The 111,990-nt window shown below is 53.4% G+C and carries 118 protein-coding genes, 2 tRNA genes, 1 other RNA gene, 1 pseudogene and 1 other annotated feature (2 of these 123 only partly in view); of the genes and pseudogenes, 57 read left to right on the top strand and 65 right to left on the bottom strand.

Annotation, left to right across the window (positions count from 1 at the left end):
• The 3 genes from malX to add all read left to right on the top strand — a co-directional run.
• Positions 1–1,093, top strand: partial view of a maltose/glucose-specific PTS transporter subunit IIBC gene (gene malX, locus OGV83_RS06275; protein ID WP_286463285.1) — the 3' portion only. It extends 500 nt beyond the left edge of the window; only the last 1,093 of its 1,593 coding nucleotides appear in the window; the start codon falls outside the window, past its left edge; its stop codon occupies positions 1,091–1,093.
• Positions 1,094–1,103: 10 nt separating this feature from the next.
• The gene (locus OGV83_RS06270; protein ID WP_286463284.1) at positions 1,104–2,276 is read left to right on the top strand and encodes a MalY/PatB family protein; all 1,173 of its coding nucleotides are present in this window, start codon (positions 1,104–1,106) and stop codon (positions 2,274–2,276) included.
• Positions 2,277–2,376: 100 nt separating this feature from the next.
• Positions 2,377–3,378: an adenosine deaminase gene (add, locus tag OGV83_RS06265; protein ID WP_047457232.1), complete on the top strand. Its 1,002-nt coding sequence runs from the start codon at positions 2,377–2,379 to the stop codon at positions 3,376–3,378.
• 289 nt (positions 3,379–3,667) lie between these two features.
• On the opposite strand, the gene OGV83_RS06260 is transcribed toward add, so the two are convergent.
• A complete protein-coding gene (locus tag OGV83_RS06260; RefSeq protein ID WP_024130359.1) occupies positions 3,668–4,708 on the bottom strand; it encodes an oxidoreductase in 1,041 nt (346 codons plus the stop codon).
• A gap of 245 nt (positions 4,709–4,953) precedes the next feature.
• On the opposite strand from OGV83_RS06260, the gene blr reads away from it, so the two are divergent.
• From blr to gstA, 12 genes are all read left to right on the top strand, one after another.
• On the top strand, positions 4,954–5,079 hold the full coding sequence (gene blr, locus OGV83_RS06255; RefSeq protein ID WP_048902389.1) for a division septum protein Blr: 126 nt from the start codon (positions 4,954–4,956) through the stop codon (positions 5,077–5,079).
• Between the two features lie 306 nt (positions 5,080–5,385).
• Positions 5,386–5,601 (top strand): transcription modulator YdgT, encoded by a 216-nt coding sequence (gene ydgT / locus OGV83_RS06250; protein ID WP_024130361.1) that lies wholly within the window; start codon positions 5,386–5,388, stop codon positions 5,599–5,601.
• A gap of 89 nt (positions 5,602–5,690) precedes the next feature.
• A complete protein-coding gene (locus tag OGV83_RS06245) occupies positions 5,691–6,131 on the top strand; it encodes a DUF2569 domain-containing protein (protein ID WP_012132511.1) in 441 nt (146 codons plus the stop codon).
• Positions 6,132–6,207: 76 nt separating this feature from the next.
• Positions 6,208–6,789, top strand: a complete 582-nt coding sequence (gene rsxA, locus OGV83_RS06240) for an electron transport complex subunit RsxA (protein ID WP_005121199.1) — start codon at positions 6,208–6,210, stop codon at positions 6,787–6,789.
• Positions 6,789–7,367: an electron transport complex subunit RsxB gene (rsxB, locus tag OGV83_RS06235; protein ID WP_012132512.1), complete on the top strand. Its 579-nt coding sequence runs from the start codon at positions 6,789–6,791 to the stop codon at positions 7,365–7,367. Before rsxA ends, rsxB begins: the two co-directional genes overlap by 1 nt.
• Positions 7,360–9,471, top strand: a complete 2,112-nt coding sequence (rsxC, locus tag OGV83_RS06230; protein WP_286463283.1) for an electron transport complex subunit RsxC — start codon at positions 7,360–7,362, stop codon at positions 9,469–9,471. The genes rsxB and rsxC overlap by 8 nt, the downstream gene beginning before the upstream one ends.
• Positions 9,472–10,524 (top strand): electron transport complex subunit RsxD, encoded by a 1,053-nt coding sequence (gene rsxD / locus OGV83_RS06225; protein WP_012132514.1) that lies wholly within the window; start codon positions 9,472–9,474, stop codon positions 10,522–10,524.
• Between the two features lie 9 nt (positions 10,525–10,533).
• Entirely contained in the window at positions 10,534–11,154 is a 621-nt protein-coding gene (gene rsxG / locus OGV83_RS06220) for an electron transport complex subunit RsxG (RefSeq protein ID WP_047457242.1), read from the top strand.
• Between the two features lie 3 nt (positions 11,155–11,157).
• Positions 11,158–11,850 (top strand): electron transport complex subunit E, encoded by a 693-nt coding sequence (locus OGV83_RS06215; RefSeq protein ID WP_012132516.1) that lies wholly within the window; start codon positions 11,158–11,160, stop codon positions 11,848–11,850.
• Complete coding sequence (gene nth, locus OGV83_RS06210; RefSeq protein WP_049008478.1) at positions 11,850–12,485, top strand: endonuclease III; 636 nt, start codon at positions 11,850–11,852, stop codon at positions 12,483–12,485. Before OGV83_RS06215 ends, nth begins: the two co-directional genes overlap by 1 nt.
• 611 nt (positions 12,486–13,096) lie before the next feature.
• Positions 13,097–14,602, top strand: coding sequence for a dipeptide/tripeptide permease DtpA (gene dtpA / locus OGV83_RS06205; RefSeq protein ID WP_047457245.1), 1,506 nt, complete (start codon positions 13,097–13,099; stop codon positions 14,600–14,602).
• A gap of 104 nt (positions 14,603–14,706) precedes the next feature.
• Positions 14,707–15,312 carry a glutathione transferase GstA gene (gene gstA / locus OGV83_RS06200; protein WP_114848522.1) on the top strand — a complete coding sequence of 202 codons (606 nt, stop codon included), beginning with the start codon at positions 14,707–14,709 and terminating at the stop codon, positions 15,310–15,312.
• Between the two features lie 96 nt (positions 15,313–15,408).
• Here the strand turns inward: gstA and pdxY are convergent, their stop codons facing one another.
• From pdxY to anmK, 5 genes are all read right to left on the bottom strand, one after another.
• Positions 15,409–16,269: a pyridoxal kinase PdxY gene (gene pdxY / locus OGV83_RS06195; RefSeq protein ID WP_114848523.1), complete on the bottom strand. Its 861-nt coding sequence runs from the start codon at positions 16,267–16,269 to the stop codon at positions 15,409–15,411.
• Between the two features lie 61 nt (positions 16,270–16,330).
• Positions 16,331–17,605 carry a tyrosine--tRNA ligase gene (gene tyrS, locus OGV83_RS06190; RefSeq protein ID WP_114848524.1) on the bottom strand — a complete coding sequence of 425 codons (1,275 nt, stop codon included), beginning with the start codon at positions 17,603–17,605 and terminating at the stop codon, positions 16,331–16,333.
• Positions 17,606–17,731: 126 nt separating this feature from the next.
• Positions 17,732–18,388: a pyridoxamine 5'-phosphate oxidase gene (gene pdxH, locus OGV83_RS06185; protein WP_049011113.1), complete on the bottom strand. Its 657-nt coding sequence runs from the start codon at positions 18,386–18,388 to the stop codon at positions 17,732–17,734.
• Positions 18,389–18,446: 58 nt separating this feature from the next.
• Positions 18,447–18,776 carry a C-type lysozyme inhibitor gene (mliC, locus tag OGV83_RS06180; RefSeq protein WP_012132523.1) on the bottom strand — a complete coding sequence of 110 codons (330 nt, stop codon included), beginning with the start codon at positions 18,774–18,776 and terminating at the stop codon, positions 18,447–18,449.
• An 86-nt stretch (positions 18,777–18,862) separates the two neighbouring features.
• A complete protein-coding gene (gene anmK / locus OGV83_RS06175) occupies positions 18,863–19,984 on the bottom strand; it encodes an anhydro-N-acetylmuramic acid kinase (protein WP_024130367.1) in 1,122 nt (373 codons plus the stop codon).
• A gap of 283 nt (positions 19,985–20,267) precedes the next feature.
• Between anmK and slyB the strand changes: the two genes are divergently transcribed.
• On the top strand, positions 20,268–20,735 hold the full coding sequence (gene slyB, locus OGV83_RS06170) for an outer membrane lipoprotein SlyB (RefSeq protein WP_012132525.1): 468 nt from the start codon (positions 20,268–20,270) through the stop codon (positions 20,733–20,735).
• A gap of 48 nt (positions 20,736–20,783) precedes the next feature.
• Here slyB and slyA read toward each other — a convergent pair whose 3' ends face one another.
• Positions 20,784–21,224 (bottom strand): transcriptional regulator SlyA, encoded by a 441-nt coding sequence (gene slyA / locus OGV83_RS06165; protein ID WP_012132526.1) that lies wholly within the window; start codon positions 21,222–21,224, stop codon positions 20,784–20,786.
• A gap of 194 nt (positions 21,225–21,418) precedes the next feature.
• Between slyA and OGV83_RS06160 the strand changes: the two genes are divergently transcribed.
• The 3 genes and pseudogenes from OGV83_RS06160 (at position 21,419) to OGV83_RS06150 (ending at position 24,558) form a co-directional block, all read left to right on the top strand.
• A complete protein-coding gene (locus OGV83_RS06160; protein WP_012132527.1) occupies positions 21,419–21,655 on the top strand; it encodes a DUF1656 domain-containing protein in 237 nt (78 codons plus the stop codon).
• 2 nt (positions 21,656–21,657) lie between these two features.
• On the top strand, positions 21,658–22,518 hold the full coding sequence (locus OGV83_RS06155) for an efflux RND transporter periplasmic adaptor subunit (RefSeq protein ID WP_112002410.1): 861 nt from the start codon (positions 21,658–21,660) through the stop codon (positions 22,516–22,518).
• Positions 22,518–24,558: pseudogene (locus OGV83_RS06150) on the top strand (FUSC family protein). The gene OGV83_RS06155 and the pseudogene OGV83_RS06150 overlap by 1 nt, the downstream one beginning before the upstream one ends.
• On the opposite strand, the gene sodC reads toward OGV83_RS06150, so the two are convergent.
• From sodC to OGV83_RS06135, 3 genes are all read right to left on the bottom strand, one after another.
• Positions 24,534–25,055 (bottom strand): superoxide dismutase [Cu-Zn] SodC, encoded by a 522-nt coding sequence (gene sodC, locus OGV83_RS06145; RefSeq protein WP_071258163.1) that lies wholly within the window; start codon positions 25,053–25,055, stop codon positions 24,534–24,536. The pseudogene OGV83_RS06150 and the gene sodC overlap by 25 nt on opposite strands.
• A gap of 79 nt (positions 25,056–25,134) precedes the next feature.
• Complete coding sequence (locus tag OGV83_RS06140) at positions 25,135–26,031, bottom strand: aldo/keto reductase (RefSeq protein ID WP_286463282.1); 897 nt, start codon at positions 26,029–26,031, stop codon at positions 25,135–25,137.
• A 49-nt stretch (positions 26,032–26,080) separates the two neighbouring features.
• Entirely contained in the window at positions 26,081–26,320 is a 240-nt protein-coding gene (locus OGV83_RS06135) for a DUF1289 domain-containing protein (RefSeq protein ID WP_047457260.1), read from the bottom strand.
• 101 nt (positions 26,321–26,421) lie between these two features.
• On the opposite strand from OGV83_RS06135, the gene OGV83_RS06130 reads away from it, so the two are divergent.
• From OGV83_RS06130 to rnt, 4 genes are all read left to right on the top strand, one after another.
• Positions 26,422–27,021, top strand: a complete 600-nt coding sequence (locus OGV83_RS06130) for a TetR/AcrR family transcriptional regulator (protein WP_047457263.1) — start codon at positions 26,422–26,424, stop codon at positions 27,019–27,021.
• Between the two features lie 58 nt (positions 27,022–27,079).
• A complete protein-coding gene (locus tag OGV83_RS06125) occupies positions 27,080–28,177 on the top strand; it encodes an alkene reductase (RefSeq protein ID WP_049008642.1) in 1,098 nt (365 codons plus the stop codon).
• A gap of 88 nt (positions 28,178–28,265) precedes the next feature.
• Complete coding sequence (gloA, locus tag OGV83_RS06120) at positions 28,266–28,673, top strand: lactoylglutathione lyase (protein ID WP_024130371.1); 408 nt, start codon at positions 28,266–28,268, stop codon at positions 28,671–28,673.
• Between the two features lie 101 nt (positions 28,674–28,774).
• On the top strand, positions 28,775–29,422 hold the full coding sequence (gene rnt / locus OGV83_RS06115; protein ID WP_286463281.1) for a ribonuclease T: 648 nt from the start codon (positions 28,775–28,777) through the stop codon (positions 29,420–29,422).
• 109 nt (positions 29,423–29,531) lie between these two features.
• Here the strand turns inward: rnt and grxD are convergent, their stop codons facing one another.
• On the bottom strand, positions 29,532–29,879 hold the full coding sequence (gene grxD / locus OGV83_RS06110; protein WP_003832760.1) for a monothiol glutaredoxin 4: 348 nt from the start codon (positions 29,877–29,879) through the stop codon (positions 29,532–29,534).
• A gap of 337 nt (positions 29,880–30,216) precedes the next feature.
• Between grxD and OGV83_RS06105 the strand changes: the two genes are divergently transcribed.
• Both OGV83_RS06105 and sodB read left to right on the top strand, forming a co-directional pair.
• On the top strand, positions 30,217–31,029 hold the full coding sequence (locus OGV83_RS06105; protein ID WP_049008644.1) for a C40 family peptidase: 813 nt from the start codon (positions 30,217–30,219) through the stop codon (positions 31,027–31,029).
• A 125-nt stretch (positions 31,030–31,154) separates the two neighbouring features.
• Entirely contained in the window at positions 31,155–31,736 is a 582-nt protein-coding gene (sodB, locus tag OGV83_RS06100; protein WP_047457276.1) for a superoxide dismutase [Fe], read from the top strand.
• A 46-nt stretch (positions 31,737–31,782) separates the two neighbouring features.
• Here the strand turns inward: sodB and OGV83_RS06095 are convergent, their stop codons facing one another.
• Complete coding sequence (locus tag OGV83_RS06095; RefSeq protein ID WP_012132541.1) at positions 31,783–32,949, bottom strand: MFS transporter; 1,167 nt, start codon at positions 32,947–32,949, stop codon at positions 31,783–31,785.
• A 174-nt stretch (positions 32,950–33,123) separates the two neighbouring features.
• On the bottom strand, positions 33,124–33,213 hold the full coding sequence (cydH, locus tag OGV83_RS06090; protein WP_096753851.1) for a cytochrome bd-I accessory subunit CydH: 90 nt from the start codon (positions 33,211–33,213) through the stop codon (positions 33,124–33,126).
• 297 nt (positions 33,214–33,510) lie between these two features.
• Here cydH and purR point away from each other — a divergent pair, with 297 nt between their 5' ends.
• The gene (gene purR / locus OGV83_RS06085; RefSeq protein WP_012132544.1) at positions 33,511–34,536 is read left to right on the top strand and encodes an HTH-type transcriptional repressor PurR; all 1,026 of its coding nucleotides are present in this window, start codon (positions 33,511–33,513) and stop codon (positions 34,534–34,536) included.
• Here purR and punR read toward each other — a convergent pair.
• Complete coding sequence (gene punR, locus OGV83_RS06080; RefSeq protein ID WP_012132545.1) at positions 34,533–35,465, bottom strand: DNA-binding transcriptional activator PunR; 933 nt, start codon at positions 35,463–35,465, stop codon at positions 34,533–34,535. The genes purR and punR overlap by 4 nt on opposite strands.
• A gap of 112 nt (positions 35,466–35,577) precedes the next feature.
• On the opposite strand from punR, the gene punC reads away from it, so the two are divergent.
• Together punC and cfa are read left to right on the top strand one after the other, a co-directional pair.
• Complete coding sequence (gene punC / locus OGV83_RS06075) at positions 35,578–36,783, top strand: purine nucleoside transporter PunC (RefSeq protein WP_112002407.1); 1,206 nt, start codon at positions 35,578–35,580, stop codon at positions 36,781–36,783.
• 290 nt (positions 36,784–37,073) lie between these two features.
• Positions 37,074–38,222: a cyclopropane fatty acyl phospholipid synthase gene (gene cfa, locus OGV83_RS06070; RefSeq protein ID WP_112002406.1), complete on the top strand. Its 1,149-nt coding sequence runs from the start codon at positions 37,074–37,076 to the stop codon at positions 38,220–38,222.
• A 39-nt stretch (positions 38,223–38,261) separates the two neighbouring features.
• On the opposite strand, the gene OGV83_RS06065 is transcribed toward cfa, so the two are convergent.
• Positions 38,262–38,903 (bottom strand): riboflavin synthase subunit alpha, encoded by a 642-nt coding sequence (locus tag OGV83_RS06065; protein WP_275149011.1) that lies wholly within the window; start codon positions 38,901–38,903, stop codon positions 38,262–38,264.
• Between the two features lie 216 nt (positions 38,904–39,119).
• Between OGV83_RS06065 and mdtK the strand changes: the two genes are divergently transcribed.
• The 4 genes from mdtK (at position 39,120) to OGV83_RS06045 (ending at position 43,401) form a co-directional block, all read left to right on the top strand.
• Positions 39,120–40,493 (top strand): multidrug efflux MATE transporter MdtK, encoded by a 1,374-nt coding sequence (gene mdtK, locus OGV83_RS06060; protein ID WP_012132551.1) that lies wholly within the window; start codon positions 39,120–39,122, stop codon positions 40,491–40,493.
• 151 nt (positions 40,494–40,644) lie between these two features.
• A tRNA-Val gene (locus OGV83_RS06055) sits at positions 40,645–40,721 on the top strand.
• A 4-nt stretch (positions 40,722–40,725) separates the two neighbouring features.
• Positions 40,726–40,802, top strand: a tRNA-Val gene (locus OGV83_RS06050).
• Positions 40,803–41,100: 298 nt separating this feature from the next.
• Complete coding sequence (locus OGV83_RS06045; RefSeq protein WP_049010736.1) at positions 41,101–43,401, top strand: TonB-dependent siderophore receptor; 2,301 nt, start codon at positions 41,101–41,103, stop codon at positions 43,399–43,401.
• A gap of 72 nt (positions 43,402–43,473) precedes the next feature.
• On the opposite strand, the gene OGV83_RS06040 is transcribed toward OGV83_RS06045, so the two are convergent.
• The gene (locus tag OGV83_RS06040; RefSeq protein WP_286463280.1) at positions 43,474–44,412 is read right to left on the bottom strand and encodes an alpha/beta hydrolase; all 939 of its coding nucleotides are present in this window, start codon (positions 44,410–44,412) and stop codon (positions 43,474–43,476) included.
• Between the two features lie 242 nt (positions 44,413–44,654).
• On the opposite strand from OGV83_RS06040, the gene OGV83_RS06035 reads away from it, so the two are divergent.
• Both OGV83_RS06035 and OGV83_RS06030 read left to right on the top strand, forming a co-directional pair.
• On the top strand, positions 44,655–45,557 hold the full coding sequence (locus OGV83_RS06035) for an endonuclease/exonuclease/phosphatase family protein (protein ID WP_071258167.1): 903 nt from the start codon (positions 44,655–44,657) through the stop codon (positions 45,555–45,557).
• Between the two features lie 135 nt (positions 45,558–45,692).
• Positions 45,693–45,833, top strand: a complete 141-nt coding sequence (locus OGV83_RS06030) for a hypothetical protein (protein ID WP_115609345.1) — start codon at positions 45,693–45,695, stop codon at positions 45,831–45,833.
• A 97-nt stretch (positions 45,834–45,930) separates the two neighbouring features.
• Here the strand turns inward: OGV83_RS06030 and OGV83_RS06025 are convergent, their stop codons facing one another.
• Positions 45,931–46,110 (bottom strand): hypothetical protein, encoded by a 180-nt coding sequence (locus OGV83_RS06025; protein ID WP_024130375.1) that lies wholly within the window; start codon positions 46,108–46,110, stop codon positions 45,931–45,933.
• A gap of 304 nt (positions 46,111–46,414) precedes the next feature.
• On the opposite strand from OGV83_RS06025, the gene OGV83_RS06020 reads away from it, so the two are divergent.
• Genes OGV83_RS06020 through OGV83_RS06005 form a run of 4 tightly spaced genes read left to right on the top strand, consistent with a single transcriptional unit; the run spans position 46,415 to position 49,514 of the window.
• On the top strand, positions 46,415–47,248 hold the full coding sequence (locus tag OGV83_RS06020; RefSeq protein WP_047457292.1) for an ABC transporter substrate-binding protein: 834 nt from the start codon (positions 46,415–46,417) through the stop codon (positions 47,246–47,248).
• A gap of 1 nt (position 47,249) precedes the next feature.
• Positions 47,250–48,068, top strand: coding sequence for an amino acid ABC transporter ATP-binding protein (locus tag OGV83_RS06015; RefSeq protein WP_012132561.1), 819 nt, complete (start codon positions 47,250–47,252; stop codon positions 48,066–48,068).
• Complete coding sequence (locus tag OGV83_RS06010; RefSeq protein ID WP_200053618.1) at positions 48,068–48,847, top strand: amino acid ABC transporter permease; 780 nt, start codon at positions 48,068–48,070, stop codon at positions 48,845–48,847. The genes OGV83_RS06015 and OGV83_RS06010 overlap by 1 nt, the downstream gene beginning before the upstream one ends.
• A complete protein-coding gene (locus OGV83_RS06005; protein WP_012132563.1) occupies positions 48,837–49,514 on the top strand; it encodes an amino acid ABC transporter permease in 678 nt (225 codons plus the stop codon). The genes OGV83_RS06010 and OGV83_RS06005 overlap by 11 nt, the downstream gene beginning before the upstream one ends.
• Before the next feature lie 5 nt (positions 49,515–49,519).
• On the opposite strand, the gene ydhT is transcribed toward OGV83_RS06005, so the two are convergent.
• From ydhT to OGV83_RS05955, 10 genes are all read right to left on the bottom strand, one after another.
• On the bottom strand, positions 49,520–50,284 hold the full coding sequence (gene ydhT / locus OGV83_RS06000; RefSeq protein WP_502873444.1) for a protein YdhT: 765 nt from the start codon (positions 50,282–50,284) through the stop codon (positions 49,520–49,522).
• A 51-nt stretch (positions 50,285–50,335) separates the two neighbouring features.
• Positions 50,336–51,121 carry a thiosulfate reductase cytochrome B subunit gene (gene phsC / locus OGV83_RS05995; RefSeq protein WP_286463276.1) on the bottom strand — a complete coding sequence of 262 codons (786 nt, stop codon included), beginning with the start codon at positions 51,119–51,121 and terminating at the stop codon, positions 50,336–50,338.
• Positions 51,118–51,786 (bottom strand): 4Fe-4S dicluster domain-containing protein, encoded by a 669-nt coding sequence (locus tag OGV83_RS05990; RefSeq protein WP_286463275.1) that lies wholly within the window; start codon positions 51,784–51,786, stop codon positions 51,118–51,120. The genes phsC and OGV83_RS05990 overlap by 4 nt, the downstream gene beginning before the upstream one ends.
• Positions 51,787–51,849: 63 nt before the next feature.
• Entirely contained in the window at positions 51,850–52,494 is a 645-nt protein-coding gene (locus tag OGV83_RS05985; RefSeq protein WP_286463274.1) for a YdhW family putative oxidoreductase system protein, read from the bottom strand.
• A 10-nt stretch (positions 52,495–52,504) separates the two neighbouring features.
• On the bottom strand, positions 52,505–54,607 hold the full coding sequence (locus OGV83_RS05980; protein ID WP_047457312.1) for an aldehyde ferredoxin oxidoreductase: 2,103 nt from the start codon (positions 54,605–54,607) through the stop codon (positions 52,505–52,507).
• A 20-nt stretch (positions 54,608–54,627) separates the two neighbouring features.
• Complete coding sequence (locus OGV83_RS05975; protein WP_012132569.1) at positions 54,628–55,254, bottom strand: ferredoxin-like protein; 627 nt, start codon at positions 55,252–55,254, stop codon at positions 54,628–54,630.
• A 407-nt stretch (positions 55,255–55,661) separates the two neighbouring features.
• Positions 55,662–55,871 (bottom strand): fumarate hydratase FumD, encoded by a 210-nt coding sequence (fumD, locus tag OGV83_RS05970; protein ID WP_012132570.1) that lies wholly within the window; start codon positions 55,869–55,871, stop codon positions 55,662–55,664.
• A 203-nt stretch (positions 55,872–56,074) separates the two neighbouring features.
• Positions 56,075–56,887: a MetQ/NlpA family ABC transporter substrate-binding protein gene (locus tag OGV83_RS05965; RefSeq protein ID WP_012132572.1), complete on the bottom strand. Its 813-nt coding sequence runs from the start codon at positions 56,885–56,887 to the stop codon at positions 56,075–56,077.
• Positions 56,888–56,908: 21 nt separating this feature from the next.
• Complete coding sequence (locus tag OGV83_RS05960) at positions 56,909–57,577, bottom strand: methionine ABC transporter permease (RefSeq protein ID WP_012132573.1); 669 nt, start codon at positions 57,575–57,577, stop codon at positions 56,909–56,911.
• Positions 57,570–58,592 (bottom strand): methionine ABC transporter ATP-binding protein, encoded by a 1,023-nt coding sequence (locus OGV83_RS05955; RefSeq protein ID WP_047457318.1) that lies wholly within the window; start codon positions 58,590–58,592, stop codon positions 57,570–57,572. Before OGV83_RS05955 ends, OGV83_RS05960 begins: the two co-directional genes overlap by 8 nt.
• A 423-nt stretch (positions 58,593–59,015) precedes the next feature.
• Here OGV83_RS05955 and OGV83_RS05950 point away from each other — a divergent pair, with 423 nt between their 5' ends.
• The 5 genes from OGV83_RS05950 (at position 59,016) to lpp (ending at position 63,878) form a co-directional block, all read left to right on the top strand.
• On the top strand, positions 59,016–60,386 hold the full coding sequence (locus tag OGV83_RS05950) for a pyridoxal-phosphate dependent enzyme (RefSeq protein ID WP_114848535.1): 1,371 nt from the start codon (positions 59,016–59,018) through the stop codon (positions 60,384–60,386).
• A gap of 9 nt (positions 60,387–60,395) precedes the next feature.
• A complete protein-coding gene (locus OGV83_RS05945; protein WP_012132577.1) occupies positions 60,396–61,541 on the top strand; it encodes a trans-sulfuration enzyme family protein in 1,146 nt (381 codons plus the stop codon).
• Between the two features lie 174 nt (positions 61,542–61,715).
• Positions 61,716–61,910, top strand: coding sequence for a protein YnhH (gene ynhH, locus OGV83_RS05940; RefSeq protein WP_244264181.1), 195 nt, complete (start codon positions 61,716–61,718; stop codon positions 61,908–61,910).
• A gap of 7 nt (positions 61,911–61,917) precedes the next feature.
• Entirely contained in the window at positions 61,918–63,330 is a 1,413-nt protein-coding gene (gene pykF / locus OGV83_RS05935; RefSeq protein ID WP_012132579.1) for a pyruvate kinase PykF, read from the top strand.
• Positions 63,331–63,641: 311 nt separating this feature from the next.
• Entirely contained in the window at positions 63,642–63,878 is a 237-nt protein-coding gene (gene lpp, locus OGV83_RS05930; RefSeq protein ID WP_001082307.1) for a murein lipoprotein Lpp, read from the top strand.
• 68 nt (positions 63,879–63,946) lie between these two features.
• Here lpp and ldtE read toward each other — a convergent pair whose 3' ends face one another.
• The 8 genes from ldtE to OGV83_RS05890 form a co-directional block, all read right to left on the bottom strand.
• Complete coding sequence (gene ldtE, locus OGV83_RS05925) at positions 63,947–64,951, bottom strand: L,D-transpeptidase LdtE (RefSeq protein WP_200097042.1); 1,005 nt, start codon at positions 64,949–64,951, stop codon at positions 63,947–63,949.
• Positions 64,952–65,052: 101 nt separating this feature from the next.
• Complete coding sequence (gene sufE, locus OGV83_RS05920) at positions 65,053–65,469, bottom strand: cysteine desulfuration protein SufE (protein WP_200031062.1); 417 nt, start codon at positions 65,467–65,469, stop codon at positions 65,053–65,055.
• Positions 65,470–65,481: 12 nt separating this feature from the next.
• Complete coding sequence (sufS, locus tag OGV83_RS05915) at positions 65,482–66,702, bottom strand: cysteine desulfurase SufS (protein WP_286463269.1); 1,221 nt, start codon at positions 66,700–66,702, stop codon at positions 65,482–65,484.
• Positions 66,699–67,970, bottom strand: coding sequence for a Fe-S cluster assembly protein SufD (gene sufD, locus OGV83_RS05910; RefSeq protein ID WP_286463267.1), 1,272 nt, complete (start codon positions 67,968–67,970; stop codon positions 66,699–66,701). Before sufD ends, sufS begins: the two co-directional genes overlap by 4 nt.
• On the bottom strand, positions 67,945–68,691 hold the full coding sequence (sufC, locus tag OGV83_RS05905) for a Fe-S cluster assembly ATPase SufC (protein ID WP_012132584.1): 747 nt from the start codon (positions 68,689–68,691) through the stop codon (positions 67,945–67,947). The genes sufD and sufC overlap by 26 nt, the downstream gene beginning before the upstream one ends.
• Before the next feature lie 16 nt (positions 68,692–68,707).
• Positions 68,708–70,195: a Fe-S cluster assembly protein SufB gene (gene sufB / locus OGV83_RS05900; RefSeq protein WP_012132585.1), complete on the bottom strand. Its 1,488-nt coding sequence runs from the start codon at positions 70,193–70,195 to the stop codon at positions 68,708–68,710.
• An 8-nt stretch (positions 70,196–70,203) separates the two neighbouring features.
• On the bottom strand, positions 70,204–70,572 hold the full coding sequence (gene sufA / locus OGV83_RS05895) for a Fe-S cluster assembly scaffold SufA (protein ID WP_012132586.1): 369 nt from the start codon (positions 70,570–70,572) through the stop codon (positions 70,204–70,206).
• 563 nt (positions 70,573–71,135) lie between these two features.
• The gene (locus OGV83_RS05890) at positions 71,136–72,029 is read right to left on the bottom strand and encodes a LysR family transcriptional regulator (RefSeq protein WP_110494305.1); all 894 of its coding nucleotides are present in this window, start codon (positions 72,027–72,029) and stop codon (positions 71,136–71,138) included.
• Positions 72,030–72,154: 125 nt separating this feature from the next.
• Here OGV83_RS05890 and OGV83_RS05885 point away from each other — a divergent pair, with 125 nt between their 5' ends.
• The gene (locus OGV83_RS05885; RefSeq protein WP_286463265.1) at positions 72,155–73,006 is read left to right on the top strand and encodes a Vmh family MBL fold metallo-hydrolase; all 852 of its coding nucleotides are present in this window, start codon (positions 72,155–72,157) and stop codon (positions 73,004–73,006) included.
• Positions 73,007–73,097: 91 nt separating this feature from the next.
• Here the strand turns inward: OGV83_RS05885 and OGV83_RS05880 are convergent, their stop codons facing one another.
• The 3 genes from OGV83_RS05880 to ydiJ all read right to left on the bottom strand — a co-directional run bounded on the left by OGV83_RS05880 (position 73,098) and on the right by ydiJ (position 76,849).
• A complete protein-coding gene (locus OGV83_RS05880) occupies positions 73,098–73,286 on the bottom strand; it encodes a YdiH family protein (RefSeq protein WP_024130379.1) in 189 nt (62 codons plus the stop codon).
• A gap of 99 nt (positions 73,287–73,385) precedes the next feature.
• The gene (gene menI, locus OGV83_RS05875) at positions 73,386–73,796 is read right to left on the bottom strand and encodes a 1,4-dihydroxy-2-naphthoyl-CoA hydrolase (RefSeq protein WP_012132590.1); all 411 of its coding nucleotides are present in this window, start codon (positions 73,794–73,796) and stop codon (positions 73,386–73,388) included.
• Positions 73,793–76,849 (bottom strand): D-2-hydroxyglutarate dehydrogenase YdiJ, encoded by a 3,057-nt coding sequence (gene ydiJ / locus OGV83_RS05870; RefSeq protein ID WP_286463264.1) that lies wholly within the window; start codon positions 76,847–76,849, stop codon positions 73,793–73,795. The genes menI and ydiJ overlap by 4 nt, the downstream gene beginning before the upstream one ends.
• 213 nt (positions 76,850–77,062) lie before the next feature.
• Between ydiJ and ydiK the strand changes: the two genes are divergently transcribed.
• Together ydiK and rprA are read left to right on the top strand one after the other, a co-directional pair.
• Positions 77,063–78,175 (top strand): AI-2E family transporter YdiK, encoded by a 1,113-nt coding sequence (gene ydiK, locus OGV83_RS05865; RefSeq protein ID WP_112002392.1) that lies wholly within the window; start codon positions 77,063–77,065, stop codon positions 78,173–78,175.
• Positions 78,176–78,366: 191 nt separating this feature from the next.
• An RNA gene (gene rprA, locus OGV83_RS05860) (antisense sRNA RprA) lies at positions 78,367–78,474 on the top strand.
• A 140-nt stretch (positions 78,475–78,614) separates the two neighbouring features.
• Here rprA and ppsA read toward each other — a convergent pair.
• On the bottom strand, positions 78,615–80,993 hold the full coding sequence (ppsA, locus tag OGV83_RS05855; protein ID WP_012132593.1) for a phosphoenolpyruvate synthase: 2,379 nt from the start codon (positions 80,991–80,993) through the stop codon (positions 78,615–78,617).
• Between the two features lie 335 nt (positions 80,994–81,328).
• Between ppsA and ppsR the strand changes: the two genes are divergently transcribed.
• The 3 genes from ppsR (at position 81,329) to hemP (ending at position 83,719) form a co-directional block, all read left to right on the top strand.
• Positions 81,329–82,162, top strand: coding sequence for a posphoenolpyruvate synthetase regulatory kinase/phosphorylase PpsR (gene ppsR, locus OGV83_RS05850; protein ID WP_012132595.1), 834 nt, complete (start codon positions 81,329–81,331; stop codon positions 82,160–82,162).
• A 165-nt stretch (positions 82,163–82,327) separates the two neighbouring features.
• The gene (gene aroH / locus OGV83_RS05845; RefSeq protein WP_012132596.1) at positions 82,328–83,374 is read left to right on the top strand and encodes a 3-deoxy-7-phosphoheptulonate synthase AroH; all 1,047 of its coding nucleotides are present in this window, start codon (positions 82,328–82,330) and stop codon (positions 83,372–83,374) included.
• A gap of 153 nt (positions 83,375–83,527) precedes the next feature.
• On the top strand, positions 83,528–83,719 hold the full coding sequence (hemP, locus tag OGV83_RS05840; RefSeq protein ID WP_047457344.1) for a hemin uptake protein HemP: 192 nt from the start codon (positions 83,528–83,530) through the stop codon (positions 83,717–83,719).
• Positions 83,720–83,722: 3 nt separating this feature from the next.
• Here the strand turns inward: hemP and selO are convergent, their stop codons facing one another.
• From selO to thrS, 16 genes are all read right to left on the bottom strand, one after another.
• Positions 83,723–85,165 (bottom strand): protein adenylyltransferase SelO, encoded by a 1,443-nt coding sequence (selO, locus tag OGV83_RS05835; protein WP_114848540.1) that lies wholly within the window; start codon positions 85,163–85,165, stop codon positions 83,723–83,725.
• A gap of 61 nt (positions 85,166–85,226) precedes the next feature.
• Positions 85,227–85,940 (bottom strand): EAL domain-containing protein, encoded by a 714-nt coding sequence (locus OGV83_RS05830; RefSeq protein WP_012132600.1) that lies wholly within the window; start codon positions 85,938–85,940, stop codon positions 85,227–85,229.
• A complete protein-coding gene (locus tag OGV83_RS05825) occupies positions 85,937–86,107 on the bottom strand; it encodes a hypothetical protein (protein WP_153257548.1) in 171 nt (56 codons plus the stop codon). The genes OGV83_RS05830 and OGV83_RS05825 overlap by 4 nt, the downstream gene beginning before the upstream one ends.
• A gap of 172 nt (positions 86,108–86,279) precedes the next feature.
• Entirely contained in the window at positions 86,280–86,744 is a 465-nt protein-coding gene (locus OGV83_RS05820) for a C40 family peptidase (protein WP_012132602.1), read from the bottom strand.
• 78 nt (positions 86,745–86,822) lie between these two features.
• Positions 86,823–87,572: a vitamin B12 ABC transporter ATP-binding protein BtuD gene (gene btuD / locus OGV83_RS05815; protein ID WP_199971526.1), complete on the bottom strand. Its 750-nt coding sequence runs from the start codon at positions 87,570–87,572 to the stop codon at positions 86,823–86,825.
• Positions 87,572–88,123 (bottom strand): glutathione peroxidase, encoded by a 552-nt coding sequence (locus OGV83_RS05810; RefSeq protein WP_286463259.1) that lies wholly within the window; start codon positions 88,121–88,123, stop codon positions 87,572–87,574. The genes btuD and OGV83_RS05810 overlap by 1 nt, the downstream gene beginning before the upstream one ends.
• 47 nt (positions 88,124–88,170) lie before the next feature.
• Complete coding sequence (gene bla, locus OGV83_RS05805; RefSeq protein ID WP_110123529.1) at positions 88,171–89,049, bottom strand: class A beta-lactamase; 879 nt, start codon at positions 89,047–89,049, stop codon at positions 88,171–88,173.
• A gap of 29 nt (positions 89,050–89,078) precedes the next feature.
• Complete coding sequence (gene btuC / locus OGV83_RS05800) at positions 89,079–90,059, bottom strand: vitamin B12 ABC transporter permease BtuC (RefSeq protein WP_024130383.1); 981 nt, start codon at positions 90,057–90,059, stop codon at positions 89,079–89,081.
• 100 nt (positions 90,060–90,159) lie between these two features.
• Positions 90,160–90,459, bottom strand: coding sequence for an integration host factor subunit alpha (gene ihfA / locus OGV83_RS05795; RefSeq protein WP_001229266.1), 300 nt, complete (start codon positions 90,457–90,459; stop codon positions 90,160–90,162).
• 4 nt (positions 90,460–90,463) lie between these two features.
• Positions 90,464–92,851, bottom strand: a complete 2,388-nt coding sequence (gene pheT, locus OGV83_RS05790) for a phenylalanine--tRNA ligase subunit beta (RefSeq protein ID WP_286463257.1) — start codon at positions 92,849–92,851, stop codon at positions 90,464–90,466.
• A gap of 15 nt (positions 92,852–92,866) precedes the next feature.
• Positions 92,867–93,850: a phenylalanine--tRNA ligase subunit alpha gene (gene pheS, locus OGV83_RS05785; protein WP_024130384.1), complete on the bottom strand. Its 984-nt coding sequence runs from the start codon at positions 93,848–93,850 to the stop codon at positions 92,867–92,869.
• Positions 93,851–93,912: 62 nt separating this feature from the next.
• Positions 93,913–94,036: a sequence feature (Phe leader region), on the bottom strand.
• Complete coding sequence (gene pheM / locus OGV83_RS05780) at positions 93,987–94,031, bottom strand: pheST operon leader peptide PheM (RefSeq protein ID WP_001386830.1); 45 nt, start codon at positions 94,029–94,031, stop codon at positions 93,987–93,989. (Overlaps the previous feature by 45 nt.)
• 119 nt (positions 94,037–94,155) lie before the next feature.
• A complete protein-coding gene (rplT, locus tag OGV83_RS05775; protein WP_000124850.1) occupies positions 94,156–94,512 on the bottom strand; it encodes a 50S ribosomal protein L20 in 357 nt (118 codons plus the stop codon).
• A 118-nt stretch (positions 94,513–94,630) separates the two neighbouring features.
• Positions 94,631–94,828 (bottom strand): 50S ribosomal protein L35, encoded by a 198-nt coding sequence (gene rpmI, locus OGV83_RS05770; protein WP_001124225.1) that lies wholly within the window; start codon positions 94,826–94,828, stop codon positions 94,631–94,633.
• A gap of 96 nt (positions 94,829–94,924) precedes the next feature.
• A complete protein-coding gene (gene infC / locus OGV83_RS05765; RefSeq protein WP_047457361.1) occupies positions 94,925–95,467 on the bottom strand; it encodes a translation initiation factor IF-3 in 543 nt (180 codons plus the stop codon).
• Positions 95,468–95,470: 3 nt separating this feature from the next.
• Positions 95,471–97,399 carry a threonine--tRNA ligase gene (thrS, locus tag OGV83_RS05760; RefSeq protein WP_060816194.1) on the bottom strand — a complete coding sequence of 643 codons (1,929 nt, stop codon included), beginning with the start codon at positions 97,397–97,399 and terminating at the stop codon, positions 95,471–95,473.
• A 304-nt stretch (positions 97,400–97,703) separates the two neighbouring features.
• Between thrS and yniD the strand changes: the two genes are divergently transcribed.
• Positions 97,704–97,811 (top strand): small membrane protein YniD, encoded by a 108-nt coding sequence (yniD, locus tag OGV83_RS05755; RefSeq protein ID WP_096753848.1) that lies wholly within the window; start codon positions 97,704–97,706, stop codon positions 97,809–97,811.
• A 189-nt stretch (positions 97,812–98,000) separates the two neighbouring features.
• On the opposite strand, the gene OGV83_RS05750 is transcribed toward yniD, so the two are convergent.
• On the bottom strand, positions 98,001–98,759 hold the full coding sequence (locus tag OGV83_RS05750; protein ID WP_012132613.1) for a DUF481 domain-containing protein: 759 nt from the start codon (positions 98,757–98,759) through the stop codon (positions 98,001–98,003).
• A 287-nt stretch (positions 98,760–99,046) separates the two neighbouring features.
• Between OGV83_RS05750 and pfkB the strand changes: the two genes are divergently transcribed.
• The 3 genes from pfkB (at position 99,047) to OGV83_RS05735 (ending at position 101,340) form a co-directional block, all read left to right on the top strand.
• Positions 99,047–99,976 carry a 6-phosphofructokinase II gene (pfkB, locus tag OGV83_RS05745; protein ID WP_049008572.1) on the top strand — a complete coding sequence of 310 codons (930 nt, stop codon included), beginning with the start codon at positions 99,047–99,049 and terminating at the stop codon, positions 99,974–99,976.
• Between the two features lie 105 nt (positions 99,977–100,081).
• On the top strand, positions 100,082–100,369 hold the full coding sequence (locus OGV83_RS05740) for a type V toxin-antitoxin system endoribonuclease antitoxin GhoS (protein ID WP_012132615.1): 288 nt from the start codon (positions 100,082–100,084) through the stop codon (positions 100,367–100,369).
• A gap of 110 nt (positions 100,370–100,479) precedes the next feature.
• A complete protein-coding gene (locus OGV83_RS05735; RefSeq protein WP_286463255.1) occupies positions 100,480–101,340 on the top strand; it encodes a fructosamine kinase family protein in 861 nt (286 codons plus the stop codon).
• A gap of 79 nt (positions 101,341–101,419) precedes the next feature.
• Here OGV83_RS05735 and OGV83_RS05730 read toward each other — a convergent pair whose 3' ends face one another.
• Positions 101,420–101,956, bottom strand: a complete 537-nt coding sequence (locus tag OGV83_RS05730) for a YniB family protein (RefSeq protein ID WP_012132617.1) — start codon at positions 101,954–101,956, stop codon at positions 101,420–101,422.
• Positions 101,957–102,104: 148 nt separating this feature from the next.
• Here OGV83_RS05730 and hxpB point away from each other — a divergent pair, with 148 nt between their 5' ends.
• The 4 genes from hxpB (at position 102,105) to tcyP (ending at position 105,895) form a co-directional block, all read left to right on the top strand.
• Complete coding sequence (gene hxpB, locus OGV83_RS05725) at positions 102,105–102,773, top strand: hexitol phosphatase HxpB (RefSeq protein WP_012132618.1); 669 nt, start codon at positions 102,105–102,107, stop codon at positions 102,771–102,773.
• 148 nt (positions 102,774–102,921) lie between these two features.
• Positions 102,922–103,683 carry a 2-dehydro-3-deoxy-D-gluconate 5-dehydrogenase KduD gene (kduD, locus tag OGV83_RS05720; RefSeq protein ID WP_286463304.1) on the top strand — a complete coding sequence of 254 codons (762 nt, stop codon included), beginning with the start codon at positions 102,922–102,924 and terminating at the stop codon, positions 103,681–103,683.
• An 85-nt stretch (positions 103,684–103,768) separates the two neighbouring features.
• Positions 103,769–104,371 (top strand): metal-dependent hydrolase, encoded by a 603-nt coding sequence (locus OGV83_RS05715; RefSeq protein ID WP_077956894.1) that lies wholly within the window; start codon positions 103,769–103,771, stop codon positions 104,369–104,371.
• A gap of 132 nt (positions 104,372–104,503) precedes the next feature.
• Positions 104,504–105,895, top strand: a complete 1,392-nt coding sequence (tcyP, locus tag OGV83_RS05710) for a cystine/sulfocysteine:cation symporter (protein ID WP_047457375.1) — start codon at positions 104,504–104,506, stop codon at positions 105,893–105,895.
• A 49-nt stretch (positions 105,896–105,944) separates the two neighbouring features.
• On the opposite strand, the gene cedA is transcribed toward tcyP, so the two are convergent.
• From cedA to osmE, 8 genes are all read right to left on the bottom strand, one after another.
• A complete protein-coding gene (gene cedA / locus OGV83_RS05705) occupies positions 105,945–106,208 on the bottom strand; it encodes a cell division activator CedA (RefSeq protein WP_196050445.1) in 264 nt (87 codons plus the stop codon).
• A gap of 176 nt (positions 106,209–106,384) precedes the next feature.
• Positions 106,385–107,143, bottom strand: coding sequence for a chitin disaccharide deacetylase (gene chbG / locus OGV83_RS05700; protein ID WP_047457377.1), 759 nt, complete (start codon positions 107,141–107,143; stop codon positions 106,385–106,387).
• Positions 107,144–107,155: 12 nt separating this feature from the next.
• Complete coding sequence (locus OGV83_RS05695) at positions 107,156–108,511, bottom strand: 6-phospho-beta-glucosidase (protein WP_058669037.1); 1,356 nt, start codon at positions 108,509–108,511, stop codon at positions 107,156–107,158.
• A gap of 123 nt (positions 108,512–108,634) precedes the next feature.
• Positions 108,635–109,477, bottom strand: coding sequence for a transcriptional regulator ChbR (chbR, locus tag OGV83_RS05690; protein ID WP_012132626.1), 843 nt, complete (start codon positions 109,475–109,477; stop codon positions 108,635–108,637).
• 7 nt (positions 109,478–109,484) lie between these two features.
• The gene (gene chbA, locus OGV83_RS05685; RefSeq protein ID WP_012132627.1) at positions 109,485–109,835 is read right to left on the bottom strand and encodes a PTS N,N'-diacetylchitobiose transporter subunit IIA; all 351 of its coding nucleotides are present in this window, start codon (positions 109,833–109,835) and stop codon (positions 109,485–109,487) included.
• A gap of 50 nt (positions 109,836–109,885) precedes the next feature.
• Positions 109,886–111,244 (bottom strand): PTS N,N'-diacetylchitobiose transporter subunit IIC, encoded by a 1,359-nt coding sequence (chbC, locus tag OGV83_RS05680; RefSeq protein ID WP_012132628.1) that lies wholly within the window; start codon positions 111,242–111,244, stop codon positions 109,886–109,888.
• Positions 111,245–111,330: 86 nt separating this feature from the next.
• Entirely contained in the window at positions 111,331–111,651 is a 321-nt protein-coding gene (gene chbB / locus OGV83_RS05675) for a PTS N,N'-diacetylchitobiose transporter subunit IIB (RefSeq protein WP_024130389.1), read from the bottom strand.
• Between the two features lie 300 nt (positions 111,652–111,951).
• Positions 111,952–111,990 carry the final stretch of an osmotically-inducible lipoprotein OsmE gene (osmE, locus tag OGV83_RS05670; RefSeq protein WP_012132630.1) on the bottom strand. The gene runs 303 nt beyond the window's last position, so 39 of the gene's 342 nt are visible here — the last part of the coding sequence; the start codon falls outside the window, past its right edge; it ends in the stop codon at positions 111,952–111,954.

Genomic DNA, 111,990 nt, shown 5'->3' with positions numbered 1-111,990 from the left:
TATTCGTCTGCCCGATGCGCTGGCTTTCTTTGGCGGTACGCGTTTCGTGCCGATCGTCTCTTCCGTGGTGATGGGACTGGTCGGGCTGGTCATTCCGCTGGTATGGCCTGTTTTTGCAATGGGCATCAGCGGTCTGGGCCACATTATCAATAGCGCGGGTGATTTCGGTCCGATGATCTTTGGTACGGGTGAACGCCTGCTGCTGCCGTTCGGCCTGCACCACATTCTGGTCGCGTTGATTCGCTTTACCGAAGCGGGCGGTACGCAGGAAGTCTGCGGCCATAGCGTGAGCGGCGCGTTGACCATTTTCCAGGCGCAGCTGAGCTGCCCGACAACGCACGGCTTCTCTGAAAGTGCGACCCGCTTCCTGTCTCAGGGTAAAATGCCTGCCTTCCTCGGCGGCTTGCCGGGCGCCGCGTTGGCGATGTACCACTGCGCGCGTCCTGAAAATCGTCACAAAATTAAGGGGCTGCTGATTTCTGGTCTTATCGCCTGTGTCGTTGGCGGTACCACAGAGCCGCTGGAATTCCTGTTCCTGTTCGTCGCGCCTGTGCTGTATGTGATTCATGCCCTGCTGACAGGTCTGGGATTCACCATCATGGCGATCCTCGGCGTCACCATCGGCAACACCGACGGCAACATCATCGACTTTGTGGTATTCGGGATCCTGCACGGTCTGTCGACCAAGTGGTATCTGGTTCCGGTGGTCGCCGCCGTCTGGTTCGCGGTGTACTACGTCATCTTCCGTTTCGCTATTACGCGCTTTAATCTGAAAACGCCGGGCCGCGATACCGAAATCGCCAGCAATATTGAAAAAGTCATGGCGGGCACGCCAGGGAAATCAGGCTATAACGTCCCGGCGATTCTGGCCGCGCTTGGCGGCAGTGAAAATATCGTCAGCCTGGATAACTGCATTACCCGTCTGCGCCTGTCGGTGAAGGATATGTCGCTTGTGAATGTACAGGCGCTGAAGGACAATCGCGCTATCGGCGTAGTACAGCTGAATCAACATAACTTACAGGTGGTTATTGGCCCTCAGGTACAGTCCGTTAAGGATGAAATGGCGGGTCTGATGAACACGGTTGAGGCATAAGGACAACGATATGTTCGATTTTTCAAAGGTGGTGGATCGTCACGGTACGTGGTGCACGCAGTGGGATTATGTCGCCGATCGCTTTGGCGCCCCTGACCTGCTTCCGTTTACGATCTCGGATATGGATTTCGCTACCGCGCCGTGCATCCTGGAGGCCATCAACCAACGTCTGGCGCACGGCGTGCTGGGTTACAGCCGCTGGAAAAACGATGAGTTTTTAGGGGCGATCGCCCACTGGTTCGCAACCCGTCACCACACCACGGTCGACCCGCAGTCGATCGTGTACGGCCCCTCCGTGATCTACATGGTGTCGGAGCTGATCCGCCAGTGGTCATCCGTCGGTGAAGGGGTGGTGATTCACACCCCCGCTTACGATGCGTTCTATAACGCCATCGAAGGCAACCAGCGTACCGTTATGCCGGTTGCGCTACAGAAAAACGCGGACGGCTGGCACTGCGATATGGCCGCGCTGGAAGTGGTGCTCGCCCGGCCAGAGAGTAAAATTCTCCTGCTGTGCAGCCCGCAGAACCCTACCGGAAAGGTATGGACGCGCAATGAACTGGAGACGATGGCTGAGCTATGCCATCGTCACGGCGTGCGGGTCATCTCCGATGAAATCCACATGGATATGGTATGGGGCGCGCAGCCGCATATCCCCTGGAGCAATGTGGCGCGTGGTCGTTGGGCGCTGCTGACCTCCGGGTCAAAAAGCTTCAACATTCCGGCGCTGACCGGCGCCTACGGGCTCATCGGCGATGAGGAAAGCCGCAATCGTTACCTCAGCGTATTGAAGGGGCGTGACGGGCTGTCGTCACCCGCCGTTCTGGCGCTTAGCGCGCATATTGCCGCTTATCAACAGGGCGCGCCGTGGCTGGATGCCCTGCGCGAGTATCTTGCTGATAACCTGAATTATATCGCGCATGCGTTAAACACCGCGTTCCCGACGCTAAACTGGCAGGTTCCGCAATCGACCTATCTGGCCTGGATTGATCTGCGCGCGCTAAATATTGACGACCACGCCTTACAGGATGCGCTGATTCATCAGCAGAAAGTGGCCATCATGCCCGGGTATACTTATGGCGAAGAAGGTTGCGGGTTTGTTCGTCTAAATGCCGGTTGTCCACGTTCGAAACTCGAAAAAGGCGTTAACGGCCTGATCAACGCGATCCGCGCTATACGCTGACAATGATTGCGCAATAAAATTATTTATTGCGCAACATAGATTTTACGCCCGTTTTATTTTTATAATGGCGAGCACTTTTATATTAAAAAAGAGTGCGACCATGATTGATACTTCCCTTCCGTTAACTGACGTTCATCGCCACCTTGATGGCAACATTCGTGCCCAAACTATTCTTGATCTTGGCCGCCAGTTCAATTTAGCCCTTCCGGCACAAACGCTTGACGCGCTCATTCCGCATGTGCAGATCACTTCAACGGAGCCTGACCTGGTCAGTTTTCTGGCAAAGCTCGACTGGGGCGTTAAAGTTCTGGCGTCGCTGGATGCCTGTCGTCGCGTGGCCTTTGAAAATATTGAAGATGCCGCCCGCAACGGCCTGCATTATGTCGAACTGCGTTTTTCTCCGGGTTATATGGCGATGACGCACCAGTTGCCTGTGGCAGGCGTGGTCGAAGCGGTCATCGCTGGCGTACGTGAAGGGTGCCAGACTTTTGGCGTTGAAGCTCGTCTGATCGGCATCATGAGCCGTACTTTCGGCGAGGCTGCTTGTCAGCAGGAACTGGAAGCGCTGCTGGCGCACCGCGATCACATTACCGCGCTTGACTTAGCGGGCGATGAACTTGGCTTCCCGGGCAGTCTGTTCCTCTCTCACTTTAACCGCGCGCGTGATGCGGGCTGGCATATTACCGTACATGCTGGCGAAGCGGCGGGACCGGAGAGCATCTGGCAGGCCATTCGCGAACTGGGCGCCGAGCGTATCGGTCATGGCGTGAAGGCCGTGGAAGATCGCGCGCTGATGGATTTTCTGGTCGAACAGCGAATCGGTATCGAATCCTGTCTGACGTCTAATATCCAGACCAGCACCGTTGCCTCGCTGGCTGCGCATCCGCTGAAAACGTTCCTTGAGCATGGCGTGCTGGCAAGTTTGAATACGGATGATCCCGCGGTACAGGGTGTGGATATTATTCACGAATACACGGTAGCGGCGCCGGCGGCAGGATTAACCCGCGAGCAGATTCGTCAGGCGCAGATCAATGGTCTGGAAATGGCGTTTTTAAGCGAAGCGGAAAAACGCGCATTGCGTGAGAAAGTCGCAGCGGTTTAAGCACGCAACGCCTGATGGCGCTGCGCTTATCAGTCCTGTAACGACACAACCGTAGGCCGGATAAGGCGTTTACGCCGCCATCCGGCAACACGCAAGCCTGATGGCGCTGCGCTTATCAGTCCTGTAACGACACAGCCGTAGGCCGGATAAGGCGTTTACGCCGCCATCCGGCAACACCCAACGCCTGATGGCGCTGCGCCTATCAGTCCTGTAACGACACAACCGTAGGCCGGATAAGACGTTTACGCCGCCATCCGGCAACACCCGGCGCCAGAAGAGTACACCGTCATCACGCGAGGCACAGCGTAGAGCGATGCTTCGCTGATTCAATCCCCAGCTCAATCAACTCCATAATCTGGATCGCCTGGCTCGCCGGAACCGGGTTTTCACCGTTGCCATTCAGCGCGTCACGGATGCCCGCATAATAAGCCGGATAATTACCCGGCACCGTCAGCCAGGTCTCTTCCACACGGTCTTCGCCTTCCACGCGCGTCAACACGCCGTCACGCATGTCGTAACCCCAGTCTTCCTGCGGCAGTCGCTCACCGTTTTTCAGCCGCTCCTCTTGTGGATCGAGGCCATATTTCACGTAACTGCCGCGCGAGCCATGCACGATATAACGTGCTGATTCTGCCGCTGCCAGCATCGTACCGTGCAGAATCACCCGACGCTGCGGGTAGGATAATATCGCGTGGAAATAATCCGTCGACTGCGCGCCAGGACGAAGCTGCGCCAGATCCACCGTCATGCTGACCGGCAAACCGAACAGATTGATCGCCTGATCCAGCAGATGCGGCGCCAGATCGTACCAGATACCGCTGCCAGGGCCGCCCTGTTCGCGCCAACGATCGCGTACCTGCGGGCGGAAACGGTCGAAATGGGATTCAAAGTAAGCCACTTCCCCCAGAACGCCATCGGCCAGCAATCCTTTCAGCGTCAGGAAATCACTGTCCCAACGGCGGTTATGGAACACAGAAAGCACGCGCCCCAGGCTGCGCGCCAGGGCGTCGAGTTCACGGGCTTGTGACAGTGTCACGGTAAAGGGTTTATCCACAACCACATGTTTTCCCGCTTCAAGCGCGGCTTTCGCCAGCGGAAAATGGGTGTCGTTGGGCGTAGGAATGACGATAAGGTCGATATTCGGATCGTTAAAAAGATGCTTAGGCTCTGAGACAACCGCCACAGAAGGCCAGTCCGCCTTCACTTTTGTTTCATCACTACTGGAAACCGCCGCCAGTTCCAGACCCGGCGTCCCTACGATTAAGGGCGCATGGAAAGTCTTGCTGGCATAACCATAACCAATTAGCCCTACCCGGATGTTGTCACTCATGTCTTTGCCTCTCATGTCAGAACGGAGTCATTTCACACTATCCCTTAACCACTCACAATAGTTTAATAACCGCCAGGTTATAAAGGTTGTTGCTTAACTTAAGTCAAACATCAGTGACTTTGGGCTCTCCTGCGGCGAAAAAGTCGCTGAAATCGTTCCCGACACCCTTGCCGTCTTATTTATTGATGAGTAACATTTGCATCCTGTGTTTATGGATAAATCAAAGCAAAAAAATGTCGTCAGTAATGAATCGCCTTATTGAATTAACCGGTTGGATTGTTCTCGTTGTCTCAGTGATCCTCTTAGGCGTCGCCAGCCATATCGATAATTACCAGCCCCCTGAACCGACGGCCTCCGTTCAGAAAAAATAAGCGTGTTCTGGCCAGTTGCGGCATAGCCGCATATCGTCAGAAATGGTTTCGGTTTACAGCCAGAAAAATCAGGAAAAGATGAAAAGCGGCAAAAAAAGCGAAATATGCCGTCTGCTGGCCGCACGCTTATTGCCAGTTGTCATGAAGCGCGTTACCCTTCCGGCAGGTGCTCTGCTCACCTGATTCATGACACGTAAGAATACGCTTATTTACCCTTGCGCGCCGATTATTCTTTTCGGTGTCGTTTTGTTTATTTTTATATTCACTACTCCGTTGGTGTTATTTGTTTAATATGGATCGCTATTTATGACAGTTCAGGATTATTTATTAAAATTCCGCAAAATCAGTTCGCTTGAGAGCCTGGAAAAACTGTTTGATCACCTTAACTACACCCTCTCTGACGATCGGGAGATCATCAATATGTATCGCGCAGCAGATCATCGTCGCGCGGAGCTGGTCTCGGGCGGTCGTCTGTATGATGTCGGTCAGGTGCCAAAATCAGTCTGGCATTACGTACAATAAAGAAAGTAGCGATCGGCGTTAAAAGCTTTATAATACTGGCCCCAAAATGAAATAGTCTGCCTGTTCGCGCTGGCAAATCTGGAGAAGATATGACCACAACACCGGCACAACGCATCGGGGGCTGGTTGCTTGGCCCACTGGCCTGGCTGTTAGTCGCGTTGCTGAGCGCCTCGCTCGCGTTATTGCTCTATGCTACTGCGCTGGCTACGCCGCAGACATTCCATATGCTCAGTGAGCAAAGTACCGGCAACCTGTTGTTATGGGGCGTTTCGTTTATTACCGCCATCGCAATGTGGTATTACACCTTATGGTTGACCATCGCCTTCTTCAAGCGCCGCCACTGCGTGCCTAAACATTATATTATCTGGCTGCTGGTGTCCGTCTTGCTGGCAATTAAAGCCTTTGCCTTTTCGCCAGTCTCAGACGCGTTTGCGGTTCGCCAGCTGTTGTTCCCGTTACTGGCGGCCGCGCTGATCGTACCCTATTTCAAACGCTCGGCGCGCGTTAAAGCAACGTTTGTGAACCCGTAATACCCTTACAGTTAACCTGTTGTCGCCTGCTGTAGATTGACAGATAATAGGCGGCTTTTTTATTTCAGGCCGAAAAATGACTGATTACCTGCTGCTCTTTGTCGGAACTGTACTGGTCAATAACTTTGTACTGGTCAAGTTTCTGGGTCTCTGCCCGTTTATGGGGGTTTCCAAAAAGCTGGAAACCGCAATGGGTATGGGGCTCGCCACCACGTTTGTGATGACGCTGGCGTCTATCTGCGCCTGGCTGATTGACACCTGGATTTTGATTCCGCTCGATCTCATCTACCTGCGGACGCTGGCGTTTATTCTGGTCATCGCGGTGGTAGTGCAATTTACTGAGATGGTGGTGCGTAAAACCAGTCCGGCATTGTACCGCCTGCTGGGGATCTTCCTGCCGCTCATCACCACCAACTGCGCGGTGCTTGGCGTGGCGCTGTTGAACATTAACCTCGGTCATAATTTTTTGCAGTCGGCGTTGTACGGTTTCTCCGCCGCCGTCGGCTTCTCTCTGGTGATGGTGCTGTTCGCGGCGATTCGCGAGCGCCTCGCCGTGGCAGACGTCCCTGCCCCTTTTCGCGGTAACGCGATTGCGCTGATTACCGCAGGTTTAATGTCTCTGGCCTTTATGGGCTTTAGTGGTTTGGTGAAGTTGTAATGAATGCTATCTGGATTGCCGTAGTCGCCGTGAGCCTGCTGGGCCTGGCATTCGGCGCCATCCTGGGGTACGCCTCCCGCCGGTTTGCCGTGGAAGACGATCCCGTTGTCGAAAAAATCGACGAAATTTTACCGCAGAGCCAGTGTGGGCAGTGCGGCTATCCTGGCTGCCGCCCTTATGCTGAAGCCATCGGTAGTCAGGGTGAAAAAATTAACCGCTGTGCGCCGGGCGGCGAAGCGGTGATGTTGAAAATCGCAACGTTACTGAACGTCGATCCGCAACCTATCGACGGTGATGAACAAGAAGTTGCGCCAGTGCGTATGCTGGCGGTCATCGATGAAAACAATTGCATCGGCTGCACTAAATGTATTCAGGCATGCCCGGTGGATGCCATTGTGGGCGCCACGCGCGCGATGCATACGGTCATGAGCGATCTCTGCACCGGCTGTAACCTGTGCGTTGACCCGTGCCCGACGCAATGCATTGAATTACGCCCGGTAGCGGAAACACCTGACAGTTGGAAGTGGGATTTGAACACCATCCCCGTTCGTATCATTCCCGTGGAACAACATGCTTAAGTTATTCTCTGCATTCAGAAAAGATAAAATCTGGGATTTCGATGGCGGCATTCATCCGCCGGAAATGAAAACCCAGTCAAACGGTACGCCTCTGCGACAGGTTCCACTGGCGCCGCGCTTTATCATTCCTCTTAAGCAGCATATTGGCGCTGAGGGCGAGCTGTGCGTTAACGTTGGCAATCGCGTCCTGCGAGGCCAGCCGCTGACCCGTGGTCGCGGCCGCATGCTGCCCGTCCATGCGCCGACGTCCGGGAAGGTTATCGCGATTGCCCCCCACTCTACCGCGCACCCGTCGGCCCTGGCTGAGCTTAGCGTGATGATTGATGCCGATGGCGAAGATCGCTGGATCGAACGCGACGGCTGGGCGGATTATCAGCGCCGCAGCCGCGAAGAGCTAATTACCCGAATTCACCAGTTCGGCGTTGCCGGGCTCGGCGGCGCGGGGTTCCCGACCGGCGTCAAATTACAGGGCGGCGGCGATAAGATTGAAACGCTGATCATCAACGCGGCGGAGTGTGAACCCTATATCACCGCTGATGACCGCTTAATGCAGGATTGCGCCGCGCAGGTGGTGGAAGGCATCCGTATCCTTGCCCATATTCTGCAACCGCGTGAGGTCCTGATAGGTATCGAAGATAACAAGCCGCAGGCCATTTCAATGCTGCGTGCCGTTCTGGCCGATGCGCATGATATCGCGTTACGCGTTATCCCAACGAAATACCCTTCCGGCGGCGCAAAACAACTTACCCAGATCCTGACCGGGAAACAGGTTCCGCACGGTGGTCGCTCTTCTGATATCGGCGTGCTGATGCAAAACGTTGGTACGGCTTATGCCGTCAAACGCGCAGTGATTGACGGGGAACCGATCACCGAGCGCGTTGTGACCTTGACCGGAGAGTCCGTCAGCCGTCCCGGTAACGTCTGGGCCAGGCTGGGGACGCCTGTCAGCCACCTGCTTAATGATGCGGGCTTCTGTTCTTCAGCCGATCAAATGGTGATTATGGGCGGCCCGCTGATGGGCTTTACCCTGCCCTGGCTTGATGTTCCCGTCGTGAAGATCACTAACTGCCTTCTCGCGCCTTCCGCTACGGAAATGGGCGAAACGCCGGAAGAGCAAGGTTGTATCCGCTGTAGCGCCTGTGCCGATGCCTGTCCCGCCGATTTGTTGCCCCAACAGTTGTACTGGTTCAGCAAAGGCCAACAGCACGATAAAGCCACCGCGCATAACATTGCCGACTGCATTGAGTGCGGCGCTTGCGCCTGGGTATGCCCCAGCAGCATTCCGCTTGTGCAGTATTTCCGTCAGGAAAAAGCGGAGATTTACGCGATCGCGCAAGAAGAAAAACGCGCGGCTGAAGCGAAAGCGCGTTTTGAGGCCAGACAGGCGCGACTGGAGCGTGAGAAAGCCGCACGCCTTGAGCGCCATAAAAATGCGGCCGCACAACCTGCGGCAAAAGATCAGGATGCCATCGCCGCAGCGCTGGCGCGCGTAAAAGAGAAACAGGCACAGGCGACTCAGCCTGTTGTCATCAACGCGGGAGAGAAGCCGGATAACAGCGCGGTTATTGCTGCCCGTGAAGCGCGTAAAGCGCAGGCGCGCGCCAGACAGACGGAGAACGCCGCTGCGGAACCCGCCGAGCCGGTCGACCCGCGCAAAGCCGCCGTCGAAGCGGCAATTGCCCGCGCCAAAGCACGCAAGCAGGAACAGCAGGCCGCTGCGGAACCCGCCGAGCCGGTCGACCCGCGCAAAGCCGCTGTCGAAGCGGCAATCGCCCGCGCCAAAGCGCGCAAGCAGGAACAGCAGGCCGCTGCGGAACCCGCCGAGCCGGTCGACCCGCGTAAAGCTGCCGTCGAAGCGGCAATCGCCCGCGCCAAAGCGCGTAAGCAGGAACAGCAGGCCGCTGCGGAACCCGCCGAACCGGTCGACCCGCGCAAAGCCGCTGTCGAAGCAGCAATTGCCCGCGCCAAAGCGCGTAAGCAGGAACAGCAGGCCGCTGCGGAACCCGCCGAACCGGTAGATCCGCGTAAAGCCGCCGTCGCAGCGGCGATTGCCCGCGTTCAGGCAAAAAAAGCAGCACAGCAGCAGGTTGTTAACGAGGAATAAATGGTATTCAGAATCGCAAGCTCGCCTTATACCCATAACCAGCGCCAGACATCGCGTATCATGATGCTGGTGTTAATCGCCGCGCTGCCGGGGATTGCCACCCAGCTATGGTTTTTCGGTTGGGGCACATTGTTCCAGATTATACTGGCCGCAGTCAGCGCGCTGGCCGCAGAAGCCGCCGTGCTTCAACTGCGTAAACAGCCGATCGCCGCTATCTTAAAAGACAATTCAGCATTGCTGACCGGTTTACTGCTCGCTGTGAGCATACCGCCTCTCGCCCCGTGGTGGATGGTGGTATTGGGCACCGTATTTGCCGTCATTATCGCCAAGCAGCTTTACGGCGGTCTGGGGCAAAACCCATTCAACCCAGCGATGATTGGTTATGTCGTTCTGTTGATTTCATTCCCGGTACAGATGACAAGCTGGCTCCCGCCGCATGACATCGCCGCAACGGCGCCAGGCCTTCTGGATGCGTTGCAGGTCATCTTCACCGGACACACCGCCAGCGGTGGCGACATGAATACGTTACGCATGGGCATTGACGGCATCAGCCAGGCTACGCCGCTCGATACGTTCAAAACCTCGTTACATGCCGGGCACGCTGTTGAACAGATTATGCAGTACCCCATCTACAGCGGCATGCTGGCCGGTGCTGGCTGGCAGTGGGTAAACATCGCCTGGCTTATTGGCGGCGTGTGGCTGCTCTGGCAAAAAGCGATCCGCTGGCACATTCCGGTCAGCTTTTTAGTGACGCTGGCTGTCTGCTCCACTCTGGGATGGGCATTCGCCGGGGATTCACTGGCGTCTCCGCAGTTGCATCTGCTCTCTGGCGCGACAATGCTGGGCGCGTTCTTTATTCTGACCGATCCTGTCACCGCCTCGACAACCAATCGTGGTCGTCTGATTTTTGGCGCGCTGGCGGGTTTGTTAGTGTGGTTGATTCGCAGTTTCGGGGGATACCCGGACGGTGTGGCGTTCGCCGTACTGTTGGCGAATATCACGGTGCCTTTGATTGATTACTACACCCGACCTCGCGTCTACGGGCATCGCTAAGGACACCCCATGCTGAAAACGATTCGTAAACACGGTATCACGCTGGCGCTGTTTGCCGCAGGCTCGACGGGACTGACGGCGGCCATTAACCTGGTCACTAAATCGACGATTGCCGAGCAAGCGGTTCTCCAGCAAAAAGCGTTATTTGATCAGGTTCTGCCTGCCGATCGCTACAATAATACCTTGCAGGACAGCTGCTTTCTGGTGAATGCTCCGGCGCTGGGCAAAGGTGCGCACCGCATCTATATCGCCCGTCAGGACGATAAGCCCGTCGCCGCCATTCTTGAAGCCACGGCGCCGGACGGCTATTCTGGCGCCATACAGCTCCTGGTTGGCGCTGATTTCAGCGGCACGGTGCTGGGTACACGCGTGACAGAACATCATGAGACGCCTGGCCTGGGCGATAAAATTGAGCTGCGCTTATCCGACTGGATCACCCACTTCAGCGGGAAGACCATCGGCGCTGAGAACGATGCTCACTGGGCAGTGAAAAAAGACGGCGGTGATTTTGACCAGTTTACCGGCGCAACCATTACCCCCCGGGCAGTGGTCAACGCGGTGAAGCGTGCGGGCCTGTACGCGCAGACCTTACCGGCGCAACTTCCTCAACTTACCGCCTGTGGAGAATAAACCATGAGCGAAATTAAAGACGTTATCGTTCAGGGCTTGTGGAAAAACAACTCAGCGCTTGTACAGCTGCTTGGCATGTGCCCGCTACTGGCTGTGACCTCCACCGCCACGAATGCATTAGGCCTCGGCCTCGCCACCACGCTGGTGTTGACGCTGACCAACCTGACAATTTCCGCCCTGCGCCGCTGGACGCCAGCGGAAATCCGCATCCCAATCTACGTAATGATCATCGCGTCCGTGGTCAGTGCAGTACAGATGCTGATCAACGCTTATGCCTTCGGTTTGTATCAGTCGCTGGGGATCTTCATTCCGCTGATTGTGACCAACTGCATCGTTGTGGGGCGCGCAGAGGCTTTTGCCGCGAAAAAAGGCCCGGCGCTGTCCGCGCTGGACGGTTTCTCCATTGGCATGGGAGCGACCGGTGCCATGTTTGTCCTCGGCTCCATGCGTGAAATCATCGGCAATGGCACGTTGTTTGATGGCGCTGACGGTCTGCTGGGCGACTGGGCGAAAGTGCTGCGCGTGGAGATTTTTCATACCGACTCGCCTTTCCTGCTGGCGATGCTGCCGCCCGGCGCTTTTATTGGTCTGGGGCTGATGCTGGCCGTGAAGTACCTTATTGACGAGAAAATGAAAAAACGCCGCGCCGAAGCCGTTGCCGCTGAGCTTCCGTCAGGTGAAACAGGGAATGTGTAATGAACAAAACAAAACGACTGGAAATATTAACGCGCCTGCGTGACAACAATCCGCACCCCACAACGGAGTTAAATTTCACCTCGCCGTTTGAGTTACTCATCGCCGTATTGCTGTCAGCACAGGCCACGGACGTCAGCGTGAATAAAGCGACCGCAAAGCTTTATCCCGTCGCCAATACCCCGGCGGCCATGCTGGAGCTTGGCGTCGAGGGCGTAAAGTCGTATATCAAGACTATCGGCCTGTTCAACAGCAAAGCGGAGAATGTGATTAAGACCTGCCGGATGTTGCTTGAACTGCACAATGGCGAGGTTCCAGAGGATCGGGCGGCTCTGGAAGCGCTGCCCGGCGTCGGGCGTAAAACAGCCAACGTGGTGCTCAATACCGCATTTGGCTGGCCAACTATCGCCGTCGATACGCATATTTTCCGCGTCTGTAACCGGACACAGTTCGCCCCCGGTAAAAATGTCGAGCAGGTGGAAGAAAAACTGCTCAAGGTCGTTCCAGCGGAATTTAAAGTCGATTGCCACCACTGGTTAATTCTGCATGGCCGCTACACCTGCATTGCCCGTAAACCACGCTGCGGCTCCTGCATTATTGAAGATCTTTGCGAATACAAAGAGAAAGTCGATATCTGATGCGCCAGGGGCGACGCCGTACGCCCCGACGTATAACAATTTGTTATCCACTTCGGTTCACCTGTTTACCCGACTATGATACCGGCCTACTTCGCTTTCTTAATGCAATGTTCTTTTGATTTAACACTTCACCAGGTTAATCGTTTTTTTAGAAACTGAAATTTCTATCTATACGTGATCCAGATCACATTGATAACTTCGTGTAAAATTTTTTATCAAATACGGTTAAAATTACAACCAGATGACCTGATGATGCCTTTTCAATACAAAACATTACACTGGCTATTTTTAAGATAATGGCCTATATCACTACTTTAAACCTCAAATAGCAGAACATATCGCCATCATCCGCTTTTTCGCCCCTCCCTGTAGTGTAAAAAACTGCCATTTTACAAATGAAGAAATTTAACGCTACATAACATTTCTCAGTCCCGATGATTCCACCATGCAAGATATATGTAACAGAGTATTACAAACCCCTTGTATGGAAGGGAAAGATAGTGAACATTACTTGCCGTTTCCCCTCCCACTATAACAATCGGACGGATGAACTTGACTCATCACGCGCCAGAACACCCCCGTTAATATGGGATGTAAAAAAAGAGGTAAAAGTGTCTACTGCAAACAATAAACCAACTGAAAGCGTCAGTTTGAACGCTTTCAAACAACCGAAATCGTTCTATCTCATTTTCTCTATTGAGTTATGGGAGCGTTTTGGTTATTACGGCCTGCAAGGAATTATGGCCGTCTACCTGGTTAAACAACTGGGTATGTCAGAAGCGGATTCCATCACCCTTTTCTCTTCCTTTAGCGCCCTGGTGTATGGTCTGGTCGCCATTGGCGGCTGGTTAGGGGATAAAGTTCTGGGCACCAAACGCGTCATTCTGCTGGGTGCTATCGTACTGGCGATTGGTTATGGCCTGGTCGCCTGGTCCGGTCATGATGTTGCGATCGTCTATATGGGGATGGCGACCATTGCCGTAGGTAACGGTCTGTTCAAAGCGAACCCGTCTTCTCTGCTGTCGACCTGCTATGCCAAAGATGACCCGCGTCTGGACGGTGCATTCACCATGTACTACATGTCCATCAACATCGGTTCCTTCTTCTCTATGCTGGCGACGCCGTGGCTTGCCGCAAAATTCGGCTGGAGTGTGGCGTTTGCCCTGAGCTTCGTCGGTATGCTCATCACGGTGGTTAACTTCCTGTTCTGCCGCAGTTGGGTTAAAGATTACGGCTCAAAACCAGACTTCGAAGCGGTACATTTCGGTAAATTGCTGGCGACTATCGCAGGCGTTATCGTGCTGATCGCTATCGCGACCTGGCTGCTGCACAACCAGGGCATTGCACGTATGGTTCTGGGCGTGATCGCTCTGGGTATCGTGATTATCTTTGGTAAAGAAGCGTTCGCGATGCAGGGCGCGGCACGTCGTAAAATGATCGTCGCATTCATCCTGATGCTGGAAGCGATTATCTTCTTTGTGCTGTACAGCCAGATGCCGACGTCACTGAACTTCTTCGCAATCCGTAACGTTGAACACACAATCCTCGGTATCGCGGTTGAACCGGAGCAGTATCAGGCGCTGAACCCGTTCTGGATCATCATTGGCAGCCCGATTCTGGCGGCCATCTATAACAAGATGGGTGATACGCTGCCGATGCCGACCAAATTCGCTATCGGTATGGTTCTGTGCTCTGGCGCGTTCCTCGTTCTGCCGCTGGGCGCGAAATTCGCTACAGATGCAGGCATTGTGTCTGTTAACTGGCTCATCCTCAGCTACGGTCTGCAAAGTATCGGTGAACTGATGATCTCCGGCCTGGGTCTGGCAATGGTTGCCCAACTGGTTCCACAGCGTCTGATGGGCTTCATCATGGGTAGCTGGTTCCTGACTACGGCGGGCGCCAACCTGATTGGTGGCTACGTGGCTGGCATGATGGCGGTGCCGGAAAACGTTACTGACCCGCTGATGTCTCTGGAAGTCTACGGTCGCGTATTCCTGCAAATCGGTGTCGCCACTGCGGTTATCGCCGCGCTGATGCTCATCACCGCGCCGAAACTGAATCGCATGACTCAGGATGATGAAGAAAACGCGAAGGCCGCCAAAACCGCTACCGCGTAATTTTCAGGGAAACTGATATTCAGGCCGCTAACGTGCGTTAGCGGCTTTTTTTTTGCCTGATGCCGCACTACCATACGTTAAACCTCAGCAAAAAGGAGTTACCGATGAAACTGTTCTACAAACCGGGCGCCTGTTCTCTTGCTTCTCACATCACCCTGCGGGAAAGCGGTATTGACTTCACGCTGGATGGCGTTGATCTGGCGAAAAAGCGTCTGGAAAACGGCGATGATTATTTCGCGGTAAACCCAAAAGGACAGGTTCCGGCTCTGCTGCTGGACGATGGCACCTTACTGACCGAAGGCGTTGCGATTATGCAATATCTGGCAGATAGCGTGCCCGATCGTCAGCTGTTGGCACCGACAGGCACCATCTCCCGCTACAAGACGCTGGAATGGCTCAACTATATTGCCACGGAGCTGCACAAAGGTTTTACGCCACTCTTCCGCCCGGATACGCCAGAGGAATATAAACCGATTGTCCGTACGCAGCTGGAGAAAAAATTGCGCTACGTGAATGACGCGCTCCAGGAAGGCCAGTGTCTTTGCGGCCAGCGTTTCACGATCGCAGATGCCTACCTTTTTACCGTGTTGCGTTGGGCGAAAGCGGTGAAGCTGAATATGGAAGGATTAAGCCATATCGACGTTTATATGGCGCGGGTCGCTGAACGCCCCTGCGTGGCGGCGGCGCTGAAGGCGGAAGGTTTGAACTAATGGTTGTTGCGCCGGATGGCGGCTACGCCTTATCCGGCCTGTAAAACAACCCGTAGGCCCGGTAAGCGTTAGCACCACCGGGCGCTTCGGTAAAACTCACAGCTGCGTCGCGCTGAAATAGTGTTCAGGTTTAGCAATGCGATCCTGCGCGGCCACCACCTGCAACTCGTATTCCTGCATATTTTTCGTGGCGATCATAATTTCATATACTGCCGCAGTAACGTGTTCAAGCGCTTGCTGCAACGTTGCGCCCTGCAACAGTTTTACCAGCAACAAACCGCTGGTCACATCCCCGACACCCACCGGCTGACGCATCCCGAAATCAACAAGCGGACGGCTAATATGCCAGGCTTCATCCGCCGTCACCAGCAACATCTCAAAGCGGTCGGGGCTGTATCCTGCCCGGGCGAGATGTTTAACCAGCACGACTTGCGGCCCTTCAGCAATCAGCTCCCTGGCAGCCAGTACAGCTTCATTAACATTATTGACCGCATGTTCACAGAGAATTTCCAGCTCCACCAGATTGGGCGCGATAATGTCGCTGGCCGGGAGCGCATGGCGAACGTGGAACTCAGCGACGCCAGGCGCCACGATGCACCCTTTTTCAGGATGACCCATAACCGGATCGCAGAAATATTTCGCCTGTGGATTCGCCGCTTTTACTTTACGGACAATCCCCAGAATATGCTCACCCTGCTCTGCGGAACCCAGATAGCCGCTAAGAACCGCATCGCACGTCTGAAGTTTATCAATATCCGCAATACCCTGAACAATTTCAGTCAAATGTTCGGGCGGCATAACACACCCTGCCCACTTGCCATACTGCGTGTGGTTAGAAAACTGAACGGTATTCAGCGGCCAGACATTTGCGCCAAGACGGCGCATCGGAAATTCAGCAGCACTGTTGCCCGCATGGCCGAACACAACATGCGACTGGATGGCGAGGATATTCTTCATGTTTACCATAACCCTAAAATAATAAAGGGGCGTGGTTTCCCACGCCCCTGCTGACTTTTTATTATTTCCAGCAAATCAGACAGTAATTCTTTTTACCACGGCGCAACAGCGTGTAGCGCCCGAATAAAATGTCGCTGTCCTGGAAGAAATATTCCGGGTCTGACTGTTTTTCACCGTTGATGGTCACCGCATTAGAGGCGATGGTTTTACGTGCCTGACCACGAGACGGTTGCAGTTCGGAATCCACCAGCGCCTGCATCAGATCGGCGCCTTTTTCCATCTCGATCATCGGCACGCCATCCTGAGCCAGTTGTTCGAAATCGGCTTCGCTGAGATCGCTCAGATTACCGTTGAACAGGCTTTCAGTGATACGTTTCGCCGCAACCAGACCATCTTCGCCATGCACCAGGCGCGTGACCTGCTCTGCCAGCACATACTGGGCACGCGGCGCTTTACCGCTGTGCTTATCTTCTTCTTCCAGCGCATTGATCTCGGCAATGTCCATGAAGGTGAAGAATTTCAGGAAGCGGTACACGTCAGCATCTGCGGTGTTGATCCAGAACTGGTAGAACTTGTACGGACTGGTCTTTTTCGGGTCCAGCCATACCGCGCCGCCTTCGGTTTTACCAAACTTGGTGCCATCTGCTTTGGTGATCAGCGGTACGGTCAGGCCGAACACCTGGTTCTGATGCAGACGACGGGTTAGATCGATACCGGAGGTGATGTTGCCCCACTGGTCAGAGCCGCCAATTTGCAGCGTAACGCCGTGCAGTTTATTCAGGCAGGCAAAGTCATAACCCTGTAACAGGTTATAGGAGAACTCGGTAAAGGAGATGCCCTGATCGTCACGGTTCAGACGTTGCTTCACCGCTTCTTTGTTGATCATCTGATTGACGGAGAAGTGCTTGCCGATGTCGCGCAGGAAGGTCAGCACATTCATGCCGCCAAACCAGTCGTAGTTATTCGCGGCAATGGCGGAATTGTCACCACAGTCAAAATCGAGGAACGGTGCAACCTGCTTGCGGATTTTATCCACCCACTCCTGCACAGTCTCTTCGGTGTTCAGTTTACGCTCAGCGGCTTTAAAGCTCGGGTCGCCAATCAGACCGGTCGCGCCACCTACCAGCGCAACAGGCTTGTGACCTGCCTGCTGGAAGCGTTTCAGGCATAACAATGGAACAAGATGCCCCAAATGCAAGCTGTCAGCGGTAGGGTCGAAGCCGCAATAGAGCGCGATCGGGCCTTGCGCCAGTCGCTCTGCTAACGCTTCCTCGTCCGTTACCTGGGCCACCAGCCCCCGCTCTTGCAATTGTTTAATCAAGTTACTGCTTGCCATCAAAATCTCCATGTATAAAACGACTGCACCTTTGCCGGTACACGACTTTTCGCCAGACGCGAAAGGTATATAGAATAAAGCGCTGACGCACGCAGCGCTAGCGCTTAACACAACAAATTTCGGGGTTTAAGGAGCAAGCCGGTCAATTTTCCACGCGTTGTTTTCGCGCTGGTATAAAAAGCGGTCGTGTAAACGGTGTTCGCCGCCCTGCCAGAACTCCATCTGTTCAATATTGACGCGGAATCCGCCCCAGAAGCTGGGCAACGGGACTTCCCCTTGCTGGAACTTCTGCTTCAGCTCAAGAAACTTGCTTTCCAGAATGCCGCGCGCAGAGATTCGGCTGGATTGTTTAGACACCCAGGCGCCAATCTGGCTGTCGCGCGGGCGGCTGTGGAAGTATTTCACCACTTCAAGCGTGGAAAGGCGTTCCGCTTTGCCAGTCACCATCACCTGCCGCTCCAGCATATGCCACGGGAACAACAGACTGATGCGCGGATTATTTTCGAGGTGATGCGCCTTACGGCTGCCCAGGTTGGTGTAAAACACCATCCCTTTTTCATCGTAATGTTTAAGCAGCACAATGCGTTGATAAGGCTGGCCGTTTTCATCGACGGTGGCGACCACCATCGCGGTCGGGTCCGCCAGTCTGGCATCACATGCCTGACCCAGCCAGCGTTCGAAAAGGGTTAACGGTTCAGCGGGAAGATCGTGGCGACGCAGGCCGCCTCTGGTGTATTCACGGCGCAGATGCGCGATTTGCTGCAATTCGTCGTTATCAGACATGGTGTTCGCTACGGATTGTCAGTGGGTGGCGCTATTGTGCGCCGCCCAGGTGAAAATCTCAACGCTTCGGGTTTTGTAACTGGCAGTTATTCAGCACAATTCTGTCGCGTTTATAGACCGTTGCGCCATCGCCTTTTGACCAAAAGACGTAGATGCCGTCCGTGTAACGTGCTCCCGACGCAGACATGCCCTGTTTGAGGTTCAGCAGTTTATTGTCGTAAACAAAATTCACCTCTTGCCGGGTATTGTTCATTTTTACGGTAAGCGGTTTTTCATCACACTGATATTCCAGCGTGTCCGTTTGCATACGCTCAAGCAATTGGTTGTAGACGCTACAACCGCTCAGGAGCACAGGCAGACATACAATGAGCAGTTTTTTCATAGACATATCCCGAAGACTTTCCTGGTCCGAAGGGCAAATACGCCCTTCCTAACCCTTTCAGTTTAACGGCAGACAGGCCCGGAAAAATTCAGTTAACTCTGAGTTCGTGGGTTCGCCGGGAAAATGGCCCCCAGAATGCTGGATTCTGTGGCCCCCGTCACCGAAGGGAGGTTCCCCGGCAACCCGGCGAGCGTGCGCCACGCCAGCCAGGCAAACGCCAGCGCTTCCATATCATCGCCACTGATCCCGGCTTCATCCGTGCTGGTAACTTCCGTACCCGGCAGCAACCCGGCCAGACGCGCCATCAGCAAAGGGTTACGACTCCCGCCGCCGCACACCATCAGCCGCTCGCAGCCGCCGCTTAACAGAACCTGTTCAGAAATTGTCACTGCGGTCAGCTCAGCCAGCGTTGCCTGAATATCGCGGGGAGCGAGGCCAGGAAAGGCCGAAAGGTGGCGTTCTATCCAGCCATAGTTGAAATACTCACGCCCGGTGCTTTTCGGCGCGGGCGCTGAAAAATAGGGATCGCTCAACATATTTTGCAGCAGCGGAATTATCACTTTCCCTTCACTGGCCCATTGCGCGTCTTTATCATAAGGTTTACCGCACTGCCGCCAGATCCAGGCATCCATGAGCATATTGCCTGGCCCGGTATCGTACCCTCTTACCGGTTGACCCGGTATGAGCAAAGACAGGTTGGCGATACCGCCAATGTTCAGCACCATCCGACGCTCTGTCGGGTGCGCCAGCAGCGCCTGGTGGAACGCGGGAACCAGCGGCGCGCCTTGCCCGCCCAGCGCAATATCGCGACGACGAAAATCACCGACAACCGTTATCCCGGTTCGCGCGACAATTTGGTTGTTATCACCGATTTGTAAGGTATGCGGCGCAGCGCCGGTAGGTTCATGCCAGACCGTCTGACCATGACAGCCGATGGCGACAATATCCCGCGGCCGCAGTTTTTCCTGCGCCAGCAGCGCGTTCACCGCGTCGGCAAAAAGCTGCCCAAGCTGCGTATCCAACTGGCCAAACTGGGAAAGCGTGAGTTGTTGCCCCTGGCAAATATCCAGAATGGCTTGTTTAAGATGAACGGGGATGGGCCAGGTCAGGCTCGCCTGCTGTGCGACCATCGTTTCATCAATTGCCGCCAGCACAACATCGACGCCATCAAGGCTGGTTCCAGACATAACGCCGATAAAACGGCCCGATTTCATACATCTTCCTTTTAGCGTGTTAAGCATGATTTTAGCGTTACCACTCAACCACAAAGTTTCCGCTAATACCATGCTTCATTAAGCATTTTTACCCTTCGATGCAGACGCTGACACTCTGTTCTGATAAATCTCATGGATGATTCGTTTATACTTGGTTAACCCAAATCTGATTATGATTTTCACATTGTTCCAGCAGAACATGTGCCTTTACGGTCGTATATGCCATATAATTTAACCATGAGGGATGCTTTGTGGCGTTTCATGGTGAACAGGAGATTTATAGATGATTAAACGTGTGCTGATCGTTTCACTGATGGGCTTATCTTTAGCGGGTTGTGTGAATAACGATAGCCTTTCCGGTGATGTCTATACCGCGTCCGAGGCGAAACAAGTGCAGAATGTCACATACGGCACTGTCGTTAACGTTCGTCCGGTGCAAATCCAGGGCGGTGATGACTCCAACGTGATCGGCGCTATCGGTGGTGCAGTGCTCGGTGGTTTCCTCGGTAATACCATCGGTGGCGGGACGGGTCGTTCACTGGCGACGGCCGCTGGCGCAGTCGCAGGCGGCGTAGCGGGACAAGGCGTCCAGGGCGCGATGAACAAAACTCAGGGTGTGGAACTGGAAATCCGTAAGGATGACGGCAACACCATCATGGTGGTACAGAAACAGGGCGATACCCGTTTCTCCGCAGGTCAGCGTGTTGTTCTGGCCAGCAACGGCAGCCAGGTTACTGTTTCTCCGCGCTAATCCAACAGACGTGTGGTCAGCCTCTGGCCACACGCCTTTCTTCTGCTCTTAGTTCTGAGACTGCAACTCAATAATATTGTGCTCAAGTTTCGCAATCAGCTTAATTAACAGCTCAAGTTCCTGCGGCGAAATCCCTTCCAGAATCTCTCCACGCGTTTTATTGATCACGGCTTCCATCTCTGTGATGAGCGGTTCCGCCTTCTCCGTCAGCTTAATTCGCTTGGCGCGACGATCGCTGGCGCAGGTTTGTCGTGAGATAAGCCCTTTGTCTTCAAGCTGATCCAGCGTACGCACCAGAGACGGTTGTTCAATGCCAATCGCTTTGGCTAACTGTATTTGCGACTGATCTGGCGGAAGTTGGTGAATATTATGCAGCGTTACCCAGTGTGTCTGCGTCAACTCCAGAGGTTTCAGGCGATGGTCAATCAGAGCACGCCAAATGCGCACCAACCGTGCCAGATCAGAACCTAGTGGCGATTCCAATTTCATCTCCTTATAATTAGCTTGCTAAGATATTATACTGATTTTAGAATAGTGTGCAGCATTTATATGCTCAAAACAAATGTATTGCTAAATTTGCTTACAGGTAGACATTTTTTCAGACATTATGCGGAAAAGACGTGCTGTACCTCGGTTTTTACTAAACCTATAGCAACGCTGTTTAACGCAAAGGATTCTTGCTTGTGACGTTTATACCCACTGCAACAGGATTGCCCCTACAAGATCTGGTGATCGGCGCATCTGTCTATTTCCCTCCGCTTTTCAAAGCATTCGCGCTTGGATTTGTTATCTGGCTGCTGGCGCATCGCCTGCTACGCGACTGGATTTACTCGGGTGAAATCTGGCATCCCCTGCTGATGGATCTGTCGATATTTGCACTTTGCGTGTGCCTGAGCCTTATTTTGCTGATTGCGTGGTGATTATGTCGCTTAAAACAATGAAATACTTTTCAACGATTGTGGTTGCGGCCATCGCGGTTCTGGCCGGTTGGTGGCTATGGAATTACTACATGCAATCTCCGTGGACGCGCGACGGTAAAGTACGGGCGGAACAGGTGAGCATTACGCCTCAGGTCTCCGGCAGCATCACCGAACTCAATATAAAAGATAACCAGTTCGTGAATGCAGGCGATCTGCTCTTTTCTATCGATAAGACCCCTTTTCACATCGCTGAGCTTAATGCGCAGGCAGAACTGGCTAAAGCCCGCTCCGATTTAGCGAAAGCCAATAATGAAGCCAACCGTCGTCGCCATTTATCACAAAATTACATCTCTGCCGAAGATATGGACACCGCAAACCTGAACGTTAAAGCGATGCAGGCCAGCGTCGAAGCGGCGGAAGCGTCATTAAAACAGGCGCAATGGCAATTAGCCCAGACCGACGTTCGCGCGCCGGTCGCGGGCTGGGTGACAAACCTCTCAACGCGCACGGGGGATTACGCCTCCACCGGCCAACCGCTGTTTGCGCTGGTCGACAGCCACTCGTTCTACGTCATGGGATATTTCGAAGAGACGAAACTGCGCCATATTCGCGAAGGCGCTCCGGCGCAGATCACCCTCTACAGCGGCAACGTAAAGTTACAGGGTCACGTCGCCAGTATTGGCCGGGCGATTTATGATCAAAGCGTGGAGAGCGATTCCGGCCTGGTCCCTGACATTAAACCTAACGTTCCCTGGGTTCGTCTGGCGCAGCGCGTACCGGTGCGTATCGAATTTGATGCGTTACCCCATGATGTCACGCTGGTTTCGGGCACAACATGCAGCGTGGCTATCGGTCAGCGCTAATGAAGCTCCCTCACCTGACCTGGCGCGATACGCCCTGGTTCAAAGCAACCTCTGGGCAATGGCGCTATGCATTGCGCAATACCCTCGCCATGTGCCTGGCGCTGACGTTCGCCTACTACATCAACCTGGATGAGCCATACTGGGCGATGACCTCTGCCGCCGTGGTAAGTTTTCCGACGGTAGGCGGCGTGATCAGTAAAAGTCTGGGGCGTATTGCCGGGAGTTTACTTGGCGCCACCGCCGCGCTCATCATCGCAGGTCACACGCTAAACGAACCCTGGCTCTTTTTATTAAGCATGGCGGCCTGGATTGGCTTTTGCACCTGGGCCTGCGCCCATTTCACCAATAACGTCGCCTACGCCTTCCAGCTGGCGGGTTACACGGCCGCCATCATTGCCTTTCCCATGGTCAACATCATCGAGGTCACACAGTTGTGGGATATCGCCCAGGCCAGGGTCTGCGAGGTGATCGTCGGTATTCTTTGCGGCGGCATGATGATGATGATCCTGCCCAGCACCTCTGACGGCACGGCGCTGTTGACCGCGCTGAAAAATATGCACGCACGGTTGCTGGAGCACGCCAGCCTGCTCTGGCAGCCGGAAACCACCGATGCGATACGTTCTGCCCATGAAGGGGTTATCGGCCAAATTCTGACGATGAACCTGCTGCGCATTCAGGCATTCTGGAGTCACTACCGTTTTCGTCGCCAGAACGCGCTGCTTAACGCTCTGCTGCATCAGCAGCTTCGCCTGACCAGCGTCATTTCCAGCCTCCGCAGGATGTTGCTGAACTGGCCCAACCCGCCGGAGCAGACCCGCGATGTGATTGAACAACTGTTGGCCGCGCTGGCTAATCCGCGTACCGACAGTTATACCGTCGCGCGCATTATTGCCCCGCTACATCCGAAAAACCGACAGGATTACCGCCACGTCGCCTTCTGGCAGCGATTGCGCTATTTCTGCCAGCTCTACTTACACAACAGCCATCAGCTACGGTTGCTGGAAAACGGCGCCGCAGTCGATGAGATCAAAGTAACGCACAGCCCCGGTCTGGCCCGCCATACGGACAACGCCGAAGCGATATGGAGCGGATTGCGCACATTTACCACCCTCATGGTGATTGGCGCGTGGAGTATCGGTTCACAATGGGAATCCGGTTCAGGGGCATTAACGCTGGCGGCCATCAGTTGCGTGCTCTATTCCGCCGTCGCCACGCCGTTTAAATCACTCTCTTTATTGATGCGCACGCTGATTCTGCTCTCGTTATTCAGCTTCGTCGTCAAATTCGGTTTGATGGTGCAGATAACCGATCTCTGGCAGTTTTTGCTGTTTCTGTTTCCTTTGCTGGCCACGATGCAACTGCTGAAGCTGCAAATGCCGAAACTCGCCGGACTTTGGGGGCAGTTGATCGTTTTTATGGGATCGTTTATCGCCGTCACCAATCCCCCCGTGTATGACTTTGCTGATTTTCTTAATGACAATACGGCTAAAATTGCCGGGGTCGCGCTATCGTGGCTGGCGTTTGCGATCCTGCGTCCGGGTTCGGATGCCCGCAAAAGCCGTCGCCATATCCGCGCATTGCGCAGAGATTTTGTCGATCAGCTCAGTCGTCATCCATCACACAGCGAGAATGAGTTTGAATCGCTGACCTATCATCACGTCAATCAACTCAGCAATAGCCAGGATGCGCTGGCGCGACGCTGGCTGTTACGCTGGGGAGTGGTACTGCTGAATTGTTCACATGTGGTGTGGCAACTGCGTGCCTGGGAAACCCGCTCCGACCCGCTTTCGCGCGTCCGGGATATCTGTATTGCCTTGTTGCGCGACGTGATGAGTGAGCGCGGCGTACAGCAACGACCGCTGGCGGCCACGCTCCAGGAGCTACAGCGTATTTGCAACACGCTGTCGCATCATCATCAACCAGCAGCTCAGGAACTGGCGGCGCTCATCTGGCGATTACACTGCTCGCTGTCACAGCTTGAGCAAGCGCCGCCGCAGGGTTCACTGACGTCCTGACTATTTGATGACGCCGCAGGCGTAACGCTCGCCACCACCGCCAAGCGGTTTCGGCTGATCGGACATGTTATCGCCGCCGACGTGGATCATCAGCGCTTTATCTTTGATTTCATCAAGAGATTTCAGGCGCGGCGCAGTAACAGGCGTGGTGGCTATCCCGTCATTATTGACCACCAGCACGGGAAGATCGCCCATATGTCCGGCGCCTTCCGGCCCCTCGTGCTTCCCGGTATTGTGCGGGTCGAAATGCCCGCCCGCAGCCTCTGCCGCCGAGGCTTTACCCTCTTTAATCGCAGGCTGGCAACTGCCGTTAGCATGGATATGAAAACCATGTTCGCCCGGCGGCAGCGCTTTCAGATCGGGAGTAAACTCCAGCCCTTTATCCGTTTCGGCAATGGTTATGCTGCCAATCGACTGCCCGACGCCTTGCGAAGTCACCAGATTCATCGTCACTTCTTCACTGGCGGCCTGTGCACCCGCACAGGCCAGCAGGGTTAGCATTGCCAGACTCAAACGCTTCATAAGACCTCCGTCAAATGTGTTTACCCGGTTAAGTGTAAACCAGTGACACAATTTTGAACGGAAAGCCGAAAACGGAGCATTACGGCACGTCGTAACCTAACGCCGCTTTGCGGATACGGAACCATTGCTGACGCGACATCGTCAGAGACTCCGCCTCAATCGCTGCGCGTACGCGCTCAATTTTACCGGAGCCGATAATCGGCAACGGCTGAGACGGCAGGCGTAAAATCCACGCATATACCACCTGCTCAATCGTGGTCGCGTTCAGCTCTTCCGCAATCGCGGCGAGTTCGTTGCGCAGCGGCGCGAATTCATCATCATTAAACAGACGACCGCCGCCAAGACAGGACCACGCCATCGGTCGAATACGCAGTTGCTGTAGCTGATCCAGCGTGCCGTCCAGTAGCAGCGGCTGATGAACCGGTGAAATCTCAACCTGGTTCGTGGCAAGGGTAAACGGCAGACGCGATTGCAGTAGCGTAAACTGGGCCGGGGTAAAGTTAGAGACGCCAAAATGGCGCACTTTTCCGCTCTGGTGGAGATGCTGGAATGCTTCCGCGACGTCGTCCGCATCCATTAGCGGGTCGGGACGATGGATGAGCAGCAGATCAAGACGGTCGGTCGCCAGATTTTTCAGGGACTGCTCAGCGCTGGCGACAATGTGGTCGCGGTCAGTGATGTAATGGCCGAGTACATTTTCAGCCCGGGCGGTCGTGGCGATACCACACTTCGTTACGATCTGCATCAGCTCACGCAGGTGCGGCGCCAGTTTCAACGCTTCGCCAAACGCGGCCTCACATTGATAACCGCCGTAGATATCCGCATGGTCAACGGTCGTGACGCCCAGATCAAGATGCTCTTCAATAAAGCTGACCAGCTGACGCGCAGACATATTCCAGTCCATCAGACGCCAGTAACCCATCACGAAGCGCGAAAATTCCGGGCCTTGCGGGGCAATAGTGATACGCTGAACCATAACCGCTTCCTCATATATAGATGTTTAGCGAGTATACGCAATTACGGTTTCAAAAGAGTGAGGGTTGTTGAGGTTCTTCCTGCGGGTTCGGTTTGTTTGCGCGTAATTTGCGCATAAGACGCTGACGACAAAGCCGCAACACGTTCTGCTTCTCGGCGTCGCTCATTTTTTGCCAGTTGAAACGCTCATCCCGACTGCGCAGACAGCCGCGACAAAATCCGCGCTCATCCGACTGACAGATCCCCCGGCACGGGCTTGGGACGGGAAAAAACTCTAACTGCTCGGCCACACTCTCTCCTCAACGAAAGCACTTATGCTTATTGAAGACGCTAACTGGCTTTCTGGCAACCTGACTTGCATTAGACCGATTGGTCTATTACACTCTGCGGCATGAACAAACAGACTGAACATGATACCCGCGAACATCTTCTGGCTACCGGCGAGCAGCTTTGTATGCAGCGTGGCTTCACCGGAATGGGATTGAGCGAGCTGCTCAAAACCGCCGAAGTGCCGAAGGGGTCGTTTTATCACTATTTTCGTTCCAAAGAAGCGTTTGGCGTCGCCATGCTGGAACGGCATTACGCCGGATATCATCAGCGGCTGGCAACGCATTTTGACGCCGGTGCGGGCAACTACCGTGACCGCATTCTGGCTTACTATCAGGAAACCCTGAATCAGTTTTGCCAGCAAGGCACTATCAGCGGCTGTTTGACCGTAAAGCTGTCCGCCGAAGTGTGCGATCTCTCAGAAGATATGCGCACTGCGATGGACAAAGGCGCGCGGCATATTATTACGCTGTTAGCGCAAGCGCTGGAAAAAGGACGCGAAGCCCGCTGTCTCTCTTTTGCTGGCGAGCCGCTGCAACAGGCGCAGATCCTGTATGCGCTGTGGTTAGGCGCGAATCTGCACGCCAAAATTTCTCGCAGTGCCGCCCCGCTTGAAAGCGCGCTGGCACATGTAAAAACGATTATCGCAACGCCTGCGGCTTAACGGGCGTTTTTATTTTCCTTATCACTAGACGACCGGTCTACTTATACCAGGAGCCATTATGTCATCTGAGAAACTGTTTACCCCGCTGAAAGTGGGCGCAATTACGGCAGCAAACCGTGTGTTCATGGCCCCTCTGACGCGTTTGCGCAGCATTGAACCGGGCGACATTCCCACCCCGTTAATGGCCGAGTATTATCGTCAACGCGCCAGCGCCGGGCTAATCATCAGTGAAGCGACGCAGATCTCCGCACAGGCGAAAGGCTATGCGGGCGCGCCGGGTCTGCACAGCGCGGAACAGATCGAGGCATGGAAAAAAATTACCGCTGGCGTTCATGCCGAACAGGGGCACATTGCTGTTCAACTCTGGCATACCGGTCGAATCTCTCATTCCAGCCTGCAACCCGGCGGCCAGCCCCCTGTCTCCGCGTCTGCGATCGGCGCTGGCACCCGTACCTCGCTGCGCGATGAAAACGGTCAGGCCATTCGTGTCGATACCTCAATGCCGCGTGCGCTGGAAACCGACGAGATCCCAGGCATCGTCAACGATTTCCGTCAGGCTATCGCCAATGCGCGTGAAGCCGGTTTCGACCTGGTAGAACTGCATTCCGCCCACGGCTATCTGCTGCACCAGTTCCTTTCCCCGACGTCAAACCATCGTACTGATCAGTACGGCGGCAGCGTTGAGAACCGCGCGCGTCTGGTGCTGGAAGTCGTCGATGCCGGTATTCAGGAATGGGGGGCAGATCGAATTGGTATTCGTGTTTCCCCTATCGGCACATTCCAGAATGTCGACAATGGCCCGAATGAAGAAGCCGATGCGCTCTATCTGATTGAGGAACTGGGTAAACGCGGCATTGCCTATCTGCACATGTCCGAACCTGACTGGGCTGGCGGCGAACCGTATACTGACGCCTTCCGTGAGAAAGTTCGCGCCCGCTTCCACGGCCCAATCATTGGCGCGGGCGCCTATACGCCGGAAAAAGCGGAAGACCTGCTCAATAAGGGCCTGATCGACGCCGTCGCGTTTGGCCGGGCGTATATTGCTAACCCGGACCTGGTGGCTCGTCTGCAACGCAAAGCAGAACTGAACCCACAACGCGCAGAAAGCTTCTACGGCGGCGGCGCGGAAGGTTACACAGACTATCCTACCCTGTAATCCTGCGTTGGTAGCGGCGTAAAAACGCCGCTATACTAGAACAACATTTTGAATGTATTGACCATTCAGCACTTTTGAGGGGAAAAAGATGCGTTTACTTCATACCATGCTGCGTGTTGGCGACTTGCAGCGTTCCATCGAATTCTACACCAACGTACTGGGCATGAAGCTGCTGCGCACCAGCGAAAACCCGGAATACAAATACTCTCTGGCATTCGTGGGTTACGGCCCGGAAAGCGAAGAAGCGGTGATCGAGTTAACTTACAACTGGGGCGTTGATAAGTACGAGCTGGGTACGGCCTATGGCCATATCGCCCTGAGCGTCGACAATGCTGCCGAAGCCTGCGAGCGCATTCGCCAGAACGGCGGTAACGTCACGCGTGAAGCGGGTCCGGTAAAAGGCGGCTCCACCGTCATCGCGTTTGTTGAAGATCCTGATGGCTACAAAATTGAGCTGATTGAAGCCAAAGACGCCGGTCGCGGTCTGGGCAACTAATCTCCCGCCGGGCGCAGACTCTCTGTGCCCGTTGTTTTACTGCATCTCAGCGTAAAATTTGCCATAATGCGCGCTGCAATTTTCCGTATTAAGAGATCCAGATGTCCGATAACGCTCAACTTTCCGGTCTGTGCGACCGTTTTCGTGGTTTTTATCCTGTCGTCATTGATGTCGAAACGGCGGGATTCAATGCCAAAACCGATGCGCTGCTTGAGGTTGCCGCCATCACGCTGAAAATGGATGAACAAGGCTGGCTGATGCCGGACACGACGCTGCATTTCCATATTGAGCCGTTCGAAGGCGCAAACTTACAGCCTGAAGCGCTTGCCTTTAACGGAATCGATCCTTCTAACCCGCTGCGCGGCGCGGTCAGCGAGTACGATGCGCTGCATGCTATTTTCAAAATGGTGCGCAAGGGAATTAAAGACAGCGGTTGCAATCGTGCGATCATGGTGGCCCATAACGCCACGTTCGATCACAGTTTTATGATGGCCGCCGCTGAGCGCGCTTCGCTGAAACGTAACCCCTTCCACCCCTTCGTGACCTTTGACACTGCGGCCCTGAGCGGCCTGGCGCTGGGACAGACCGTACTGTCAAAAGCGTGTCTGGCGGCGGGAATGGCGTTTGATGGAACGCAGGCGCACTCTGCGCTATACGACACCGAACGAACGGCCGTTCTGTTTTGCGAAATCGTTAACCGCTGGAAGCGTCTTGGCGGCTGGCCGTTGCCGGTACCAGAAGAGGCATAATCGTGTCGGGTGGCGGTGCCCGCGCGTCCTGATAAGCGACGCGCCATCAGGCAACCGCGTTTTCAGCAAAAAAAAGCGACCAGATGGTCGCTTTTTTATTTCAGCTGAATTACTCAGCGTCAGGCTCTTCGGTTTTGTATTTTGCCGCAGTCTCTTTGATCAACTGCTGCAACTCACCGCGCTGGTACATTTCAATTAAGATATCGCAGCCGCCAACCAGCTCACCGTCCACCCACAGTTGCGGGAAGGTCGGCCAGTTTGCATATTTCGGCAGCTCGGCGCGGATGTCCGGGTTTTGCAGAATATCGACATAGGCAAAACGTTCACCACAGGCAGAAAGCGCCTGAACAGCCTGCGCGGAAAAACCACAGCTTGGCAGTTTTGGAGAGCCTTTCATGTACAGGAGAATCGGGTTTTCAGCGATCTGGCGCTGGATTTTTTCGATAGTGGTGCTCATTGTCTTGCTTCCTTAAACTTCTTTACGGCAGTAGTCTGACATTGTAGCGGGTCAGGCTGGCAACGGAAAATAACATTTTCATCACGCTTTACTATTTTATCGTCTGAAGCCTGAAGTTGCATTCTAAATATCTCTTATCCACTTAAACAGTATGGAATTGTTTATCTGTTGACCCGTTTCCGCTTTTGTTGCTGCTTTTTTTTGCACTCAATAACGAAACGCGATTTTAGATGACAAAAGCTATTAACTTCCGGGGATTTTATAGATTAGAATCGATGCGTTTTGTAAATCATACGCAGGCATGAATTCGACCTGCCCTTAACCAGAGGATTGCTCAGTGGCGCGGATAAACCGGATCTCGATCACGCTCTGTGCTTTGCTTTTTACCACGCTCCCTTTTACGTCAATGGCGCATGCCTCCCGGCAAGCCAGGGCGACGCCTGCCGCGCATGTCACGAAAACGGCAGATAAGCAGAAGAACACCGCGACCAGCAAGAAAAAAACGAAGACTGCAAAAAAAGCCGTGAGTAAAACCCAAAGTAAAACGGCCTCCACATCGAAAAAACGCATTGCCTCCCCTGCGAAAACCACCAAAACCGCAAGCCGTCGTAGCAAACCCGCCACCACACAAACCGCCGCCGTAACCTGGACGGAAAAATGTACGCCGCGCAAGGGTCGTAAGCCGCATTGTGTCAAAGTAAAAGGCGCCCCGCTTGCCATTGCCGATGCGCATAAAGCGAAAATGCAGAAAGCCACCAACACGGCGATGAATAAATTAATGAATCAGATTGGCAAACCATATCGTTGGGGCGGAACGTCTCCACGAACCGGTTTTGATTGCAGCGGTCTGGTTTATTACGCGTATAAGGATCTGGTGAAATTCCGCATCCCGCGTACTGCAAATGAAATGTACCATTTGCGCGATGCCGCGCCGATTGAACGTGGCGAACTGAAAAATGGCGATCTCGTGTTCTTCCGTACTCAGGGTCGTGGTACCGCCGATCACGTTGGCGTTTACGTTGGCAACGGCAAATTTATTCAGTCTCCGCGCAGCGGTCAGGAAATACAGATTACCTCTCTTAGCGAAGATTACTGGCAGCGCCATTACGTGGGCGCACGCCGGGTCATGACGCCGAAAACCATTCGATAAAACGTTACCCTGTAGTATGACTACAGGGTAAGTTCTTCTTTTGTATCACCTTTCAATTTGCTACCCTATCCTTACGTACAATAAGGTTATTGTGCGCACCTAATATAAATATAAGGAGAGAAGCAATGTCGTTTGAATTACCTGCATTACCGTATGCCAAAGATGCTCTTGCACCGCACATTTCTGCTGAGACGCTGGAATATCATTACGGCAAACATCATCAGACCTATGTGACCAACCTTAACAACCTGATCAAAGGCACGCCGTTTGAGGGGAAATCACTGGAAGAGATCGTTCGCAGCGCTGAAGGCGGCGTCTTCAATAACGCGGCCCAGGTCTGGAACCACACCTTCTACTGGAACTGCCTGGCGCCTGATGCTGGCGGCGAACCAACGGGTAAACTGGCTGACGCCATTGTCGCGTCCTTCGGCAGCGTTGCCGATTTCAAAGCGCAGTTCACCGACGCCGCAATTAAGAACTTCGGTTCCGGCTGGACCTGGCTGGTGAAAGGGACGGATGGGAAACTGGCTATCGTCTCTACGTCGAATGCCGGTACGCCGCTGACCACCGACGCCACGCCGTTGATGACCGTGGATGTGTGGGAACATGCCTACTATATCGACTACCGCAATGCCCGTCCTGGCTACCTGGAGCACTTCTGGGCGCTGGTAAACTGGGAGTTTGTGGCGAAAAACTTCGCGGCATAAAGAGAATAACGCAGAAGGGAGTCCCTTCTGCGTTTTAATGCTGCGCTTAGTTCGCCACGCAAACGTCTTCAGGCTGTCTGCGCGCAGAGACAAAGACCAGCAACAGCGCAAGCCCTGCCACAATCGCCCCCATCACCGGTACGAAGCTGTAGCCCAAACCACCGGAAATCACTGCGCCCCCCGCCGCTGCGCCAAGCGCATTACCGAGATTAAAGGCACCGATATTGACCGATGAAGAGAGGCCTGGCGCTTCGCTGGCAACCCGCATAACGCGCATTTGTAAAGGCGGAACCACCGCGAATGTCGCCGCCCCCCATACCACCATGCTGATAGCGGCGCCCACTTCATTGCGCGCCAGGAACGGGATCGCCAGCATAATCACCATCAGCAGCAGCAAAAATCCTTTCAGGGTGCCGTTAACCGAACGATCCGCCAGTTTTCCCCCCAGGTAGTTGCCGATAGAAAAGCCAACGCCAATCAGTACCAGCATACCGGTAACGAAAGCAGGCGTTGCATGCGTAATGCTGTGCAGCACCGGGGCGATATAGGTATAGAGCGTAAACATCGCGCCTGCGCCCAGAACGGTGGTCAGTAATGCCGATAACACCTGTGGTCGCAACAGCACCGCCAACTCTTTGCGCACCTCAGGGCGCTCTCCCGCACCGCCTTTCGGCAACGAGAAAAAGAGGCTAATCATTGAAATTACGCCCAGCCCTGCCGTCGCCATGAAGGACATACGCCAGCCAATGGTTTCCCCCAGCCAGGTCGCCGCAGGAACACCGCCAATATTAGCGATCGTCAGCCCCATAAACATGGTGGCGACCGCGCTGGCCTGTTTATGTTTGGGGACGACGCTGGCCGCCACCACCGACCCCAGACCGAAGAAAGCGCCGTGATTCAGGCTGGTCAGAATCCGCGACAGCATCAACGTAGTGTAATCCGGCGAGATGGCCGACAGCACATTTCCGAGAGTAAAAATCGCCATCAAAAAAATAAGCGCATTACGACGTGCGCGATGGGAAAGCAGCAGCGTCATCAACGGCGCGCCGACCATCACACCAACGGCATACGCGCTGATTAGCATTCCGGCCGCAGGAATCGAGACATCCACGCCGCGAGCGATAACGGGCAACAAGCCCATAGGAGAGAACTCGGTGGTTCCAATACCAAATGCGCCAATTGCCAGCGCCAGTAAGGGATAATTTATTTTCATACATCGACTCCGCAGCTTCGTGCCGTCACGGGGCACGCAAAAGAGTCAAAAGCATGACATCAATCACAAAACTAATAAAGTAAGCAAAATAGCAAAAGACTTTTACGATTTGGTTAAAAATGAGGAAGAAGAGAGAGGAAAGACAGAGGGAGAATGCTCTCCCTCAGAGGTAAATCAGTTCAGTGCGGCAGTCAGACCGCCTGCGACAATCAGGCCCAGCACAATAATGGTGGTCACTAACGAAAATTTCAGATCGGTGCTCATCAAGTTTTCTCCTTTTTATTCCCACACAAAAAGTGATATTGCGCATTTTTACACACTTGAATGCAAAAATCTCCCATGATTTATATTGATAAGCGCTTTTAACTCTTCCCCTTTTCGTCAAGATCAGACAAAATTCCACGCTTACTTGATTAGCGTACCGGCCATTGCCCCCTTCCTGATGTTCCGTGTCGTTTTCCCGGCGTGCCGCAACCCTGACGTTGCGATCAAGGTGTGTAAAGGCAAACGTTTACTTACAGTATTTTCAGGAGTTCAGGATATGGTCTGGAGTGAGATGTAATGGCAACAATTAAAGATGTGGCGAAGCGAGCAAACGTTTCCACTACAACCGTATCACACGTAATTAACAAAACGCGCTTCGTTGCGGAAGAGACGCGCAACGCGGTATGGGCAGCCATTAAAGAGTTGCACTACTCTCCCAGCGCGGTTGCCCGCAGCCTGAAGGTTAACCACACCAAATCGATTGGTTTGCTGGCGACCAGCAGCGAAGCCGCCTATTTTGCTGAAATTATCGAAGCCGTTGAAAAGAACTGCTTCCAGAAAGGATATACGCTGATTCTGGGCAACGCCTGGAACAACCTGGAAAAACAGCGCGCGTACCTCTCTATGATGGCGCAAAAGCGCGTGGATGGCCTGCTGGTCATGTGTTCCGAATACCCTGAGTCCCTGCTCTCTATGCTTGAAGAGTATCGCCATATCCCGATGGTGGTGATGGACTGGGGCGAAGCCAAAGCGGACTTTACCGACACGGTCATTGATAACGCCTTTGCAGGCGGCTATATGGCCGGTCGTTATCTGGTTGAACGCGGCCACCGTGAAATTGGCGTGATTCCCGGCCCGATGGAACGCAACACCGGCGCAGGTCGTCTGGCTGGCTTTATGAAAGCGATGGAAGAAGCGTTGATAAACGTGCCGGAAAACTGGATCGTTCAGGGTGATTTCGAGCCGGAATCAGGCTACCGCGCGATGCAGCAAATGATCTCCCAGTCTCACCGCCCGACGGCCGTATTCTGCGGTGGCGACATTATGGCGATGGGCGCGTTGTGCGCCGCTGACGAGATGGGGCTGCGCGTACCGCAGGATATCTCGGTCATCGGCTACGACAACGTGCGCAACGCGCGTTACTTTACGCCTGCGCTGACGACGATTCACCAGCCGAAAGATTCTCTGGGTGAAACGGCCTTCAATATGCTGCTTGACCGTATCGTCAATAAACGCGAAGAGTCGCAGTCCATTGAGGTGCATCCGCGTCTGATTGAGCGGCGCTCTGTCGCCGATGGCCCGTTCCGCGACTATCGCCGTTAATCCCCTTCTGCGGGAGCCTCTTCCGGCTCCCGTAACCACTCTTTATTCAGCGTTTCGCTGTCGCCCAGATAGTCCAGTAGCCAGGCCAGCGCGGGCGACGTGTCGTTCTGCTGCCACGTCAGACAGCACGCCGCATCAGGAAACGGATTCTCAAGCTGTAGCGCCACCCATTTCCCGCTGTCGATCCACGGCTTAGCAAAGTGGGTCGGCACCATTCCCACACACAGTCCCGCGGAAAGGCAGGTCGCTGAAGATTCCCAGTCCGGCACCACCACGCGTTTTTGGTTATCCAGCAGCCAGGTGATGCGCTTCGGAAGCGTACGCGAGGTATCCTCCCGGACCAGCGACGGCCAGTTGCGCAACGTGTCGTCACTGAGCGGGCCAGCCATTGACGCCAGCGGATGATGGCGGGCGACCACGCAGCTCCAGCTCAGCATCCCCATATCGCGAAAGGTGTAGCGTCCTCCAACCGGAATGGCCTGCGTCGCGCCGATAGCCAGCTCCACGCGACCGTCCGACAGCGCATCCCAGACGCCGTTAAATACTTCCTGAAAGACCAGCAATTCCACATCATCAAAATGACGATAAAAATCAACAATCATCTGCCGGGTGCGCTCCGGTTTAACAATATTGTCGACCGCAATCGCCAGTTGCCCCCGCCAGCCGTTGGCTATCTGCTGGCACTGCTGCCGGGTGATCTGCATTTTTTTGATAACAGAGCGCCCTTCCTTTAAAAACCATGCCCCGGCGGGGGTCAGTTCAACGTCCCGATGGCGTCGTTCGAAAAGCGGCACCGCCAGCCACTCTTCCAGTTGACGGACGGTGTAGCTCACCGCAGAAGGCACGCGGTGCAACTCCTGCGCCGCAGAACTAAAGCTGCCATTACGGGCAACGGCATCAACCACTTCGAGTGAATATTCTGACCACATATTCTGCCTGCAAAAATTTTGAATCCAGTAGCCAAATATTAGCGTTTCACAAGCAGAATTTCACTCCCTACACTCAGCGGCAATGTCTTACTTCTGGAAAAGAGAAACAATTATGCAACCCGGAAAAGGTTTTTTAGTCTGGCTGGCGGGTCTCAGCGTGCTGGGCTTTCTGGCAACAGATATGTATCTGCCTGCGTTCGCGGCAATTCAGGCCGACCTGCAAACACCGGCGGCGGCTGTCAGCGCCAGCCTCAGTCTGTTCCTGGCCGGTTTCGCCGTCGCGCAACTGCTGTGGGGGCCGCTGTCAGATCGTTACGGGCGTAAACCCATTTTGCTGCTGGGTCTCTCCATCTTTGCGCTGGGCAGTCTGGGGATGATGTGGGTCGAAAGCGCTACCGGACTACTGGTACTGCGTTTTATTCAGGCGGTGGGAGTTTGTGCCGCTACGGTGATCTGGCAGGCGCTGGTGACGGATTATTATCCAACGCAAAAAATTAATCGCATCTTCGCCACCATTATGCCGCTGGTCGGTTTATCGCCCGCCCTTGCGCCTTTACTCGGCAGTTGGATCCTGACGCATTTTTCCTGGCAGGCCATTTTTGCCACGCTGTTCATCATTACGCTGATATTGATGCTGCCCGCCTTACGCTTAAAGCCAACAACAAAAGCACATGACCACAGCCAGGAAAAACTGACCTTCGCCAACCTGCTACGTTCACAAACTTATCGCGGCAACGTCCTGATTTACGCCGCCTGCTCCGCCAGCTTTTTTGCCTGGCTGACGGGTTCCCCGTTTATCCTCAGCGAAATGGGCTATAGCCCGGCGGTGATTGGCCTGAGCTATGTACCGCAGACCATCGCGTTCCTGGTGGGCGGTTACGGTTGCCGCGCGGCGCTGCAAAAATGGCAGGGCCAACAGCTGTTGCCCTGGTTACTGGTTCTCTATGCGCTGAGCGTGGTCGCCACTTGGGGCGCCAGCTTCATCAGCCATGTTTCGCTGACGGAGATCCTGATTCCATTCTGTGTGATGGCTATCGCGAACGGCGCGATCTACCCTATCGTGGTCGCCCAGGCGCTGCGCCCCTTCCCGCAAGCGACCGGACGCGCAGCAGCCTTACAGAACACGCTGCAACTGGGTCTGTGTTTCCTGGCAAGCCTGGTCGTTTCGTGGCTGATCAGCACGCCGCTGCTTACCACCACCAGCGTAATGCTGTCGACGGTGGCTCTGGCGGCGCTGGGATACTGGCTGCAACTTCAGGCGCAGGAACCGGCCGCGCGCGCAGCAAACACCGAAGTTGCGCACAGCGAATCTCACTAAAAATGTTCAACAACAGGTAATTAGCTCGCTAACAATTTTCGGTTGTATCATCGAATTTTGAGGCCTATACTAAATTTCGGTTGTTAATATTACGATAATTATTATGCGTTAACGGGAACCGGAGCGTTCCCGTTTCACCACGGATGGCCTTTTCGGTAAGGGTTCCTCCCTTCCTCTGTTCTACGTCGGATAATAGACTCGCGGAATTATTCCGTGAGATTTCTCACAAAGCCCAAAAAGCGTCTACGCTGTTTTAAGGTTCTGATCACCGACCAAGTGATGGAGAAGCTATGAGTTCATCGTGTATAGAAGAAGTCAGCGTACCAGATGATGACTGGTATCGTATCACCAACGAATTGCTGGGCCGTGCGGGTATCGCCATCAATGGCACTGCCCCGGCGGATATTCGTGTTAAAAACCCCGATTTTTTCAAACGTGTATTACAGGAAGGATCGCTGGGGTTAGGTGAAAGTTATATGGATGGCTGGTGGGAATGCGACCGACTGGACATGTTTTTTAGTAAAGTCTTACGAGCCGGGCTCGAAAACCAACTCCCCCACCATTTCAAAGATACGCTGCGTATCGCGGGCGCGCGCCTGTTCAACTTACAAAGTAAAAAACGCGCCTGGATAGTCGGGAAAGAACATTACGATCTCGGCAACGATCTTTTCTCCCGCATGCTCGACCCGTATATGCAATATTCCTGCGCTTACTGGAAAGATGCAGACACACTGGAATCCGCCCAGCAAGCGAAGCTGAAGCTCATTTGTGAAAAATTACAGTTGCAGCCGGGTATGCGCGTGCTGGATATCGGATGCGGCTGGGGCGGCTTGTCCCAGTTTATGGCGTCCAATTATGACGTCAGCGTCGTTGGCGTCACGATTTCCGCCGAGCAGCAAAAGATGGCCCAGGAACGTTGCGCAGGTCTGAACGTTTCTATTCGGCTACAGGATTACCGCGACCTTAACGAGCAGTTTGATCGCATTGTGTCCGTTGGTATGTTTGAGCACGTCGGGCCGAAGAACTATAAAACCTATTTTGAAGTGGTCGACCGTAATTTGAAACCGGACGGTATTTTCCTGCTCCATACTATCGGTTCCAAAAAGACGGATAATAACGTCGATCCGTGGATCAATAAGTATATTTTTCCGAACGGGTGCCTGCCGTCTGTTCGCCAGATTGCGAATGCCAGCGAATCGCATTTCGTGATGGAAGACTGGCACAATTTTGGCGCAGATTACGACACCACCCTGATGGCCTGGTATTCTCGCTTTATCAACGGCTGGCCGGAAATTGCAGATAATTACACCGAACGGTTTAAACGCATGTTCAGTTATTATCTGAATGCATGCGCCGGGGCGTTTCGCGCCCGTGATATACAGCTATGGCAGGTGGTTTTTTCTCGCGGCGTCGAACACGGCCTGCGTATTCCCCGCTAATCCTGATAACCCCCGCGCTGCGGGGGTTTTTACGTCGGGTTACGCGTCGCCTGTATGCAGGTTCGCCGCGCTTTCCCGTGCCGCCAGCACGCGCTCGACGGTGTCAACAACCGCCTGGGTTTGCGGATCAATTTCGATATTGACGCGAGCGCCCAGTTTTTTCTTACCCAGCGTGGTGCGTTCCAGCGTTTCCGGGATCAGATGAACGCAAAAGCGCGTTGGCGTCACTTCCCCTACCGTCAGACTGATGCCATCGATGCCGATGAATCCCTTATACAGGATATATTTCATCAGCTGCGGGTCCTGAACTTTAAACCAGACCTGACGATTATTCTCAGAGGTCAGAATTTTCGAAATTTCAGCCGTGGTCATAATGTGACCCGACATTAAATGCCCGCCAATCTCATCGCTGAATTTCGCCGCACGCTCCACGTTAACGAGATCGCCGACGCTCAGATCGCCAAGATTGGTAATGCGTAACGTCTCTTTCATCAGGTCAAAGCTGATCTGATTACCGTTTATTTCAGTGACGGTCAGGCAACAGCCGTTGTGCGCCACCGATGCGCCCGTCTCCAGCGCGTCCAGCATGTGTTCAGGTAATTCCACGACATGCGTGCGGAAATTCGGTTTTTCATCAATCGACACCAGTTTCGCGGTGCCCTGCACAATACCTGTAAACATACCTGCAACTCCTGAAATCAGTTAATACATCTCTGCCCAGCACAATAGCAGGTGGAAAATCAGGTTGCCAGCAAAGCGCTAAAAGCACCTGTTTTTTCACTGGAGAATTACGTATTCCTCGCTACAATAGACTGAAATTTCCCCTGCATTTTCTTCTTGCTGCCATTTAAGGCGGCTTTTTTAGTCTCTCAAATAACAACAAATAATGGTGTATACGTGCAAAAGTATATCAGTGAAGCGCGTCAGTTATTGGCTCTGGCAATACCGGTGATTCTTGCGCAAATCGCCCAAACCGCGATGGGATTCGTCGATACCGTGATGGCTGGTGGGTACAGCGCCACGGATATGGCTGCCGTCGCTATCGGCACATCTATCTGGCTGCCCGCCATTCTGTTTGGTCATGGGCTGTTACTGGCTCTGACCCCGGTTATCGCGCAGCTCAACGGCTCTGGCCGCCGCGAACGCATCGCTCACCAGGTGCGACAAGGCTTCTGGCTGGCGGGCTGTGTGTCCGTTCTCATTATGTTTGTGCTATGGAATGCCGGATACATTATTCGTTCTATGCATAACATTGATCCTGCGCTGGCGGATAAAGCCGTGGGCTATCTTCGCGCGCTCCTGTGGGGCGCGCCGGGATACCTGTTCTTTCAGGTTGCGCGTAACCAGTGCGAAGGTCTGGCAAAAACCAAACCCGGCATGGTCATAGGCTTCCTTGGCCTGCTGGTCAACATTCCGGTGAACTATATATTCATCTATGGCCACTTCGGTATGCCGGAACTCGGCGGCGTGGGCTGCGGCGTTGCCACGGCGGCGGTCTATTGGGTGATGTTTATCGCGATGGCCTCGTATGTGAAACGTGCGCGTTCAATGCGCGATATCCGCAACGAGCGCGGATTCAGCAAGCCGGATACGGCGGTCATGAAACGTCTGGTACAGCTAGGTTTGCCGATCGCCCTGGCGCTGTTTTTTGAAGTCACCCTGTTTGCCGTGGTGGCGCTGTTGGTTTCACCGCTGGGTATTGTGGATGTCGCAGGCCACCAGATTGCCCTGAACTTCAGTTCGCTGATGTTCGTATTGCCGATGTCGCTGGCGGCTGCGGTTACCATCCGCGTGGGCTATCGACTTGGCCAGGGCTCAACGCTGGATGCCCAGACAGCCGCCAGAACAGGGCTGGGCGTCGGGGTTTGCATGGCCGTTATCACCGCAATTTTTACCGTGACGCTGCGTGAGCCTATCGCCCTGCTCTATAACGACAATCCTGAAGTGGTCACGCTCGCCGCGCAACTGATGCTGCTGGCGGCGGTGTATCAAATTTCCGATTCGATCCAGGTTATCGGCAGCGGTATTTTGCGTGGTTATAAAGATACGCGGTCGATTTTCTTTATTACCTTTACAGCTTACTGGGTGCTGGGATTACCGAGCGGTTATATCCTCGCGCTGACCGATCTGGTGGTGGATCGCATGGGACCGGCCGGGTTCTGGATGGGCTTTATTATCGGCCTGACGTCTGCGGCTATTATGATGATGCTGCGTATGCGATATCTGCAACGCCAGTCATCAGCGATTATTTTGCAGCGCGCTGCGCGATAAATCAGCAATAGCCGCCGAACGGCGGCTATTCTCTCGACATTTTGCGCGTTTCCTCTGCAATCGAGTGAAATCAGGAAGAAAATTACGTTTTCCCTCTTGCCTCATTCCGGCTCTGCCGCTAATATTCGTCCCCGTTGTCACCTGCAACATTGCGTTCATAGCTCAGTTGGTTAGAGCACCACCTTGACATGGTGGGGGTCGTTGGTTCGAGTCCAATTGAACGCACCATCCTGCGTCTGTAGCTCAGTTGGTTAGAGCACCACCTTGACATGGTGGGGGTCGATGGTTCGAGTCCATTCAGACGCACCATTCTTTATCCACACAGCACACTGTTCCCACAGCGCATTGTTCCCACAAATCTTTCCTGAATTCATGGTTTGACCGTTGTACAGACCAACAACCGCAACTGTCCCTTCACCCCTGCTGCCCTGATATTAATTATCTTACTGATTTTATTCTATTTAATAACCTGAAATTGCCGCTAACGGCAGCGCGCTCGCACGACTAAAAATGTAAATGATAATCATTATTGTGTTGCAAATGAGAAATATTGCTAATAAGTTATTTCACGCAATTTCTCTTTTAACAATGGCAAGTGATTAATATCATGATAAAAAAGGCATATAAATTATCGCTTTTGAGTTCGCTTATTGCAGGGAGTCTGGCGATTCCTGCGGTACAGGCTGACGACATCAAAACAGCGGCAAACCAGAAAGCAGAACAAACAAACGCCAGTAACCCACCTGAGAAACAGGCTGCCCGCGACAAAGAAATAAACAGCGGCGAAACCATGGTCGTGACGGCCAAAGAACAGACGCTCCAGGCCCCCGGCGTCTCTATCATTGACAGTGAGGCCATTAAAAAACGGCCAATACAGCGCGACGTCGCTGAGATCATTCGCACCATGCCGGGCGTCAATCTCACCGGGAACTCTAACAGCGGACAACGCGGGAATAACCGCCAGATTGATATCCGCGGCATGGGGCCGGAGAACACTCTGATTCTGATTGACGGTATGCCTGTCTCCAGCCGCAACTCGGTGCGCTATGGCTGGAGCGATGAGCGCGATACCCGTGGCGACACCAACTGGGTGCCGCCAGAAATGATCGAGCGCATTGAGGTCATCCGTGGCCCGGCCGCCGCGATGTACGGCAGTGGCGCAATGGGCGGGGTCGTCAATATCATCACCAAACCGGCGACGGACGAATGGCACGGCAGTTTAAATACCTATTACAACTTTCCACAGCACAAATCCGAAGGCAGCACCAAACGCTATAACGGCAGTTTAAGCGGCGCGCTGGCGGATAATCTGACCCTGCGAGTCTACGGTAACTGGAATAAAACGCAGGCTGATGCCCAGGATATCAACGAAAACCACACGACCCCGCGTATCGGTTCTTATGCCGGTAGCTACCCCGCTGGCCGTGAAGGTTTTATCAATAAAGACATCAATTCAGCTCTGCGCTGGGAATTTATGCCGATGCAGGCGCTGGAACTGGGGGCCGGCTACAGTCGCCACGGCAACCTGTATGCCGGTGATACGCAAAACACCAACAGCAACGCGCTGGTAAAAAAATATTATGGCAAAGAAACAAACGTTCTCTACCGCCAGACGCTCAGCCTGAAATATACCGGCGCCTGGGACAGCGGCGTCACCACCAATAACTATGTACAGTTTGAAAAAACGCGTAATACCCGCCTCAATGAAGGCCTCTCTGGCGGCATCTCGGGGATTTTCAGCCCGTCAAATGAAGGGTTCTCGACCATTTCGTTGTATGACACCAACCTGCACTCGGAAGTGAATATCCCGCTTGACCTGTGGGTTAGCCAGACGCTGACCTTTGGCGCGGAATTTAACCACCAGGCGATGAAAGATCCGTCGTCAAATACCGAATCCACCACCGGCGGAGGCTCGGTTCCGGGGATTGCCGATACCGGGCGCAGCAAATACAGCTCAGCGGATATTTACGGCATCTTTGCGGAAGATAACCTTGAACTGACGGACAGCACCCGTCTGACCCCTGCCATTCGCTTCAACCACCAGAGTATTAGCGGCAGTAACTGGAGTCCGTCACTGAACCTCTCCCAGGAACTGGGCGGTGACTTCACGTTAAAACTGGGTATTGCCCGCGCATGGAAAGCACCAAACCTGTATCAAACCAACCCCAACTACCTGTTATTCAGTAAAGGCCAGGGATGCTACGGCGGCGGCGCCTGCTATCTGCAAGGCAACCGCGATCTGAAAGCAGAAACCAGCGTCAATAAAGAGGTAGGGATTGAATATAATCATGATGAAGTGCAGGCCGGGCTGACCTGGTATCGCAACGACTACCATGACAAGATCGCAGCCGGTGACTCGGTTGCGGGCAAAGCCACCTCCGCAAATATTTATCAATGGGAAAACGTGCCAAAAGCCGTCGTTCAGGGGCTGGAAGGGACGTTCAATTTCCCGCTTGCCGATACGCTGAAGATGAAAAATAACTTCACCTATATCATCGAGAACAAGAATAAGAAGAGTGGAGATTACCTGTCGGTTATTCCCAAATACACCATCAACTCAACGCTGGAGTGGCAGGCCGCTAACGATCTGTCGGTGCAGGGTACGCTGACGTGGTATGGCCGCCAGAAACCGAAAAAATACACTTATCAAGGGAACCCCACTTCGGGCAGCGAAACCCGACAGGTATCGCCTTATGCGCTGGTGGGCATGAGTGCGACTTACGCGGTGACGAAATATGTGGATGTAACCGCAGGGATCGATAACCTGTTCGACAAGCGCCACTTCCGTGAAGGAAATGCCCAGACTACCGGTAACGCCACCACGGGCGCGTATCTGTGGGGAGCCGGTGCGAACACCTATAACGAACCTGGCCGCACCTACTACATGCAGGTGGGACTGCACTTCTGACGACCACCAGACTCGCATCATAGCGTAATGGCTAAGGGCGGCTTCCCGCCGCCCTCTTCACTCACTGCCCGGTTAATCGCAGCGCGCTGCCCCGGGAGTCTCCTCCGCGCTCATATTCAGTAATGCACTCTGAAAAGAGGCGGTGAACATCGGCCCGTGCGTCAACCCCGGGTAATTCCACCAGGCAACCGCAAGCCCGTCTTTTTGCAGGGCGGAAACGGCGTCGCGGGTTTTATTCAGGATACCGGAAACCGGAGTCTGCGCATTTTTCCCCGGTGAAGCGGAACCTTCCATGAAAAATAAACGCTTATGGCAATTTTTTGCGGCATCCATTGTGGTTAACCGGGTTAACAACGAGGAATTGTCTCTTCCCAGCGATGGGCTGGCGCTGTAGTAAAACTGAAAAAATGACGACGACAGCCACGAATCAAGGACGAATAAGCCGCCGTAGGAGTGTCCCCATACGCCGCGTCGTTCAGAATCGATGTTGAGTCCTTGTTCCGTTTGCGGCGCGATACGCGTCTCCAGCAGTCGACGGAAGTCCCCACTGCCGCCACCCAGTCGACGATAGCGCCCCTCCGCCCCGCTTTTCACTTCCAGCGCGGGCGTATAATCATAGGCTCTGCCGTTCAGATCAAAGGGTAAGTGGGTCTGGTAGCCGATGGCGACAATAACGGGGGGCGTTTTTTCCGCCAGTTGTTTCAGCAAGTCCTCCGTCAGGCGGTCCATCACCGCGTTGCCATCCAGCATATACAGAACCGGATAACCCGACGCTGGCGGCGTTTTATCAGGAATGCCGGTCCAGACCTTGTAATGCCTTTTTCCGTCGGCGGAGTCGAAATTTTCAACCCTGAAATGGTAAAACGCGGAACCCCGATCGGCGATATTCGGTCCCAGCGGCTCCATATCCGGCCTGGCATACCCTTTCGCGCCATACAGCAGAGTAATGCAAGAGATTGCTAAAAACAGCGCCATGCGACGACGCCCGTTTCGATACTCACGGCCATACATCTCTTCGTTATTCCTTTTTTACAGGTGAAGTTCAGATTTTTACAACATTACATACAGTTACCCGAAAGGCTCTGCGGGTCAAGTAAACCGTTACGGCCTTCATTCACATTTAAAATTCTGGTGAATGTACTTTAATCACTTATTTCGCAAAACAATATAAGTTTGTGCAAAGTCTCACAGTAACCTATTTTTATGCGCGTTATAGTGGCGACAACAGCAAATAAACAAGGCCTCTATTCGTTATGAAAAACATCTTTACACTGACATTCCTCGCGCTAAGCTGCCTTTCCACGCACGCTATAGCCAGTGAAAAACTTGCCGGTAATGAAATTCTCGCCGTTCAGAAAGGCGGTGTCCCGGATAAGATTTATGAAAATAACAAGCCTCATTTAAGAATTGCGACCTATAACATCGGCAAAAATGAAGCGTCCGAAAATGTAGCTGATTTCACGTCGCTTAACGCCGCTATCAAAAAAATTGCAGCCGATATCATTGCGGTTCCAGAGGTTGATAATAAAACCGCAAGAAGCCAAAAGATTGATCAATTGAAAACGATCGCCGATGCAAATAACTATCACTATGCCTTTGGTAAGGCGCTGGATTTTGACGGTGGTGAATACGGACTCGGCATTTTATCGAAATACAAAATTCAGCATACTCAGGTTATCAATTTACCCTCAGGCGATGCAGAACAACGGGTAGCATTACTGGCGCAAATTGAGGTTCCGGGTTTCGATACGCCGGTACTGGTCATGGTTACCCACCTTGACTGGCAAAAAGATCCCACCATGCGAATTGAGCAAGTCCGCCATCTGCTGGATGTCAGTATTGGCGATGCGTCATCCGATTTTAAAGATATCGCCTCTTCAATAAAAATTCTGGCTGGCGATTTCAACTCTACCCGTGACGAACAGCCGTTAAAAGAAATTGGCTATTTCTTTAATCCGGTTGAGAAACAGGGGACGGATTATCGTACATGGCCTGCGGTTAACCCGGCGATTGATATTGACCACATCTTCACTTTCAAGGGGCAAAAATGGGATGTGAAGAAAATAGAAATTCCGCATAACTCCCCTGCTTTCACCTGGTCGTCGGCAAGCGACCATCTCCCCTTTATCGCGGATATGGAACTCACCGAGCAGTAACCTATTGGCAGGGATGGCGGGATTTCCGCTTTCCCTGCTGGCAACCGCACCGATCGCCAATAGCGCAAGGTGCATCAATCACAGATTTTGCCCTATACTGGAAAGCTGACAAACACTGAACTAAACAGGTGATTGATGGATATTGATCTCGACAATCTGGTCTTTGACGGGCTGGAGGAAGCGCAAAAGCGTAACGCTGAACGTCTGGAAGACGCAGATAAAAAAGCCCAGGCGGTTATTGCGGATGATGACTGCGGCGATGCCTGCAAAATATAACGACAGAACCGGCGTGATGCCGGTTTTTTTTATTCAGGATTAAGCCGCAGAAAGCGCGCAGATTTCGTTCCAGTATGCCTCGCGCGTTTGTCGATGTTCAGCGTTCTGTTTTATCACGGAACCACTCCGGATCAATGTTGGCGATATCCACGCCATACAGGCTGGCGACAGGAAGAACAGACTCAACAATACGCTGAAGATGAGGCTCCGCATCGTACTGTCGGGTCTGTGGACGTGCCTTCACCACAGTATGCCAAAGACGTTTAAACCCATTCATCTTCTCCGCCCCTCTGTCTGTATGCTGGATGCGTTTTATTGCAGCGCATTCGCGTGAAAAAATGAAATACGAAATCCTGCCATCCTTGTGCATTTATTGCATTAGACCATCCCATCTTAATTCACCGACCATTAACATCTGTTTTACTAATATCTTTTTGTATATAGATAAGAATCTTTTCTTATTTGGTGACGACGGCGAGTTGTGGGAGCGTAAAAAGACAAACCCAATCATGTCGCGAATGTAGCGGCCTTTTTGATCGCGACATGAATTATTTAGCGTCTCTACAGGGATATCAAAGAAGATGATGGCAACGACAATTCACAGCACTAAAAAAACATTACTGGCATTAAGTGCGCTATTCGCATCCGGTATTGCCGCGTTACCCGCCCAGGCCGATCAACTGGCGGATATTAAAGCCGCCGGCGTAGTGAAAGTGGCCACGTTCGATGCGAACCCGCCGTTTGGCTCCGTCGATCCGCAAACGCATAAAATCGTTGGCTACGACGTTGATTTTGCCGAAGCGCTGGCCAAATCGTTGGGAGTCAAACTGGAACTGGTCGCCACCAACCCAGCCAACCGTATCCCGTTACTGCAATCGGGTAAGGCCGATCTGATCGTCGCGGATATTACCATCACCCCGGAGCGCGCCCAGGTTATCGACTTTTCCGTTCCCTATTTTGTCACCGGGCAACAATTCCTGGTTCCGGCGACCTCCCCCGACAAGCTGGATGAGTACAGCCGCGCGCGAATTGGCGCGGTGAAAGGAACAACGGGGGAACAGGCGCTGCACCAGCGTTTCCCTCAATCCCGCGTGCTGGCCTATGATGATATCCCGCTGGCGCTGACCGCGCTGCGTAATGGCAACGTTCAGGCGATCACCCAGGACAGCACCATTCTGGCGGGCCTGTTAAGCGGGGCGCCGGACAAAGCCAACTTTAAAATCCTACCCGATCTGCTGAGCAAAGAGGAAATCGGCGTCGGGGTGAAAAAAGGCGAACCCGCGCTGTTAAAGGCGGTGAACGATGAACTGCTGAAGCTCGAGTCCACCGGACAGGCGGCTAAAATCTATGACGTCTGGTTCGGCCCCGAAACCAAAAATCCACAGCCGCGCGCCTTTAAAATAGAAGCGAAGTAATATGCTCTCAGGTTTGTTTACCCGCTCCGCAGCTTCGGCTGCGGATTTTACGCATTTGCGTCAGGCGCGCGTTGAACTGCGCGATGTGATCAAACAGTACGACGGGCACCGGGTATTAAACGGTGTCAATCTGACGGTGGAACCCGGAGAAGTCGTTACCATCCTTGGGCCATCCGGTTCGGGAAAATCCACGCTTATTCGACTCATCAACCAGCTTGAGTCATTAAGCGGCGGCGATATTTTTATCGATGATAAGCCCATTGGTCAGCTCAAGGGCGCAGCGCTGCGCCAGTTACGCAGCCGCATTGGATTCGTATTCCAGCAATTCAACCTTTACGCCCATCTGACGGCGCAGCAGAACATTACGCTGGCGCTGGAATATGTGCATGGCTGGAATAAAGAGGCCGCCCGGCAGCGGGCCCGCGAGTTGCTGGACCAGGTGGGTCTGGCTGAAAAAGCCGACGCATTTGCCGCCCAGCTCTCTGGTGGACAGCAGCAGCGCGTCGCCATTGCCCGCGCGCTGGCCTCCTCTCCGCAAATTATCCTTTTTGATGAGCCAACATCCGCGCTGGACCCGGAAATGATCGGCGAAGTCTTACAGGTAATGAAGAACCTTGCCCACAGCGGGATCACCATGATCGTCGTTACGCACGAGATGCACTTCGCGCGCGAAATTGCCGACCGTGTCGTGTTTATCGACGGCGGCGATATTCTGGAAGTCGCCTCGCCTGAAGCATTTTTTACCCGTCCGCAGCACCCCAGAACCCAGCGCTTCCTGAAGAAAGTGCTCGATCCGTTACACCAGGAGTCATCGTTATAATGCTTACTCTGGACTGGCAGGGGGTGCTGAGCGAGCAACCTCTGCAATGGGTCATCTCGGGTTTTTTGACCACGCTCTGGGTAACGCTGGCAGGCGTTTTGCTATCGACACTGCTGGCGATTATCCTGCTCGCGCTACGTCTCTCCGGCAACGCATTCGGTCGCCGTCTGGTCGCCGCCTGGGTCTCGCTGTTTCGCAATACGCCTCTGCTTGTGCAGTTGATGTTCTGGTACTTCGCAGCGTGGAATTTTCTGCCCCGTGGCGTGATTGATTTCGTTAATACCGATCATTTTTGGTCGATCCTGCCTGGCGATGTCTGGTGGCTGACGCCAGAATTTCTCTGCTCCGCATGGGGGCTGGGGGTATTCACATCGGCCTTTCTGGTTGAGGAGATCGCATCGGGGTTGCAGGCGGTATCCGCCGGGCAGCGAGAGGCCGCTGTATCGCAAGGTTTTTCCGCATGGACGACCCTCCGCCATATTCTGCTCCCCCAGGGGCTGGCAAACGCCTGGCAACCCATCGTGGGGCAATACCTTAACCTGATGAAACTCTCATCGCTTGCCAGCGGTATCGGCTTTGCCGAACTGACCTATCAGGTGCGACAAATTGAAAGCTATAACGCCCATGCTCTGGAAGCCTTTGCCGTCGGCACCGCGCTCTATTTGCTGACCGGCATTGTATTGGGTCTGCTACTGGCGCGGCTAAACCCCGCCCCGGCCAAAAGAGTGAAGCCCAAAACGCGTATTTTCAGCCTCAGGAGTCCACACCATGATCGCTAATATTTCGGTCATTACCGACAATCTGGATTACCTACTGTGGGGACGCGCTGCTGATGGTCAACCCGGCGGCGTGCTTCTCACGTTGTTGATGGCGCTGGGTGCTGGCGTGCTGGCGCTTCCCGGCGGGGTGGTTCTCGCCTGTCTTGCCTGGCGATTTCCGGGCGTTATCCGTAATGGGCTGTTTCTCTGGGCGGAATTTATTCGCGGCATTCCGCTGATCTTCGTGATCTTCTGGATGTGGTATTTGCTGCCAATGCTTACCGGAAGCGATCTTCCCGGCGCCGTTACCGTCACGCTGGCGCTGGCCTGGTTTACTGCGGCATCGGTGATGCACTCCGTTTATGCCGGCATAAACGCGCTTCCTGCCGGGCAGTACGACGCCTCGGTAGTGCAGGGATTTCGCCCGTTTCAGGCATTATGGCTCATTCTGCTTCCCCAGGTGCTACGCAATGTAATGCCGTCATTGACCGGCATTTTTATCGGCCTGCTGAAAGACACATCGCTGGCGTTTATCGTCAATGTTCCTGAACTGACTACCGTCGCCGGTCAGGTGAATAACCGGGTACAGATTTACCCGGCGGCCATTTTTATCTTTACCGGACTGGTCTATTACCTGCTCTGTTTTGGCCTGGAGAGATTCACCCGTCGACGATTCGCCATCCGATAAACGGCTCAACATTCAACAAACTGATGTTGTTCGTTGAGGCGATATTTTACCCCGGCGCGTATGTTGTTCTCGCCTTCAATGGCAACGGCGAAACGGGTACGTTCACCATCGTGGTACGCCAGCGCGGCACAGCCGCCGGGCCCCAGTATCAGGGAGTCAACGTGCCCGGTGCTGGCGATAACCGCATTGTCACCGCTGGTAACGAGATGGACATTCTCTCCGCTGTTGGCAATTCTGGTATTGGCGCCAAAGCTGACAACCTGCGCCAGATCGCCATTGCTGGCAATATTGCTCCTGTCACCCAGCGTGCTGATGCGCACCCGCATTCCCGCGCTGGCAATACGACTCCCGTCACCGGCGCAGCTTACGCGGGTTGAGTTCCCTGCCACCGCCACCCGCGCGCGATCGCCGGAACAGCCTATATGCGTGTTGTAGCCTGCGCTGCCAATGCGCGCGCAGTACCCCGCGCTGGCAATCTGCGAAGCGTACCCCACGCTGGCAATTTTGACATTATCGCCCGCACATCCCAGATGAACGTTATCGTCCGCGCAGGCAATGTGTTCGCTATTACCGTGGTGCGACTGCGCATTCACCAGGCTGTCCATCGCGCTGATATCCTGACGCGCAAAGCTCTCCTCATCCAGCCAGCGCGACCAGGCATATTCCACCAGGCTATTTGCCCAGTCGAGATAGCCTTCACTGCTCAGCGCCCGATGCACGTCGGCGTAGCTGCCGCCATTCGGAAAGCGACGGACAAACCAACGATACATGACGGGCCCGACTCGCCAGGTACGTAAATCCTCTCGCGTAATGATCATCCGTTAGTGCCGATGATAGCCATCAACCATGCAGCGGAAGGTCTCACCGGGCGTACGACCTGTCGTGCAAAGGTAAAGATGACCGAAGATAAAAAAGAGGCTAACGATCGCCAGCGCGAAATGCGCCTGCAACAGCCAGTAACGCACGCCGGGGAACAGATCGCCCGCCGCCTGCGGATAAAGCGACAGTAGTCCGGTTATCAGCAACAGCGGCACCAGGCCGTACATCATCCCGAGATAAGCGGCCTGCTGTAACGGGTTGAATTTAGACTGCGCGGTGGCGGGAAACGGATGTTCCTCCCCCTGCATAATGCCAAACAGATAGAAGCGGGTCTGCTTCATCGCCCGGCCAATCCAGCCCTCGCGGCGAATAATATAATGGTGTCCGTTGCCGCCCAGCATGTTGATCAAAACAAAACCCAGCCAACACGCCAGCAGCAGAAAACCGCAGATCTCATGCACCGTCAGCAGGCTCTTCATCACCGACGCGCCAACCAGCGAGAAATGATTGATCAGCCCGCTGCCGAGCAGGAGCACAAACAGTAGCGCGTTCGACCAGTGCCACAATCTCACCGCTTTTGAGTACAGGTAAACCTTTTCACCGTGACCGGCCGCGGCTTTGTTGGCGGCGCGAAACCGCAGCATGGCATGCAGCCCCAACACCAGCCACATCGCTACCAGCATCAGTCCGGCGATGACTAACCAGACAGGCCAGTATTCGGGAGAAAACACGGGGACATAGTTCGCCAGTTGGGCATGGAACTGTTCAGCATTCTGCGACGCGTTCATACATTTTCCTTTTTAATCAAATGTTGACCGAACCGGCGATACAGATGCGGTTTTCCGGCGCCTGCGAGTTGGTGTTGATAGAATTTGTTCTCCTTCAGCCAGGTCTGAATTTCCGGGCTGTCTTCACGACCAAAAATCAATGCGTGCTCCGGGCAGGCATTCACGCAAATCGGCGGGAACCCCTTTGCCAGGCGAGATTCGGCGCAAAAGTCGCATTTATCCGCCACTTTGGTTTGTGGATTGAGATAACGCACCTGATACGGACAAGCGCCTATACAGTAGCTACAGCCGATACAACGCGATTCATCTACCCGCACAATACCGCGCTCATCACGCCAGGAGGCGCCGGTCGGGCAAACATCAATACAGGGCGCATTTTCACAGTGCTGGCAGGACTGGCGGAAATAGTGATAAACGGTTTCGTTTTCATTATCCGAAACAGGAATATGCGCGATGGATAAACGACTGCCCTGAGCCGGAACATGGTTGGTCTTGCGACACGCCCGGGCACAGAGATTGCAGCCGTTACACCGGGATTCGTCATGAATCATGGCATAACGCACCGCTTTGCTATTCTTCGTGTTCGCTAACAAATTTTGGCCGGGCCCGCTGAAAAAAATCACCGTCCCCATACCAAGCACAAATTTTCGTCGAGTGAAGGACATCTGGTTATCCTCTAATCCGGTGGCAGCGATCGCCCACGCTTTCCATGACATCACCCTGAACAATCAGGGATTCTGAAACTGCTCAACCTCAAGCCATTCGCATAAGCCATATGCCTTGCCGTAGCTCATAAAACGTTCGCTAAACAGATACGGCACGTCGTTGGACGACGCCACACGGCGAATATCCGCGTAATCCGGGTGCGTGTCGATCGCGGCAAGGGCTGTCTCTATTTGCTGCGGCGCAAAGCGGTATGGCGGTTGTTCCAGCATGGCGACCTTGTAGGGTCGCGGATAGGTCTGGCAATCAAAACGCACCGCCTGTGCGATAGCCCGGCAAATATCGTTCTCCACCACCTGCACGCACATGTCGGCATAGTTAGCGGTCATGGTTTGCGTCGAGTAGTAATAATCATCCTGAGCACCCTGCACGCTGGCGATATCCGCCCCTGTCTCGCTCTGAAGCAGCGTCTCCAGCAGCGGCATTAACGCCTCTTCCTCCACTGAATACGGCGGTTGCAGGAAAAGCGCGCGAGCCACCAGCTGGCCTGAAGCAGAATGCTGGCGGATGAACTCCGCCATGATCTCTGCCGGACTCGCGGGAGGCGCCGATTCATCCACTCGCCTTTCATGCTGATGTAAGCCTTGCAGCCACTGCCGCTTTTCAATATCCACCTCAGGCGTGGAGTGTTCGCCCTCTGAATGACTCATCTCACCTTCCTTACGCTGGCAGCAGATTCTGCGCGGCCAGATCGGCGGCGACATCCTCAAGACCGAGGCGATGCAACGTTTCTCGCGTCGGGCATCCCAGTTCAGGGTCCCAGCCCATCTCGGTATAAAAGAGCGTCAGGGATTCACGCATATCGTCGCGATCCATTTTGTCAGTCCCTTCAGTGAACACCGGAATGTTGGGGTCCTTGTCAAAAACCCACGAACAGATGAGATCGTGTTCATTGCGCATGTCTTTGGTCTGCATCAGTTTTACGGTATAGGCGCGATGGAGCGTGAAGATACGTTCTGCGGCTAAATCAAGGCTCGCCTGGGTGGTTTCATCCCCGGTCACCGCCTGGAAAAATTTCGCTTCCAGGTCCAGATCCCCACGATAATTTCGGCTCTTCAACGGCGAAACGGTCATCGGCCAGACCCAGTTGCACAGCGTCACGGCGTTATGCAGGCAAACTTTGAGCAGCGTCCATTTGGCATACTTGATTTTCGCCGCGTTGATCGGCGTGTAATTTTTAGTCTCGTCGTAGGCGTCTTCAGAACCAAACAGTTCCGCCGCGACCTCTCGCTGTAGCTTCAGCGGTAAACCAGAACCAATAAAGTTGATGTGGGTGTGGGTCATGCAGTCACGGTTAAACATGCAGTTGGTAATTGCCCCCACCTGCGCCGACGCTTCGTTAGCATGGTGTACCGGATAGCCAAACGGCGACCACAGTTTGTTTTTATCGTACGCCCAGTATTCCTCACCCAGATTCCAGCGCTCGGCAATGGCGTATGAACCATCCGCAAGATGGCTCAACTCTCCTTTGCGATGCGCCAGGCGATAGTAGAAATCCTTAATAAAGTTGGGATCGCCCGCTTCCAGTTGATCCCAGCGGATCTCCGCATATTCCTCAGCCGGCAGCACGCGCTTGAACACGCCTTTGCTGTAGCAATACGTGAAGTCACGGTGCAACTGCCCGTAGTTACACCAGATACCGTAGTCGTCAAACAGGTTCAGGCCGATCAGATTGCCGATAACGCGGCCATCGTCCTTGTCGTCAAAATCTTTCGGGCCGTGCGGGAAGATCGTGGTATGGACAAAGTTTGCCACGCAGGTATTCCCCCCGGTGCTCGGTACGCCAAAATCCTTTACCCGTGGAATATTGAGCTGCGACATGCAGCGGATCGGACATGAGTGGCAACCGCTCATTTTCACGGTGTATTTTTCAGCCGCCGGACCTAAGTCAAACACGGATTTATAGGTGCGAAAGCCGACCGTATTTTGATTACCCGGCGGGATCTCGCCGGTTTCAACAGGCCCGCCCTCTGCGGCCCCCCAGAACAAGCCTTTACGCGCCGTCCAGCGCGAGGCCGGTGAGGAAAATTCCGCCCATGCCTGCGGGGTGCTCGGCACAACATGATTATTATTGGCGCCAATCAGCTCCGTCATCATGTAGTCATTCAGCCGCTTCATCTCTTTGCGATCGGCAATATTGACCCCTTTGGTGCCTTCAACGGCAATGGCCTTGAGGTTTTTCGACCCCATCACCGCGCCGGTTCCCGCCCCGCCGCTGTGGTTACGGCTGTTGAGCATACAGGAGAGCGGCACCAGGTTTTCACCCGCCTGACCAATGGCCGCCACGCAGGTCTCCGGGCTGGTCATACGGCAGATCTCTTCGGTCGTGGCGCGCGTCCCTTTGCCCCACAGAAAATCTGCTTTTTCGAGGCTGACCTTGTCATCTTTAATATTGATCCACACAGGCGAAGCGGATTTACCCTCAATAATAATCGCGTCGTACCCGGCAAATTTCATTTGTGCCGCAAAGAAGCCGCCCATATGCGCATCGACGACCAAATTACCTTTAGTAAACGTAGAGAGCGAAGTGATATTGACGCGGGAACTACAGGGCGCGCCAGATCCGGTCAGCGGGCCGGTGGCAAATACCAGTTTATTTCCTTCATCGAAAGGTTTCGTGCCAGGTGGGACTTCGTCATACATAATTTTGTAGCCGAACCCCATTCCGCCGACAAATTTTTTATATTTACTGGAATCTTCGAGGGTAATATCGCCTGTTGTAAGATTGACCCGTAATATATTACCTGTCCAACCGTTAGCCATAATGTTTTCCTTTGCAAGATTCAAACAGTAATATCTTTCCACTCGATAACTTTCAGCGCCCCTGTTGGACAGGCGCTGGCGCACTCGCCGCATAAAACACATTTTGACGATTTTTTCGTTTCGCTGTTTACGGTAGCCATCATCCAGGGGCAGGCAGTGGTACAGGCGCTACAGCCAATACATCGCTTATGATCAACCGCGATGCAGCCATCGTCCTGTTTCCAGGTAATTGCGCCGATTGGGCAGACCTTCATGCACTGCGGGTCCTTACACTGGCGACAGGTATCTGCGGTGTAGTTTAAATCGCCGTACAGGCCGCCGCCGGAGCCGACGCCATTGTCGCCAAAGAAGTAATTACGGTGAATCTTAATGCGGGAGAAGAACGAGCCCACGGCGCCATCGTTGTAATTGGTGCAGGAGATTTCGCAGCGATGGCAGCCTGTGCAGCGGGCGCGTTGGGTCACTAATACCCCTTTGGGCGTGTTTATCAGTCCTACCGTACCGCTATCAACGTCTTCCTGTTTGCAGCCAAAAAGTGACAGCAGCGCGGGAGCGATAGTTAATCCTGCCAGACCCTTTCCTGATATACGCAGAAATTCGAGCCGCGTTAAGCCAAAATCTAATATTGGACGTTCGACCTGGTTCATTTATTTCGCATCCTCTTCGCAAACACAGTGCTGACAACACCCGATGTTTTGCCCTAACCGGATCGCATACGTCATATCATTAAATACAAATAGACTAATCCTAAAGAGTTAGGCACATAAATAATGTGGTTATTCAGTGCTATTAACTTTGATCGTTATCAATTAAAAACCGGAAGTGAAATAATAAAAGCGGAGTGATATTTATTATCATTTAGAGGATATAAAACACGGCAATCTATTAATAATTATAAATGTGACCTCGTTCCCATTATTAATATCAATTGCCTTCGTTATATATTAATATACATATCGATATTAATATAAACGCGATATCTGATTATTTACAAGGTGAAGAATTTAAATACCGGGAATAAGGGATGACGAAGCGAGCGCCATCCCTGAAAGAATTATCCTGCCAGGGCTTTGATAACCGTTTCCATCGCCTGTTTTTCAAGTTCGCTGCGCTGGAGTCGCTGGTTCGCCATGGCGGTTCGTAACACTCCCGCAATCACGATATGCTTCGGCTCTTGCCCCAGGTCGCGCATCTCCAGAACCACTTTGCCAACCACTCTGCACATCTCACGGTACAGTTCGTCGTCTTTTGTCAGGTTTCCCATTATTGTCTCTCATCGCCAGCACAAACAAACAGCATATATCACTCTAACGATGAAGACAAAACTCAAATAAATCAAACAAATAAACAGAGTGACTATTCAACTTAACCAATATCCGTCACCTCACACTCTGTAACTTGCTCACCCGTTCGGCCAGGCTCTTTTATAGGCCGGATAAGCGTCACGCTATCCGGCACTACGTGGTATTAGTTATTGACCGGAATCACCGCGCCTTTGTACTTCGTGCGGATCCAGTCCTGAATCTCTTTTGAGTGCAGAACGTCAACCAGCGCCACGATGTCTTTTTTCTTCTCGTCGCCACGGTGTACGGTAATGATGTTGGCGTACGGATTGTTTTCTCCGCTCTCAACGGCGATCGGATCGTTAACCGGGTCCAGACCTGCGTCGATAGCGTAGTTGGCGTTAATCACCACCGCATCGCCTTCATCGTTGTTGTACATCTGTGGTAACAGCGCCGCTTCCACGTTCGGCAGGAACTTCAGTTTTTTCGGGTTATCCACGATGTCGCTGATGCGCGCGCTGACCTTATCCACGTCCGGCTTCAGTTTGATCACGCCCTCTTTTTCAAAGATCGACAGAATACGTCCCTCTTCAGAGACCGCGTCACGCATAATGATCCTGCCGCCTTCCGGCAGATCTTTCAGCGATTTGTATTTTTTAGAGTAGATGCCGATCGGCTCAATATGAATCGCCCCGGCGCTGACGAAATCATAGGTTTTATCACCTGCATGATCTTTCAGCACGCTATTCAGGTACGGGATATGCTGGAAGTAGTTGGCGTCGATTTCACGACCGGCCAGCGCGGTATTCGGCAGAATGTAATCCTGGAAAGGTTTAATCTCCAGATCGATCCCCTGTTTCGCCAGAATCGGTTTCGCCTGCTCAAGGATTTCCGCATGCGGTACGTTAGAGGCGCCAACGGTCAGCGTATCCGCCCAGGAGGCGAAGCTCAGGGCGCTTAAGGTTGCTGCGGCGAGTAATGTCAGTGATTTTTTCATGATAATGGTTTCCGTATTTTATTAGCGTTTATCTAACAGAGAGGTGATCACATCGCCGCAGAACTGGATAATGAAGACGATGATCAGGATAGTCACCGTCGCCACCAGCGTGACGTCGTTGTGGTTGCGCTGGAATCCTTCCAGATAAGCCAGGTTCCCTAAACCGCCTGCCCCAATCACTCCGGCCATCGCGCTGTAACTGACCAGCGCAATTAGCGTCACGGTGATCCCGGACACCAGTGCGGGTGATGATTCAGGCAGTAAAACCCGAAAAATAAGTGTGCTGAGACGTGCGCCCATCGAACGCGTGGCTTCAATCACGCCTCTGTCAACCTCGCGCAGTGCGATTTCAACCAGACGCGCATAAAACGGCGCCGCCCCGACAATCAACGCTGGCAGCGCAGCGTTCGCGCCGAGAATGGTGCCGACCAGCGCTTTGGTAAACGGGATCAGCAAGACGATCAAAATGATGAACGGGATCGAGCGAAAAATATTCACCACCAGCGAAATGACGCTATACAGCGTGCGGTTCTGAAACAGCCCGCCGCGCGCGGTCAAAAACAGCGCCAGCCCCAGTACAATCCCCAGCACAAACGTCGCGATACCGGAAAGCGCCGTCATATAGAGCGTTTCCTGCGTTGCCGCAAAAAGTTGTTCCCATTTCAGATGGGGAAACAGATTCTCAACCATGTTGTACTACCTCACCTTCAATATCGCTCTGCCGCAAATCCGCCAGAATATTATTCAGTTGTTCTTCCGTCGCCACGACGTGCAGCCACAGTTGGCCAAACACGCCATGCGCGGTTTGCGTCATCTTGCCGTGTAAGATATTGAAAGGCAGGCCGTAACGCAGGGTAAGCTCCCCTACGATCGGCTGATGCGTACTGTGCCCGGTGAAGGTCAGCTTAATCACCGTCCCGCCCAGCTCGCTCGCCAGCTGCGGGTTAAACGCTTCCTCTTCGGCATACTGACTTACCTGGCGGACAAACTGCCGGGTAATCGGCTGTTGCGGATGAGTAAAGACGTTCAGCACATCGCCTTCCTCCACCACTCTGCCGTTTTCCATCACCGCAACGCGATCGCAGATTTTGCGCACCACATGCATCTCGTGGGTAATAAGCACAATCGTGAGCTGGAAGCGGCGATTAATATCGAGCAGCAGATCCAGAATCTGATCGGTGGTTTGCGGGTCCAGCGCGGAAGTCGCCTCGTCGCAGAGCAGCACATCCGGGTTATTTGCCAGCGCACGGGCAATCCCCACACGTTGCTTTTGCCCGCCGCTCAGCTGGGATGGGTAAGCATTCTCACGCCCGGTTAATCCCACCAGGTCGATCAGCTCCGCCACCCGCGCCTTGATTTTTGCTTTTGGCGCGCCCGCGATTTGCATAGAAAAAGCGATGTTTTCGCTGACGGTACGCGACCACAGCAAATTGAAGTGCTGAAACACCATGCTGATTTTCAGCCTCGCCTGGCGCAGGGATTCTCCTGTCGCCGCTGAAATATCATGACCATTGATGGTCACGCTGCCCACGGTCGGTTTTTCCAGACCGTTCAGCAAACGAATCAACGTACTCTTTCCGGCGCCGCTGTAGCCAATAATCCCGTAAATTTGTCCCTGTTCAACCGTCAGATTAACGTTATCCACTGCGGTAATGGACAGCTTGCCGGGCGTAAAAACTTTCGAAATATTTTTCAGGACGATCATATCGTTATCGTATCCGCTGCTGCTTATGGTTATCCTGCCAGTGCTTTTAGCTGTTTAGCAGTATGGATGTCCAAACGAGTGTAATCAGGGTGTTTCTGCTTTTAAATGACCAAAAAGGAATTTGATATATCCGCAAGGAATAAGAGAGGCGCAGCGCGGGAAAATGGCTTTAGTACAATTTCGGCAACCTTTATGCGGGGAGCGGCATTATCCTTAACGCGAGCAGCGTAAACTGTTGAATTAATCGACAAAAACAGGGTCATTCGGCCATCAACACTGCCAGACGACTGCACGGCTAAACGTCCTGCCATCCAAATAGCGTTTTATATTCCATTCTGTTCTTATTCACAGACAAACATTCTTTAGGCGTGCATTTTGGCAACCCTATTATTTCGTCATGTTATTCACTGACGGATATTCACCATGACAACGTTTCACTCCGTAACGGAACTGATTGGCAATACGCCGCTGCTTCAGTTGCATAAGCTGAATAGCGGCGTAAGCGAACTCTTTTTGAAACTGGAGAACCAGAATCCGGGCGGTTCGATTAAAGATCGCGTCGCGCTTTCTATGATCAATGAAGCGGAAAGACAGGGGCTGCTAAAACCCGGCGGCACGATTATTGAAGCGACGGCGGGCAACACCGGGCTGGGGCTGGCGCTGATCGCCGCGCAAAAAGGTTATGCCCTGACGCTGGTCGTGCCGGACAAAATGAGCCGTGAGAAGATCTTCCATTTACGCGCGCTTGGCGCACAGGTGGTATTAACCCGCTCAGACGTCAACAAAGGTCATCCGGCCTATTATCAGGATTACGCACGCCGTCTGGCGCAGGAGACACCCGGCGCCTTCTATATTGATCAGTTCAACAACGCCGCGAACCCGCTGGCGCATGCTTCCACCACCGCCCCCGAATTGTTTGCCCAGATGGATGGCCGCATTGACGCCATCGTGGTCGGCGTCGGTTCCGGCGGCACGCTGGGCGGTTTACAGGCATGGTTTCGCGAACATTCCCCGCACACGGAGTTCGTGCTGGCCGACCCCGCCGGTTCAATCCTTGCCGATCAGGTCGAGACAGGCACATTCGGCACCGCCGGTTCCTGGCTGGTTGAAGGGATTGGCGAGGACTTTATTCCGCCGCTCGCCCACATCGAATCCGTTTTACAGGCCTTTCGCATCAGCGATAAAGACGCCTTCGCCACGGCGCGCGAGTTGCTCAGAACCGAAGGCATCCTTGCCGGTTCATCGACCGGTACGCTGCTCGCCGCCGCCCTGCGCTACTGCCAGGCGCAGACGCAGCCAAAGCGCGTGGCGACCTTCGCCTGCGATAGCGGCAACAAGTATCTCTCGAAAATGTTTAACGATGACTGGATGCGCCAGCAAGGGCTCATCACCCGGCCACAGGCTGGCGATCTGAGCGACTTCATCGCCTTACGTCATGACGAAGGGGCAACCGTGACCGCCGCGCCGGACGATACGCTGGCGACCGTGCTGGCGCGTATGCGCCTGTACGATATTTCGCAGTTGCCGGTTCTTCAGGAGGATCAGCTTATCGGCATTATCGACGAATGGGACCTGATTACGCATATTCAGGGCGATAACCCGCGTTTTTCCCTCCCGGTAAAAGAAGCAATGACGCGCGAGGTAGTCCGGCTTGATAAACGCGAACCGGAAAGCGCGCTGAAACCTATTTTTGATCGCGGCCAGGTGGCTGTGATTGTCGACAACGACCAGTTCCTCGGTCTGGTCACCCGTAGCGATGTGCTCACCCACTGGCGCAACCGCCTGGATAAATAAGGAACTCTCATGAAATCGTATTCCACACTTAGCGTCCATAGCGGAACCTTTTCTGACGCGCACGGCGCCGTTATGCCGCCGATTTATGCGACATCGACGTTTGCGCAACCCGCGCCGGGTCAGCATACCGGATATGAATATTCACGCAGCGGCAACCCAACGCGCCATGCGCTGGAAACCGCCATTGCCGAGCTGGAAGGCGGTACGCAAGGTTATGCCTTCGCGTCCGGTCTGGCGGGCATCGCTACCGTGCTTGAACTTCTCGATAAAGACAGCCATCTGGTGGCGATTGACGATGTCTATGGCGGCACCTATCGACTGATTGAAAATGTGCGCCGTCGCAGCGCCGGACTACAGGTTAGCTGGGTAAAACCTGACGATCTGGCCGGTATTGAAGCCGCGATTCGTCCTGATACCCGCATGATCTGGGTAGAAACGCCGACAAATCCGTTACTAAAACTGGCCGATCTGGCGGCCATTGCCGATATCGCGCGTCGCCACCAGCTTATCAGCGTGGCCGATAACACCTTCGCTTCGCCGTTGATCCATCGTCCTCTTGATCTGGGGTTCGATATCGTGGTGCATTCCGCGACGAAATACCTGAACGGCCATTCAGACGTCGTCGCCGGACTGGCGGTCGTCGGGGACAACCCGGCGCTCGCACAACAGCTGGGTTATCTGCAAAACGCCGTCGGCGGCGTACTGGACCCATTTAGCAGTTTTCTGACATTACGCGGTATTCGCACGCTGGCCTTGCGAATTGAGCGGCACAGCGGCAATGCGCTGACGCTGGCGCAATGGCTGGAAAAACATCCGGCGGTAGAACACGTCTGGTATCCGGGGCTGGCGTCGCATCCTCAGCATGCCCTTGCGCGCCAGCAGATGTCACAGTTCGGCGGGATGATCTCCATCGTCATAAAAGGCGATGACCAGCGCGCCACTGACGTTATCACGCGGCTGAAATTATTCACCCTGGCGGAAAGCCTGGGCGGTGTTGAAAGCCTCGTCAGCCAGCCGTTTACCATGACTCACGCCTCTATTCCGCTTGAGCAGCGTCTGGCGAATGGCATCACCCCGCAATTGATTCGCCTGTCAGTGGGCATTGAAGATGTTCAGGATTTGCAGGACGATTTAGCTCAGGCGCTCGCCGGGTAGTTGCGCAACGCCGCCCTTTCCCGGGCGGCACAACGCAAGGATCATAATTAACGCTTTAATAACAATTTGTTGTGAATCTGCACAGATGTTTTTTGAAACGCTGTTTTCATTTTCCTTTTGTGTAAATTTCAGCGTATAATGCGCGCCAATTGTCTCTTGAATGGTTTCAGCGCATTGGACTGCAAAACTCAACGACTAAAAAACACGCCATCCCGTTGGGCTGAAACACGAGCACACATTCCTCTGCACGCTCTTTCGATGTCACCTATCCTTAGAGCGAGGCAACACCACTTTCGCAACACAGGTTTAGCTTCAAGGCCGTGCGCCCCTGAAGCCAGATTTCCATATCCTTCTCAACTTAAAGACTAAGACTGTCATGAAAAAGACGAAAATTGTTTGCACCATCGGTCCGAAAACCGAATCTGAAGAGATGTTAACCAAAATGCTGGACGCAGGCATGAACGTTATGCGTCTGAACTTCTCTCACGGTGACTATGCAGAACACGGTCAGCGCATCAAGAATTTGCGCAACGTAATGAGCAAAACCGGTAAAAAAGCCGCAATCCTGCTCGATACCAAAGGCCCGGAAATCCGTACCATTAAGCTGGAAGGTGGTAATGACGTCTCCCTGAAAGCGGGCCAGACCTTCACTTTCACAACGGACAAATCCGTTATCGGCAACAGCGAAATGGTTGCCGTCACTTACGAAGGTTTCACTTCTGACCTGTCCGTAGGCAACACCGTACTGGTTGACGATGGTCTGATCGGCATGGAAGTCACCGCGATCGAAGGTAACAAGGTTATCTGTAAAGTGCTGAACAACGGCGACCTGGGCGAAAACAAAGGCGTTAACCTGCCGGGCGTTTCCATCGCGCTGCCAGCACTGGCTGAAAAAGACAAACAGGATCTGATCTTCGGCTGCGAACAAGGCGTTGACTTTGTTGCCGCGTCCTTTATCCGTAAGCGTTCTGACGTTGTTGAAATCCGTGAGCACCTGAAAGCGCACGGCGGCGAGAACATCCAGATCATCTCCAAGATCGAAAACCAGGAAGGCCTGAACAACTTCGATGAGATCCTCGAAGCGTCTGACGGCATCATGGTTGCTCGTGGCGACATGGGCGTTGAGATCCCGGTTGAAGAAGTTATCTTCGCGCAGAAGATGATCATCGAAAAATGTATCCGCGCACGTAAAGTCGTTATCACCGCGACTCAGATGCTGGATTCCATGATCAAGAACCCGCGTCCGACCCGCGCAGAAGCTGGCGACGTGGCGAACGCCATCCTCGACGGCACCGACGCAGTGATGCTGTCCGGCGAATCCGCAAAAGGAAAATACCCGCTGGAAGCCGTCACCATCATGGCGACCATCTGCGAGCGTACTGACCGCGTGATGACCAGCCGTCTGGACTTCAACAACGACAGCCGTAAACTGCGCATCACCGAAGCGGTGTGCCGCGGCGCGGTTGAAACTGCCGAAAAACTGGAAGCGCCGGTCATTGTCGTTGCGACTCAGGGCGGTAAATCTGCTCGCGCAGTGCGTAAATACTTCCCGGACGCTACCATCCTGGCGCTGACCACCAACGAAGTGACCGCGCGTCAGCTGGTGCTGAGCAAAGGCATTGTGCCGCAGCTGGTGAAAGAAATTAACTCTACTGACGACTTCTACCGTCTGGGTAAAGAAGTCGCTCTACAGAGCGGTCTGGGCCAGAAAGGCGACGTTGTGGTCATGGTTTCCGGCGCGCTGGTACCGAGCGGCACGACCAACACCGCATCTGTTCACGTCCTGTAATAATTCCTGTGTGAATTAATTTTCTGAATAAAAAGCGCCCTCGCGGCGCTTTTTTTATTTAATCGATAGCCACTCTTAATAAAAAATCAAATCGGATTTCACTATCTAATCGCAGATTATCTAAGACGAATCCGATGGAAGGATTCTGTTTTCACTCGGTTTTTTAGCCATTTTAGCTCAATTCGATGCTTCTTTGAGCGAACGATCAAAAATAAGTGCATTCCCGTCAAAAAAATATTCTCAACCTAAAAAAGTTTGTGTAATACTTGTAACGCTACATGGAGATTAACTCAATCTAGAGGGTATTAATAATGAATCGTACTAAACTGGTACTGGGCGCGGTAATCCTGGGTTCTACTCTGCTGGCTGGTTGCTCCAGCAACGCTAAAATCGATCAGCTGTCTTCTGACGTTCAGACTCTGAACGCTAAAGTTGACCAGCTGAGCAACGACGTGAACGCAATGCGTTCCGACGTTCAGGCTGCTAAAGACGACGCAGCTCGCGCTAACCAGCGTCTGGACAACCAGGCTACTAAATACCGTAAGTAATAGTACCTGTGTAATAAAAATGGCGCACATTGTGCGCCATTTTTTTTGCCTGTGTTTTCCCTTCTCTGCTACTGCGTTGCCTGGGTTTCAGCGCCGCTCCCGGGTTGGCTGTTTTGCGCGGACTCCACCACTGAGCGACCAGAAGCTACCGGTGCCTGCCCTGATGTAACGGCAACCGGATATCCCGCCCGGCGATACAGCGCGTTTTCCACCAGACGCTCATCCACCTCCTGAGTCGCCTTAAACTGCGTAAAGCCTGCTGGCAGCACATACGGCATCGTCTGTACGTTTTGCTCCTCTTCAGGCGACAGCGGGCGATGTACTTCAACGTAACGCATTCCATTTGGTTCCACGGCGAATTTCACCGGTTCGTTAATCACCCGTACCGGCGTTCCCGTTCTGACCTGCGCAAACAGAGCTTTAATGTCTGGCGCGTTCATCCGAATACAGCCGGAACTGACGCGTAACCCGACGCTGTCCGGGGCATTGGTGCCGTGAATGAGATACTCACCGTTGCCGTATGCCAGGCGCAGGGCGAAGCGTCCTAACGGGTTATTTGGCCCGGCGGGCACCACCGGCGGCAGCGTAATGCCGCGTTCAAGCGAGCGTTTGCGGATACCTGCCGTCGGCGTCCAGGTCGGATTCGGGATTTTTTGCCCGACGCGCGTCGCCATTACCGGCGTTTCCAGCCCCTCTAAACCAATACCGATAGGGTAAACCTGAACACTATTTTCACCCGGCGGGAAATAATAGAGTCGTAACTCCGCCAGGTTCACAATAATGCCTTCACGCGGCGCATCGGGTAATAACAGTTGAGATGGAATGATAATCGGCGTCCCCGGTTTAGGGACCGGCGCGATGGTATTATTTGCCTCCAGGATCAGCATTGCGGCAGTATCAAAACGCCGGGCAATCGCCTGTAAGTTTTTATCCCCCGCTTGCACGGTATAGGTTTGATTCTGCCCGACAAGGCGACTGTTTGCTGGCGGCAAGGGGTAATCCACTGCCCAGGCCGTCTGAAATGCGCTGTAAGCGCCGAAAAGTGTAACTGCAATGAGAGACGCACGTTTCATATCCACCCCCCTGGCGTTTTGCCGGATGGCGGTTAAATGCCTTATCCGGCCTACGAGTCACGTAGAGCTGTACGCCATCTGGCGTTCTACGTCTTTTCAGTTTAGCTAAGAGTTGCGGCTCTGGCGCGGATCGCGCGAATCATAGCTTCCAGTCCTTGTGAACGGGAGGGCGTGAGATGTTGCGTCAGCGCCATTCTTTCAAACCACGGCCGCACATCAAAATTCACAATATCCTGTGGCGTCATCTGATGATACAAAATGAAGACGATGGCAATTAACCCTTTTACTATTGCTGCATCGCTGTCGCCCTGCAATTCAATAACGCCGTCAGCGTTCTGACGCATAACAATCCATACCTGACTCTGACATCCCTGAATACTATTTTCCGGGCGACGATCCTGCTCATTTAATTCCGCCAGACGCTGCCCCAGTTCAATAATGTACAGATACTTTTCTTCCCAATTGGCGCAACGCTGAAAATTACGCAGCAATCTTTCTTTATCTGGTAGCGCAGCCATAGCGTCTCCCTGTTATCCCAGTAAGCGATGAATACGTTTTAGCCCGGTTGCCAGACGATCCACTTCTTCATGGGTGTTATACATTGCTATCGACGCCCGGCACATGGCGGGAACGTTGTAATACGTCATCAGCGGCATTGCGCAGTGATGGCCGGTTCGTACGGCGATACCGTAATTGTCGAGGAAGCTGCCCACGTCATAGGCGTGGTGTTTGCCCAGATTAAAGGCGATGACCCCCAGCCGGTTAGCCGGGCCATATAGCGTCAACTCCGGCACGTCCGCCAGCTGTTCCAGCGCATAGTGCATCAGGTTTTGTTCATATTCGCTGATTTCCGCCAGCCCTAACGCGCAAACGTATTCAATGGCGGCGCCCAGGCCGATAATTCCGCCCGTGTTCGGCGTCCCCGCCTCAAAACGCCAGGGCGCTTTGGTCCAGGTCGTCCCTTCCGTCAGACTAACGGTCGCAATCATCGAACCGCCGCCTTCCCACGGCGGCATATCCTGAAGCAGGTCCTCCCGGACATACAGCACGCCGATACCAGTGGGGCCATACAGCTTATGCCCGGAGAAAACGTAAAAATCACAATCCAGCGCCTGAACATCCACCGCATGGTGCATTACCGCCTGCGCGCCATCGACCAGCACTTTCGCGCCATACTGATGCGCCAGCGCGATCATTTCAGGAAGCGGGTTTTCCGTTCCCAGCACGTTCGACACATGCGCGATAGCCAGCAGTCGGGTACGCTCATCAAACAGCGACGGGAGTGTATCCAGCTGCAACGTGCCGTCCGTATTGAGCGGAATGACGCGCAGTTCCGCCCCTGTACGCGCGCACAGCATCTGCCAGGGGACGATATTGGCGTGGTGCTCCATCTCGCTGATGATAATGTTATCACCAGCCCGAACATTCTCCGGCCCCCAGCTGTTGGCAACAAGGTTGATGCCCTCTGTCGTCCCGCGCACGAACACCAGCTCTTCCGCTGAGCGGGCATTAATGAACAGCGATGCCTGTTTACGCACATTTTCCATCTTCTCGGTGGCCTGCGCGCTCAGCGTATGGATGCCCCGGTGCACCGCCGCATAGCCATGACGGTAAAACTCCGCCTCAGCGTCAATCACCTGGTTGGGCTTTTGCGCACTGGCCGCGCTATCCAGATACGCCAACGGCAGCCCGTTGACTTCACGCGTCAGGACGGGAAAATCAGCCCGCACTTTTTCGATGGGAAATGTCATGCTATGCCTCCCGGCAGGCGAAGCCCTATTCGCGCCAGCACCTGTTGTTTAAGCGCGTCATCGCCGAGGGCTTCCGTCAACTCAGCGGCAAACGCGTAGAGAATCATCTGTCTGGCATCCTGCTCTCCAATCCCGCGTGAACGCAGGTAGAACATCTGCTCGTCATCAATCCGTCCTACCGTCGCCCCGTGGCTGCATTTCACGTCATCGGCGTAAATCTCCAGCTGCGGTTTGGTGTCCACCTCGGCAAGTTTACCGAGCAGCAGATTGTTATTGGTCATTTGTCCGTCGGTTTTAATGGCGTGCTGCGCCACGTTGATCAAGCCATTGAATACCGCCCGACCTTTATCGCTGACAATGGTTTTATGCAACTGACGGCTGTTGCAGTAACCCTTGTTGTGCTCCAGCCACGTACGGGTATCACACACTTCGTTTTTCACCGGCATCGCCAGGCTGTTAATCCGCAGCGTGGTGTTTTCACCGTTTAACTGGGTGCTGGTGTTATGTCGCAGCACGGCATCGCCCAACAGGAAACTGTGGCTGTGCGCGCTTGCATCCGCCGCCAGCAGAATGTCGTTATGGGCAAAGTGGTGGCTCACCGGGTTTTCAAACGCCAGTTTGATGTGGTGCAGATGCGCATTCGCCGCCACGTTCATGGTCAGACGCGCCCCGGTAAAGTGTCGTGCCGCGTTAAGGCTGACATAGTGCTCTATCACCGTCGCCTCTGCCCCTTCCTCCAGTTCCAGGTGGTGGCGGTAGTGCGCAGTGTTGACCTCATCGCCTTCCAGCCCCTGCGTGATGTGCATCAGCAGCAACGGCTTAGAGGGCCGCTGGTTGCGCTTAACGCTGATGTGCGTCACGCTCTGCGCCAGGCTTTCCGTCAGATGCAGGAAAACCTCCGGCTGAATCGGTGCGGCCAGCGCCTGACGTTCGTCGTTGATCGCAATGTCGAAACCGCTGTCTGTAGCGCTGTCGCTAAGCTGCGGGCTGAACTGGCCGTCAATAAACACCAGACGCACAGCGTCGATATCCAGCGCCAGCGCGTCGCGCTGTTCCTGAGTAACCTCGGCAAAACGGCTGACAAACTGGCTACTGACCAACCCTTCCAGCGGCGTGTATTTCCAGTTTTCATGCTTACGCGTCGGCAGCCCCAGGCGCAGCATCTGTTGTAAATGCTGCTGCGCGTGCGCCGAGCGGGATTCGCCCTGCGCCTCAAACAGATGGTGCCATTGTTGCAGCGCGTTACTGCTGTTCGGTAAGCCAGCCATATCCTTGCTCCTCCAGTTGTTTGACCAGAGTGAAATCGCCGGACTTCACAATCCGCCCCTGATACAGGACGTGGACGTAATCAGGTTTGATGTAGTCCAGAATACGCTGATAGTGCGTCACGATAATGAACGAACGTTTACCGTCACGCAGCGAGTTGACGCCTTCCGCGACAATTTTCAGCGCATCAATATCCAGCCCGGAGTCAGACTCATCAAGAATGCACAGTTCCGGCTCCAGCACCGCCATTTGCAGAATATCGTTACGTTTCTTCTCACCACCGGAGAAGCCCACGTTTACCGAACGGGTCAACAAATCTTCCGGCATCTTCAAAAGCGCGATTTTCTCTTCCATCAGATCCTGAAAATCAAAACGATCCAGCGACTCCTGACCACGATAGCTGCGCACGGCATTCAGCGCTGTTTGCAGGAAAAACTGGTTGCTGACGCCAGGAATTTCTACCGGATACTGGAACGCCATAAAGATGCCTTCGCCCGCCCGATCCTCTGGCGACAGTTCCAGTAAATCTTTGCCTTTAAATTCGACAGAGCCGCCAACCACTTCATAATCTTCACGGCCCGCCAGCGTCGCGGAAAGCGTACTCTTCCCGGAACCGTTCGGCCCCATAATGGCATGCACTTCTCCGGGTCTGACGTCGAGGTCCAGACCGCGCAGAATCGCTTTATCTTCCACACTGACCTGTAAATCTTTAATGCTTAACATGTGCTTTCCTTAATACTTAACCGACGCTGTGTTCAAGGCTGATTGCCAGCAATTTTTGCGCTTCAACGGCAAATTCCAGCGGCAGTTCAGAGAAGACGTCTTTACAGAAGCCATTAACAATCATCGAGATGGCATCCTCTTCGCTGATGCCGCGTTGCAGGCAGTAAAAGAGCTGATCTTCACCGATCCGCGACGTCGTCGCCTCGTGCTCAAGCTGGGCGCTGTTATTACGACACTCGACATACGGGAAGGTGTGCGCGCCGCAGTCCGCGCCAATCAGCATTGAGTCGCACTGGGTAAAGTTACGGGCGTTGGTTGCTGTCGGCATGATCTTCACCAGCCCGCGATAGCTGTTCTGGCTATTCCCGGCGGAGATCCCTTTTGAAATAATGGTTGATTTGGTGTTCTTACCGATGTGGATCATTTTGGTGCCGGTGTCGGCCTGCTGATGACCGCTGGTCAGCGCCACAGAGTAAAACTCACCGATGGAGTTATCGCCGCGCAGAATGCAGCTCGGGTATTTCCAGGTGATGGCCGATCCCGTTTCGGACTGCGTCCACGACATCTTGCTGTTTTCACCTTCGCACAGCGCGCGCTTGGTGACGAAATTCAGAATCCCGCCGGTGTTGTTATCGCCGGGGAACCAGTTTTGCACGGTGGAATATTTTACTTCGGCATCTTTGTGGATGATCACCTCTACCACCGCCGCGTGCAGCTGGTAGCTGTCGCGCACTGGCGCAGAACACCCTTCGATGTAGCTGACGTAGCTGCCCTCATCCGCCACCAGAATGGTGCGTTCGAACTGCCCTGTTTTTTCCGCGTTGATTCGGAAATAGGTTGACAGCTCCATCGGGCAACGAACGCCTTTCGGCACATAAATGAAGGTGCCGTCAGACGCTACCGCAGCGTTCAGCGCAGCAAAAAAGTTGTCATTACCCGGCACCACGGTGCCCAGATATTTCTTCACCAGCTCAGGGTGATCGTGAATCGCCTCGCCAAACGAACAGAAGATGATGCCCTGTTCCGCCAGCTTTTCCCGGTAGGTGGTGGCAACGGAAACGGAGTCGAAAATGGCATCCACCGCCACCTCTTTACCCTCACGTACCGGTACGCCAAGCTGTTCGAAGGCGTCTTCCACCTCTTTGCTGAGAAACGCATTCGCACCGGTTTGCTGTACTGCACCCGGTTCTGACGCGCACGTCTCATCGCAGTTACCGCACGATGGCGCAGAGTAATAACTGTAATCCTGATAATTCAGCTTATCGTAGTGCGCTTTCAGCCAGTGCGGCTCTTCCATCTCAAGCCAGGCTTTGTACGCATTAAGGCGAAACTCCAGCATCCACTCCGGCTCATTTCTCTTGGCGGAAATCGCACGCACGACCTCTTCGCTGATGCCTTTTGCCAGCTCGTCAGTCTGTAACTGGGTGAAGAAGCCTTCTTTATAATTCAGTGGACCACCGGTCCAGGTTTTGACATCGTCAGTTGCTTCAGTATTACGAGACATAGTACCGCCTATACCCCGAAGCTTTCGCCACAGCCGCATTCGTTCTGGGCTTTCGGGTTATGAAATTTAAATAACTGGTTTAATCCTTCGCGCACATAATCGACCTCTGTCCCGTCAATAAACGGCATGGCCTGAAGCGGCACGTACAACCTCGCGCCCTCCGTTTCAAATAACAGATCGTCCTTTTCCGGCTCGCTGACGGTATCCAGCACGTAACCAAATCCCGCGCACCCCGTCTGCTTCACGCCTAAACGCACGCCAAGCATGCCGGGTTGCTTCGCGACCAGGTCACGAATATGCGCCGCCGCCTCAGGCGTTAGCGTCAGACCACGCCATGCAAAATCGTCTGGATTAAATGTTCCTGAATGCAATTCCATAGGTCCACCTCGTGTAATAAGCCACCAGGGCATAACACCATGTTAGTGATAATGATTATCACTTCAACCCTCTGACAGAAGGGTCATTCGGGTTAACCGCCCTTTTTGACCACTTTTACTAAGCATAGACCCTGTTTCGAGGGTTATCAGTGATGGATTATTTTATTCAATACATTGATAGATAAAGCATTTAAGAAGAGTAAACAGCGCGGCAGGTTAAAAAATTAAATATGTATCGAAAATGCCTATTTTTGAGATAGGGTTATCAATAAAAATGGGGGTCAAAAGCGGACGATGACGGTGCTAAACAATAGCTCAAACAGTCGTCGGATTAGCAAATCCACTAACGTGAAAAAGAAAGAACAGAAAGAACGGAGTAATTAACAACGAACGATCGGTATTGTATGAATAACACCGATCGTTCGTTGCCCCACCCGGCGCTTATCTCCGGCACTCATTTCAGGCTTAGCTCTTGAAGGGGTGTAAGAATATTCTCATAAGTTTGCATCGCGTATTTAACAGATCTTGCTTTCTGCACAATTTTTATACGCCTTATGGCTGCGTCAGGAACAGGCTTCACCGTCGCGCATCGCGCCCTGCACCGCCTCAAGGAACAGGCGTAGCGCGGCGGGCTGATGCTCACGGGAAAGGTATAACCCGTATACGGCCAATTGCCGCGGTTGTAGATGGGGCAACAAGCGAACCAGTTTCTCCTGCGCCAGCCCCTCTCGCGCCTCTTTTTCCGGCACCAGCGCAATCCCCATCCCTGCCAGCGCCGCTTCACACAAAAGTGAAGAGATTCCGGCGCTCAGGTTGCCCTTGATCGCAACAGAGAGCGGTTCTCCCTGCTCATCCAGAAAATGCCAGGATTTTCCAGCAAATCCGCTGTAATAGAGGCAATTGTGTTGCGCCAGCGCCTCCGACGTCTGCGGTGTGCCATAGCGATGCAGATAGTCAGGAGACGCGCAGAGCACAGACTCACAGTCACCAAGCCGACGCGCAATTGTCCCTGGCTCAGGGTTATCGGTAATGCGTATCGCCACATCAATACGCTCCCCCACTAAACTGACAGGCTGATTATTAATCTCCACTTCAATGCGCAATTCAGGGTAACGCGCTAAAAAAGCGGGCAGCATCGGGGCAAGAATATGCATCGCGGTGAAATGGGCGCAGGCGACGCGCAACGTGCCGGACGGCACCTCTCGCCCGGTCGCCCCCGCAATATCCAGGGAAAGCCGCGCCAGCGTTCGCGTTTTCATCAACGCGTCTTCTCCGGCAGGCGTGATCGTCAGGCGGCGCGACGAACGATGAATAAGTCTGGCTCCGGCCCATTTCTCCATTTCATCCAGATAACGGCTCACCATCGGCCTGGAGATCCCTAATGCGCGCGCAGCCGCGCTCAGGCTACCCAAATCGCAGATATGGTTAAACACCGTTGCCGCCATCACTCTGTCCATAACCTTCCATCCGATCGTTTTATGAAACTCAGCATGTCCTGATAGGGGAATTTTAACAGATCGAGATTTGCTTAAAATAAGCCACGTAAATAAATCAACATCATCTGCCGATAAGGTCACTCAGAATGAAAATCAAAACGCTGGCACTTCTGCTGTCGCTGACTAGCGCGCCATTGTTCGCCGCCCCGCTGCAACTCGACGTTTATAATCCGCAGGAAAACGCGATTTTCCCGGTCTCTTCCACGCTGGTCTCTGGCCCTAAAGAAGCCATTTTATTCGACGCGCAGTTCAGTACCAAAGACGGGGAAAAGCTGGTCGAAATGATTAAAAAGAGCGGCAAGTCGCTGAAAGCCATTGTGATTACCTCCGGCGATCCAGATTTCTATTTTGGTCTGGAACCGATTGTAAAAGCCTTCCCGAACGTGAAAGTTCTGGCGACGCCGCATGTGGTGGAACACATTCGCGCAACGAAAGACGCCAAACTGCAATACTGGGGCCCGCAAATGAAAGATGGCGCGCCAGCGGCGCTCACCATCCCGCAGGCAACCACCGAGACACAATTTACGATTGATGGGGAAACGCTGGAACTGCGCCACCCGAACGATTACGCCGCTTACGTCTGGGTCCCGGCGAACCGCGCAATACTTGGCGGAACGGGAATCGCATCCGGTATCCATGTCTGGACGGCGGATACCCAGTCTCCTGAGCAGCGTGCGGCCTGGCGTCATGTGTTGACAGAGATGCACAGTTTGCAGCCGACCCAGGTGATTCCGGGTCACTATATCGGTGAACGTCCAGCAGGCGACGCCGCTATACGCTTCACGCAGGATTACCTGCAATCCTTTGAGCAAGCGCTTGAGGCGAAAAAAGGGTCAGAGTATGTCATCAAAACGATGACCGTCGCCTGGCCTGGCCTCGCTGACGAAAGTTCCCTGACGCTGAGCGCGAAAGTGAATACCGGTGAAATGAAGTGGTAAACCGCCGCTCATAGCCCAAAAAATAACCCCGGCAGGGCGTGTCGGGGTTTTCTGTTGGTGTTAATTCACCGAGCGATAAAACAGTGCGGAATCAATGAACGCCCAGACGCCAGGCAAAGTAAATCTCTTCTTTTAGCTCAGAGGAAGAGAGCGTGAGTAAATCGGCAAATTCCAGCTCTAATTGTTTTAAACGCTTCAAATACTGGGCTGGAGAAAGCTCGGTTTTATCACGGCGTAAAAATTCAATTGCCAGTTGGGTTGGGTCTAAATCGGTAGACATATCATCCTCGCTTATGTTCAAAACGTGCACAGTATAACACTTTTTTCTGCACACATTTTGACCAAAAGCAGTCTGCGATAAAGATATTTTGTGACAACGTCACACAACGGCGGTTGTCAGACGTGAAGAACAGCACAGCCGCCCTTGCTCATCAAAAATATCGATCTGCCAGACCTGATGACGAGAGCCGGTATGCAGCGCTTTGCACACCCCTCTGACGCGCCCTTCACGCGCTGAGCGAACGTGGTTGGCATTCACCTCCAGCCCCACGACTTTCTGTTCGCCCTGCGTGCACAGATAGCCCGCAACCGAGCCGATACTTTCAGCCAGCACAACGGACGCGCCGCCGTGTAGCAGACCAAAAGGTTGCTTTGTGCGGCTATCCACCGGCATCGTTGCTTCCAGCGTATCGTCGCTAATATGCTCAAAGCGAATATCCAGTAGCCCCACCATGTTCCCTTCGCCCAGAGCGTTCAGCGCTTCGAGCGTGACTTTACGTTTCCAGATCATCCAATAATCTCCAGTAGTGCCTGTAACGGATGGCGAACCCCGGTGCCTTCAACGCGTTTTACCTGGCTGCGGCAAGAGTAGCCGGTCGCCAGGCAGCGATTGCGCGGCAGTCGCGCCATCGCCTGTTGCCACGACAGCGCATAGATCCCCAGCGAATTTTCATGATTTTTCACTTCATGGCCGTAAGTACCCGCCATGCCGCAGCAGCCTACGCTGACGCTCTCCAGCTTCGCCCCTAAGCGTGCAAAAATGGCCGCCCACTGCGCCGGTGCGCCAGGCAATGCCGTCACTTCGGTACAATGCCCAAAGAAATACCAGGGCTCACCGCTCACGGCAAGAGGCTGTCGGGACGCCAGCACCGTCGGCAGCCACTCATTCACCAGCTGTACGTGGAAATCACCACGCTGTTCGCCGAGGGTTTGTTTGTATTCATCACGATAGCAAAGCACCAGCGCCGGGTCGACACCGACCATCGGGATACGCAACTGCGCCACCCGATTGAGAAATTCGGCCGTTTTCTTCGCCGTCTTCGCAAATCGGTTAAGGAACCCTTTGATGTGCTGGGCCTTGCCATTTGGCGAGAACGGCAGCAATACAGGCTGAATGCCGAGCTTTTCTACCAGCCGGATAAAATCCGCCACCACCTGCGCATCGTAGTAACTGGTAAACGGGTCCTGCACCACCAGCACCGTACGCTCTTTTTGCTCCTGACTCAGGAGTTCAAGCTGCTCCAGCGTCATATTGGCGGAACGGTGCCCGACCATTTGCTGTTGCAGCGACGGCGTCGAAAGTAGCGGTAAATCCACCATGCCGATATGTTTCTTCGCGAGGTTTCGCACCAACGGCTGATTGAGAAAGAAGTTAAAGGTTTTCGGCGCCCGCGCCATTAATGGCGCATAGCTTTCGACCGTCGCCACCATATGATCGCGCAGAGGACGCAGGTAGCGCGTGTGGTAAAGCGCCAGGAAGCGTGAGCGGAACTCCGGCACGTCTATTTTAATCGGACATTGTGTCGAGCAGGCTTTGCACGCCAGGCAACCCGACATCGCCTCCTTCACCTCATGGGAGAAATCATATTCGCCTTTACGAGCGTGCCAGCTGTTGCGGGTACGGGCAATTAACGTCCGCAGACTGGCGCGTTTTTCCGGCAGCTCTTTTTCCAGCTGTAGCGGATCAACCCCACGGTCGGCCAGCAGGCGCAACCATTCACGCACCAGCGTCGCACGCCCTTTGGGAGAGTGAATGCGATTCAGGCTGATTTTCATTGACGGACACATCGGGCTTTTGGCGTCAAAGTTGAAGCACAGGCCATTGCCGTTACACTCCATCGCCCCGCGCCAGACCTGACGCACCGCCAGTGGAATCTGCCGATCGTAAGTACCGCGTTTCACCGCATCGACCTTCATCATCGGCGCATCAATGCCTTCCGGCGGACAAATTTTTCCGGGGTTCAGGCGGTTTTGCGGGTCGAACGCCGCCTTCACTTTGCGTAGTTCGCCATAAAGCTGCTCGCCAAAAAACGCCGGGCTATATTCAGCGCGAAAACCTTTACCGTGCTCGCCCCACAGCAGACCGCCATATTTCGCGGTGAGCGCCACCACATCATCGGAAAGACTCTTCATCAGAATTTCCTGTTGCGGATCGCACATATCCAGAGCGGGTCTGACGTGCAGCACCCCGGCATCAACATGCCCGAACATGCCATAACTTAAGCCATGACCGTCGAGCAACGCGCGGAATTCAGCAATATAGTCGGCCAGATGCTCCGGCGGCACGCAGGTATCTTCCGCAAATGGAATCGGTTTGGCCGCGCCTTTGGCATTACCCAACAGACCAACCGCTTTTTTCCGCATGGCATAGATACGCTCCACGCCCGCCAGCTCCGCGCACAGCTGCCAGCCGATCACTCCGGCTTCCTGGCGAGCAATCAGCTCATCCAGACGCTGGCACAACGCGCTCACCTGAGCATCAATAGCCGCTTCGTCATCCCCGGCGAACTCGACGATGTTCAGGCCCAGCATCTCTTTATCAGGCACATCGGTAATCAGCTCACTGACGGAATGCCAGACGATGTCCTCCCGCGCCAGATTAAGCACTTTAGAATCGACGGTTTCCACCGAGAGCGCCCGCGCCTCGACCATAAAGGGCGCGTTACGCAACGCGGAATCAAAAGAGTCATATTTGACGTTCACCAGACGGCGAACTTTAGGCAGCGTAGTAATATCCAGACGCGCTTCCGTGATAAACGCCAGCGTGCCTTCAGAACCGGTCAGCACGCGCGTTAAGTCGAACTCCGTCATCTCATCGTTAAAGACATGGCGTAAGTCGTAGCCCGTTAAGAAGCGGTTGAGTCTGGGAAACTTATCAATAATCAGCTGTCGGTTTTCCCGACAACGCTGGTATACGGTGTTATAGATGCGACCGATCGCGGTGTTGCTTTTACCGAGCGTTTCCGCAAGTTCGACCGGCATTGCCTGGGTATCCAGAATATCGCCACCCAGCAGTACCGCGCGAACGCCCAGCACATGATCGGATGTTTTACCGTAAACTAACGACCCCTGACCGGACGCATCGGTATTGATCATCCCCCCGAGGGTCGCACGGTTGCTGGTCGAAAGCTCCGGGGCAAAGAAATAGCCATACGGCTTCAGATACTGATTGAGTTGATCTTTGATCACCCCGGCTTCGACCCGCACCCAGCCCTCTTCCGGGTTAATTTCAATAATGCGGCTCATATAGCGGGACATATCAACGATAATGCCCTGGTTCAGCGCCTGACCATTGGTGCCGGTGCCGCCGCCGCGCGGGGTAAAAATCAATGAGGCGAAGCGCGACTCTGCCGCCAGACGGGCGATAAGCGCCACATCCGCCGTTGAACGCGGGAAAACCACAGCATCAGGAAGAAGCTGATAGATACTGTTATCTGTCGACATTGTCAGACGATCGGCGTAATTCGTTGCCGTATCGCCGGTAAACCCTTGCTGCTCCAGCGCCTGCAAAAAATTGAGCACCAGCTGAACGACGCCAGGTGCCTGAGAAATCTGTGGAATCATTATAGTGACCCTTTCCTGCGGTCTGTATTGTGAATTTAATCGTTTGCGTGTTGCTCTGTTTGTTGTATCACATTTTTTTCTTACACGCCCAGCAGAATTACAGGCAGAATCCGCCTGTTAAAAACCGCTGAAATTGCTCATCATTATGGGGTAAGGTTCGCGTGTTCGCGTCGCGTCAACGTTCTGACGCACAGAAAAGGTGAAAAGGTATTTATGGTAAATCTTCGTCAGCCCAGGGATATCGCGCAAGTGCTGCTGTCGGTGCTGTTTTTAGCCATCATGATCGTGGCCTGCTTGTGGATTGTGCGTCCCTTTGTCCTTGGTTTTGCATGGGCGGGAACGATCGTTATTGCGACCTGGCCCGTTTTGTTACGTTTACAGAAAATACTCTGGGGCCGCCGTTCTCTGGCCGTTCTGGTTATGACGCTATTGTTGGTTCTGCTGTTCATTATTCCCATCGCCCTGCTGGTCAACAGCATCGTGGACGGTAGCGGCCCGCTCATCCACGCCGTCACCGCCGGCGACATGACGTTGCCCGACCTGGCCTGGTTAAACAGTATTCCGCTGATTGGCGCCAAATTGTATGCCGGGTGGCACAACCTGCTGGATATGGGCGGCACGGCGATCATGGCGAAAGTGCGTCCTTATATTGGCACCACCACGACCTGGTTTGTGGGTCAGGCCGCGCATATCGGTCGCTTTATGATGCACTGTGGTCTGATGCTGCTGTTCAGCGCCCTGCTGTACTGGCGCGGCGAACAGGTGGCATTGGGCATCCGCCACTTCGCCAGTCGTCTGGCCGCGAAACGCGGCGATGCCGCCGTGCTGCTGGCGGCTCAGGCCATCCGCGCCGTTGCATTGGGTGTGGTTGTCACCGCGCTGGTTCAGGCAATTCTCGGCGGGATTGGCCTCGCCATTTCCGGCGTGCCTTACGCAACGCTGCTGACGGTCGTCATGATCCTCTCCTGCCTGGTGCAACTGGGGCCGTTACCGGTGTTAATCCCGGCAATCATTTGGCTGTACTGGACGGGCGATACGACCTGGGGCACGGTGCTGCTGGTGTGGAGCTGCGTGGTCGGTACGCTGGATAACGTGATTCGCCCGGTATTGATTCGTATGGGCGCTGACCTGCCGCTGATCCTGATTCTCTCTGGCGTTATCGGCGGGCTGATTGCCTTTGGAATGATCGGTCTGTTTATCGGTCCGGTATTGCTGGCGGTTTCCTGGCGTCTGTTCTCCGCATGGGTGCATGAAGTGCCCGCGCCGGGAAACGACCCTGACGAACTCCTCGAAGAACTGGAGGAGATTGAGGACAGCCATAAATAACCCCCATCGGCCGATCGACGCATTCGGTCGGCCGATACTTTAGCATTGCTCATCAATTAGCATCCTGACCAACCTGCCTTATGGCGTAATCCTCCTTACGTAATTCATTTACGTCGCAAATTCTTCATAGTTTTTAAACTATTGGGACGAATCTGATCGACGCAAAAAATCTCCACGCCTACTATTAGAGCACGGTTATAAATCAACGCCTTGATTTATAAGCATGGAAATCCCCTGAGTGAAACAACGAATTGCTGTGTGTAGTCTTTGCCCATCTCCCACGATGGGCCTTTTTTTAAGTGCCTGCCCTCACACCCCTTTTCTCCACCGCCAACAATTCTGATATGCCCACGCATAACGTCGGGTGTGATAGCGCGTATCGCAAAAAAAACGGCTCCTTTTTACGGGAGCCGTTGCGGATTAGAATCAGCGCTGACGCTTATTTTTTCAGTTCAGCCAGACTCAACCAGGTCTGTACGACGGTGTCCGGGTTCAGCGACAGGCTGTCGATTCCCTCTTCCATCAGCCAGGCGGCGAAGTCCTCGTGATCGGACGGCCCCTGACCACAGATGCCGACATACTTGCCTTGTTTCTTCGCCGCGCGGATCGCCATCGACAGCAGCGCTTTCACCGCCTCGTTACGCTCATCGAACAGTTCAGAAACCACGCCGGAGTCGCGATCCAGACCCAGCGCCAGCTGCGTCATGTCGTTAGAACCAATCGAGAAGCCGTCAAAGTGCTCCAGGAATTGTTCAGCCAGCAGGGCATTGGACGGAATCTCACACATCATGATGATCTTCAGCCCGTTCTCACCCCGCTTCAGCCCCTGACGCGCCAGCTCGTCAACTACCGCTTTCGCCTGCTCAACGGTACGTACGAACGGGATCATGATCTCCACGTTGGTCAGTCCCATATCGTTGCGCACGCGTTTCACCGCTTCACATTCCAGCGCGAAGCAATCGCGGAAGCTGTCGGAGACATAGCGACCGGCGCCACGGAAGCCCAGCATCGGGTTCTCTTCATCGGGTTCGTAACGCTCGCCGCCCACCAGGTTGGCGTATTCATTCGATTTGAAATCCGACAGGCGCACGATAACGCGTTTCGGATAAAATGCCGCGCCCAGCGTCGCAATGCCCTCTGTCAGACGACCGACATAGAACTCACGCGGTGAATCGAAGCCTTTCATCATCTCGCGGATTTCGTTTTGCAGTTTCGCGTCCTGGTCATCAAATTCCAGCAGTGCGCGAGGATGCACGCCAATCATTCGGTTGATAATAAATTCGAGACGCGCCAAGCCAACGCCTTCATTCGGCAGGCAGGCGAAGTCAAAGGCGCGATCCGGGTTACCGACGTTCATCATGACTTTCAACGGCAGATCGGGCATGGTGTCCACGCTTGAACTTTTGACGCTGAAGTCGAGCAGGTCTGCATAGACATAGCCGGTATCGCCTTCGGCGCAAGAAACGGTGACGTTTTCATCATCCTTCATGCGTTCCGTCGCGTCGCCGCAGCCGACAACCGCCGGAATCCCCAGCTCACGGGCAATAATGGCCGCGTGGCAGGTACGACCGCCACGGTTGGTCACGATGGCCGCCGCTTTCTTCATGATCGGTTCCCAGTCCGGGTCGGTCATGTCAGTCACCAGCACGTCACCAGGCTGGATACGGTTCATTTCGCTAATGTCGTGGATGACTTTAACCGCCCCCGCGCCAATGCGATGTCCGATGGCGCGGCCTTCCGCGACCACTTTCCCCTGCGCATGCAGCGTGTAACGCTCCATTACCTGACCACGAGAACGGACGGTTTCCGGGCGAGCCTGTACAATAAACAGTTTGCCGGTATGGCCGTCTTTCGCCCATTCGATATCCATCGGGCGACCGTAGTGTTTCTCAATCTGTACGGCCTGTTTCGCCAGTTCCTGCACTTCTTCGTTGGTCAGCGAGAAGATGTCGCGCTGTTCCTGCGGCACATCTTCAATTTTGACCTGCTTGCCGTGCTCCTGGGTTGGCGCGTAAACCATTCGGATTTTTTTCGATCCCATCGTGCGACGAACGATCGCCGGGCGATTCGCCGCCAGCGTCGGTTTATGCACGTAGAATTCATCCGGGTTGACTGCGCCCTGCACTACCATCTCGCCCAGACCCCAGGCTGAAGTGATAAACACCACCTGATCGAAACCGGACTCGGTATCAATAGAGAACATAACCCCGGACGAGGCCAGGTCGGAGCGCACCATCCGCTGTACGCCAGCGGAGAGCGCGACGCCGCGATGGTCATACCCCTGGTGAACGCGATAAGAGATAGCGCGGTCATTAAACAGCGAGGCAAAAACATGTTTCACCGCCACCAGCACCGCATCGAAACCCTGCACGTTGAGGAAGGTTTCCTGCTGGCCGGCGAAAGAGGCATCCGGCATGTCTTCAGCCGTTGCGGACGAGCGCACGGCGAAAGACGCCTGCGCATCATCCGCAGAGAGCTGTGCATAAGCATCGCGAATAGCGTTTTCCAGCTCTGGCTGGAAAGGAGTGTCGATAATCCACTGGCGGATCTGCGCGCCGGCCTTCGCCAGCGCGGTGACATCGTCAATATCCGTTTGATCCAGCAGTTCATAAATACGCTGGTTTACGCCGCTTTGATCCAGAAACTGGTTAAACGCATCGGCGGTCGTTGCAAAACCATTCGGTACGGAAACACCCATACCGGAAAGGTTAGTAATCATTTCACCCAGGGAGGCATTTTTGCCCCCAACTCTGTCTACATCATTCATGCCGAGTTGGTTATACCAAAGCACCAGCGGTGACGAGCCATTGTTGGACATCGAACAATCCTTTTGTGATAAATGAACGAGTTTAGAAACTACATTATTGCGTATTTATCTTTGCATATTTAAACCCCTGAAAAAAACGGTGAATCGTTCAAGCAGATTTATTTTTTATTTTTTCAGATTGTTTACGCATTTGCGCAAACCCGCGGACGACGGGCGATCTCCCCAAAAACTGTCGGTATAAACATAAGTTCCGAAAAATGAAATGCACTTTTCACTTAATATAAAAATAGCGTTTCATTTTATAAAATAAGCATCGTGATATACGCTTCTGGCAAATTTTAATTTATGCTTTCAGATAATTATGTTTGCTCCTCAGGATAAACAAAATGGATAATGTTGTTGATCGCCATGTTTTTTATATTTCCGATGGTACGGCCATCACCGCCGAGGTTTTGGGTCATGCGGTGATGTCGCAATTCCCTGTGACCATCAGCAGCATTACGCTGCCGTTCGTTGAAAACGAGAGTCGCGCCAGAGCCGTGAAAGATCAGATCGACGCGATTTATCAGCAAACTGGCGTGCGTCCGCTGGTGTTCTATTCGATTGTTCTGCCGGAAATTCGCGCCATCATCTTACAAAGCGAAGGGTTCTGTCAGGACATCGTGCAGGCGCTGGTGGCGCCGCTACAGCAGGAAATGAAGCTCGACCCAACGCCAATCGCGCATCGCACCCACGGGCTTAACCCCGGCAACCTCAACAAGTATGACGCGCGTATCGCGGCAATCGACTATACCCTTGCGCACGACGATGGGATCTCCTTGCGCAATCTGGATCAGGCGCAGGTGATCCTGCTGGGGGTTTCACGCTGCGGAAAAACGCCGACCAGCCTCTATCTGGCGATGCAGTTTGGCATCCGGGCGGCGAACTACCCCTTTATTGCTGACGATATGGATAACCTGGTGTTGCCCACGTCGCTTAAACCGCTACAGCATAAGCTTTTTGGCCTGACCATTGACCCGGAACGTCTGGCGGCAATCCGCGAGGAACGCCGTGAAAACAGCCGCTACGCATCGCTACGCCAGTGCCGGATGGAGGTTGCGGAAGTTGAAGCGCTCTACCGTAAAAATCAGATCCCTTGCCTGAACAGTACTAACTATTCGGTAGAAGAAATTGCCACCAAGATTCTCGACATCATGGGGCTGAATCGTCGAATGTACTAACAAACTAGTGCAAGAGTTCAATTTTTTGCTATCATGCCGCTCTGCTTGCGAGGTGTGAAACGCCTCGCATTTGAAATCAGCAGGTGAAGGTTGAAGTGTGTTATTGTGATGCCCATCACTTCCCGGTAGTCCTGCCGTTGAAGCAACAAATTTCTGAGACTTGTCATGAACAGAACCGACGAACTGCGTACCGCGCGTATTGACAGCCTGGTCACCCCTGCTGAGCTAGCGCTACGTCATCCTGTATCATCCTCCGTCGCCAGCCACGTTACTGACTCCCGACGCCGGATTGAAAAAATATTAAATGGTGAAGATCGCCGCCTGCTGGTGATCATCGGCCCCTGCTCGATTCACGATCTGGACGCTGCGATGGAATACGCAACGCGCTTGCAAACGTTGCGCAACACGCATCAGGCACGTCTGGAAATCGTTATGCGCACCTATTTTGAAAAACCGCGTACGGTTGTGGGCTGGAAAGGCCTCATCTCCGATCCCGATTTAAATGGCAGTTACCGCGTAAATCATGGCCTCGAACTGGCGCGCAAGCTGCTGTTGCAGGTCAATGAGCTGGGAGTCCCCACCGCCACCGAATTTCTCGACATGGTCACCGGCCAGTTTATTGCCGATTTGATCAGCTGGGGCGCCATTGGCGCGCGCACGACGGAAAGCCAGATTCACCGTGAAATGGCTTCCGCGCTCTCCTGCCCGGTTGGGTTTAAAAACGGGACCGATGGCAACACGCGCATCGCCGTTGATGCGATTCGCGCGTCGCGCGCCAGCCATATGTTCCTCTCGCCGGATAAAACAGGCCAGATGACGATTTATCAGACCAGCGGGAACCCGTACGGCCATATCATCATGCGCGGCGGTAAAAAACCGAATTACCACGCGGAAGACATCGCTGCCGCCTGCGATACGCTGCATGAGTTTGGTCTGCCGGAGCACCTGGTGGTGGACTTCAGCCACGGTAACTGCCAGAAGCAGCATCGCCGCCAGTTAGAGGTTTGTGATGATATCTGCCAGCAAATCCGTAACGGTTCTACCGCAATTGCCGGGATCATGGCCGAAAGTTTCCTGCGTGAAGGTACGCAGAAAATCGTCAGCGGTCAGCCGCTGGTGTACGGTCAGTCCATTACCGACCCTTGCCTGAACTGGGAAGATACTGAATTACTGTTAGAAAAACTTGCCTCAGCGGTTGATAGCCGTTTTTGACATCATGCCCATCCTCGCGGGGATGGGCGCGCTTCTTTCCCCTCCACGCATTCCCCACTCGCCTGATTTGCTACCAGAATTAACACTTGCTGTCGCCATACACAATATTGATAATAATAATCATTGTTAAACTGATTATTATTAATTAGCGATATGCCACATATGGACGACATTGAGTTACTTCATTTTAAGGAAAGAGACAGCGTGCCCCCTTCCCCTGCTGCCGAGCGGCGTATCAGCAGCCAGACATTGTTAGGCCCTGAAGGCAAAGTCATCATCGATCATGACGGCCAGGAATACCTGCTGCGCAAGACGCAGGCAGGTAAGTTGCTGTTGACCAAGTAGCAATCAGCTTGAGCAACTGACTTCCAGCCGTTTACCCCAGTCCGGCGGACGGTTGACATAATCGTCATCTCTGTCGGTAAAGGGGTCGCGCAGAACCTGATGCAGTTGATGTAATTCGCCCATATCCCCCTGCTCAGCGCTGGCTATCGCGCGTTGCGCCAGCCAGTTGCGCAGCACCACCGCAGGATTCACGCGCTGCATGTGCTGTTGACGCGTTGCGTCATCCACCTGCTCCTGCTGTAAACGCGCCCGGTAATGGCTGAACCAACCGTCAAAGGCCGCGCGATCGATAAATTCGTCACGCAGCGGCGATGCCGCGCTCTGTTGCTCAGTCTGACTCAACATACGGAACGTTCGGCTATAATCGCTGCCTTCGCGCGCCATCAGGGCGAAAAGCTCGTTGAGAAGCGCATTGTCCTCTTTTTGCTCGGTAAAGAAGCCCAGTTTTTGCCGCATGCGCTGCCCGTAGCGCGTGAGCAGCGCCAGCTGATAGCCATCCAGCGCATCATTCAGCGTATCGACCGGCATAAACGGCGACAGGGTTTGCGCCAGGCGTTGCAGATTCCACAATCCGACAGCCGGTTGATTATCGAAGCTATAGCGCCCCTGGTGATCGGAGTGGTTACAGATAAACCCTGGCTGATAATCATCCAGGAAACCGAAAGGACCATAATCTATCGTCAGCCCCAGTACAGACATGTTATCGGTGTTCATCACGCCATGCGCAAAACCTACCGTTTGCCAGTCAGCAATCAACCTCGCCGTGCGCGCCACAACGTCCCGGAACCAGAGCGCATACTTGTCCTCTTCCGCCTGAAATTGCGGCCAGTAATGGCGAATCGCAAAATCGGCCAGCTGACGGACTTTATCCGGCTCACGCCGATAGTAAAAATGTTCGAAATGACCGAAACGCATATGGCTTTGCGCCAGACGCATGAGCATCGCGCCGGATTCAACCGTTTCCCTGTAAACAGGCGTGTCGCTGGTGACGATAGACAGCGCCCGCGTTGTGGGGATGCCAAGATAGTGCATCGCCTCGCTGGCCAGACTTTCACGGATCGTTGAGCGCAGCACTGCTCGCCCGTCGCCCATGCGGGAGTATGGCGTTAGTCCGGCGCCTTTCAGGTGCCAGTCAAGCGTACTGCCGTCCGCCAGCAGTTGTTCGCCTAACAGAATACCGCGTCCATCACCGAGCTGGCCGGCCCAGACGCCAAACTGATGGCCGCTATAAACCTGAGCCAAAGGCGACATGCCGGGCAGTAATGACTCGCCGCCCCACACGCCTGCGCCGTTTTCCATATCAAACAACGAAGGTGGTATCGCCAGCTGCTGCGCCAGCGCATCGTTATGCCAAATCAGGCGGGCATGACTCAGAGGAGTTGGAGAAAGTGCTGTATATGTGGCTGGCAGTTCGTCACGCCAGCGGGATGTAAAAGACAGGGTCATAGAGCCTCCTGCCTGTAGTGTAGACGGTTAATACCCGCTTAAACACCAGCAAATAAAAAGGTTATCCCTGAACCAGCGTCGTAACCTGGCTCGCTGGCACGGCAGGCCATAAACATCCTTGCAGCGCGCTAAATCCCATTGATGATATCCGCGCCAGCATCTCTTCAGTATCAATACCCGCAATCATTATCGAATCACAGCACGGTGATATCTGCGAAATAATAGCCTGCATAAAGGGTTCAAAAGAAAGACTTGCGGATCTTTGCTGGACAAAGTTTTTATCCAGCGCGACGCGTTTGAAGAGACCATCAAAGATCGCTTTTATCGATGTATCGCCAGCGCCGAAATTGGCAAGGATGAGGGGAAATCGTCCGGCTAACTCAGCCAGAATTTGATTCTCTTTCCCAAGACTTAATTCAGGATAATTCTCATTAATCATCAGTTCCAAAAATGGAAAGCGCCTTACATGGGATACAAACTCGCCGTCCGATAATAATGATGCGACGACGGCTGGCGTTAAATTAATCCAGGCAATAAGTTTATGTTGAATAAAAAAATGTTGGCACGTTTCCAGCAATGCGAGTTTTTCTTCGAACAGACAACGCTGTTCTTCTGCTGACAGGCGCGGCATGACCAGCTCCGTCGGCATACGGACATTACCGTCTTCAGTGACAAAGTTTGCAACAATCTCCAGGCCGACGAGTTTCTCTTTCTCGGTTCGGGCAGGAACAAAATAAAGGTGAGAATGATAAAAGTTATCCAGTGAAACAATCATTGTGCCAGCCCCGCTGCATGGGTGTAATCCGGCATCCTGTAAGAAAGAACGAAGAAAGATGTCATTTCTGATACGACTGGAGGTGCTTTCATTTTTTCCTTTTTAGCCGGTAAACCGGGTCCTTTTTTTAGCTTATCTCGATTATAAACCAATATCCAGTTTTGCATTTTCCGCAAGACACCGGATAAATCATTTTGACTAAAAATACTTTTGCAAAATGTAGGGTTAAAACTATTTCTGATAACTCACGATAGCCCTGGCATTCAGACAATGAGAAATCAATTTCTTAAATATAGATGATGAAGCGGCCGCTGGGTATCCGCTTTACCATCGATAGCATTAAATACGTCTCGCCTGCCAGAAATTTTTCCGCCAGTAGACATTGTCGAGCGATGAGCGCATCACGCCGCGGCTGGTAGACGCATGAATAAATTGATTGTTGGTATCATAAATGCCGACGTGCAAACCACTTTCCCCCGATCCGGTTTTAAAAAAGACCAGGTCGCCGGGCAGCAGTTCATCTTTGTCGATTTCCGTACCAATTTTTGACTGTTGGCGCGTTTCACGCGGCAGTTGTAAATCAAATTTGTCGCGCATCGTCATCAACACAAACCCCGAGCAGTCCACCCCGCTACGGCTCATTCCGCCATAGCGATACGGTGTACCTCTCCAGGACTGTAGCTGATCGTTCAGGCCCGCGATAACCATAATGGAATCCGAAAGCCTGGCGTTAGGTGCTGGCGCACGATGGCTGCTACACCCTGCCAAAAACAGTGCTGCGATAAGAAGAAGCCAAAAGCGCATTCAGGACGAATCCTCTATCTTTTTATTCTTGCTTCTATTTAGCGTGGAAATTATGTGTTTTTCAAGAACCCATTTAACTTAAGTGGTTGATATGAGCATTCTGTGGCCTTCAACGTCCAGTCGACGGAAGTTCATACCGTATGCCCGGGCCAGATTTTGCGGCGTCAGCACCTCGTCACGCCGCCCGCTGGCGATCAATTCCCCCTGTTTCAGCAACCAGGCGCGATGCGCGTGGCGCAGAGTATGGTTAAGGTCATGGCTGCTCATCACGATGGCGATACCCTGGCTGCATAGCTGGCTCAGCAGCCTATCCAGCGCGTTTTGTTGCGCAACGTCCAGACTGTTCATCGGTTCATCCAGTAGCAGAAGCTGCCCGCGCGGGTTAGCGTGAGGGTGAATTTGCAATATCACCGCCGCCAGACGTACACGCTGCCACTCGCCACCGGAGAGTTGATTCGCGCTCCGCCCCAGCTTGTCGCTCAGCCCAAGCGCCTGCGCAACGTCATTCAGCAGGTTCGTTTGCGTTTTATCAGGTTGATGCAGCGTCAGGAAATGCCAGACCGGCATTGAAAATGGGGGATTCTGCTGCTGCGCGAGATAGGCCCGATGTTGAGCCAGTTTCGCCGCAGGCCATGTCTCCAGCGACGCGCCGTCGAATATGACGGTGCCTTCCCCGAAGGTTAAGCCCGCCATACGCGCCAGCAGCGTACTTTTCCCTGCCCCATTCGGCCCCACGAGGTGAAGAATCTCGCCAGGCTTAACGTCGCCGGAAAGCGGCCCCAGACGCGTCGTTTCGGCAACATCCTGTAACTGCATCAACGAGATCATTATTTTGCCAACGCGATTTTGATACTTTCCACCATACCCGGATCTTCAGGCGTCATGTCCGGTGAGAAACGCTGTACGACCTGTCCATCCCTGCCGATTAAAAACTTCTCAAAGTTCCACAAAATATCGTCCGGGTAAAGCGGCGCGCGGCCTTTACTCGCCATGCGCTCATAGAAACCGCTACCTTCCGGCGCAACGGCGGCAGGCGCTGCGGCAATCAACTTCTGATACAGTGGATGGCGGTTCTCACCATTGACGTCAACCTTGCTGAACATCGGGAATGTGACGCCCCAGGTGGTGCTGCAATAGGTTTTAATCTCCTCTTCAGTGCCAGGTTCCTGACCAAGAAACTGGTTGCAGGGAAAACCTAACACCGTAAGGCCCTGATCGGCCCAGGCTTTCTGAATATTCTCCAGCTGTTCGTATTGTGGCGTTAAGCCACATTTCGAGGCCACATTAACCACCAGCAGTACGTTTCCGGCGTACTTCTCAAGCGTGGTGACATCCCCGTCGATCGTCGTCACTTCAGTGTTGAGAATGGTATCTTGCATAGCGTCTCCCATATAACAGGCGGATGTGAGTGATCAAATATCAGCTTTTAATCATAGACTGCGAGTGTTGAAAACAGCGACTCCCCGATGCGGACAATCGCGGCGTCACGCTGCGCCATTGTCGCCGGAGTTTGTGTAATATAGATAACCACGAGCAGAGGTTTTTGTGATGTCGGCCAGACAACGCTGACAATAGAACGCGAGCCGTTGTCGCCCGCCCCGGTTTTATCCGCGATTTTCCAGCCGTCCGGCAAGACCGAACGCAGCAGACCGTCGGCCACTTTGTCGTCCCGCATCCACTGCATAAGCTGCTCTCTTGAGGATGGCTGCAACACATTCCCCAGCAGTAGCGTATTGAGCGTCTGCGCTATCGCGACAGGCGTCGTGGAATCGCGTTCATCGCCGGGAATGGCGCTGTTCAGTTCAGGCTCATAGCGATCGAGGCGGGTTATTGTATCCCCCGAATCACGCAAAAACTGCGTGACGGCCTGCGGCCCGTTGAGCTTCCTGGCGATGAGATTGGCGGCCGTGTTATCGCTGTAGCTTACCGCCGCGCTGCACAATTGCGCCCAGCTCATGGCGTCTGGCGCCACATGTTTTTCAGTAATCGGCGAATACTCCACCAGTTGTGAGGGTTCAAACTGCGTTGAAGCAGAAAGCGCCAGCGCCTTCCTGTCGACTTCGCGTAATAACGCTGCGCATAACAGCGGCTTGTGCGTACTGTTTAACGGGAACCGTTCTTCTCCCCGATAATGGGTGATACTGTTGGTCGCCGTATCAAGTACCGCAATGCCAATCCGGGCATGAAGACGCTGTTCTTCCTGCGTCGCGATAGCCGACACGTATTGCGCCGTCAGCGGTGCGGCCATCGCAGAACCGCTGAGTGCCGCCAGCACACACAGACCCCATTTCATCCGTTGCCACATACTAATGACTTCCTCATTTCTCATTTTGGCTAGCGCCTGGATTTTAATAATAGCCAGATGAAGACCGGTGCCCCCATCGTCGCCGTCACTACGCCGATAGGCAGTTCCGCCGACGCCAGCGCCAGACGGGCGATAACATCCGCCAGCAGCAGAGCTATCGCCCCCGCCAGCGCGCAGCCCGGCAGCAAAGCGCGATGATCGCTCAGACCGCAAAGCCGTAATATATGTGGGATCACCAGGCCGATAAACCCAATCGAACCCGCAAGCGCAACGCTAACGCCGACCATCCAGCCCGTGGCGACCACCAGCAAATTGCGCCAGAACCACAGCGGCAGCCCCAGTTGACGCGCGGACGTTTCGCCCAGCGCCAGAATATTCATCGGCTGCGACTGGCAGCAAATCCAGAGTGAAACCGGGATCAGGGCAATCATCAGCCAGGCCTGCTGCCAGTCCACCCCGCCGAATCCGCCCATCATCCAGTACATCAACTGGCGCAAGTCGAAGGAGGTTGAAAAATAGATGGCCCACGTCATCATCGCGCTGCAAATAATGCCAAGCGCAACGCCCGCCAGCAGCAGGCGGCTGGTTGATAAATGTCGACGGGCAAATCGCAGGAGAATAAGTGTGATGATAAGCGCGCCGGCAATGGCGCAAAACCCCAGCGCCCAGCCGGGTAACTGACCTTGCCCCAGTAGCACCGCGGCAATAAGGCCCACGCCAGCGCCGTTGGAGACGCCAAGCAATCCGGGCTCGGCAAGCGGGTTTTCAAATAACGCCTGCATTACCGCGCCTGACAGCGCCAGCGCGGCGCCTACCAGCAGAACAGCAAGCGTGCGAGGGAGCCGTATCTGCCAGACAAACAGTTCACCACGGGCGCTGAACCAGTCGCCAGGGGCTATCCACTGATCTCCGGCGCACAGGCTTAATACCACTGCCAGCAGCATAAGCACCGACAGACTGGATAACCAGCGCACATTGCGGCGCTGTTGTTGGCAGGCAAAAGTCAGCATGTTTTCCATTCAGCTGAAAAGGGATGATGTTGATTTTACGGTGCGTAACCATCGCAGGAAAGAAAAAAGGCCGCAAAGCGGCCTTTTTAGTTAGATCAGATTACTCTTCTTTGGGCGAAGCGTTTTCAACCCGGCTTTTCAACTTCTGTCCGGGTCTGAAGGTCACCACGCGCCGTGCTGTAATGGGAATATCTTCGCCCGTTTTCGGGTTACGTCCCGGACGTTGATTCTTATCACGCAGATCGAAGTTACCAAAACCAGAGAGTTTCACCTGCTCACCGTTTTCCAGAGCACGACGAATTTCCTCGAAAAACAGCTCGACCAGTTCTTTGGCATCCCGCTTGCTAAGCCCAAGCTTATCAAACAGATATTCTGACATTTCAGCTTTTGTAAGCGCCATAGGTTCAATCCCTCAATGATGCCTGGAATCGCTCTTTTAATGCCTCTACACATTTGGCGACGGTAGCGGCAATCTCCTCTTCTTCGAGTGTACGGCTGGTATCCTGAAGGATCAGGCTGATAGCGAGGCTCTTATAACCCTCCGCAACACCCTTACCGCGGTACACGTCAAATAAGTTTACGCCAACTACCTGATTTACGCCAACTTTCTTACACTCGGATAAAATATCCGCTGCGGGAACGTTTTCTGCGACCACCACCGCGATGTCGCGACGGTTAGCCGGGAAGCGCGAAATCTCGCGCGCCTGAGGCACCACGCGGTCTGCGAGCTTATTCCACTCCAGTTCAAACACCAGAGTGCGACCGTTCAGATCCAGTTTACGTTCCAGCTCAGGATGAACAACCCCAATAAAACCAATGCGTTCACCTTTCAGATAAATCGCCGCGGACTGCCCAGGATGCAGCGCCGGATTCGCTTCCGCCCTGAACTGAATGTCGGCCAGTTTGCCGGTGAGATCCAGCACCGCTTCCAGATCGCCTTTCAGATCATAGAAATCAACGGTCTCTTTCGCCAGATTCCAGTGCTCGTCATAACGGTTGCCGCAAATCACCCCTGCCAGCATCAGATCCTGACGAATGCCCAGATTTGCCTGGGTATCCGGCACGAAACGCAGACCGGTTTCAAAGATACGCACGCGGTTCTGCTGACGGTTCTGGTTATAGACCACCGTTGACAGCAGGCCGGTCCACAGTGAGAGACGCATCGCCGACATCTCAATGGAGATCGGACTTGGCAGCAACAGCGCTTCTTCGCCCGGATGCAGCAGTTGCTGAACCTTCGGATCGACAAAGCTATAGGTGATCACTTCCTGGTAGCCTTTGTCATTGAGCATGGTTTTCACACGCTTCAGCGACAAGTTGGCTTCACGGTGAGTCCCCATGATTAAACCCGCCTGAATCGGCTCATCAGGAATGTTGTTATAGCCATACACGCGGGCCACTTCTTCGACCAGATCTTCTTCAATCTCCATGTCGAAACGCCAGCTCGGCGCGACCGCTTTCCACTCGTCCTGACCTTCAGTCACTTCGCAGCCCAGACGACGCAGAATATCGCTCACCTGCTCATCGGCAATGTGATGCCCGATCAGACGATCCAGCTTGCTACGACGAAGCGTAATGGTCGCGCGTTTCGGCAGCGTGGCGTCATTCGTGACGTCGATAACCGGACCGGCTTCGCCGCCGCAAATGTCGATCAACAGGCGGGTGGCGCGCTCCATTGCTTTGTACTGCAACGCCGGGTCCACACCACGCTCATAGCGGTGGGAAGCATCGGTATGCAGACCGTGGCGACGCGCACGACCGGTAATAGACAGCGGGCTAAAGAACGCGCATTCCAGCAGCACGTTTTGCGTTTCCTCATTCACGCCGGAATGCTCGCCGCCAAAGATACCGCCCATCGCCAGCGCTTTGTGGTGATCCGCGATCACCAGCGTATCGGTGCTCAGCTTCGCTTCTGTGCCGTCCAGCAGCACCAGGGTTTCGCCCTCTTTGGCCATACGCACGACAATACCGCCTTCAATACGGTCTTTGTCAAAGGCATGCATCGGCTGACCCAGTTCAAGCAGTACATAGTTGGTGACGTCAACGACAGCGTCAATGGAACGAATGCCGCAGCGACGCAGCTTCTCTTTCATCCACAGCGGCGTAGGCGCTTTAACATTAATGCCTTTCACCACGCGACCCAGGTAGCGCGGGCAGGCATCCGGCGCTTCAACCGCGATCGGCAGCGTGTCATTGATGGTGGCTGCAACAGGTACGATCTCCGGCTCAACCAGCGCGATTTTGTTCAGGACAGCGACATCACGCGCCACACCGATGATCCCTAAGCAGTCGGCGCGGTTCGGCGTCACGCTGATTTCAATGGTGTTATCGTCAAGCTTCAGGTATTCGCGGATATCGGTTCCGATCGGCGCATCCGCCGGCAATTCGATGATGCCGCTATGGTCGTCGGAAATCCCCAGTTCGGAGAAGGAGCACAGCATCCCTTCCGACGGCTCGCCGCGCAGTTTAGCGGCTTTGATTTTGAAATCGCCCGGCAGAACCGCGCCGATAGTTGCAACGGCTACTTTCAGCCCCTGACGGCAGTTAGGCGCGCCACAGACAATATCCAGCAGACGTTCGCCGCCCATGTTCACTTTCGTAACGCGCAATTTATCTGCGTTCGGGTGCTGGCCGCACTCCACCACTTCACCCACAACCACGCCGTTGAACTCACCGGCGACGGCGTCAACGCCATCCACTTCCAGACCCGCCATCGTAATCTGATCCGACAGCGCATCGCTGTCGATTGCCGGGTTCACCCATTCGCGTAACCACAGTTCACTGAATTTCATTGTTTTACCCTGCCTTTATTTAAACTGTTTGAGGAAACGCAGATCGTTTTCGAAGAATGAGCGCAGATCGGTCACGCCATAACGCAGCATGGTCAGACGCTCCATCCCCATACCAAACGCGAAGCCAGAGTAGATTTCCGGGTCGATGCCCACGTTGCGTAGAACGTTCGGATGCACCATCCCGCAACCCAGCACTTCCAGCCATTTGCCGTTTTTGCCCATTACATCCACTTCTGCGGACGGTTCCGTGAACGGGAAATAAGAAGGACGGAAACGGATTTGCAGATCTTCTTCAAAGAAGTTACGCAGGAAGTCGTGCAGCGTGCCTTTCAGGTTGGTGAAGCTAATGTTGGTGTCAACAATCAGCCCTTCCATCTGATGGAACATCGGGGTGTGCGTTTGATCGTAGTCGTTACGGTACACTCGGCCCGGCGCAATAATACGGATCGGCGGCTGCTGTTCTTTCATGGTACGAATCTGCACGCCGGAAGTCTGCGTACGCAGCAGACGGGTGGCATCAAACCAGAAAGTGTCGTGGTCAGCGCGGGCCGGATGATGGCCTGGAATGTTCAGCGCATCGAAGTTATGGTAATCGTCTTCGATCTCCGGGCCAGTCGCCACGGTAAAACCAAGCTCACCGAAGAAACTTTCAATACGATCAATGGTACGTGTTACCGGATGCAGACCACCGTTCTCAATACGACGTCCAGGCAGAGAAACGTCGATGGTTTCCGCCGCCAGACGTGCATTCAGCGCCGCGTTTTCTAAATCCGCTTTGCGCGCGTTCAGCGCTTGTTGTACCTGCTCTTTTGCTTCATTGATAACCGCGCCGGCTGCCGGACGCTCTTCTGGCGGCAATTCACGCAGGGTCGTCATCTGAAGGGTTAAATGCCCTTTCTTGCCCAAATATTCGACGCGTACATTGTCTAACGCGGCAACATCTGACGCCTGGTTAATGGCTGCCTTCGCACTGGCAACCAGCTCTGCGAGATGTGACATGGTTTTCCTCATTGTGTCGGTGAAGACACCGGTTCGTTGGACTTAATCTCTCGATTTCAGGTACAAAAAAAGCCTCCATCAGGAGGCTTTTTCGCGCTGTTTTTCGTTTCTTCTTTCACGCGCTAGCCTCCTGGAGTCAGGTGCTAAAGTAAAAAAAGAAGCGGAAAATAGCAGCATTCATGCTTGCGTTACCTTGTGTGGTAAAACCGGACAACCTTTATTGAAAAGGGTTACGGATAAATTGTCAACTGATTGATTGCACTACAAATAAAAGAGAGGGAGCCAGGCTCCCTCTTTTCACTGGCTTATGCCAGAGCTGCTTTCGCTTTTTCAACCAGAGCGGTGAACGCTACTTTGTCGAATACTGCGATGTCAGCCAGGATCTTACGGTCAATTTCAACAGAGGCTTTTTTCAGGCCGTTGATGAATTTGCTGTAAGAAATACCGTTCTGACGTGCTGCTGCGTTGATACGCGCAATCCACAGTTGACGGAACTGACGCTTACGTTGACGACGGTCACGGTAAGCATACTGACCAGCTTTGATAACTGCCTGGAAGGCAACGCGGTATACGCGAGAACGCGCACCGTAGTAGCCTTTGGCTTGTTTCAAAATTTTCTTGTGACGTGCGCGTGCAATTACACCACGTTTTACGCGAGCCATAGTGCTCTCCTGTATCTATTCTGATTCGCCCTTCATCTTTCACATTTTCGCGACGTTAACCGCCTTGCGACATGCGAAATCTATTGGGCATAAAAAAGTTAAAAAAAACGTTAACGGCTTATGCGTACGGCAGGCACGCGATTACCAGACCCAGATCGCCTTTGGAAACCATGGCTTTCGGGCGCAGGTGACGTTTACGCTTGGTCGCTTTTTTGGTCAGAATATGACGCAGGTTAGCGTGCTTGTGCTTAAAACCACCTTTACCGGTTTTTTTGAAGCGCTTAGCAGCACCGCGTACGGTCTTAATTTTTGGCATTTTAATAACTTCCACTTCGCATTGTTAATAAACGAAACCCAGGCGAACAAAATCTGTGAAGCCCGAAGGCTCCACAGGAATTGCTACTTGAAGGCCTTACTGTTTCTTCTTAGGAGCGAGCACCATAATCATCTGACGGCCTTCGATCTTCGTAGGGAAGGATTCGACAACTGCCAGTTCAGCCAGATCTTCTTTCACGCGATTAAGCACTTCCATACCGATCTGTTGGTGGGCCATCTCACGACCGCGGAAACGCAGCGTGATCTTGGCCTTATCGCCCTCTTCGAGAAAGCGAATCAGGCTGCGGAGTTTTACCTGATAGTCGCCTTCATCTGTACCAGGACGGAATTTAATTTCCTTAACCTGGATAACTTTTTGCTTTTTCTTCTGTTCCTTAGAAGACTTACTCTTTTCATAGAGGAATTTGCCGTAATCCATTATACGACAAACCGGCGGCTCGGCGTTAGGGCTGATTTCGACTAAGTCTACTCCAGCTTCTTCAGCTTTTTCCAGAGCTTCTCTCAGACTCACAATACCAAGCTGCTCGCCTTCCAGACCTGTTAAGCGAACTTCCTGGGCGCGAATTTCGCCATTGATACGGTTAGGACGCGCCGTTTGAACTCGTTTTCCGCCTTTAATACTTTATTCCTCCAGTTGTTGAAGACTGCGGCTGCGAATCTCTTGTTGCAGCTTCTCGATAACTTCATTTACGTCCAGGCTGCCCAAGTCTTTGCCACGACGGGTACGCACGGCTACTTTGCCTGCTTCTACCTCTTTGTCGCCACAGACCAACATGTAAGGGACACGACGTAAAGTGTGCTCGCGGATTTTAAAGCCTATCTTCTCATTTCTCAAGTCTGCTTTTACACGAATGCCCGCATTTTGTAGTTTCTGCGTCAATTCGTTAACGTATTCAGACTGAGTATCGGTAATGTTCATCACCACTACCTGAACCGGCGCAAGCCAGGTCGGGAAGAAGCCTGCGAACTCTTCAGTCAGGATACCGATGAAACGTTCCATTGACCCAAGAATCGCGCGGTGAATCATCACCGGCACCTGACGCTCGTTGTTTTCGCCAACATAAGAGGCGTTCAGACGAGACGGCAGAGAGAAGTCCAACTGTACCGTACCGCACTGCCATGCACGATCGAGGCAGTCATACAGGGTAAATTCAATTTTCGGACCGTAGAATGCGCCCTCACCCAGTTGATACTCAAACGGGATGTTGTTTTCTTCCAGCGCAACGGCCAGATCCGCCTCAGCACGATCCCACATTTCATCGCTACCGATACGTTTTTCGGGGCGAGTGGAAAGTTTGACGACGATCTTCTCGAAGCCAAAGGTGCTGTACATATCGTAGACCATACGAATACAGGCGTTCACTTCATCGCGAATCTGTTCTTCAGTACAGAAGATATGCGCATCATCCTGGGTGAAGCCACGTACGCGCATCAGGCCATGCAAGGCGCCTGACGGTTCGTTACGGTGGCAGCTACCGAATTCCGCCATACGCAGCGGCAGATCGCGGTAGGACTTCAGACCCTGGTTGAAGATCTGCACGTGGCCCGGGCAGTTCATCGGCTTGATGCAGTATTCACGGTTCTCTGAAGAGGTAGTGAACATCGCATCTTTGTAGTTTTCCCAGTGCCCGGTTTTTTCCCACAGCACACGGTCCATCATGAACGGGCCTTTAACTTCCTGATACTGATATTCTTTGAGCTTAGAACGCACAAAGACTTCCAGTTCACGGAAGATAGTCCAGCCGTCGTTATGCCAGAACACCATACCTGGCGCTTCTTCCTGCATATGATACAGGTCAAGCTGCTTACCGATTTTACGGTGGTCGCGCTTGGCGGCTTCTTCAAGGCGTTGCAGATAGGCGTTCAGGGATTTTTTATCCGCCCACGCCGTACCATAAATACGTTGCAGCATCTTGTTGTTGCTGTCGCCACGCCAGTATGCCCCTGCGGTTTTCATCAGTTTGAAGTGATGGCAGAAACGCATGTTCGGCACGTGCGGGCCACGGCACATATCGACATATTCTTCATGATGATACAAGCCCGGCTTGTCATCATGCGCAATATTCTCATCAAGAATAGAAACCTTATAGGTTTCGCCACGCTTCACGAAGGTTTCACGCGCTTCGTGCCAGCTCACTTTCTTCTTAATGACGTCGTAGTTTTTCTCAGCAAGCTCGTGCATCCGTTTTTCGAGCGCGTCGACATCTTCCTGGGTTAACGTACGGTCGAGATCAATATCATAGTAAAAACCGTTATCGACAACCGGACCGATAGCCATTTTGGTGTTCGGCCAAAGTTGTTTAATCGCGTGCCCTAACAGGTGCGCACAGGAGTGACGAATGATCTCCAGACCTTCTTCATCTTTCGCGGTGATGATTGCCAGCTGAGCGTCGTGTTCAATGAGATCGGACGCGTCAACCAGTTCGCCATTAACGCGACCTGCGATACAGGCTTTCGCCAGTCCTGGACCAATGTCCAGCGCAACATCCATGGGGCTTACAGCGTGGTCGTAATGGCGTTGGCTGCCATCAGGAAGAGTAATAACAGGCATGTTATATCCTTATTTGCAGTGGTGACCCACACGAAAGATCACATACAAAGTTTCAATATTTAAAATTATCAAAAAGTTATGGGCTGATTCCCGCTTCACTCTGCGAAATATGTCACGGCCCGCCTGAATGGCAAGACTGGACCTACACCCGTTTTTTGATAACACCGCTTGACAGTGTACACGGCATTGACTGCCGATCAAAGCCGCAATCACGCCGAACTGTATGATGTAAATCAATTCCCTGACGCGCCATCGCTTTTGTTACACTGGGAGCATCAGTCCGATTTTGACAGGAAGAGAGAAAATGCCAACAAACCGCTTTGCCAAAAAACACTGGAAGATGGTTGTCGTATTGCTCCTCATTTGCGGCGCAATGTTGCTGCTCCGCTGGGCGGCGATGATTTGGGGCTAATATCCGAAGCGTTCGCCGAAAGTTAATTCCTGCGAATGAATAGAAAGCATCAATAATATGCACGTTCAACGCATTTTTATGAATGGCATTCGCTACGGAAAATATAAATATAATTTCACTTAGCGCGCAATCGCGATAAAAACGCTAATTTAAAAAGCCGGGTCGTGTTTAAAACAACCCGGCAGGCGATTACATCTTATACCCTAACGATACCGTCGTGCGGCGATCGGTATGTTCCGGCGCCGTTGCGGGCGGTTCGGAGTTCCAGGTCAGGTTATAAGCCACCTTTAAACCAAAATGCTCGTTGATCGCGACATTCAACGCCGTCTCTGAGTTGAGGGTGGTATCTTCAGCGCCGAAAACGGACACGCCCTGCGTAAATTTGGTGTTATCCGTCATCTGCCAGGCGTAGCTACCGGAAGCGTAGCCCAGCGGTTGGGTCTCGGTTTTGCCATCGGTATGTTCGTCATAGCGTACGCCAGGACCGAATTCAAAACGGAAGCTGTGCACCGGCCCGTTGAGGAACTGACGGCCATAACCGGCGGTCAGTGTGTCACGCTCACGATAACCGTTGTAACGGTCTGTCAGCCAGCTTGCCTGGCCAAACAGGTAATCGTAGTCGGTCATATTGAAACGGCTACGGCCGCCTACCGCGTATTTCTCCGAAGAGCGTTCATCGTTGGAGGATGTATTGCTGGCATTCCCCCACAGCGACCAGGCGGTGGTTGCACCGTACCAGGTCATCGTGGTGTCAGCCGTTAAAGAAGAACTTTTCGTGTTGCCTGACTGAGCAAGGTAGCCCGCATTCAGGTTACCTTCGAAGGGTTTCTTCGCAGTGGCGGGATCATCCATGACAGTAAAAACGGAATCATCAGCAGCGGCATGCATTGACGCAAATACGCCCCCTGCCAACATTAATGCAGCGGGTACTGTCTTCAAAAGCTTCATTTATAAAGAGTCCGTACAACAAAAAAAGAGACCGTTACGGTCCCGGAAACTTTCATAAGGATCAATGACAAACGATCCAGGAAAGGTAACAAATTATAAAAAGGCTCGAATAACATAGCAATGAATTCTTATTTCATTTTTTGAATAAGAGAGTTCCCAAAGCAGATATTTATTTATATATCTTTCTCCCGGTAATTTTAAATAAATATCCAGTAAATCATATTGTTAATTACTTCCCTTTCCGGGCATTCAGTGCCAGACTGAAGTCAGCCTAACAGGAGGTAAAGATGATACGTATCTATACGTTAACACTTGCGCCCTCTCTCGATAGCGCAACAATCACCCCACAACTCTATCCCGAAGGGAAACTTCGCTGTTCATCACCCGTTTTTGAACCCGGCGGCGGCGGAATCAACGTTGCCCGCGCGATTGCCCATCTTGGCGGAACCGCAACCGCGATTTTCCCCGCAGGCGGCGCGACCGGCGAACATCTGGTCGCACTTCTGGCCGATGAAAACGTCCCCGTCGTCACCATCGACGCCAAAGACTGGACGCGACAAAACCTGCATGTTCATGTGGAGTCCAGCGGGGAGCAATATCGCTTTGTCATGCCCGGCGCCGCACTCGACGATGACGAATTTCGCCAGATTGAAGAACAGGTTCTGGAGATCGAATCCGGCGCCATTTTGGTCATCAGCGGGAGTCTGCCGCCCGGCGTCAAGCTGGAAAAACTGACGCAGCTTATTGCCGCCGCGCAGAAACAGGGTATCCGCTGCATTATTGATAGTTCGGGCGATGCGCTCAACGCGGCGTTATCTCTCGGCAATATTGAACTGGTCAAACCGAACCAAAAAGAGCTGAGCGCGCTGGTCAATCGCGAACTCACGCAGCCTGACGATGTGCGCAAAGCAGCGCAGGAAATCGTGAAGAGCGGCAAAGCGCGCCGCGTCGTTGTGTCTCTGGGGCCGCAGGGGGCGCTGGCGGTGGATAGCGAAAGCTGCGTCCAGGTTGTTCCCCCTCCCGTCAGAAGTCAAAGTACCGTCGGCGCGGGCGACAGCATGGTTGGCGCAATGACGCTAAAACTGGCGGAAAACGCCTCGCTGGAAGAGATGGTGCGTTTCGGCGTCTCGGCAGGCAGCGCGGCGACGTTGAATCAAGGAACACGTCTGTGTTCCCGGGACGATACGCAGAAAATCTACGCCTGGCTTTCTCAGTGATCGGCCATCCCTCTCCTTATTACGAGGGGGTTTCAGCGGCAAAGCTATCAGCATACGAATTAACCGACTATGCTAAAAAATCATGTGATTACAAAGAGGTGATTTATGGCCAGTGGTGATGTCATCCGCTATGTCATAACCGTGAAATTTCATGAAGACTCGCTGACAGAGATTAACGAGTTGAACAACCATCTGACGCGGTGCGGTTTTCTGCTCACCATGACCGACGAGCAAGGGCATGTACATGAACTGGGTACCAACACATTTGGTTTTATCAGCGCCCTGAGCGAAGATGAGATCGCCGCGCTTACCGCCGGGCTGGCGGAAAGCGCTTTAGATAAGAAACCAGAAATATCGGTCATGACATGGGAGGAGTGGACTAAAGACCGATAATATCAGTGCCATTGTGCAAAAACGCGTCTACGGTGTGCGTTAGCTCGTGTTTTTTCACCGCATTTATGCGCTAACCTTATGATCTGGCAGACAACATGGGGAGAGACATCATGTGGCAGGCTATCAGTCGTCTTTTAAGCGAGCAATTAGGTGAAGGCGAAATCGAACTGCGTAATGAACTGCCCGGCGGAGAGATCCATGCCGCATGGCATTTACGCTATGCGGGACGCGATTTTTTCGTCAAATGTGATGAAAGAGAGCTCCTTCCCGGCTTTACGGCGGAAGCTGACCAACTGGAGCTGCTTTCCCGCAGTAAAACCGTCACCGTCCCGAAAGTCTGGGCGCAGGGCTCAGACAGAGACTACAGTTTTCTGGTGATGGATTATCTCCCTCCCCGTCCTCTGGATGCCCACAACGCCTTTATCCTCGGTCAGCAACTTGCCTATTTACATGAATGGAGCGACCAGCCCCAGTTTGGCCTTGATTTTGATAACGCCCTTTCCACCACGCCTCAACCCAATGCCTGGCAACGACGCTGGTCAACATTTTTTGCCGAACAACGCATTGGCTGGCAGCTTGAACTGGCGGCAGAAAAAGGCATCGCATTTGGCAATATCGATGCGATCGTTGAGCATGTTCAGCAGCGTCTGGCCTCGCATCAGCCGCAGCCTTCGCTGCTGCACGGCGATTTATGGTCAGGAAACTGCGCGCTTGGGCCTGATGGCCCCTACATTTTCGATCCCGCCTGTTACTGGGGCGACAGGGAGTGCGATCTGGCCATGCTGCCGCTGCATACCGACCAACCCCCGCAGATCTATGATGGCTACCAGTCTGTTTCTCCGCTACCGCTGGATTTTCTGGATCGCCAGCCGATTTATCAGCTCTATACCCTGCTCAATCGGGCGAGACTGTTTGGCGGGCAACACCTGGTGGTGGCGCAAAAAGCGATGGAAAGGTTGCTGGCGGCATAGCTATTGTGCCGGATGACAGCTTACAGATGCACTGAACCACAGGCCCGATAAGCGAAGCGCTATCGGGCATTCTTCATTGCTACACAAATCCAAGAAGCGAAAAGAAAACGTAGCCCAACACGATGATAATCACCGGCAGGATATAAAGCGGGAAAAACTGTAAGAAGATCGTGTGATGCGGAACCACGATGCGCGACTCAATTTGCTCGCGTGACAACCCCTCGCTGCCTTTCGCTTTTTCCAGAATAAGCTGATCTTCAACCCCTTCGCGAAGAAAACGCGCCTGGCGGCTCATCCTGGCGCCTGAGTCCTGCAATGCCAGGCCAACGAAAATCAACACAAAAATCACCCAGAAAACAATGTTCAGACTGTGTTGAAAATCCGGCGTCGGCGAGTTATACCAGAACAGGTTCAGGAACGCGGTATTCGCCCGCATCATATCAATCATAACGTGAGTAAAATCAAGCATCACCGCGTTAATCCCTTCCTGCTTTTCGCTGTGCTCATACATAAACTTCAGCAATGAAACCAGTGTGGAAATAAGCGCAGGGATAAAAATCACCCATCCCAGAATCCTTTTTAAGACAGCAATGCGTCCAGCTTGTTGATACGTCATGAGTTCCCCTTGATAAAGACGCGTCGTTTTGGCCTAAGTCTACCTGCTGATAACCAATTTCGCCTGTTCTTTAAAGGCGCTATGATACGTCATTAGCCATAATAAGCGCTTAATCCATTGTGTTTTCACCTCAAAAGGAGAGGTTGTAATGTCAACCCCGCGTCAGATTCTTGCTGCAATTTTCGATATGGATGGACTACTGATCGATTCCGAACCGCTTTGGGATCAAGCTGAACTGGAGGTCATGGCAAGTTTAGGCGTAGATATTACCCGCCGCCATGAACTCCCGGATACGCTGGGTTTACGCATCGATATGGTTGTTGACCTCTGGTACGCCCAACAACCGTGGAATGGGCCAGACCGTCAGGCGGTTACCGACCGAATCATTACCCGCGCCATCTCACTGGTTGAAGAAACTCGCCCGCTGCTCCCCGGCGTGCGCGAAGCGGTCGCGCTGTGCAAATCTCAGGGGTTAATGGTCGGTCTGGCCTCCGCTTCCCCCCTGCATATGCTGGAAAAGGTGCTGACCATGTTTGATCTGCGTGAAAGTTTCGATGCCCTGGCCTCTGCGGAAAAACTGCCTTACAGCAAGCCGCATCCGCAGGTATACCTCGATTGCGCGGCCAAACTGGGCGTTGACCCGTTAACCTGCGTTGCGCTGGAAGACTCCGTCAACGGCATGGTCGCCTCAAAAGCGGCGCGAATGCGCTCAATTGTTGTTCCGGCGGAAGAAGGCCAGCACGACCCGCGCTTTGCCCTTGCCAACGTCAAACTGACTTCGCTGGCTGAACTGACCGCAGCGCATCTGCGCGGTTAAATAGCGACGGGCGGTGGCGACATTGCCCGTTTTGCTACGCACATCTGCTTTATAAAACACTGTTTCATTTTTTATTGTATTCCTTCACCGCCTCTTCTATCCTTTTCTCAGGGCAAAAAACTGATAAAAACCGATAGCCGAGGTGAACATGATTCTGGATGCGTTTAGTCTTGCAGGTAAAGTCGCGATAGTGACCGGATGCGATACCGGGCTTGGGCAGGGTATGACGCTGGCGCTGGCGGAAGCAGGCTGCGACATCGTCGGCGTTAATCGCAAAGTCCCCCACGATACGGCAGCAAAAGTGGAGGCGCTCGGACGCCGTTTTATGGCGATCCAGGCCGACCTGAGCCAGCAACGCGCTATCCCGGCTATTGTCGTGCAAACGGTCGAACAGTTTGGCCGAATTGACATTCTGGTGAACAACGCCGGGACGATCCGCCGCGAAGACGCGCTGTCGTTTAGCGAGAAAGACTGGGACGATGTGATGAATCTGAATCTCAAATCCGTGTTCTTTCTCTCTCAGGCCGTCGCACGGCAATTCCTGAAGCAAGGTGATGGCGGGAAGATTATTAATATCGCCTCAATGCTTTCATTCCAGGGCGGCATTCGCGTTCCTTCTTATACCGCGTCGAAAAGCGGCGTATTGGGTATCACGCGGTTGCTGGCGAACGAATGGGCGGAACATCACATCAACGTGAACGCCATCGCTCCCGGTTATATGGCGACGAACAATACGCAACAGCTGCGGGATGACGCCGCACGCAGCAAAGAGATTGTTGACCGCATTCCGGCCGGACGCTGGGGCACACCTGCCGATCTGCAAGGCCCGGTTGTCTTTCTCGCTTCTTCGGCGTCTGATTACGTTCACGGCTATACCCTCGCCGTCGATGGCGGCTGGCTGGCGCGCTAATTCATGTCATTTGTGACATAGAGTTACAACGTCACCTCTTCCGCCTACTGTATAAAAACCCTATACTGTATGAATTGACAGTTTATTGGGTTTTATCATGACGGCGGAAGGCCACCTTCTTTTTTCCATTGCCTGCGCAGTGTTTGCCAAAAATGCGGAATTGACGCCGGTTCTCGCTCAGGGCGACTGGTGGCATATTGTCCCTTCGGCCATCCTGACCTGCCTGCTGCCCGATATTGATCATCCAAAATCATTTCTTGGCCAGCGTCTGAAATGGATATCAAAACCTGTCGCGCGCGCGTTCGGCCATCGCGGGTTTACGCACAGCCTGTTCGCCGTGTTCGCTATGCTTGCCCTTTTCTACCTGAAAGTGCCGGAGAGCTGGATTATTCCGGCCGATGCCCTGCAAGGAATGGTGCTCGGTTATTTAAGCCATATTCTGGCCGATATGCTGACCCCGGCGGGCGTTCCCCTGCTCTGGCCCTGCCGCTGGCGCTTCCGTCTGCCGATCCTCGTTCCGCAAAAAGGCAATCAACTGGAGCGTTTTTTATGCATGGCGTTATTCGTGTGGGCTATCTGGATGCCGCAGACAATGCCCGAAAACAGTGCAGTGCGTTGGTCGTCGCAGATGATTAATATGCTGCAAATGCAGTTCGATCGCTTTATAAATCACCAGATTGCTGAGTAAACCAGCATAAATGTCATTTTTGGCATAAACAATTCCATTTGAATATAAGAGGTCGGTCACAGTTCTGCTAACCTTGCGCCAACAGGATCGCTGTCACACAGCGATACGTATAAAAAAATCAGGAGAACGGGGATGAATTTTCCATTAATCGCGAACATCGTGGTGTTCGTTGCACTGCTGTTCGTGCTGGCGCAAACTCGCCACAAACAGTGGAGTCTGGCAAAAAAAGTGCTGGTCGGTCTGGTGATGGGCGTGATCTTCGGTCTCGCCCTGCACACCGTTTACGGGTCTGACAGCCCGGTACTAAAAGACTCCGTTCAGTGGTTCAACATCGTCGGCAACGGCTATGTACAACTGCTGCAAATGATCGTCATGCCGCTGGTCTTCGCGTCTATTCTCAGCGCCGTTGCGCGTCTGCATAACGCGTCTCAGTTGGGTAAGATCAGCTTTCTGACCATTGGCACGCTGCTTTTCACTACCCTGATTGCCGCACTGGTGGGTGTACTGGTCACCAACCTGTTCGGTCTGACGGCGGAAGGTCTGGTGCAGGGCGGCGCGGAAACCGCGCGTCTGAACGCCATCGAAACCAACTATGTTGGAAAAGTCGCCGACCTCAGCGTGCCGCAACTGGTGCTGTCGTTTGTGCCGAAAAACCCGTTTGCTGACCTGACCGGCGCAAACCCGACCTCCATCATCAGCGTGGTGATCTTCGCGGCATTCCTTGGCGTCGCGGCGCTGAAACTGCTGAAAGACGACGCGCCGAAAGGCGAACGCGTGTTAATCGCTATCGATACCCTGCAAAGCTGGGTGATGAAGCTGGTGCGCCTGGTAATGCAACTGACGCCATATGGCGTACTGGCGCTGATGACCAAAGTCGTCGCAGGGTCTAACCTACAGGACATCATCAAACTGGGTAGCTTCGTGGTCGCGTCTTATCTTGGCCTGATCATCATGTTTGTGGTGCACGGTATCCTGCTGGGCGTCAACGGCGTTAGCCCGCTGAAATATTTCCGTAAAGTATGGCCGGTTCTGACGTTCGCCTTTACCAGCCGCTCCAGCGCCGCGTCCATTCCGCTGAACGTGGAAGCGCAAACGCGTCGTCTGGGCGTACCGGAATCCATCGCCAGCTTCTCCGCCTCTTTTGGCGCGACGATTGGTCAGAACGGTTGTGCAGGCCTGTACCCGGCTATGCTGGCGGTGATGGTTGCGCCGACTGTCGGTATTAACCCGCTTGATCCGGTCTGGATTGCCACCCTGGTCGGTATTGTGACCGTCAGCTCTGCCGGTGTCGCGGGCGTCGGCGGCGGCGCCACCTTCGCTGCGCTGATCGTCCTGCCTGCGATGGGCCTGCCGGTCACGCTGGTCGCGCTGCTGATTTCCGTTGAACCGCTGATCGATATGGGTCGTACCGCGCTGAACGTGAGCGGCTCAATGACTGCCGGTACGCTGACCAGCCAGTGGCTGAAGCAGACGGACAAAACCCTTCTGGACAGTGAAGACGATGCCGAACTGGCACATCATTGATCCCGCGTGATGAACAAACCGCCTTAATCAGGCGGTTTTTTTATGCGAATTATTCGGCTATCTCATTTTCCTGGCGAACCTGATTCGCCCATCGCTGCGCCGACTCAGGAACGGTAAATGCAGGCGATCGCTGAAATGCCTCCCCCATTAAGATAAAGGCGACATACTTTCCGCGCAGTATCCATACGTCACGAAACGCGTCCATTTTTATCGCATGTTCTGGCGGCGCGGGCTCCACGCGTGGAACATAGCTGATAACCGGGCGATTTTGTTGGCGAAGAGGTTTCATCATCAGTTGTTTCACTAAAGGCAAATGCTAAAAATCAGAAAAACACTATCTTAGCTGATTTTGCCCCCGTTCGTCCCGCCTTGCATGTGCGGTTTACGCTGATGGCGACGCACCGCGTCTGGTCACGGGCGGGTAAAACAAGCGCCGTCAGGCTGACGGCATAAAAAATGCGGCGCAGCAATGCGCCGCAAACTCAGGAGTCAGACATCAAGAAAACTGCCGAGACGATACCCGCGTTCCGCAATCGCATACTTCAGCGACGCAGACGTCAGCACGTCAAGCTCAGTCAAGCGGGGGTAACAATAGGCGCTCTGACGGATGATATTGTCGATAAACGCCGGATGACACATCACTTCCAGTGACTTTTCGCCTCTGTCAGCAGAGGCATCCAGCACCTGAAGAAACAGCGCTTCTGAAATAGCGTCGCCGTAAAACTCGCTGCTGAATCCCTGCGAGCTGCGTAACGCTACCGGCAGATCGTCAGCATTAAGCACCGACTGGCGATCGATACGCAGAGCAACGCCGCGTTCTGCCGCAAACTGTGCCACAATGGGAAAAATTTGCGGGAACATATGCACATGGTGATGACTGTCCAGATGCGTTGGCTCACGGCCAAAAAGGTCGATAAAACGCTGATACTGACACTCCAGCTCATGCGAAATTTCATCCAGCGGCAAGGTCTCTTCCTCGGCCATTTGCCAGATCCATTTTCCCAGCAGCCCTTCACGCGTCAAACCCGGCATCGCCGTCAGCGGCTTCCCTAAGGTGAGCACAAAATGCATCCCCACCGCCAGTTTCGGCACGTCACGGCACAATTGCGCCGCATGGTCGATGGCTTCACCATTGACCAGCGCCGTTGTGGACGTCACAACGCCATTCCGACAAGCCTCGACAATGCCGTAGTTTTGTCCCTTGCTCAGGCCAAAGTCATCCGCATTCACAATCAATAAGCGTTCCATACCCAACCTCTGTTAGTGTTGTGCGCCTTTGAGTTTCTCGATGCATTCCGCAAAATTCGGCAGCCACTTCTCGTGGGCCAGAATCAACTCCCGCGCCAGGGTTTCCGCATCGCGATCGGAGTGCACCAGCGGGCTCAGGTTAAGCGCTAACAGCACATCATTGAACTCGCCGCTCAGCGCCGCCTTACTGGCTGCGACTTCAAACCCTTTGATGGTATAGATGAGGCCCAGCACTTTTTCATCGAAATGCGTGATGCGCGGGTGCGGCGTCGCCCCATTCCGCCCTAATGTGCAGGTCATCTCCACCGCCCAGTCAGCAGGGATATTATCCACATGACCATGATGCGGGATATTAACGTAGTGTTCCGTCTGCTTATCGTTATAGATAGCGTTAATCACTTCACATGCGGCGTCGGAATAGTAAGCCCCGCCGCGCTGCTCCAGCTCTTTCGGTTTGATATTCAGCTCTGGATTTTTATAAAGATCAAAGAGCTGTTTCTCAACCTTCTGCACCACCTGAGCGCGCGCGCCGCCTTTATAGTATTCGCCCATTTCAATCGCCAGCATCTCTTTTTGCTTGAAGTAGTAAAGCAGATAGGAACACGGCAGCATATTCAGCGAGCGAATAAGCCCTTCGCTAAACGGCAGGTCAAAAATATTTTTCACCGTTGACGCTTTTAACTGCCCGGACGCCACGCCATCCAGCAGTTCAGCAAAGCGCGATTCGCCATTCACCAGTACGTCTTTAATAAACACCATGTGGTTGAGGCCAAACAGGTCGATCGACAGATCGTCGCTGTCTTGCAATGCCAGCACGTCATGGATGAACATTTTCATCCCCACGGGGATATTGCATACGCCGATGAATTTCTTAAAGCGGGTGTGGCGATAAACCGCTTCTGTCACCATGCCAGCCGGGTTCGTGAAGTTAATGACCCACGCGTTCGGGCACAGTTCTTCGACATCTTTCACGATATCAAAGATAACCGGGATGGTGCGCAGCCCTTTGAACAGGCCGCCTGCGCCGTTGGTCTCTTGCCCCAGATACCCGTGACTTAGCGGAATGCGTTCATCCTGTTCACGGGCTTTCAGCTGACCCACGCGCAGTTGCGTAGTGACGAAATCCGCCCCTTGCAAAGCCTCGCGACGATCCAGCGTTTTGTATAATTTCAGCGGGACACCGGCTTTGTCGATCATGCGCTGGCAGAGGTCAAAAATAATATCCAGTTTCTCTTTTCCGTCTTCAACATCCACCAGCCATAATTCAGAAACCGGCAATTCATGATAACGCTTAATAAAACCTTCCAGTAATTCAGGGGTGTAGCTGCTCCCGCCACCAATCGTGACGACTTTTAATTTCTGGCTCATACTTTCTCCCTTCAGTGTAAAAACACTGGCGTGTATTACGCTCTGCCCGTTCGTCAGGTATGGCGCGGACGTCCCGCGCTATTCAGGGCAAGCGATAAAATCGTGTTGTCAGGTCAATATTGTTTACTGATTAAATTCAGTTAATTTTTTACGATAACTGTTCGGTGTAAATGAGGTCAGCTTTTTAAACGTTTTAATAAACAGGCTTGGGCTACTGTAACCCGCCTCATACGCTATATCCGTTACGGAGTAGTTGGTCATTTCCAGCTGTTTTTTCGCAAAATTAATACGGATCTCATTAATAATCTGCATTGGCGTTTTGCTGTAATAACGCTGCGTTGCGCGGGTCAGATACTCCTGAGATTTTGCGGACAGGTGCACCATATTTTCCAGCGCGTTTTCACCAAACTGCGTTTTGTCGTGCATTGTCTCCACGGTCGCTTTCAGCCATTGCGGAATATCGTCAATCACCTGCTCTTCACGGTGATGGCGCAGCCGGTTAATGATGTAGAAGGTGACCACTTCTACAAACTCATCTAACCCGTTTCCCCGGAAGTTCAGCGACGCGATAACCGTTTCAATATAAGTCAGAAAAGCGCTGTTGACCCGGTATACCTGAGACGCAACAAAACAAAACGGTAATAAAGGATGATAGTGTTGTTCAAAAAAACGCTTACTGATACCAACGTTAAGAATACGCGTGGCGCCGAACTCATAGAAACTCTGGTGGTGCGATCCCAACGGGATAAACACGAAATCACCACGCTCCAGCAGCACACGTTTACCGTTGATTTCCTGATAGTAGCGCCCCGTTAACACCAGGGTAAATTCATAATAATCATGCTGATGCAGCCCACTGATGCTCTCAGTTTTGTTATAGATAAACACATGGAAATTCTTGCCGTTAAAAAGCTGTTGCTCACGAGCGGTGGCGATCTCCGGTGCGTTAACCTGTAGCTGCATCATTTATTCCTCACTGTTCCAGCTTCTCGTGAAGCTCGATTAACTCTGTAACCAGTTCCCGCGCTAACATCGACGTCATCAGGTGATCCTGAGCATGAACCAGCACCAGGCTGACTTTCATTTTACCTTCGCCCTGATCGCCTTCAATCAGTTTCGTCTGCACGAGATGCGCTTCATTGAGCGCCATCCGCGACTGCTCCATCATCGTTTTTGCCGCAGCAAAATCACCCTGCTTGGCCTGTTTCAGCGCCGCATAAGCCAGGCTGCGCGCCTGACCGGAGTTGATGATAAGCCCCATCACCACTTCTTCGAGTTCTTCAGCCTCTGACGGCGTACCCGCTACGTTTTCGAGATCCAACATACGTTTTCCTCTGGTTCAGCCCGGCATGGGGAGACCATGCCGGATTAAATTTAAAATTTCAGTGCGTTAGCGATTTCTTCTTCGCTTTCTTCTTGCTCAATTGCATTCTGCGCTTTGTTGGCGACAACCACGAAAGGCAGATAAATCAGCGTCGCGACGCCCAGGTTGAACAGTGCGACCAGCAGAGCGGCAACGCTGCCGTTGGTGTTAAAGAACGCTCCCAGACCGGTTGGCATCGTCCACGGCGCGATGTTGGTAATCGGCGGGATAATCCCCAGGTAATACGCAATCAGCGTAATGGCGGCCAGAATCGGCTGAACCAGAATGAACGGGATAAACATCACCGGGTTCATAATAATCGGCAGGCCGAACAGAATCGGTTCGTTAATCTGGAAGATACCGGACGGCAGCGCCAGTTTTGCTACCTGGCGGTAATCCGCACGACGCGAGGCCAGGAAGATAGCGATAATCAGACCCAGCGTCGCGCCACTCCCTCCGAGGAAAATATAGGAATCGAGCATCGGTTTCGCCCAGACGTGGAACGTCTTCCCGGCTTCCAGCGCCGCATCCACGGAACCAAACTGCTGATAGATGGCGATGTTTTCCAGCGCCCACGGGGTCATAATACCGCTGTCCAGCGCGGTCAATGCCAACGAGCCGTGAATACCAAAGAACCACAGTAGCGGAACAAACAGCACATAGGCCCAGCCAACCACGCTGCCCAGCGATGCCAGCGGCGTAGAAATGGTATCCATAATGATCTGGTGGAAGTTAGAACCGTAGTTCGCCAGCGCCCACGCAATGATCCCCATAATGGAGAGAATAATAAAGCCAGGAATTAACGCCGAGAATGAACGGGAAACCGACGCCGGGACGCTGTCCGGTAATCTAATGACCCAGTTGCGGCGCACAATAAAGGTAAACATTTCCGCCACGACCAGACCGATAATAATACCGGAGATAATATTCGCACCGCCCAGCCAGTTCGCGCCAACCGCATAAGCTTCGCCTACGCTATATGGCGTAACGGTCATAAAGGCCGCCACGGATAACAGCCCCGCCGCCAGCGCATCAACTTTACGCTCTTCCGCCAGCGCCATTCCGATAAAGAACGGCGCCATTAACGACATAATACCGAGCGTACCGTTATAGACGTTTCCGCCAATGCCTTTTAAGCCATTCAATGTTTCAATGGTGGAAGCATCAAGCCGAATGCCTAAAGAATAAAAAAACGACCCCTCCCCAAAGCTCAGGAAAACGTTGTTGATTAATACAAACATGGCCCCCGCAAGGGTTAACGGCATTAAGCGAATAAAGCCGTTTTTGATTGCATTAACGTGCGGCTGCTTTCCTATTTTAACAGCAAAAGGAAGGAGTACCTTTTCAAGTGAAGCAATGACGTTACTCATAGAAAAATACCCTTAAATACCGCAATAAAATATTGCGGTGAATGTTTATGAAATAACTCTTTGACGGGAAAAATTAAAACAAAAAATTAATTTGCGGCGGCTTTTTTAATTGCTGCGACAGCAGCCTTAAGCACGCCTAAACCATCGACTTTGCCGTACAGCAGCGAGTCAATCACTTCCACAGGTTTATTGGGTAACAAACGCTGAATTTCGGGTAACATATAAGCAATTTGTGGGCCTAATAACACGACATCCGCTGAAAGACCTTTTTCTCCTGCCAGCGTCTCAGGAAATGCTTCAATAATAACCGGCACTTCATATTTCTCAGCCTGAGCGCGCATCTTCGATACCAGTAAAGAAGTCGACATGCCCGCAGAACAAAACAGATAAATGTGTTTCTTTTCCATAAAAACGATCCTCATATGCGATTATCTGTTAGCCAGCCATTCCGCAAGCCTTAACCTGCATCCATGCACTGGACAACTTGCGTAACCGAATTTACTTTTTTAGGTGGCTGAAATGAGTATACGGGATAGAACTGGCGGATGGTATTTCTTTGACTAACAAAATTGTCTCTCATTGACCTGGTGTTATGACCCCTCTCACATTTCAGGCAAATATTTCGCGACAATAAATAAGATTATCCCAGGAACAAAAAAACCGGCACACAGGCCGGTTCATACATATGCTCAGGCAATATACAGTTGTTACTGCTTCGGAGCCTGCGGATCGGTGTCATACTCTGC

The sequence above is a fragment of the Citrobacter sp. CK189 genome, assembly GCF_030333505.1.
GTDB lineage: Bacteria > Pseudomonadota > Gammaproteobacteria > Enterobacterales > Enterobacteriaceae > Citrobacter_B > Citrobacter_B koseri.
This window is presented reverse-complemented; position numbering and strand designations above follow the sequence as displayed.

Excerpts from the sequence above, each read along its gene's own strand:
- sodC (WP_071258163.1), bottom strand. The coding sequence starts at position 25,055 with ATGAAGCGTTTGAGTCTGGCAATGCTAACCCTGCTGGCCTGTGCGGGT.
- ppsA (WP_012132593.1), bottom strand. The coding sequence starts at position 80,993 with ATGTCCAACAATGGCTCGTCACCGCTGGTGCTTTGGTATAACCAACTC.
- OGV83_RS06030 (WP_115609345.1), top strand. The coding sequence starts at position 45,693 with ATGGATATTGATCTCGACAATCTGGTCTTTGACGGGCTGGAGGAAGCG.
- add (WP_047457232.1), top strand. The coding sequence starts at position 2,377 with ATGATTGATACTTCCCTTCCGTTAACTGACGTTCATCGCCACCTTGAT.
- rsxD (WP_012132514.1), top strand. The coding sequence starts at position 9,472 with ATGGTATTCAGAATCGCAAGCTCGCCTTATACCCATAACCAGCGCCAG.
- pdxH (WP_049011113.1), bottom strand. The coding sequence starts at position 18,388 with ATGTCTGATAACGACGAATTGCAGCAAATCGCGCATCTGCGCCGTGAA.
- OGV83_RS05825 (WP_153257548.1), bottom strand. The coding sequence starts at position 86,107 with ATGCAAAACTGGATATTGGTTTATAATCGAGATAAGCTAAAAAAAGGA.
- sufS (WP_286463269.1), bottom strand. The coding sequence starts at position 66,702 with ATGACATTTCCCATCGAAAAAGTGCGGGCTGATTTTCCCGTCCTGACG.
- OGV83_RS06005 (WP_012132563.1), top strand. The coding sequence starts at position 48,837 with ATGATCGCTAATATTTCGGTCATTACCGACAATCTGGATTACCTACTG.
- OGV83_RS05965 (WP_012132572.1), bottom strand. The coding sequence starts at position 56,887 with ATGAAAAAATCACTGACATTACTCGCCGCAGCAACCTTAAGCGCCCTG.
- cydH (WP_096753851.1), bottom strand. The coding sequence starts at position 33,213 with ATGAGCACCGATCTGAAATTTTCGTTAGTGACCACCATTATTGTGCTG.
- rnt (WP_286463281.1), top strand. The coding sequence starts at position 28,775 with ATGTCCGATAACGCTCAACTTTCCGGTCTGTGCGACCGTTTTCGTGGT.
- OGV83_RS05820 (WP_012132602.1), bottom strand. The coding sequence starts at position 86,744 with ATGCGCTTTTGGCTTCTTCTTATCGCAGCACTGTTTTTGGCAGGGTGT.
- sufA (WP_012132586.1), bottom strand. The coding sequence starts at position 70,572 with ATGGAATTGCATTCAGGAACATTTAATCCAGACGATTTTGCATGGCGT.
- OGV83_RS05960 (WP_012132573.1), bottom strand. The coding sequence starts at position 57,577 with ATGGTTGAGAATCTGTTTCCCCATCTGAAATGGGAACAACTTTTTGCG.
- tyrS (WP_114848524.1), bottom strand. The coding sequence starts at position 17,605 with ATGGCAAGCAGTAACTTGATTAAACAATTGCAAGAGCGGGGGCTGGTG.
- OGV83_RS05990 (WP_286463275.1), bottom strand. The coding sequence starts at position 51,786 with ATGTCCTTCACTCGACGAAAATTTGTGCTTGGTATGGGGACGGTGATT.
- tcyP (WP_047457375.1), top strand. The coding sequence starts at position 104,504 with ATGAATTTTCCATTAATCGCGAACATCGTGGTGTTCGTTGCACTGCTG.
- pykF (WP_012132579.1), top strand. The coding sequence starts at position 61,918 with ATGAAAAAGACGAAAATTGTTTGCACCATCGGTCCGAAAACCGAATCT.
- btuC (WP_024130383.1), bottom strand. The coding sequence starts at position 90,059 with ATGCTGACTTTTGCCTGCCAACAACAGCGCCGCAATGTGCGCTGGTTA.
- OGV83_RS06040 (WP_286463280.1), bottom strand. The coding sequence starts at position 44,412 with ATGTATGGCCGTGAGTATCGAAACGGGCGTCGTCGCATGGCGCTGTTT.
- hxpB (WP_012132618.1), top strand. The coding sequence starts at position 102,105 with ATGTCAACCCCGCGTCAGATTCTTGCTGCAATTTTCGATATGGATGGA.
- menI (WP_012132590.1), bottom strand. The coding sequence starts at position 73,796 with ATGATCTGGAAACGTAAAGTCACGCTCGAAGCGCTGAACGCTCTGGGC.
- gloA (WP_024130371.1), top strand. The coding sequence starts at position 28,266 with ATGCGTTTACTTCATACCATGCTGCGTGTTGGCGACTTGCAGCGTTCC.
- sufB (WP_012132585.1), bottom strand. The coding sequence starts at position 70,195 with ATGTCTCGTAATACTGAAGCAACTGACGATGTCAAAACCTGGACCGGT.
- punR (WP_012132545.1), bottom strand. The coding sequence starts at position 35,465 with ATGTGGTCAGAATATTCACTCGAAGTGGTTGATGCCGTTGCCCGTAAT.
- OGV83_RS06025 (WP_024130375.1), bottom strand. The coding sequence starts at position 46,110 with ATGAATGGGTTTAAACGTCTTTGGCATACTGTGGTGAAGGCACGTCCA.
- OGV83_RS05890 (WP_110494305.1), bottom strand. The coding sequence starts at position 72,029 with ATGGACAGAGTGATGGCGGCAACGGTGTTTAACCATATCTGCGATTTG.
- kduD (WP_286463304.1), top strand. The coding sequence starts at position 102,922 with ATGATTCTGGATGCGTTTAGTCTTGCAGGTAAAGTCGCGATAGTGACC.
- bla (WP_110123529.1), bottom strand. The coding sequence starts at position 89,049 with ATGTGGCAACGGATGAAATGGGGTCTGTGTGTGCTGGCGGCACTCAGC.
- ldtE (WP_200097042.1), bottom strand. The coding sequence starts at position 64,951 with ATGAAACGTGCGTCTCTCATTGCAGTTACACTTTTCGGCGCTTACAGC.
- chbA (WP_012132627.1), bottom strand. The coding sequence starts at position 109,835 with ATGTTGGATCTCGAAAACGTAGCGGGTACGCCGTCAGAGGCTGAAGAA.
- OGV83_RS06245 (WP_012132511.1), top strand. The coding sequence starts at position 5,691 with ATGACCACAACACCGGCACAACGCATCGGGGGCTGGTTGCTTGGCCCA.
- chbG (WP_047457377.1), bottom strand. The coding sequence starts at position 107,143 with ATGGAACGCTTATTGATTGTGAATGCGGATGACTTTGGCCTGAGCAAG.
- OGV83_RS06045 (WP_049010736.1), top strand. The coding sequence starts at position 41,101 with ATGATAAAAAAGGCATATAAATTATCGCTTTTGAGTTCGCTTATTGCA.
- hemP (WP_047457344.1), top strand. The coding sequence starts at position 83,528 with ATGCCACATATGGACGACATTGAGTTACTTCATTTTAAGGAAAGAGAC.
- punC (WP_112002407.1), top strand. The coding sequence starts at position 35,578 with ATGCAACCCGGAAAAGGTTTTTTAGTCTGGCTGGCGGGTCTCAGCGTG.
- gstA (WP_114848522.1), top strand. The coding sequence starts at position 14,707 with ATGAAACTGTTCTACAAACCGGGCGCCTGTTCTCTTGCTTCTCACATC.
- chbR (WP_012132626.1), bottom strand. The coding sequence starts at position 109,477 with ATGATGCAGCTACAGGTTAACGCACCGGAGATCGCCACCGCTCGTGAG.
- OGV83_RS05955 (WP_047457318.1), bottom strand. The coding sequence starts at position 58,592 with ATGATCGTCCTGAAAAATATTTCGAAAGTTTTTACGCCCGGCAAGCTG.
- OGV83_RS06215 (WP_012132516.1), top strand. The coding sequence starts at position 11,158 with ATGAGCGAAATTAAAGACGTTATCGTTCAGGGCTTGTGGAAAAACAAC.
- ydhT (WP_502873444.1), bottom strand. The coding sequence starts at position 50,284 with ATGTATCGTTGGTTTGTCCGTCGCTTTCCGAATGGCGGCAGCTACGCC.
- pfkB (WP_049008572.1), top strand. The coding sequence starts at position 99,047 with ATGATACGTATCTATACGTTAACACTTGCGCCCTCTCTCGATAGCGCA.
- rsxB (WP_012132512.1), top strand. The coding sequence starts at position 6,789 with ATGAATGCTATCTGGATTGCCGTAGTCGCCGTGAGCCTGCTGGGCCTG.
- OGV83_RS05740 (WP_012132615.1), top strand. The coding sequence starts at position 100,082 with ATGGCCAGTGGTGATGTCATCCGCTATGTCATAACCGTGAAATTTCAT.
- anmK (WP_024130367.1), bottom strand. The coding sequence starts at position 19,984 with ATGAAATCGGGCCGTTTTATCGGCGTTATGTCTGGAACCAGCCTTGAT.
- OGV83_RS05885 (WP_286463265.1), top strand. The coding sequence starts at position 72,155 with ATGAAAATCAAAACGCTGGCACTTCTGCTGTCGCTGACTAGCGCGCCA.
- OGV83_RS06065 (WP_275149011.1), bottom strand. The coding sequence starts at position 38,903 with ATGTTTACAGGTATTGTGCAGGGCACCGCGAAACTGGTGTCGATTGAT.
- cfa (WP_112002406.1), top strand. The coding sequence starts at position 37,074 with ATGAGTTCATCGTGTATAGAAGAAGTCAGCGTACCAGATGATGACTGG.
- selO (WP_114848540.1), bottom strand. The coding sequence starts at position 85,165 with ATGACCCTGTCTTTTACATCCCGCTGGCGTGACGAACTGCCAGCCACA.
- pheS (WP_024130384.1), bottom strand. The coding sequence starts at position 93,850 with ATGTCACATCTCGCAGAGCTGGTTGCCAGTGCGAAGGCAGCCATTAAC.
- OGV83_RS05880 (WP_024130379.1), bottom strand. The coding sequence starts at position 73,286 with ATGTCTACCGATTTAGACCCAACCCAACTGGCAATTGAATTTTTACGC.
- ppsR (WP_012132595.1), top strand. The coding sequence starts at position 81,329 with ATGGATAATGTTGTTGATCGCCATGTTTTTTATATTTCCGATGGTACG.
- sufE (WP_200031062.1), bottom strand. The coding sequence starts at position 65,469 with ATGGCTGCGCTACCAGATAAAGAAAGATTGCTGCGTAATTTTCAGCGT.
- purR (WP_012132544.1), top strand. The coding sequence starts at position 33,511 with ATGGCAACAATTAAAGATGTGGCGAAGCGAGCAAACGTTTCCACTACA.
- OGV83_RS06010 (WP_200053618.1), top strand. The coding sequence starts at position 48,068 with ATGCTTACTCTGGACTGGCAGGGGGTGCTGAGCGAGCAACCTCTGCAA.
- chbB (WP_024130389.1), bottom strand. The coding sequence starts at position 111,651 with ATGGAAAAGAAACACATTTATCTGTTTTGTTCTGCGGGCATGTCGACT.
- OGV83_RS06015 (WP_012132561.1), top strand. The coding sequence starts at position 47,250 with ATGCTCTCAGGTTTGTTTACCCGCTCCGCAGCTTCGGCTGCGGATTTT.
- grxD (WP_003832760.1), bottom strand. The coding sequence starts at position 29,879 with ATGAGCACCACTATCGAAAAAATCCAGCGCCAGATCGCTGAAAACCCG.
- OGV83_RS05980 (WP_047457312.1), bottom strand. The coding sequence starts at position 54,607 with ATGGCTAACGGTTGGACAGGTAATATATTACGGGTCAATCTTACAACA.
- OGV83_RS06095 (WP_012132541.1), bottom strand. The coding sequence starts at position 32,949 with ATGAAAATAAATTATCCCTTACTGGCGCTGGCAATTGGCGCATTTGGT.
- OGV83_RS06035 (WP_071258167.1), top strand. The coding sequence starts at position 44,655 with ATGAAAAACATCTTTACACTGACATTCCTCGCGCTAAGCTGCCTTTCC.
- rplT (WP_000124850.1), bottom strand. The coding sequence starts at position 94,512 with ATGGCTCGCGTAAAACGTGGTGTAATTGCACGCGCACGTCACAAGAAA.
- ihfA (WP_001229266.1), bottom strand. The coding sequence starts at position 90,459 with ATGGCGCTTACAAAAGCTGAAATGTCAGAATATCTGTTTGATAAGCTT.
- OGV83_RS05810 (WP_286463259.1), bottom strand. The coding sequence starts at position 88,123 with ATGCAAGATACCATTCTCAACACTGAAGTGACGACGATCGACGGGGAT.
- mliC (WP_012132523.1), bottom strand. The coding sequence starts at position 18,776 with ATGTCTATGAAAAAACTGCTCATTGTATGTCTGCCTGTGCTCCTGAGC.
- rpmI (WP_001124225.1), bottom strand. The coding sequence starts at position 94,828 with ATGCCAAAAATTAAGACCGTACGCGGTGCTGCTAAGCGCTTCAAAAAA.
- ydiJ (WP_286463264.1), bottom strand. The coding sequence starts at position 76,849 with ATGATTCCACAGATTTCTCAGGCACCTGGCGTCGTTCAGCTGGTGCTC.
- blr (WP_048902389.1), top strand. The coding sequence starts at position 4,954 with ATGAATCGCCTTATTGAATTAACCGGTTGGATTGTTCTCGTTGTCTCA.
- fumD (WP_012132570.1), bottom strand. The coding sequence starts at position 55,871 with ATGGGAAACCTGACAAAAGACGACGAACTGTACCGTGAGATGTGCAGA.
- chbC (WP_012132628.1), bottom strand. The coding sequence starts at position 111,244 with ATGAGTAACGTCATTGCTTCACTTGAAAAGGTACTCCTTCCTTTTGCT.
- OGV83_RS05730 (WP_012132617.1), bottom strand. The coding sequence starts at position 101,956 with ATGACGTATCAACAAGCTGGACGCATTGCTGTCTTAAAAAGGATTCTG.
- OGV83_RS06260 (WP_024130359.1), bottom strand. The coding sequence starts at position 4,708 with ATGAGTGACAACATCCGGGTAGGGCTAATTGGTTATGGTTATGCCAGC.
- sufD (WP_286463267.1), bottom strand. The coding sequence starts at position 67,970 with ATGGCTGGCTTACCGAACAGCAGTAACGCGCTGCAACAATGGCACCAT.
- OGV83_RS06125 (WP_049008642.1), top strand. The coding sequence starts at position 27,080 with ATGTCATCTGAGAAACTGTTTACCCCGCTGAAAGTGGGCGCAATTACG.
- lpp (WP_001082307.1), top strand. The coding sequence starts at position 63,642 with ATGAATCGTACTAAACTGGTACTGGGCGCGGTAATCCTGGGTTCTACT.
- OGV83_RS05945 (WP_012132577.1), top strand. The coding sequence starts at position 60,396 with ATGAAATCGTATTCCACACTTAGCGTCCATAGCGGAACCTTTTCTGAC.
- OGV83_RS06270 (WP_286463284.1), top strand. The coding sequence starts at position 1,104 with ATGTTCGATTTTTCAAAGGTGGTGGATCGTCACGGTACGTGGTGCACG.
- nth (WP_049008478.1), top strand. The coding sequence starts at position 11,850 with ATGAACAAAACAAAACGACTGGAAATATTAACGCGCCTGCGTGACAAC.
- sodB (WP_047457276.1), top strand. The coding sequence starts at position 31,155 with ATGTCGTTTGAATTACCTGCATTACCGTATGCCAAAGATGCTCTTGCA.
- OGV83_RS05695 (WP_058669037.1), bottom strand. The coding sequence starts at position 108,511 with ATGAGCCAGAAATTAAAAGTCGTCACGATTGGTGGCGGGAGCAGCTAC.
- btuD (WP_199971526.1), bottom strand. The coding sequence starts at position 87,572 with ATGATCTCGTTGATGCAGTTACAGGATGTTGCCGAAACGACGCGTCTG.
- ydiK (WP_112002392.1), top strand. The coding sequence starts at position 77,063 with ATGGTAAATCTTCGTCAGCCCAGGGATATCGCGCAAGTGCTGCTGTCG.
- thrS (WP_060816194.1), bottom strand. The coding sequence starts at position 97,399 with ATGCCTGTTATTACTCTTCCTGATGGCAGCCAACGCCATTACGACCAC.
- sufC (WP_012132584.1), bottom strand. The coding sequence starts at position 68,691 with ATGTTAAGCATTAAAGATTTACAGGTCAGTGTGGAAGATAAAGCGATT.
- OGV83_RS06130 (WP_047457263.1), top strand. The coding sequence starts at position 26,422 with ATGAACAAACAGACTGAACATGATACCCGCGAACATCTTCTGGCTACC.
- OGV83_RS06155 (WP_112002410.1), top strand. The coding sequence starts at position 21,658 with ATGTCGCTTAAAACAATGAAATACTTTTCAACGATTGTGGTTGCGGCC.
- rsxA (WP_005121199.1), top strand. The coding sequence starts at position 6,208 with ATGACTGATTACCTGCTGCTCTTTGTCGGAACTGTACTGGTCAATAAC.
- OGV83_RS05950 (WP_114848535.1), top strand. The coding sequence starts at position 59,016 with ATGACAACGTTTCACTCCGTAACGGAACTGATTGGCAATACGCCGCTG.
- pheT (WP_286463257.1), bottom strand. The coding sequence starts at position 92,851 with ATGAAATTCAGTGAACTGTGGTTACGCGAATGGGTGAACCCGGCAATC.
- yniD (WP_096753848.1), top strand. The coding sequence starts at position 97,704 with ATGCCAACAAACCGCTTTGCCAAAAAACACTGGAAGATGGTTGTCGTA.
- aroH (WP_012132596.1), top strand. The coding sequence starts at position 82,328 with ATGAACAGAACCGACGAACTGCGTACCGCGCGTATTGACAGCCTGGTC.
- phsC (WP_286463276.1), bottom strand. The coding sequence starts at position 51,121 with ATGAACGCGTCGCAGAATGCTGAACAGTTCCATGCCCAACTGGCGAAC.
- OGV83_RS05750 (WP_012132613.1), bottom strand. The coding sequence starts at position 98,759 with ATGAAGCTTTTGAAGACAGTACCCGCTGCATTAATGTTGGCAGGGGGC.
- rsxC (WP_286463283.1), top strand. The coding sequence starts at position 7,360 with ATGCTTAAGTTATTCTCTGCATTCAGAAAAGATAAAATCTGGGATTTC.
- ydgT (WP_024130361.1), top strand. The coding sequence starts at position 5,386 with ATGACAGTTCAGGATTATTTATTAAAATTCCGCAAAATCAGTTCGCTT.
- slyB (WP_012132525.1), top strand. The coding sequence starts at position 20,268 with ATGATTAAACGTGTGCTGATCGTTTCACTGATGGGCTTATCTTTAGCG.
- OGV83_RS05735 (WP_286463255.1), top strand. The coding sequence starts at position 100,480 with ATGTGGCAGGCTATCAGTCGTCTTTTAAGCGAGCAATTAGGTGAAGGC.
- OGV83_RS05830 (WP_012132600.1), bottom strand. The coding sequence starts at position 85,940 with ATGATTGTTTCACTGGATAACTTTTATCATTCTCACCTTTATTTTGTT.
- OGV83_RS06020 (WP_047457292.1), top strand. The coding sequence starts at position 46,415 with ATGATGGCAACGACAATTCACAGCACTAAAAAAACATTACTGGCATTA.
- slyA (WP_012132526.1), bottom strand. The coding sequence starts at position 21,224 with ATGAAATTGGAATCGCCACTAGGTTCTGATCTGGCACGGTTGGTGCGC.
- pdxY (WP_114848523.1), bottom strand. The coding sequence starts at position 16,269 with ATGAAGAATATCCTCGCCATCCAGTCGCATGTTGTGTTCGGCCATGCG.
- OGV83_RS05985 (WP_286463274.1), bottom strand. The coding sequence starts at position 52,494 with ATGAGTCATTCAGAGGGCGAACACTCCACGCCTGAGGTGGATATTGAA.
- OGV83_RS06140 (WP_286463282.1), bottom strand. The coding sequence starts at position 26,031 with ATGGTTCAGCGTATCACTATTGCCCCGCAAGGCCCGGAATTTTCGCGC.
- OGV83_RS05975 (WP_012132569.1), bottom strand. The coding sequence starts at position 55,254 with ATGAACCAGGTCGAACGTCCAATATTAGATTTTGGCTTAACGCGGCTC.
- rsxG (WP_047457242.1), top strand. The coding sequence starts at position 10,534 with ATGCTGAAAACGATTCGTAAACACGGTATCACGCTGGCGCTGTTTGCC.